Genomic DNA, 115343 nt, shown 5'->3' on the forward strand with positions numbered 1-115343 from the left:
GATGATCATTCCGGCTGCCGACCTGTCTGAGCAAATCTCTCTAGCTGGCACAGAAGCATCCGGCACCAGTAACATGAAGTTCGCCATGAACGGTGCACTAACCATTGGTACCCTCGACGGTGCTAACGTGGAAATGAAAGAGCATGTGGGTGATGACAATATCTTTATTTTCGGCAACACCACCGAGCAAGTTGATATGCTGCGCGCCCGTGGTTACGACCCGCGTAAAATCTACGAACAGGATATGGAGTTGAATCAGGTATTAAATCAAATCGCTACCGGCGTGTTTAATCCTGAGGATCCTCACCGCTACGGTGCCCTGTTTGATTCGCTGGTTAATTTCGGAGATTACTATCAGCTGCTGGCGGATTACCGTGCTTATGTGGATATGCAAGATGAGGTGGATAAACTTTATCGCAAGCCAAACCTCTGGGCACGCAAAGCGGCGCTGAATATTGCCAATATGGGCTATTTCTCCTCTGACCGTACCATTCAGGAGTACGCGGAAGAGATTTGGGAAATTAAGCCTACGAAACTATAACTTATCCAATAAAATCGCTGGAACTACCGGCTTCAGACTCAACGGATCTTCCGGCACAAATTAAGGTGCCGGAAGATAATCAGTACATCACTATCGAGCAGTGATCTGGATGGAATTTGTTCTGGTAAAAAGCTGTTAGCATCTCTGTCATTTATCGATAATCTCAGGAATACGTTATGAATATCACCATCGAAAATCGGGAAACTGTTACCGTTTACGGTATCAGCCACTGTGGCCCCTATCCTGAAATCTATAAGGCGTTTAATGCCCTTTGGGACTGGGCATTAGCGGAAGATCTCACTACGCAGGTCAAATCAGCCATTGCCATTTACCACGACAACCCAAATGTTAAAGCCCCGGCACAGTGTCGTTCCGATGCCTGCTTGCAGTTCGAACATCCGTTGTCAGACCAGCAGCTATCCGAAATTGTCAGGCCCGTTATGATAACCGGTGGATGTTACGCCACCTATCGCCATATCGGCCCTTACTCAGCCCTTGAGCCGGTTTATAACGAGTTTTATCACCATTGGCTCCCTACTAGTGATTTCCAAAAAACCAGCCAACCTTCGTTTGAAGTGTATCGAAATAACCCAATGGAAACGCCAGAAGAACAACTGATAACCGATATCTATTTTCCAGTGACCGGTAAATAGCTGGAGAACCGTGAAGCCCAATGGATATCATGCGGTTACGCAATTCAATAATTTTGAATAAAAAAATGGCGCCATCTGGCGCCAGAAATAAAGCACATCAATGAATTATTCTTTTTCGCTCTGAAACTCTTTTTCAGCTTCATTAAAGCGAGCAATCATTTTTTCTGTTGGCTGACTGCCAATTTTACTGAAAATAGCAATGGCGATACAAGCAAAGATAAAGCCCGGGATAATTTCATACAGGTTAAACCACCCATACTGTTTCCAAATCAGTACCGTTGCCGCACCAACCACCATACCGGCCAGAGCACCATTTCTTGTCATACCTGACCAGATAACTGACAGCAAGATCACCGGGCCAAAAGCGGCACCAAAACCCGCCCAAGCATAAGCCACTAGGCCCAATACTCGATTATCAGGATTAGCGGCTAACACAATAGCAATCACCGCAACCAGCAATACCATCAGACGACCGACCCACACCAGCTCTTTCTGGCTGGCATTTTTACGCAAAAATGCCTTATAGAAATCTTCCGTTAATGCACTGGAGCACACTAACAGTTGGCAGCTCAGAGTACTCATGACCGCCGCCAGAATAGCCGACAGAAGAATACCGGCAATCCACGGATTAAATAATAGTTTAGCCAGCTCAATAAACACTCGCTCGCCGTTTTCACTCACATTTCCCGCTAACGTCGGGTTATTAGAGAAGAATGCGATACCAAAGAAGCCAACGGCCACCGCCCCACCCAAACAGAAAATCATCCAGGTCATACTGATACGGCGGGCATTATGAATCACATGGTGAGAATCTGCTGCCATAAAACGCGCCAAAATATGCGGTTGCCCAAAGTAACCTAAACCCCAGCCCAACAAAGAGAGAATGGCGACAAAGTTCAAACCTTTAAACATATCCAGATATTCCGGATTTTTCGCTGCAATCACAATCATTGAGCTGTCGATACCTCCCACCGCGATAATCACCATCACGGGCGTCAGAATCAAAGCAAAAATCATCAGTGATGCCTGAACGGTATCTGTCCAGCTAACAGCAAGAAACCCTCCTATAAAGGTATAGGCTATAGTTGCTGCCGCGCCAACCCATAATGCTGTTTTATAGTCCATATCGAAGGTACTTTCGAACAGTCGAGCACCAGCAACTACCCCGGAAGCACAGTAAATAGTGAAGAAAATTAAAATGACTACCGCAGAAAAAATTCGTAAAACACGACTTTTATCTTCAAAACGAGTGGTGAAATAATCCGGCAGCGTTAAAGCATTATGGTTAATCTCGGTATGAACCCGTAAACGACCGGCAACAATACGCCAGTTCAGGTAAGCACCAATAGTTAAACCAATAGCAATCCAGCTCTCCGAGATACCTGATAGATAGATAGCACCCGGCAAGCCCATTAACAGCCATCCGCTCATGTCCGAAGCACCGGCAGATAATGCGGTAACAAAACTCCCCAGACGACGACCACCTAAAATGTAATCACCAAAGTTGTTAGTTGCCCGATAGGCCGCTAATCCAATAATAATCATTCCCACGATATAGACCACAAAGGTCACTAACATTGGCATGCTGGCGCTCATGCAACTCTCCACTTTCATTATTTTAAAATATTCAGTTAACATTTTTCATCGCTGTTACGGGGTGCCCTAAACCGATTCTGATTAAACAGAAGCGGGAGCGAAGTTATCCCGATGTCTCACCACTGCCAGAGAACGGAGCGCGGTATAGGATATAGATTAAAACGCGAATTTAAAGTATTACCTGTAATTCTGCTCGTCTTAAATCCTAGTCAACAAAATAAAAGATTCACAATATAATTAACAATTAAATTACATTTATGTTACAGCAGATCACATTTATAAAATTATTGTTCTGTCTGCAACACAATGTCCTGCCAAACCGTCATGTACAAAAGCTCGAAATTATCCATATCTTATCAATAGATTACAAGCATCTTCCAGATATTCCAAAAAATAGCATTTAAATAGAATTATTCACTATCATGGATCGAGATCACATAATAGGTGCAACCATATTAAAACAAAGTTGCAACATTAAGGTTTTACTGCCTATTCTCAGTGAGCGATAATTTTTCAATGCAACATAACCATTTATCTATTTTTCGATGTTATGACGCTTTTTTCGATCTGAATTATTCAGCGGCACGAGCGAAGCTTATATTAGTAACCACCTGATGTTGATTACGGGCGTAGAGGAAATAAAATGGGAATGACCACCATGGGCGTCAAACTTGATGAAGCGACACGCGACCGAATAAAAAAAGCGGCACAAACTCTGGATCGCACTCCTCACTGGTTGATTAAACAGTCTATTTTCAATTATTTAGAGCAGTTGGAACAGGGTAACATGCCCTTCGAGCTGTCTGCCAATGAGCAGGACAACCCGCAAGATGACGATTCGTTGCCAGAACCAGAACCCGCGCAGGCCTGTCAGCCTTTCCTTGCGTTTGCTGAAAACGTGCAACCTCAATCCGTTAACCGCGCCGCCATTACTGCCGCATATCGTACGCCGGAAACCGAAATTATTCCGCGCCTGCTAGAGCAAGCGCGTCTGAACAATGAGCAAAATAATGCAGTTCATCAGCTAGCCTATAAACTTGCCGAGAAGCTACGCGGGCAGAAAACAGCCATAGGTCGTGCCGGTATGGTTCAGGGATTATTACAAGAGTTTTCACTCTCTTCGTCTGAAGGCGTGGCACTAATGTGCTTAGCAGAGGCGCTGCTGCGTATTCCAGACAAAGCCACGCGTGATGCACTGATTCGTGACAAAATCAGTAACGGTAACTGGCATTCCCATCTGGGACAAAGCCCTTCCCTGTTTGTTAATGCAGCAACTTGGGGGCTATTGCTAACCGGGAAGCTGGTTTCTACGCATAATGAGTCTCAACTTTCCTCATCTCTTAATCGAATTATTAGCAAGAGTGGCGAGCCACTTATCCGCAAAGGTGTGGATATGGCGATGCGTCTGATGGGGGAACAGTTTGTTACCGGAGAAACCATCTCTGAAGCCCTAGCTAACGCCCACAAGCAGGAAGATAAAGGGTTTCGTTACTCATACGACATGCTGGGTGAAGCGGCGCTGACCGAAGCCGATGCCCAGCGCTATCTTTTTTCTTACCAACAGGCGATACATGCCATCGGTAAGGCGGCCAATGGTCGCGGTGTTTACGAAAGTCCAGGAATCTCTATTAAGCTGTCGGCACTTCACCCGCGCTACAGTCGGGCACAATATGAACGGGTGATGAGCGAACTCTACCCCCGCCTGTTGGAATTGACTCTACTGGCCCACCAATATGATATCGGTCTGAATATTGATGCTGAAGAGGCAGACCGGCTGGAGATCTCATTAGACTTACTGGAAAGGCTCTGTTTTGAACCGCGTCTAGCCAACTGGAACGGTATTGGCTTTGTGGTTCAGGCCTATCAGAAACGTTGTCCTTATGTCATTGACTATCTGATCGAGTTGGCTCACCGCAGCCAGCATCGCCTGATGATCCGTCTGGTAAAAGGCGCTTACTGGGACAGTGAAATTAAACGCGCACAAATTGACGGGCTTGAGGGCTATCCGGTGTATACCCGCAAAGTGTATACCGATATCGCCTATCTGGCCTGCGCCCGTAAATTGTTGGCGGTACCGGAGGCAATTTATCCACAGTTCGCGACCCATAATGCCCATACCCTCGCCGCGGTGTATCATTTGGCGGGGCCTAACTACTACCCTGATCAATATGAGTTCCAGTGTCTGCACGGTATGGGAGAACCGCTCTACTATCACGTGGTTGGTAAACACAGTGACGGTAAGTTACAGCGCCCTTGCCGTATTTACGCGCCGGTAGGTACCCATGAAACCCTGCTGGCCTATCTGGTTCGTCGCCTGCTGGAGAATGGTGCCAATACCTCTTTTGTAAATCGTATTGCTGACCACAACATCACCCTTGATGAACTGGTGGCCGACCCGGTTAAAGTGATTGAGGCACAGTCCGTAGCAGAAGGTGAGTTGGGTAAACCTCATGCTAAAATTCCACTACCGCGCAACCTGTATGGCAACGCACGCCTAAACGCCAATGGGTTAGATCTCTCTAATGAACAACGTTTAGCCTCTCTGTCATCTGCATTGTTGGCTGGCGCGTCTCACGCTTGGTGTGCAGAACCGATGATTGACGGTGAAATCAGTTGCGATATGGCGGCTGAAAACGTCTTTAATCCGGCAGACCATCGCGACTGTGTTGGACGGGTCAGAGAGGCAACGGAACAGGATACCGAGCTGGCTATCAACAGCGCGGTTAACTTTGCACCCATTTGGTCGGCAACGCCATCAGAACAACGAGCAGAACTACTAAAGCGTACCGCCTCTCTGATGGAAAATCAGTTGCAACCGCTGATTGGCCTGTTGGTCAGAGAGGCAGGAAAAACCGTGAGTAATGCGATTGCTGAAGTACGTGAAGCCATCGACTTTCTGCGCTATTACGCCGAGCTGGTACAGTATGACTTTAGCAACGAAACCCATCGTCCTTTAGGCCCAGTGGTATGCATTAGCCCGTGGAACTTCCCTCTGGCCATTTTTACCGGTCAGGTTGCCGCTGCGTTGGCGGCGGGTAATACGGTATTAGCTAAACCGGCAGAACAAACGCCATTAGTTGCCGCCCAAGCTATTCGCCTGATGCATCAAGCCGGTATTCCAGCGGGAGCCGTTCAGTTACTGCCCGGTAAAGGAGAAACCATTGGTGCCAAACTGGTCAATGATAAGCGTATTCGCGGCGTGATGTTTACAGGTTCAACCGAAGTAGCCATGACGTTACAACGTAACATATCAGGCCGACTGGATACGCTGGGTCATACAATTCCATTAATTGCCGAAACCGGCGGTTTAAACGCCATGATTGTCGACTCTTCTGCCCTGACGGAACAGGTGGTTAATGATGTGGTTGCCTCCGCTTTTGATAGCGCGGGACAGCGCTGCTCTGCCCTACGCATTCTCTGCCTTCAGGAAGAAATCGCCGACAAAACCATCACTATGCTGAAAGGCGCAATGAGCGAATACCGCATGGGCAATCCTGACTGCTTATCCACGGATATCGGCCCAGTGATTGATATTCAGGCTAAAGAGAATATTGAACAGCATATCCAGGCCATGCATTCCAAAGGGCGTAAAGTCTATCAGTCTTCCTTTGACTACCATTCGGATATTTCGCTACTGAAAAAAGGCACATTCGTGCAACCCACCCTGATTGAATTGGAAAGCTTCGATGAGTTAACCAAGGAGGTGTTTGGTCCCGTCCTGCATGTGGTGCGTTATCAGCGTGAGAATATCACTCAACTGATTGAGCAAATTAATACGGCAGGCTATGGATTAACGATGGGCCTTCATACCCGTATCGACGAGACCATCGCTCAAATTACCGAGCGAGCGACCATCGGTAATCTATACGTTAACCGTAATATTGTCGGTGCGGTGGTTGGCGTTCAGCCATTTGGCGGAGAAGGCTTATCCGGTACCGGACCCAAAGCCGGTGGCCCACTCTATCTCTACCGCCTATTATCCCATCGTCCGGATGATGCCCTTGTGAAAGCGCTGTCCCGTAGCGATCGGGAACATCTGGTGGACACTCGGACCAAAGAATTGCTATTACATCCACTGAATGTATTTAAAGAATGGGCGCTGAAGAATGAGAATCGTCCGTTGGCTGCCTTATGTGACAACTATGCGAATTACTCACTAGCAGGAACCATTCGTCTGCTCAGCGGCCCTACCGGTGAGCGCAATAGCTATGCGATAATACCGCGCCATCGCATTTTGTGCTTACATCATGAAGAGCATGATGCTTTGATTCAACTGGCCGCCGTTTTAGCCAGCGGTTCCAAAGTGCTGTGGGTAGACCATAACTTTACCCGCTCGTTACACAAAAAACTGCCGGAACAGGCCCAGTCACAAATCGGTTTTGTTACCGACTGGCATAATACCGAAGTGGCGTTTGACGGCGTGCTTTACCACGGTGACAGCGATAAGCTACAGCTTATCAGCGAGCAGATCGCCCGACGAGATGGGCCGATTTTATCGGTTCAAGGATTTGCTCACGGGGACACCAACATCTTACTGGAGCGTTTGGTGTTGGAGCGGGCGCTAAGTATTAACACCGCCGCCGCGGGTGGTAACGCCAGTTTGATGACCATCGGTTAACCGCCTTTCACAGGGCTTGGTTGAGACTAAGCCCTGTGTTTTACCACTGGCGCTCCTGAGTAAATCACTGGGAAACAACATCCATATCCTATTGATTCCCATGTCCGTTTTATTAATTCAATATTACTGGTTATACTATAGGCTACCCTGAATTCTGTTCAGCTCCTTTAACAAGGCCTATTGCATAAGTACCGCGATGAAAACAATCACTACACAAATTCCTGCGCTGGATAAAGTTGTTCGTATTTGTGACTTTTTATCTGATAAAAATGGTGCCACCTTTAGCCAGATTTATCAGGGTGTTGGCATTGCAAAAAGCAGCACCTCTTCTTTACTTAACGGAATGGTAGCTCACGGTCTGCTGCGTCAGGACAATGATAAATACTATCTTGGCTTGCGGCTGTATGAGTTCGGTAACAAAGCCGTTGAACAGTACGACATCAAAAAAATTGCCCTGCCGGTCCTGACGGCATTACGCGACAAAACTAACCTAACCTGCCATTTAGGCGTATTACAAGGTTCCTCACCCATCTATCTGACCAAGTTAGAAAGTCCACAGGCGATTATTATCCGCAGTTGGGAAGGCAAGCGCCTGTCCCTTTACAGTTCTGGTTTAGGTAAAGCGCTAATGGCACACTTAAGCGATGATGAAGTGGATGCACTTTTGCCTGAAGATAAAGTTCTGACCCGTATCACCGATACCACTATTACTGATATCAAGGTACTGAAAGCTGAACTGGCCGAAATCCGCGTGCGCGGCTGGGCCTATGATAATGAAGAGGACAGTCAGGGGGTGCGCTGCATTGCCGTACCCGTGCTCAACCCACAGGGTAAAGCGATTGCGGCTATCAGCACATCTGGCGTGGCCTTTCAGATCCCCGATGATAAGCGAGAATATCTGGCATCGTTGGTCATGGAGGCCGGACAGCAACTGGCTCAACAGTTGAAATAACCGGAATATAGCTCCAAAACAGCATCAGACCTTCATCTGTCAACGAAAGTCTGATTGCTTTATCAACAATTTTTTAATATCGGCTAAAACTAGCGATCCTGATACGGTATTCCGGCTGAGGTTAATACCGTCATTAACTGCTGTTTCTTCTCTTCGGAAAGCATCTGTACCGGCGCTAAAACTTCAGTAGAAATATGCAATCCGCACAGTTTTATCGCTTGCTTAATCACGCCAAAGAACGGCGTCTCTAAGCTATATACCGTCGATAAGCGGGATAGCTGACGCTGTAATTCAAACATGGTTTCGTAATCTTTTGCTTTAAATGCCCGATAAATTCCACAGGTAATCTGGCTGGCAAAGTTACAGGTTGCCGGAATCGCACCATTGCCGCCCATAATCAGCGTATCCATCATATATTCGTCATAACCGGAGAACACCACAAAGTTCGGGCGCATGGGTCGCACCTGATTCATAATCTCCCGCACATGGCTGATATTATCCACGGTATCTTTAATTCCGATTATATTGCTTACCTCTTTTGCCAGGCGGGCAATCAGCTTAACGCTAATATCCTGACCGGTTAATACCGGGAAGTTATACAGAATAACCGGAGAACGAATGCTTTCTGCTACGGTGCGGAAGTGGTTATACATATACTCTTCATTAAGTAATGCATAGTAAGGGTTCAGTACCAATACGGCATCCACCCCTAACGTATCCGCATGCAGACCAAACTCAATCACTTCCTGAGTGCTTGGGCTACTAATGCCTAATAATACAGGTACCCGACCGGCAATATGTTTCACCGCAAACTCAGCCACTTCAAAGCGCTGCGCTTTCGGCATATGGCAAAACTCACCGCCACTACCAAGGATCAGCATGCCATCTACGCCATCATTGACTAATTTATCAATCAGCGCCCCCATTCCTACGGTATCCAGTCGTCCATCCGAATGAAATATCGTCGGAACCGGAGGAAAAACGCCTCTAAACTTATTCAGGTCAGTCATTGTATTATCCTGTCTTGTTGCTAATGAATTACATCACTATTTCTTTGCTTCCGTCACGTTTAACCGTGACGGAAGCCTTACTTACCCCGTCGTGCTGGTAACGGCTTAACAGGTATAAGCACCCGCCATTAACGAAGCGGCACGCTGAGTAAACTGCTTATAAATGCCTTTACGATGGGAATAGTCTGGACGAACCCACTTCGCTTTACGCTCGGCCATCACCACCTCGATCTGCTCTGGGGTTTTATGTTCCCCATTAATACCAACAATATTCAGCTTACGCGCGGGTACATCCATTTCGATTAAATCACCGTCTTCCACCAGCGCTATTGGCCCGCCGTCTGCTGCTTCAGGCGAAACATGACCAACGCACGGGCCGCTGGTCGCGCCGGAGAAACGACCATCGGTAATCAATGCCACCCGACCGTCCAGACGGTTGTCATATACAATGGCATCCGTCGTCATTAGCATTTCCGGCGCGCCAGAACCTTTAGGTCCTTCATAGCGAATAAACAGCACGTCGCCCGGATTTACCCGGTTATGAATAATCGCCTGCTGTGCATCTTCTTCTGAATTGAACACTTTGGCTGGGCCAACGTGCTGATGCATATCGGCGCGACAGGCGGCGTATTTAATCACTGCACCATCGGGTGCGATATTGCCCTTAAGAATGGCAATTGAGCCTTTCTTGGTGGCTGACTCTGGTTTTCTGATCACCTCTTCCGGCTTCACTTTATGGTTAGCCAGATAGCCCTGATTACGTTCGAAGAAACCCGATTGCTGTAGCATATCTAGGTTATCTCCCAGTGAACGTCCGGTTACCGTTATGACGTCCAAATCCAGCTTGTCGCGCAGTAACCATTGAATCATCGGTACGCCACCGGCAAACCAAAACAACTCGGTTACATACTCACCGCTTGGCTGAATATTGGTGAGATAAGGAATGTCGTGATTAATACGGTCAAACGTTTCCGGTTTAAGTTCCCAGCCCAGTTCATGGGCTATGGCGGGCAAATGGATCAGCGCATTGGTGCTACCGCCAATGGCGGCATGAACTTTAATCGCATTCTCAAACGCGGCTGGCGTTAGTATTTTTGCCGAAGTGATATTCTTCTCCGCCAGGTACATGGCCTGATGACCCGCAGCACGCGCTACTCGGCGAATTTCTGACATAGTGGAAGGCATGATAGCGCTACCCGGTAACGCCATACCTAAGGCTTCAGACATACACTGCATGGTGCTGGCAGTTCCCATAAACTGGCAGGCACCGGCGGTAGGACAGCCGCACTGCTGATGCGCTTCCACCTGCTTCACGCTAATCTCGCCTTTCTTCAGTTTGGCTGTCAGTCCGCCTAAATCAGAGGTACTCATATTTGGAGCCGGGCGCATAGAGCCACCGGGAATATGAATCAATGGCATATCCAGACGCGCGGCCGCAATCAGATGGGCCGGAACTGACTTATCGCAACTGGAAATCAGCACGGCACCATCATACGGCACGACGGATGCATGGATTTCCACCATATTGGCAATCGCTTCCCGCGAGGCCAGAATATAGTTCATCCCATCATGCCCCTGCCCCCAGCCGTCACAAATATCAGTGACGTGGTGGCGAACCGCACGCCCACCGCTTTCATGAACGCCCAGCATGGTTTCATAACCCAGTTCATTGAGATGAAAGCTTCCCGGATGGCTTTCGCCATAGCAGTCATCAATCAAAACCTGAGGTTTCTGGGTATCTTCTTTGCTGTAGTTCATCCCCATACGTAGTGCATCTAACTGCGACCATAAATCACGAGCGCCCTGACATTTCTGTTTCATTTTGTGGTTCCTTTATTTAAATTCATCACGGTATTACGGATTATTTTTTAGGTGGACGGGCGGTAATCGCCGGCAGCGTAAACAGTAGGAATACCGCTATCATTAAGGCGGCAACCAGAACGAACATGCCCGCCGTCTGGCTAACGGTCATGGTTAACAAACCAACCAGATATGGGCCAATAAATCCGCCAAGATTACCTAATGCGTTGATGGTTCCACGTACGCCGCCTAATACATTGGATGGGAACAGCAGTGGAGGAAGCGTCCAGAACGGACCGGCGTAAGCCTGTAAGAAGAATCCACACAGCACCATGACGCCATAAGAAAGCCAGATACTCTCTTTCAGCAACAGCGAAAGGGTTAAACAGATGGCAAAACCGACCAGTGGAATCGCGGTATACAGGCGACGGTTCATGGTCTTGTCACACCACTTAGCGATATAGTATTGACCGAAGATACACAACACATAAGGCGCTGCGGTCAACATCCCTACCATAGTCATACCGCTACCGGTCAGGTTTTTAATCAGATTAGGCATCCACAGCGCAAAACCATAGAACCCAACCTGAACAAAGAAATAGATACCAATCAATTTCCACAGATTTGGACTGCGAATAATGGTACTGATACTGGCTTTATCATCAATGGAAGCGCCCATTCGGTCCTCTTCCAGCTTTTTCTCAATCCACTCACGTTCGCGCGGATCCAGCCATTTCGCCTGATGAGGATGGTCAGAGACTAGCGGCATCCAGACAAACAGCAGTGCCAGTGACAGTACCCCTTCAATGATGAACATTTCACGCCAACCGTGCAGTTCGATTAGCCAGCCGGACAGCGGGCCAGTGATAATGGAGGCAACCGCTAGGTTCATCTGGAAAAAGGCAATCGCTCTGGCCCGTTCTTCGTTAGGAAACCAGTGACCAATCAATGCCAGAATGGCCGGATACACGCCACCTTCAGCCACCCCAAGAATGAAGCGGATAATTAATAACTGAGTCGGGTTTTGCACAAAGCCGGTTAGCAGCGCAAATCCTCCCCAAGCGATAATCGTCCAAGCAATAAACTTCTTGGCGCTGTAGCGCTCTGCAATATGCCCGCCGGGTATTTGCAAAAAGATATAACCGATAAAGAAAATCCCGGCCACTAGCCCGGCAAACGATGCTGTCATGCCTAAATCTTTATCCATACCACCAGCAATACCGATAGCGATATTGGTTCGGTCCATATACGCCACGATATAGACCAAAATGGTTGCCGGGATGATATGCATCCAGCGTCCTTTAGGAATAGGTTTACTTGAATCTGTGCTCATTACTATGTTCCTTGGTTCAACCGCTAAATGATAAAAAAACGCGAGTACATCAGTTGTTTGTTATTCATTGTTACGCAACTAAGTTCTATATACAGAACATATATTCAATATACAGAACAATATTCGTCGCGCTGTATAAAAGAGTCAATGGGGTAACTTATGAAAGTTAAATATCTGTGAGCTGACGCAACTTTCACCATTCTGAGGTTGACGGCACATTATTTGGGCGACAAAATTCCCACATAAAGAACAATGGTTCTTTATGAAGAACAAATAATTGACATGGACAATGTTGAGGTGGCTAACAATGAGGAACAAAAAAGTAAGGAATGCAGCGGAGACGGTTTATACAGTAGCGCGCATAGTGGGCTACTGTATAGATACAAAATAGATGAAAAATAGATACAAAAGTTAATCGTGGGGAGAAGCCTGTCTTCGCGTCATCGCAGCTAAAGCTAAATCGACAAATTCGTCAGCGCACTTATGCCGTAAATATCAGCTATTTTATGAAGTAAAAAAGATCCCAACATCACCCCAGCGCCTTCAACGCCTGATTTACTTTCGTCAGCCACTCTTTATGCATTTTACGATAGTGCGGTTTAGCTCGGCGAGCTATGACGGCGATGGTTTCCAACTGCTGCTTCGCTTCCTGCTTATCGCCCTTTTCGCTCAGCAGTTGATAATAACGAAAGCGCGCTTCTGGCCCGGTGTAGTACTCGATCAGTACCCTGAATTCATCTTCGGCCTTATCAAGATCGCCCGTTTGCTGCAACGATCTGGCATACAGCAAATGACCATCCTGAGAGCGATAGTCAGGATTAGCACTAATTAATACTTCCAGCGTTTTCTGGCAGGAGACCGGATCGTGGCTGTCAAACTGCGCCTGAGCCAGCTTAACTAAAATATCAGGATCCTGTACAAAGATACCGGTTAACGCTTTTTGATAATTAGCTGCCGCTTCCTGCGGTCTGCCAATGCGTAATAGCTCATCGGCTAAACGTACATAGTTTTGACTGGTTTCGGTGATCACCAATTCATCACGCAACATACGCACATGACGTTCCGGATCCATTTTATCCTGAGCTTTACCCATCAGGCGTTTACCATCACGGCTACCTAATAGGTCTGGTAATAAGATTGCCAGTGCATAGACGGCACAACCAATACCCGGTAACCCAATGATAATATATAACCAATAACGCTCCTGCCCGGTTTTCACCGCATGAACACCACACATGATTTGAATAAAAACGACCAGAATGACCGGCATTTCAGCACTCCCTGCCCAAAATAACAACTAAACTGACAACATCATATTGATGAGACTGCTATCTGACAATGATTTCTGTCGATAAACAAAATAAAATAGTGAAGCATGAAACTAATTGGTATGCCGTTTTCTATTTATAGAATTTAATTTCTCATAATCCCCAAAACACCCGGAATAAATAGTCTGCTCACAGGATGCCTAAACCGCCACGATCTGTGGCATAATGTGCCTAATATCACACTTTCAACTATGAGTATTCGTTTTGTTAATTAGCAATAATATTACTATGCAGTTTGGCTCCAAGCCGCTGTTTGAAAACATTTCAGTCAAATTTGGCGGTGGTAATCGCTACGGTCTAATTGGTGCTAACGGTAGTGGTAAATCCACTTTTATGAAGATTCTGGGTGGCGATTTAACCCCTTCTGGCGGCAACGTATTTCTTGATCCTAATGAACGTCTGGGTAAACTGAAACAGGATCAGTTTGCCTACGAAGAGTACAGCGTATTGGATACCGTCATTATGGGCCACGCTGAACTTTGGGAAGTAAAAGAAGAACGCGATCGCATCTATAATCTGCCGGAAATGAGTGAAGAAGATGGGCTAAAAGTCGCCGATCTGGAAGTTCAGTACGGTGAGATGGATGGATATACCGCGGAGTCCCGCGCCGGTGAACTTCTGTTAGGTGTCGGTATTCCGGTAGAACAACATTATGGCCCAATGAGCGAAGTGGCCCCCGGCTGGAAACTTCGGGTATTGCTGGCTCAAGCGCTATTTGCCAATCCAGATATTCTTCTGCTCGACGAACCAACCAACAACTTGGATATTGATACTATCCGCTGGTTGGAGCAAACGCTAAACGACCGTAACAGTACCATGATCATCATTTCCCATGACCGTCACTTCTTGAATATGGTATGCACCCATATGGCCGATTTGGACTACGGCGAGCTTCGTGTCTATCCGGGTAACTATGATGAGTATATGACTGCATCAACTCAGGCTCGCGAGCGCCTGCTGGCAGACAATGCCAAGAAAAAGGCACAAATTAACGAATTGCAATCTTTCGTTAGCCGTTTTAGCGCCAACGCGTCTAAATCCCGTCAGGCCACTTCCCGGGCACGGCAGATTGATAAAATTCAGTTGGAAGAAGTTAAAGCCTCCAGCCGTCAAAATCCATTTATCCGTTTTGAACAAGATAAGAAACTGTTCCGTAATGCGCTGGAAGTGGAAAACCTGTCAAAAGGTTATGACGGTAATACCCCACTGTTTAAGAACATCAATCTGATGTTGGAAGTAGGCGAAAAAGTGGCTGTACTAGGTACCAACGGTGTGGGTAAAACCACCCTGCTGAAAACCTTAATCGGTGAACTGACGCCAGAAGCCGGTCGCCTGAAATGGTCTGAAAACGCCAATATTGGCTATTATGCTCAGGACCACGCATCCGATTTTGAAGTCGACATGACGGTATTTGACTGGATGAGCCTGTGGATGCAGCCTAATGATGATGAGCAATCGGTGCGTAGCGTATTGGGTCGCTTATTGTTCTCTCAAGATGATATTAAGAAATCGATAAAAGTACTATCCGGTGGTGAAAAAGGCCGCATGCTGTTCGGCAAACTGATGATGACTCGCCCTAATATTTTGATTATGGATGAGCCAACCAACCACTTAGATATGGAATCGATTGAATCACTGAATATGGCGCTGGAACTCTATCAGGGAACGCTGATTTTCGTCTCTCACGACCGTGAATTCGTTAGCTCGCTGGCAACGCGAATTATTGAAATCACACCGGAGAAAGTGACCGACTTTAGCGGTAATTATGATGATTATCTCCGTAGTCAGGGCATTAATAACTGATTAACCGGCCTTAAATAACAAAGGCCACCTCATATGAAGGTGGCCTTTTAAATAGATAAGTTAAAAAGCCATCCCAACAACAGACAGCCTTTCTACATAAATCACATCAACAACAATATTTAGCTACCCGCTGACTCAGAACGACGAGCACCCGCGAATGAAGCGCGTTTTTGCTGCGCTGGCTTATCCGAGCGAGGCTTTTGGCTGCGAGGCTTGTTGTCACCCCTACCCTCAGTTTTGTTGCCCCACGGGCTATTATCACTGCGGCCCGCAGATTGGCCAGCCGCCGGGCGAGCGCGTCCTGAATTCGGACGTCCACCTTGCCCTTGTCCTTGCCCCTGACCTCTACCCTGACGACCATTAACGATCGGCTCAGCTTTAATGGTTGGATCTGGCTCATAGCCCGGTAAGGCAATACGCGCAATTTCAAACTTCAGCAAGCGCTCGATATCGCGCAGCAGTTTATGTTCATCAACACAAACTAAAGACACCGCTTCTCCAGTACATTCTGCACGGCCGGTACGGCCAATACGGTGAACATAATCTTCCGGTACGTTTGGCAACTCATAGTTAACTACGTGAGGCAAATGGTCAATATCCAGACCACGGGCAGCAATATCAGTGGCTACCAGCACGCGGATCTTACCATTTTTAAACTCGTCCAACGCACGGGTGCGAGCACCTTGGCTTTTATTACCGTGAATGGCTGAAGCGGTAATGCCATCTTTATTCAGTTGTTCCGCCAAATGGTTAGCACCGTGTTTAGTACGGGTAAACACCAGCACTTGTTGCCACTGCCCTTCACCAATCATTTGTGACAACAATTCACGTTTACGTTTTTTATCAACAAAGTGAACTTTCTGGTCCACCAGTTCGGATGGCGTATTACGTTTTGCCACTTCTACAGAAGCAGGGTTGTGCAATAATTTCGACGCTAACCCTTTAATTTCATCAGAGAAGGTGGCGGAAAACAGCAGATTTTGACGCTTGGCAGGCAGTTTAGCTAACACACGACGAATATCGTGAATAAACCCCATATCCAGCATACGGTCAGCTTCGTCCAGTACCAGAATTTCGACTTTAGATAAATCGACCGCATTCTGATGCTCCAGATCCAACAAACGTCCCGGCGTTGCCACCAGCACATCCACGCCACTACGCAGTTTCATCATCTGTGGATTAATACTAACACCACCAAAAACCACCATCGAACGAATATTTAAATGGCGACTGTAGTCACGCACATTTTCGCCCACCTGAGCTGCCAGCTCACGGGTTGGCGTCAGAATCAGTGCCCGTACCGGGCGACGACCACGAACAGCTTCGCCGCTTGCGCTTAAGCGCTGTAATAGTGGTAGGGTAAAACCCGCGGTTTTACCGGTACCGGTTTGCGCGCAGGCCATTAAATCACGGCCAGATAAAACAACAGGAATCGCCTGCTGTTGAATAGGCGTCGGATCGCGATAACCCTGTTCTTCAACCGCGCGCAAAATATCGGCACTTAAGCCGAGTGAATTAAAAGACATATAAGGAAAAACTCCAGACTCGCCCGGCAAACATTCCGTAGAGGAATAATCGTTTGCTACGGTCCTGACGAGATTATTATTACGAGGTATGACGTTGAGGCATTACCGCGAGGTATATGGCGTAGACCGAAGTACGCCGGATGTTGTCAGTATAACAGAACTTCCATCAGTTAGTGTAATTATTCGAAATAGCCATAATTAACGACGCATTAGCAATCTTTTAAAAACAATAAGGGCGCAAAATCGCGCCCTTATAAAATATTATATTACCGATAATATTAGCGACGGTCGCCTAAAATACGCAGCAGCATTAAGAACAGGTTGATGAAGTCTAAATAAAGGGTCAGAGCGCCCATAATAGACGACTTACGGTAACCTTCTCTATCATCAATAGAAACATGCTCACCAATCGCTTTCAGTTTTTGCGTGTCATATGCCGTTAAACCAACAAACACAATCACACCTATATAGGTGATCGCCCAAGTCAGCGCCGAGCTCTTAAGGAAAATATTCACCAGCGAAGCCAGAATAATACCAATCAGCCCCATGACCATCATGCTGCCTAACTTGCTTAAGTCGCGCTTGGTGGTATATCCGTACACGCTCATGGCACCAAAGGTACCGGCAGTAACAAAGAACGTACTGGCAATTGAGCTGCTGGTATAAGCAATAAAGATACTGGATAAGGTCAATCCGGTCAGAACCGAATAGAGCATAAACAACGTTGTGGCTAAAGCGCCGCTAATGCGGTTAAGCATACCGGACAGGAAAAACACGACGCCCAGTTGCACAATAATCAGACCGTAAAAGGTAATATTGCTGGAAAAAATGAATGACTGAAGCGCAGTTCCGGTAACGAACCAAGCAGTAAATGCAGTCAATAACAGACCGCAGGTCATCCATCCGTAGACCTGAGCCATAAACGCCTGAATACCGGTATTGGCGTGTTCTACGATAGTACCGTTGTGACGTGGATCCATTAATTTTGTCCTTCTTATCTCATAAGTCAAAAACAGGGGTGAAAACAACTAAATTTACCCAAGGTTATCACATATTATGACACCTGATGGCAAAAATAATTTCGTAATGTCTGGTAAAGATAGAAACCCCGCCTCTTTAACCCGACACCTGAGTCTGGTTTACACTCTTGACCAACGCTGCGCTAGCTGGGCAATACGCTGACCAAACAAACGAGCGGTTTCCAATTCACCCGGCAACGGCGCTTCTTCTACCGAGGCATCTGCTGGAGAAACCGTCATCAGCCCGGAAACACCGGCAATATAGTTGACATCCTGACGGGTTGCCGCTTTGGTATTCGATGGCAGCATTCCCATACCCGCCCAGATACCACCGTGCTGCTGGGAAAGGTGAAACATGTAGTCCAGCGTACTGAGCTTGTCACCATTCATACTGGCGGAATTGGTAAAACCTGCGAACAGCTTATCTTTCCACAACAGTGCAGACCAAGGCTTAGAAGATGCATCGGCAAACTTCTTAAACTGCCAGGAAGGTCCACTCATATAGGTCGGGCTACCAAATATGATGCCGTCGGCTATCGAAAGAATAACCCATGCCTGTTCTGATAAATTCCCTTCCGCATCGATGGGCAATATATCAACCTGTGTGCCACTGATTTCCATTGATCCTTTTGCTACTGCTTCGGCAACTTTTGCCGTATGTCCGTATCCACTGTGATACACCATTGCTATACGTGCCATCAATACCTCGTCGAAACCCAAAAAAACAAAGCCTGCCCTGAACATCAGACAGGCTTCTATAACCCAGAAATTATATCATTGTCAGCAGAAATTGTGATGTGGATTAAGGTGACCGTTCGGCATCAAACCTCGCCCTGCTTGTTTTAGCATGATGAATATCGCAGATTAATTACCAGCGCTCAGCCGCTTGCTTGTCGCTGTTACGGGACTCAACCCAGCGGTCACCTTCCTGAGTCGCTTCTCGTTTCCAAAATGGCGCTTTGGTTTTCAGATAATCCATAATGAATTCGGCAGCTTCAAATGCAGAACTACGGTGGGCACTGGTTACGCCGACAAACACAATTTCATCACCGGGAAACAGTTCGCCAATTCGATGAATAACGCTAACGCGTTGTAAAGGCCAACGCTCACGAGCTTGCTCGACAATCTCAGCCAGTGATTTTTCCGTCATTCCCGGATAGTGCTCAAGGGTTAGTGCACTGACGCTATCACCTAAATTATGATTGCGGACTTTACCCGTAAAGGTAACCACGGCCCCATCGTCATCACACTGGGACAACCACTGATACTCATCGCCAACCTGAAATGTAGCCGGGCTTACGGTAATGCGGGTGTTATTAATCTCTGACACACCATCACCCTCCGGTAACCGGTGGAAAAAACGCCACCTCATCACCATCAACAATGGGATGATCGGCGGTCACCAACGTCTGATTAACCGCCATCAGCAACTTGCCTGGCTCCAACGCCAGCGGCCATTTATTGCCACGAGTGCACAGCGCCTGACGCAGCGCCTCTACCGTTGGGTATTCCGCTGCGAGCTCCAACTGTTCGGTTCCAACCAACTCTCTGACCTGAGCAAAAAATATCACTTTAATCATGATGTTTTACCTTCCCTTGCCATCGCCCCATCCTCTGCCAAAAAGTCGCCGGACTTACCGCCGCTTTTCGCCAACAGCCTTACAGGGCCAATCACCATATCCTTCTGGACGGCTTTACACATATCATAAATCGTCAGGGCCGCTACCGAAGCGGCGGTTAATGCTTCCATCTCAACCCCGGTTTTCCCCGTCAGACGACAGCATGATTCAATACGAACCCGATTACTCTCGGGTAATGCTTCAAGGGAAACTTCCACCTTACTCAGCAAAAGCGGATGGCAAAGAGGGATCAGTTCCCAAGTCCGTTTTGCAGCCTGAATACCGGCAATGCGCGCGGTGGCAAACACATCACCTTTATGGTGGCTGCCCTGCATAATCATCGCCAGCGTTTCCGCTTTCATCTCAACAAAGGCTTCTGCTCTCGCTTCTCTGACCGTTTCACTTTTTGCTGAAACATCCACCATGTGCGCTTCGCCAGAAGCATTAATATGGGTTAATTGTGACATGTTGTGACTTATCTCTGTTTTTTGCTCAAGTGAGGTAAAAAATTACAGGGTCTATGGCGGGCATCAAGCTGTTCAACAATAATGCGCTCCCATGCCATTTTGCAGGCATTGGTAGAACCGGGAACCGCAAACACGATGGTTTGATTAGCAATACCGGCCAACGCGCGGGACTGTATCGTGGAGGTGCCAATGTCTTCATAAGACATCATGCGAAACAGTTCGCCAAAACCTTCAACTTCGCGGTCAAATAGCGGTGAAATGGCCTCCGGCGTATTATCTCTGGCGGTAAAACCGGTGCCGCCGGTAATCACCACTGCTTGCACTGATTCGTCCGCTATCCAGCCGGAAATGACCGCACGAATCTGATAGATATCATCTTTAATAATACGTTTTTCAACCACCTGATGACCGACCTCTTTGGCCGCCTCGACCAGATAATGACCAGAAGTATCCTCTGCTTCCCCGCGGGAATCAGATACGGTTAATACCGCAATGGATACTGGAATAAATTCGCTGGCTGCATGTCCCATGTAGGCTCCTTAAATCATAATGTCTGTTGATAACCCAGCGATGTGGGTTATCAGCCGCCAATAAATGACAGGTTTTGCGTGATACCGCTGTTACCCTGATGCAGGAAGTGCGTCTGTTTTTTGGTTTGAAGTTTTTCGTGAATGCGATCTTTTAACGCTTCGAGCTGACTATCTTCTTCCAGCAGGTCGCGCAGTGAAATACCGTGCTCACCAAACAGACAAAGATGCAAATTACCTACCGCAGAAACCCGCAGACGGTTACAGCTCAAACAGAAATCTTTCTCATAAGGCATGATCAGGCCGATTTCGCCCTGATAGTCGGGATGACTGAATACTTGTGCCGGGCCGTCGCTGCGACTACGTATCGCCTGTTGCCAGCCTCTTTCCAGCAGTTGTTGGCGGATAACCTCGCCAGAAACATGATGCTTACGGAACAGATCGGTTCCCTCACCCGTTTCCATCAGCTCGATAAAACGCAGCTGAATTGGACGGTGTTTAATCCAGTCGAGGAACGTCGACAGGCTGCGATCGTTAACATCTCGCATCAGCACGGTATTAACTTTGATTTTTTTAAATCCGGCAGCAAAACCGGCATCAATACCTTCCATCACCTGACGAAACTTGTCCTGACCGGTGATAGCGTGAAACTGACGGGCATCCAGACTATCGACGCTAACGTTCACCGAGGTTAATCCGGCCTCTTTCCAGCTCTGGATATCTCTCGCCATCCGGTAACCATTGGTGGTCACCGCCAAAGTTTTAATGGCTGAGTTTTCACGGATTGCTGCGATGATATCAACAAAATCACGGCGCAATGTGGGTTCACCACCGGTCAGACGGACTTTCTCCGTTCCGAGCTCGGCAAAACCACGCCCAACGCGTCTAATTTCGTCAAGAGTTAGGAACCGCTTGTTTGAATTTGGTTTATAACCATCAGGCAAACAATAGTTGCAACGGAAGTTGCAAACATCGGTAATAGACAAACGCAAATAATAGAATTTGCGATCAAAAGCATCGGTCAATTGCGATACCATAAAACACCTTTCCAATATTGGGAGGCGCAGGCATTTCTACCATACACCCTGGTGACATTAAGCCACGGCTGCAACACCATATCATTGACTGACTTAGGTCGAAGCAGCTCAGAGTTTCATTTCATTGTATGCCCTAATCCGGTTGGTAACTAACAACCGCGTGATTAACAGAGCAATATATAGATATTAATGCGTAATTCCGCTTACTGCCAGAACTATAAATCGCTATATAATAGTTTATACAACGTTTGTTCTTCAATTTATTTGCAAGCACCTTACTGAAAAACCAGATGATACGGCTTGATATAAGTCAATGTTGACCCATGTCATGCAAAATCACTCAGATTTCGCCTTTTGTTGCAAAATCGGGTACCTTATGCCGCAAAAATAAGCTTCACAAAAAGGAATGTTATGCGTAATCGCACCTTAAGCGATCTGGAACATGTGGTGGCGCTTGGCGGAGGGCACGGTTTAGGCCGGGTAATGTCGGCACTCTCTCCTTTAGGTTCTCGCCTTACCGGCATCGTGACCACCACCGATAACGGTGGTTCTACAGGACGCATCCGCCAATCAGAAGGCGGAATTGCCTGGGGCGATACCCGTAACTGCCTGAACCAGTTAATTACTGAACCCAGTGTGGCTTCCACCATGTTTGAATATCGCTTTAGCGGCAACGGTGAGCTGGCGGGTCATAATCTGGGTAACCTGATGCTTAAGGCGCTAGATAACCTTAGCGTTCGCCCTTTAGAAGCAATAAATTTAATCCGTAACTTGTTAAAAGTACGGGCTTATCTCATCCCAATGTCAGAACATCCAGTTGACCTCGCTGCAGTCGATGTGGACGGTAATGTGGTTTACGGAGAAGTGAATGTCGACAGCCTGCAACAAATGCCGAAACAACTGTTGCTGGAACCTCACGTGCCGGCAACCCGTGAAGCGATAGAGGCCATTGATGAAGCAGAGTTGATCCTGATTGGTCCGGGAAGCTTTATGACCAGCCTGTTGCCGCCATTATTGCTAACTGAAATTGCACAGGCGCTACACCGTAGCAAAGCGAAGATCATCTATATTGGAAATCTGGCTAAAGAAATGAGCCCTGCGGCGGCGGCCCTTCGCCTGAAAGATAAAATGGATATCATCGAGCAAGCCATTGGTGGGCGTAAAATTGATGGCATCGTTATTGGCCCGCATACCAGCCCAGAAGATATTGTCGATAAGGTCATCGTTCAGCAACCTCTGGAAGCAGAAGATATCCCCTATCGCCACGATCGTGAAATGCTACATAAAGCGTTGGAAGCCGCACTACAAAAATTCGGCAGATAGAACAAAATAAAAAAGCGCGAAGATTATTCATCTCTCGCGCTTTTTTATTTCAATTCATGACTTACTTCTGAGAACGAGTATCCGCCACTACACGAGTAGGTTTACCTTCAATGACCAATACTTTTTGGCCGTTGGACAGCGGCTGGTCCATACCCTGAGCAACGGTAATCATTCCATTGCCTTCAGTTTGAATCACGTACTCAATCGCCTGTTGTTTAGAAGCGCCGCTTTCTACTGCTGATCCCAACAGACCACCTAACAGCGCACCGCCAATGGCACCCAGCGCATTAGACCGAAAGCCTCCACCAATAGCAGAACCCGCAACACCACCGGCTGCTGAACCAACTAGCCCACCAACACTGCTGTTACCTTCCACATCAACAACTCTCGAGCTAACAATGACCCCCGCATACGTGCGACTGGCCTGCCCAACTTGCTTATCATTATAGGAAGTCGAAGAGATATTTGATGCACATCCCGCCATGCTTAATACAATACACGCGACGCCCAATGTTTTAATAAATACTGATTTCATTTGATTCTCCCTTTTAGACTTAATGGTCTGCTATCAATCCTGATACACCGACATTGACATTCCTGTCAGGTGAATCGATCGAGTATAACAGTAGACCAGTACACTACTCTGACTCCCATATGAATAGGCAGATTAAATCACTCATTAATCAAAAGATTAACTTATTGAGAGGTTGGCGTTTTCACTCAAGTCGTTAATTGAGCGTCAGGAAGAGTTGTTCGTTTTGTAGGCATGGGTGAAAACGCGGTTACTTCTCCCATTTCCCCCACGGCCCTTCACCGATGCCTTCATCTCGTTTGCTCAACTGGTCGTGAACATACAGGTCTTCCACCTGTTTACGCGCCCAAGGTGTGCGGCGTAAAAATTTCAGACTAGATTTAATACTGGGATCGTTTTTAAAACAGTTGATATTAACTTCGCGCGCCAACGCTTCCCAACCAAATTTATCCACCAGCGTCGTCAGCAGGCGTTCGAGGGTTATACCGTGGAGAGGATCTTTGGATTGATGTTGCATAATATAATTTACAGCCTGTACTGACGATGGGACGTAAGTATAACAAGCCAGTAGCCCAAGGTCACTTTATGCCTAAACCTCAAATAATTAATACACTAAATATCACAACCCGAAACTAGTAAAGCATGATGGTAACCTATATGCTAAATACGGCTATGAATCACGCAGTTAACTACAACGTTTTTAGATTTTCTATGAGGCACAATTATGTTTCTCTCTCATTCCCACCGATTAACTGCTTTACTGCTTGGCCTCTCTCTTGCTGTCGCCATCCCGGTTCAGGCAGCAAAAACGGCATCGTCATCCGATCAAAGCGCCAGCATCCAACCAGCGCCTTGGCCTCACAGCTATACCATCGATAAAACACCTGTCACTTTTTATCAACCACAGTTGGATAGTCTTGAAGGAAATACGCTAAAAGGTCGTCTGGCTATTTCCGTTAATAAAGGTTCTATTACTGATAAAAATGGCAAGAAAAGAGCACAGCTTGATTATGGTGTTCTCTGGTTTTCAGCACTTATTGATACCAATACCGCTGCCCGAACAGCACAGTTGCACGATATCAGTATTGATAAAGCTAGTTTTCCAACCGCTCCCGATAAACAAAACGACTATCTGGCGTTAGTGCATAAAGCGCTACCGCAAAAAAGTCTGATGGTGAATCTGGATCAGGTTGAAGCGTCACTGGCAATTAATCAGGCCGAAAATCAGCAGGTCGGCATCGCCGTAGATAATAAGCCTCCTCAAGTTATCTTCTCGCTCACCCCTGCTCTATTGGTACTCGTTGATGGTGAACCGGTGACCAAACCAACATCCATTGAAAATATCAATCGGGTGATAAATACCCGCTCGTTGCTGCTGGAAAAGGATAGTCGTTGGTATCTCTATTTTGCCAATCACTGGATGTCCGCGGCTAAGCTGGATGGGAACTGGGAACCGCTAACCACTATCCCCGATGGCTTTGAAAAAGTGATGCAAGAAGCGGTAAAAGCCAAAGCCGTGGATGTGATGGATAAGCCCAGCGATGTGATGAAAAAATCATTAGCCGAGGGTAAATACCCTACTATCTATACCGCAACCACACCAACAGAGTTAATTACGGTTGATGGCGATCCGCAGTTTGCCCCGATAGAAAATACCGCGTTGATGTATGTAACCAATACCAGCGGCGATGTGTTTGTTGATTCAGCCACGAATAATGCTTGGTATGTTTTACTGTCTGGTCGTTGGTTTACGGCTGACTCAACCAAAGGTCCGTGGACCTATGTTCCCGGGGAGAAATTACCGGCTGACTTCGCCAAAATACCGTCACTGAGTCCAAAAAGTGCCGTGTTGGCGTCAATACCAGGAACACCCGAAGCAAAAGAATCACTGATCGCTAACTCAATACCCCAAACGGCCAGCGTCAATATCCAGCAGGCAAAACTGAACGTTAGCTATGACGGCGGCAAAGCGCAGTTTAAGTCGATTGAAGGCACAACCCTTCAATATGCGGTCAATAGTGCCCTGCCGGTCATTGAAGTGAACCCGAACCTGTTTTATGCCGTGCAGAATGGCATTTGGTTTACAGCCGCTTCATCAACCGGGCCTTGGGCCGTAGCGCTGTCGGTTCCATCGATAATCTATACCATTCCTGCCTCGTCACCGGTTCACTATGTCACTTATGTTCATGTCTATGGGCATACCACCAGCGTAGTGTATGTCGGTTATACCCCCGGTTATTACGGTACCGTTGTCAGTAATAATGTCGTGGTTTATGGCACCGGCTATCCTTGCAACGCCTGGGTTGGTAACGTTTGGTATGGTTGCCCTGCAACCTATGGCTACAACGCTGCCTTTGGTTATGACCCGTATGTCGGCTGGTCAGTGGGCTTTATTGCTGGATGGGCATGGGCTTCCGCTTGGTATGGCCCATCGTGGGGACCTTGGTACGACTGGGATGGCCCGACGCCATGGTATGACGGCCCTTCTGTTGCTATCAGTAATGTGTATGGCCGCTGGGGAAATACCGTTGCACAAGGCGTTCGTACTAACTGGTCGAATCCATGGACCGGAAACTACGGTACGGGCGTCAGAGGCAGTTTCTACAATCAGGCCACTGGCACTCATGGTTACGGCTATGCTGCCCGTAATACCAATGATTACACCGGAATCAAATCAGGGGTTGCAGGCAACGTTCGCTATAACCCACAAACTGGCAGAGCCGTTGCTTCTCATGGTGCAGCTATCGCTAATCCGGATACCGGAAATGCCATTGGAGCCAACAACCGAACCAGCGTTAATGCGCGTACCGGTCGTGTAACCGACAGTGCCCATGTTGCCACCCGCACCGATCAGGGCGCAACGTCTGCCCGCGCGTTTAACAGCCAAGGTATCGCTGGTGATGCACATGGTTCCGGCTATGTACACTATGATGCCAGCACCGGGCAAGTTACCCACGGCGGACACGTCAATACCGATAATGGCTTCTACGCCGGTAAAGACGGTCATGTTTATCGCTATGATAAAGGTCAGGGTTGGCAGCAAGTACAGTCAAACGGTCAGCTTAAGCAAGTCACTCCACCTTCTAACTCAGGTGTAGACCGCGACCAGCAGGCCCGTACCCGCGCCAATCAGCGTACAGAAGATCGTAGCTACTCATCTTCTCCTGATATCAACCGAGATAATTTCCAACAAAACCGACAAAATCGCATTCAAGATCGTCAAAATGTTAATCAAAACATTGGCGGCGGTCGTTTAGGCGGTGGGCAATTCCAGGGCGGTGGAAACCGCATGGAAAATGTGCACCAATTCGATCGGGGGAACCTGTCTCATGGATTCCAAGGTCGCGTTGGCGGGTTCCGACATTTTAGATAAACATAGAGGCGGCCGATTGGCCGCCTCTGAATCTTACATCATTGAGAACGTCGGACTTAGCCGACGTTCTCAAATATCAAGCAATTATACCCTTTCGACTGAGCCCTAAGGTGGTCTGGAGTTACCCTCCTGACGCTCCTTAATGCTATTTCAAAATAATCAAAAACCGCATCACGATATCGCAATAAACTGCTCCCGCAGTTTCTGCAATACATCCCGTAACTGAGCCGCCTCTTCAAACTCAAGATTCTGCGCATGTTGATACATTTTACCTTCCAGCTCGCGAATCTTTTTATCTAACGCCTGCGGCGTCAGTGCAGTGTAATCTGCCTCTGACTCTGCCGCTTTCTTCTTACCACGGCCTTTGGCATGTTTCAGTGTCCCCAGCCCCTGACCCAGCTCCAGAATATCCTCGATAGACTTATTCAGCCCCTGCGGAACAATGCCATTGGCCTCGTTATACGCTATCTGCCGCGCTCTACGACGTTCTGTTTCATCAATGGCTTTTGCCATCGACTTAGTGACTCTATCGCCGTAGAGAATCGCTTTGCCGTTTAAATTACGTGCCGCACGACCAATGGTCTGAATCAGTGAACGTTCGGAACGCAGGAACCCTTCTTTATCCGCATCCAGAATAGCCACTAATGACACCTCTGGCATATCCAGACCTTCACGTAGTAGGTTGATACCCACCAGTACATCAAACTCACCCAGACGCAAATCGCGGATAATCTCTACTCGCTCAACGGTATCAATATCTGAGTGTAGATAGCGCACCCGCTCCCCGTGCTCTTCCAGATACTCAGTCAAATCTTCCGCCATCCGTTTGGTTAGCGTAGTCACCAACACCCGCTCATTCTTCTCCACCCGAATACGAATTTCAGACAGTAAGTCATCCACCTGAGTAGCAACGGGGCGCACCTCAATCAGTGGGTCCAACAGCCCCGTAGGACGTACCACCTGATCGATAATTTCTCCACCGGATTTCTCCAGCTCGTAATTTCCTGGGGTGGCGGACACATAAATAGTCTGCGGAGCCAGTTGCTCAAACTCTTCAAAACGCAGGGGGCGGTTGTCTAACGCTGAAGGCAAACGGAAGCCATATTCTACCAACGTCTCTTTACGCGCTCTGTCACCGCGATACATACCACCTAATTGAGGCACGGTTACGTGGGACTCATCAATCACCAACAGGCCATCAGCCGGTAAGTAATCGAACAGGGTTGGCGGCGGTGCGCCTTCTCCACGCCCCGACAAATAGCGTGAGTAGTTTTCGATGCCGGAGCAATAACCCAGCTCATTCATCATCTCAATATCAAACTGGGTTCGTTGGCTCAAGCGCTGCTCTTCCACCAGCTTATCATTGGCCAGTAGCATTCGCCGACGATCGGCCAGCTCAACCTTGATGCCTTCGATAGCTTCCAGAATGCGTTCACGCGGTGTGACATAGTGCGTTTTAGGATAGATAGTAAAACGGGGAACCACCTGCTGAACCTGACCGGTCAGCGGGTCAAAAACCGACAGGCGTTCTACTTCATCATCAAACAATTCAATACGCAGGGCATACTCGTCCGACTCCGCAGGGAAAATATCAATCACTTCACCGCGCACCCGGAAAGTACTGCGCTGGAATACCTGATCGTTGCGGGTATATTGCAATTCGGCCAATCGTTGCAAAATCGAACGCTGATCGATGATCATGCCGCGCGTCAGGTGCAACATCATTTTCAGGTAGGCATCGGGATCGCCCAGACCATAAATGGCGGAAACCGAAGCCACCAGAACCACATCCCGTCGCTCCAACAAAGCTTTGGTCGCCGACAGTCGCATCTGTTCAATATGTTCGTTAATCGAGGCATCTTTCTCAATGAAAGTATCCGAGCTGGGAACATAAGCTTCTGGCTGATAATAATCATAGTAAGAGACGAAATACTCCACCGAATTTTCAGGAAAGAAGGCTTTCATTTCCCCATACAGCTGAGCGGCCAGCGTCTTATTCGGTGCCAGAATCATGGTAGGCCTTTCCAACTGGGCAATGACGTTGGCGATGGTAAACGTTTTACCGGATCCGGTTACCCCAAGTAACGTTTGGTGAGCTAATCCATCTTCCAATCCCTCAGTCAACCGCCTAATAGCCTCCGGTTGATCGCCGGCGGGCTGAAAAGCCGAGTTTAATTTGAATGTTTTGCTCATGATTCACGCTGCCTGAATTGAAAGATTAGCTATCTGAAAAGAATGTCCGATAGAGATCGCAATTTCTATTATGTGGAGCTGGACAGCTTTTTACCACTCCCATTATACTGTATATTAAACCAGTAAAAACCTAATTTTAGTAACCGCATAATTTTAAACAACTATTTTTTCATAAAGGGAAGTATATCCAGAAGGGCTAATAGTCAAGCTATAGAAATGTCATTTATCCCCAAAAACGAGTTGACATTCTTCAAATCGACACATTTTTTCAATCATATCCACTGCCGCATTTCCTGTCCTATATCAGCCACTTGATTTTAGATAACTAAATGATATTTAATACTTTTTCACCAGCGCTGAGAATGCAAACAAAAACTGGAAGAGCCGCATCAGGGCTGGGATGAGATGATTTTTCTAACGTTAATGCACAAGGTTATCCACAGGAATAGTGGATAAGTAAAATTTCCCTACTAATACTGCTGCATTGCGTCAGGTGCCTTTTTCAGAAACGCCGAGAAAAACATCCCCGCTAAATTTTTTTTTACCCTGTTTACCAGCGATTTATTCTTAATAAATAATTGAAAAAAATTTTGCTTGCGTGTTTTTTGATGACTTTTCAACCTACTATTACCTTCATTTTCTTTCACTGTAAGATTTTCCTATCATCATGGTAACCTGATTTGGTAACCAACGTGTTACAAACCGCAGATATCAACAGTATGGAATTAAACTTTGATAATATGCTGGTTTTATGCTCGAATTAGCACTTCATCTCCCGCCAACCGTATCAACAACAGACAATTAGCCGCCATGAAATATCAGATTATTGCGCTCGACCTAGACGGTACTTTACTCACTTCGCAAAAACAGATTTTGCAGGAATCGTTGGATACCCTTGCGCTTGCTCGTCAGCAAGGAGTCAAAGTGGTTATTGTTACCGGACGCCATCATGTAGCCATTCACCCCTTCTATCAGGCTTTGCAACTGGATACACCGGCTATTTGCTGTAATGGTACCTACACCTATCACTATCAAAAGCAGCAGGTTCTGTCCGGAACGCCGCTAACAAAATCTCAGGCAACTCAGGTAGTTCAACTACTGCGTAATCATCCGATTCAAAGCCTGATGTACATTGATAATGCCATGACCTTCGAGCAAAAAGATGACAGCATTGACCGCTGGTATGCTTGGGCCGCTCGCCTGCCGGAGAATCAGCGCCCTACTATGCTCCAAGTGGATAAATTCGAAACGGTGATTAATCAGGCTGACAACGTATGGAAGTTTGCCACCTCCAGCGATGATGAAGATTTACTTAATCACTTCAGTAACCTAGTAGAGAAAAAGCTAGGGCTAACTTGTGAACGCTCATGGCATAACCAGATAGATCTGACTCAACAAGGTAACAGCAAAGGCAACAGACTGCGTGAATGGGTCGAATCTCAGGGAATTAGCATGAATAATGTGATCGCATTCGGCGATAACCTGAACGATGTGAGTATGCTGTCTCAGGCCGGATTAGGCGTCGCAATGGGTAACAGCAGTGATGAGGTAAAGATGCATGCCGATCTGATAGCCGGAGAAAACGAGACGCCAACCATCGCCAATATTATCCGCGAGCGCGTTTTGCAACAGTAAGCAGAGTGATGTCATGATGAAAAAAGCCTCCCAATTGGAGGCTTTTATTCATTGAAAATAATGTCTGGTGGCTTAACATGTCTTCCGACCGTACTCCTTGCCCATCTAAGCTCCTTACTTTTACGGGCCAAATATTAGAACGACCAACCCGCAAAACATCACGCCACCATCACCATGCCTCTCGGCTAATCGACACGCTCTTCACCTGCGCGAACAGTGCCTGCCCTACGCAAATGTGTAATTCATCCCGAGCCCAGGGGGTAATTCTGGCCCAAATAGCGTGTTGCCCCACTAATAGCTTCACATCAATGCGATCGCCCGAAGGGTGAATTTCTGTTACCTCCGCAGCCAACACATTACGGATACTGCTATCTTGTGGTTTAGTTAAGACTAAAGAGACATCCGCCGCATGAATACGAACCCGTAATCGTTGCCCCTGTGGTACATCCACCCGATTAACCCACAGGCACTGTTCTCCTAATGCCAACGCACTCATCGCATACTTATCGTGCTGTTTCAGTAAGGTCACATTCAGTACGCTGCTTTGCTCATCCTGCTGTCGCCACGGTGCCATCGCATCACTGGCCCATACGCTTTCCAGCTCCCCGGCCGCTCTGACTTTTCCACTGTCCAGCACGATCACCTGTTCAGCGAGTCGCAGAATCTCTTCCATACTGTGGGTCACATACAATATGGGAATATTCACATCTTTCGCCAGACGTTCTAGATAAGGGATCAGCTCTCGCTTGCGCGGTATATCCAGTGAGGCTAAGGGTTCGTCCATCAACAACAATTCAGGTGCTGTTAATAAAGCACGACCAATTGCTACCCGCTGCTTTTCACCACCGGATAAAGTGATGGGAAAACGTTTGAGCAGATGAGCAATACCCAATAGCTCAACAATATCATCAAACTGACGCTGCATTTGTGGCTGCATACCGTACTGCAAGTTGCCTTTAGTGCTGTAATGGGGAAACAGGCGCGCATCTTGAAAAACATAACCGATACGGCGCTTTTCCGGTGGCAGGTAAATCCCTCGAGAGCAATCTACCAACACCCTGTCGTTTAGAATAATTTCGCCGCTGTCTGGTCGAGTTAATCCACTTACTGCGTTAATCAGTGACGTTTTGCCAGCACCAGACAAGCCAAAAATTGCGGTAATCCCCTCTCCGGGCACTTCAACCGCAACATCCATCTCCAACGCACCCAAGCGCTGTTTGAAATTTAGCTTTAACATCAGCCTTTCAGCCTCCGTTGACTCCAGCGCGCCAGCCATTCAGACATTAGCAACGATATTAATGACAACAAAATGGCTATAATGCACAGACGAGCGGCATCCCCTTCTGCGCCGGGCGTTTCAATGAGGGTATACATCGCTAACGGAATAGTACGGGTTTCACCGGGAATATTAGAGACAAAGGTGATGGTTGCACCGAATTCGCCCAGCGATCGGGCAAAAGCCAGTACTACACCCGCTAACAGGCCGGGAAAAGCCAAAGGCAAGGTGACGGTAAATAAGACGCGCCAAAAACCCGCGCCCAGCGTTCTGGCGGCTTGTTCCAGTTTGGTATCCACCGCTTCAAGCGCCAATCGGATTGCCCTGACCATCAGGGGAAAAGCTATAACCGCTGAAGCAAAAGCGGCTCCGCGCCAACTAAAGGTAAAGCTGAAGCCGAACCACTGATATAGCCATTCACCAATAATACCTTTGCGGCCAAAGCCGATGAGCAGTAAATAACCGATCACGACTGGTGGCAATACCAGAGGTAGATGAATAACGCTGTCCAGCAATGCTTTACCAGGAAACTGGCAGCGCGCCAGAATCCAAGCAACAAAAATACCGACAGGTAAACTGAAGGCCACGGCCACTCCAGCCACTTTAAGGCTGAGCAGCAGCGCTTCTAACTCATATTGAGATAACATCATTTAATACGTGGACTGAACCCATATTTTTCAAATACTGCTGAAGCTTCCGGCGTAGTCAGGTATTTAGCAAACGCCTGCACTGCCGGGGTCGCATGGTCTTTTACCGCCGCCATAGGATACTCTACCGGTAAGTGACTGTCGTCAGGGAAAATACCCACCATTTTTACTTTTTTGCTGGCTACCGCATCAGACCCATACACAATACCTAACGGGGCTTCAGCGCGTTCAACCAGCGCTAATGCTGCACGCACGTTGTTTGCTCTCGCCATCTTTGGTGACAGTTGATCCCAAACACCAAGGAAAGTTAATGCTTGTTTAGTATAGATGCCCGCTGGAACGTGATCGGGGTCGCCTACGGCTAAACGTCCATCTTTCAATAAAGATGACCAGTCAGTCACTTTACTGACATTGACGTGTTTCAATGGACTGTCAGCCGGGGCAACCAGAACCAGATCGTTACCCAATAGGGTTACACGCGTTTTATCATCCATCAGTTTCTTTTCAACAACAAAATCCATCCACTGCTGGTCAGCAGAGATAAACATGTCTGCCGGTGCGCCTTGTTCAATTTGACGGGCTAGCGTTGAAGAAGAGGCAAACGAGGAAGTGACCTCTACACCGCTCTTTTTTTGATAGTCTGTTGCGATTTCTTCCAGCGCATTGGTCAAGGATGCAGCAGCGAATACGGTAATTTTCTCCGCTGCTGATGCGGTTTGTAGCAAAGTAGCGGCTAACAGCCCAACCAGAGTGAGTTTCAGTTTGTTCTTCATTTAAGCCTCGTTATTTTATTGTCACTATTATCAGTCAATATCACCCTTCGGTATGTATTTTAAAATATAACGCTTTCCTGTTTACTTGTCATTGCCCGATGTTTGATTTATGAAAATTACTGCAACGTGATATCACAGAAACAAAAAGACACCGGCCTGCATTGCAGGCCGGTGTCTTTTCATATTCAGATTTAGGCTAATCCCTGCTGGGATTAGTTATTACGGCTTTTGCTTGGACCCAGTTTTGAAATAAAGTTAAACACTTCGCCCAACCCATAAATCAATCCCAAAATAATTGCCATCACCACGGGAACCATACAGGCAGCAAATATCAGACTTTTTAATAATTCAAACATAAGTTCCTCATTTAACTCATCATGCTAAAGCATGTTCGCGGTGGTTTTATTACCAGCGGTATTCATTAATATAACACAGAGTTTATCAGCTATCTGCTGATAATTTTCATCTATCTGTGCTGACTGGCAATTTGGTAGAATGATAAAAATGAAGGACAATGTAGTACGTCTTTACCAAACGGACCCTATCGCGATGAATGCTGAAATCTTACTTACCCTGAAATTACAAGGTCATCTATTTGCTGATCCTCGCCGTATCGCCTTGCTAAAACAAATTGAGCATACCGGTTCTATCAGTCAGGGAGCCAAGCTGGCAGAGATCAGTTATAAAAGCGCCTGGGATGCCGTCAATGAGATGAATAAGTTGACCGATAATCTGTTAGTAGAGCGCGCAACCGGCGGTAAAGGTGGGGGTGGTGCGCATTTGACACCTTATGGTAAACGCCTACTTCAACTGTATGATCTGCTGGAAAAAATACAACAAAAGGCGTTCAATGCATTACAAGATGACTCAATGCCGTTAGACAGCTTGTTAGCCGCCATCGCCCGATTTTCACTCCAAACCAGTGCCCGTAATCAATTTTTTGGTACCATTCTCGACCAACAGCCAACCAATCAACCAGACTGTGTTACTTTGCTGATGAATGATGGCAAAACCGAAATTCATGCCTCCCTAACTCAGCAAAGTATCCAGCGGCTGCAACTTACCCAAGGGAAAGAGGTATTAGCGTTGATCAAAGCGCCGATGATTGATTTACATCACCACCCCCTCGCCGCCAGTGATAACTGTCTGCAAAGTACGGTGACATCCGTCAGTACCAAGGAGCAACGTTGCGAAGTCTTATTACAGTTAGATGGGGGAGAAACGCTCTGTTCTACCCTCTCTCATCAACAGGCTGACGTTCTTTCTGTTCGGGTCGGACAAACATTATGGGCAACGTTTAGCGCCGAGAGCGTCATTATTGCTACCCTGTGCTAAAGCATCAGAATTTGTTTTAGCCCCTTGACTCGGGGCCAATTGATTCGCACACCATAGCGAATTTAAATTGACGCCCGATATCAAAAGGACCCTACGCTGAAACCACCTTGAGTTCATCAATCAACCGTAAGGTTGTCGAAGTTATCTGCAATTCATCATAAACCACATACAAATCAGCAGGAATTCGCTCTTCCAGCGGTCTAAATATCACCCCCGGCCAATTCATTTGGGCATAGCTGTCCGCTATCAGCGTAATCCCTAATCCCATACTGATCAGCGCCAGTACGGTTTGTGGCTCTACTGCCTCCCGCACAATATGGGGAGAAAAACCGGCCTTATTACATACTTTTTGTAAAAAGGACCAGTCCGAATGCACCGCGGGTAACGTTACAAACGCTTCATTTCTTAACTCATGCAGAGGAATAGCGTCATGTCTGACCAACCGATGTTCACTGGGTAAGGCCACTAAAAAAGAAGCCTCCTGTAATCGTAGGCTGGTTAACCCCTGAGGTGGAATAGAAGCCATACGCCAGATACCGGCATCAATTTCATGGCGCTCCAACATAGCCATCTGTATACCCGGAGACTTTTCGCGAAAGATAATATCAACGGTAGGATTGGCTTTAATAAAGCGATGCAAAACGGGCCTCAATTGCCCCCACATTGCTGTTCCAACAATACCCAGCTCTATGCGACCTCTTTCTCCCCGGCCTATTTGTTCGACTCTGGCCAGCGCCTGATTGGTTGCCGCCAGTAGGCTACGCGTCTCTTCCATCAGCACCTTCCCCGCATGGGTTAAAGCGACGCTGCGTGAATGACGAATAAACAGCAGGGTTCCTAACTGAGCTTCCAGCTCCTTTATATGAATACTGAGCGGCGGCTGCGACATATTCAGGCGCACCGCCGCTTTGCCAAAGTGAAGTTCTTCCGCTACCGCTAAAAAATAACGCAATAGCTTCAGGTCAGTACGATAAACGCGTTCAATTGAATCCACATCGGCTCCTGTCCTGGGTCTTTTTATAGCGAGTTTATGTAACCGCCCGTCAGAACCTCACCATGACAAATTACACATCAATAGCCATTTGGGGAGATGGCGGCTTGTTTATCATCCAACGTTGCCAATAGGCTCGCCAACAGGCTAGATGCGCCAAAGCGAAAATGCGCGGGTGTTATCCATGCTTCTCCCAGTAAACGGGCCGCGATAGCCAGATAATGCTCGGCTTCTTCAGCAGAACGAACGCCGCCAGCGGCTTTAAAACCACAACGACCGCCCTTTTCAGCAATCACACCCAGCATGATCTCCGCCGCTTCCGGCGTGGCATTAACCGGTACTTTACCGGTGGAAGTTTTAATAAAATCGGCTCCGGCATCAATAGCAATCATCGATGCCTGACGGATCAATGCTGGCGTTTTTAACTCTCCGCTCTCAATGATCACTTTCAGCAATTTATCACCACAGGCGGCTTTACAGGCGACAACCAAATCGTAACCGATTTGTGTATCGCCAGTCTGTAACGCACGCCACGGAAATACTACATCAACTTCATCGGCTCCTGCTGCAATGGCGGCCTTGGTTTCTCGCTCGGCTAATGCCACATCAGCCGATCCGGCTGGAAAATTAGTGACGGTAGCAATTTGCACCGCCGATAGCCCTTGCTCGCTTAAAGCACGACGTGCATCCGCAATAAATGCAGGGTAAACACAAACGGCAGCCGGATGACCGTAAGCCGTTTTAGCGTTTTGACAAAGTTTGTTGATAACCTCACGGGTGTCATTCTCGTTTAATGAGGTGAGATCCATCAGATTCAGTGCCTGTCGGGCAATGGTTTTCAAATTCTGCATATTGTCTGTTCCTTTATTTTTATTACATAAGCCCTTTGACGACCAGATAACCAATATACATAAAGACAATGGTCAACACGCCCGGCAGAACGTTAGGTGCCGGAATGGGCACCCGAAGATAGGTACACAGCGCGCCCACGGCAAAACCCACACCGGAAGATAATAGAATTTCTTTCATTTACGACTCCATTGCGATACTTCAATTGCCTGATGGTTATATTCAGGCCAGATAAAATTGAATGTCTGAGAAGAGAGACCCGCCGAAACGGGCCCTATTTTCAGTATTTAGTGAGCGATACTGGTTTGAGCCAGCTTTTCTGGTTGATGCTTATATTGGAAGGTAAAGAAGAACACCACCGCCAGCAGAACCGCATAGGCAGTAAATACCAGCCAGATAGTGTGCCAGTCTTTAACCCCATCAACGGAAAAGTAATCCACGGCTTTACCGCTCAGAATGGCACCAACATAAGCACCCACACCGTTGACCATGGTCATGAACAAGCCTTGTGCACTGGCCCGAATATCCGAACTGACTTCCTGCTCAACAAACACCGAGCCAGAAATATTGAAGAAGTCAAAGGCGCAGCCATAAACGATCATCGACATCAGCAGCAGCACAAAACCCACCGGGGAAGGATCGCCATAGGCAAACAATCCAAAGCGCAGGCACCAAGCCACCATACTTAACAACATGACGGTTTTAATACCAAAGCGTTTAAGGAAGAATGGAATTGTCAGAATAAACAGCACCTCGGACATTTGCGAAACCGACAGCAAAATAGAGGGATACTTCACCACAAAACTGTCTTTAAATTCAGGATTCAGCGCAAAATCGTGCAGGAATGGGCTACCGAAGGTATTGGTGATCTGCAATACCGCGCCTAACAGCATGGCAAACAGAAAGAACACCGCCATTCTTGGTTTTTTGAACAGCACGAAGGCATCCAGTCCCAACATACTGACCCAGGTCTGATTCTGTTTTTTATTCGCCGTCGGAATGGAAGGTAATGTTAATGAATAGACTGCCAGCAGCAGTGAAGCGCCCGAAGCGATATACAACTGCATATTACTTAGCTCAAGGCCCAACAGGCTGATAGTCCACATGGCAACAATAAAACCGATGGTGCCAAATACCCGAATCGGCGGGAAATGACTCACCGTATCCAACCCCGCTTTTTCCAAGCAGGAGTAAGAGATGGTATTAGATAACGCAATGGTTGGCATAAAGGTCATGGCATTCATCAACATGACCCAAAACATTAGGCTTGGTTCATTGATGCTGGCGGCATAGAACAGTGCCACAGCGCACACCAAATGACATAAGGTATAAACCCGATTGGCCCTCACCCACTTATCGGCAACAATACCAATCAGGCTTGGCATCAGTACTGCTGCCAAGCCCTTAGTGCTATACACGATCCCCACCGATGCGCCGTTAAAATGCAGCGTATTGATCATGTAGGAGCCCAGCGTCACCAGCCAGCTTCCCCAAATGAAATACTGTAAAAACGACATGATTTTTAGGCGATTTTTAATTCCCATGTTGTTTTCCCTTTCCGCCATATGGCTGGCTCATCGGTGGTAATACCCTGTTATGTAACATCACAGATAACTTCATTAATGCAGACATTCCTGTCTCCTTATGGATGTTCTCTGTTTTAAGCCAGTTTGCGTAAAAAACCACAAATCAGAGTGATAAAGTTCTGGCGAGACAGTTCAGCAGCAGCCAGCGTTTGAGCATGGGACAGCGTCACCTTACCTAATCCTTCCGCCAGATTAGTAATCGCCGATACCGCAACCACCTTTAACCCACAATGGCGAGCAGAAATAACTTCCGGCACCACTGACATCCCCACCACATCACCGCCGATAATCTGCATCATGCGTATCTCTGCGGCAGTTTCAAAGTTAGGCCCCGGATAAGAAACAAAAACGCCTTCAGACAATGGAAAACCAGACTCTTCAGCCACTTGCTGAAGCAACGCTCGGTAATCTGCATCATAAGCATTTGCCAATGTGAAAAAACGTTCGCCAAAACGTTCGTCGTTCAAACCCACCATCGGTGTGCCCGGCATGGTGTTAATATGATCGTTCAGTGAAACCAAACTGCCCGGTTCAACTTCAGGTCGCAACGAGCCTGCCGCATTGGTTGAAAACAGTAATTCACAACCCAGCAACTTAAAGGTGCGGATAGCATCGGTCATAATGGTCATACCGCGACCTTCATAAAAATGCCCTCTCCCTTTCATGCAGGCTACCGGTACGCCAGACAATGTGCCCAGCACCAACTCGCCGGCATGACCATGAACGGTACTTACCGGAAACCCTGGCAATTTTTCATAAGAGATAGCAACCGCATCTTCAATTTGTTCAGCCAACGCACCCAGTCCAGAACCTAAAATAAACGCCACTCGAGGTATAAAATCGGGTTTATATTGATGAATAATGTCCGCTGCATAAAATGCATTTTGAGATAATTCTATTTGTGACATAACAGTTCCCCTCATTGATTGAGTTTTTTTAATTTTTAATTGCAATAAAGCTTTTCTTTTTAATCCTGTTATTTATACCGACTGCCAAATCACTTTATCCAATATTGTTTTCTCATGGGATCGATATGGATTTAATATTGATTGGTTTCACCCGATTCAATCAATTCCTGTTATAGATAAATTGATATAACTTAACTGACTGAATTCTTGTCTGGAGATAATAATATGCGCGCAATTATTTTAATCATGGCCCCCTTTGGTATCGGAGCAACACCCGATGCTGGTCGTCATGACCCACTAAAGATACGCCCGCTGGGCATTAGGAACTCTCACGCGTTTCGGTTTGTTTTGATTAGACATATTTCAGTGAACCAAACGATACCTTTTCACGAACCTTACTGAATAATCTGGTACGCAAAACCAATCTGCCCGGCTATCTGGAAGAACTGTCATTCATCCGGTACTGTAACTCTCGGTCAAATTAGCAAAGCATTGTTGATAGCACATTTTAATTTAATTCAATAATTGACGATTAAATGCAACATCAGAATAATAAATTGTTCATCCAGAATTAATTCACCGCTCAATTTAATTATTATTTTTGACTTTCATCACAGAAATAAAATCACCATTATTTCACATCACATTATCTGCATTCAGTTTTTAATGACAATGTCCTGTTTTAAATAAGCAAATCATCATTAATATTAAAATTATATTAATAACTAAAAATTGAATATTGGTTTTCATTCGTTCTCCCCTTCAATAATACAGCGCCATCACTTTATTCCGGCATCACAACAATCAAACGCGCTTCGGGAATCGCTTCCCAAATATGCTTATTGGACAAAGGGAATAACATTAATGAAAAAATATCTCTCCGGCATGGTTGCCCTTACCGCGGTAGCCGTCAGCCCCGCGACTCAGGCTGAATATCTCTGGGGTTTTGCTGATATCGGCATTCACTATCTTGACTGGACATCCCACACCACCCACCGAACATCGAATAAGTCCCATAAAGATGACTTTGCCTATCTGGAACTGGAAGGCGGTGCCGGTTTTACTTGGGGTGAAACTTATGGCTTTTTTGACTGGGAAAACCCTTTCAATGGTCGACACGATAAACCGGGTAGCGAGCAGCGTTATACCTTTAAAAACACTAACCGTATCTATCTTGGGCATACCGGTCTTAACCTCTACGGCCATGTTTATGGTACCTACGGTTCGCCAAACGGTAGAAACTTCCATGATGTGATGGCCCTTTACGGCTTAGGCTATAACGTTAAGTTGGAGCAGTTCTGGTTTAAACCCTTTATCGCCAAACGCTACACCGACCAAACCTATTACAGCGGCAATAACGGTTATGTGTTTGGTTGGGTGGCTGGTTATGACTTTAATCTCTGGAATGAAAAGTTCGCACTGACCAACTGGACAGAATATGAGTTCGACCGTGCGGCTCGCTACGCCGCCGGTAACGGAGGAAAAGAAGGTATCAACGGTGCTGTTGCCCTCTGGTGGAAACCGAACCCATCCATCACCACTGGAGTTCAATATCGCTATGCGGATAACAAACTGGGGGAAAGCTTCCTGCAGGACGGTGTCATTTATTCGATTAAATATAATTTTTAATCGATTTTTAGCTAATACAAAGCCTGTGAGATCGAAAATTCACAGGCTCGTTCTCTAAAAATTTTTAGCACCATATATGATCTTCTGCTCACATCGCCTATTCCGCTCTCCTTTTTGACAAAAAAATGTCGTTTACCTGAAAAGCAGCACGTTATGTGGTGTCATTTCACTTTTATTTTGAGATGCTTGTAAACCGCTCTAATCACATCATAGAAATAAAAACAACCTACTGATATATAAGTACAAAGGTCATGATATGAAACAGTTAATGATTTCTGATGGATGTTTTCGGTTAAGTGATACCAAAACCCTAACCTTACCGACATTCAGCTTAAATGAAGGCGAAAGCTGGGGATTTGTCGGTTCTAACGGCAGTGGGAAATCGGTACTGGCCAGAGCATTATCTGATGAGCTAATCCTACTCAACGGTTCCCGTCATAACAATTTTCAACATATTGTTCGCCTGTCATTTGAACAACTACAAAAAATTATTGAAGAAGAATGGCAGCGCAATAACACCGATCTGTTAAGCGAAGGCGAAGATGACACCGGCCGAACCACCGCCGAAATCATTCAATTAGAACATCGCGATGAGGCCCGATGCCGACAGTTGGCCGATATGTTTGGTATCAGCCATCTGCTCAGCCGCCGTTTTAAATATCTCTCTACCGGAGAGACGCGTAAAACGTTACTGTGTCAGGCGCTTATCTCTTCTCCCGACCTATTAATTTTAGATGAACCATTCGATGGGTTAGATGTGGCCTCGCGTCAACAATTAGCCAATTTATTGGCGGAACTCTCCATCAATGGTCTAACGCTGGTACTGGTTCTCAATCGGTTTGATCAAATTCCAGACTTTATTACCCACGTTGGCGTACTGGCAGATTGCCATCTGACCCGCATTGGCTCTCGTCAGGAGATTCTGTCAGAAGCCCTGATAGCTCAATTGGCCCAAAGCGAACGTATTGCGGGCATTTCGTTGCCTCCCCCTGAAGCCACCACCGAACGTACATTTTCTGCCGATACCCCATTGATAACCCTGAATAACTGCCTAATTACCTATAATGACCAACCCATTATTAACGGCCTTAACTGGCAGGTTAAGTCGGATGAACACTGGCAAATTGTCGGCCCTAACGGTGCCGGTAAATCGACCTTACTCAGTCTAATTACCGGAGATCACCCCCAAGGGTACAGCAATGACTTAACGTTATTTGGTCGCCGTCGAGGCAGTGGAGAAACCATATGGGACATCAAAAAGCATATTGGTTATGTCAGCAGCAGCCTGCATCAGGACTATCGCGTTAGCACCAGCGTACGTAATGTGATTCTTTCCGGCTATCTGGATTCTATTGGTATTTATCAGGCGACTTCCGATACTCAGGAAAAACTCACTCAGCATTGGCTGGATATGTTAGCGCTCAGCCAGCAGGCCGATAGCCCTTTTCACTCTCTATCTTGGGGACAACAGCGATTAACCCTGATAGCTAGAGCACTGGTAAAACATCCTACTCTATTGATTCTTGATGAGCCGCTACAGGGGCTCGATCCACTCAACCGTCAACTGGTCAAACGTTGGATTGATGTGTTGATGAGTGACGGAAATAGCCAATTGCTATTTGTTTCCCATCATGCAGAAGATGCACCTAAATGTATCACCCATCGTCTGAGCTTTATTTCTACCGGCAATAGCTATGCTTATGCAATAGAACAGCTACCGGATTGAGGAAATTCGTCGACTATACTTACCCAGAGTGACTGAAAAAACATTATATCAGCCAATGAATACAGGGAAATCTTATGTCCAGTGCTTTAATTATCATTGATCTTATTGAAGAGATTGTCGGCGAACACGGGCGCTCTAACAGTAGCCATCAGCAAGTTCAGGCACGCCGTCTGATTCCATTAACCAATCAGGCTGTGGCTTTCGCCCGCCGACACCATGTTCCTGTTATCTGGGTGAAGGTCGGTTTTGCCGATGATTATCACGATATACCACCTTACTCCCCGCTGTTCAATCTGGCGAAAAAAAATGGCGCTCTGCGTCTGAGCGATTCTGGCTGTCAGTGGGTGAAAGATCTGGATGTACAGCCTGAAGATGAAGTGGTAATCAAAAAAGCGATTTCTGCCTTCGCGGGCAATAATCTTTATGACTGGCTAACCGGTCGGGGATATGACCATATTCTGTTAGGCGGTGTAAGCTCCTTGATGGCTATCCAGAGTACGGCTCGCCAGGCTCACGATCTGGGATTTAAAGTCACGGTGCTGGAAGATTTGTGTGCCGCCGCCTCCCCTGAACTCCATCAGCAAAGTATGCAGTCCCTTACGCCATTAGCTGAAATCACCACCAGCATGCAGTGGCAGGAACATAGCGCTTCATAATCAGACTCGCTATGTTTTATCATTTTGATTGCCCCGCGCGGGTTGTGCGGGGTATCTCGTTACCCTCGCTATTCATATTCCCCCTAAAAATGTAAACGCTTTCATTTTTTTATCCCGATCACCTTTTCCCCTATTTTTGTTGTGCTATCATTGCCTCAATTACTTTATATGCGGAGAGAATCTTGTGAATGTTCTGATTACAGGTGGTATCGGTTACATAGGCAGTCATACGTGCGTTCAACTGATTAAGTCTGGGCATACCCCGGTTATTATTGATAACTTATGTAACAGTAAGGCCAGCGTACTTCAGCGAATTGAACAGCTAACCGGCCACAAGCCAACGTTCTACAACGGTGATGTTCGCGATGCCGCTTTACTGGATAAGATTTTTGCTGAACATCGCATTGACTCCGTCATCCATTTTGCTGCGCTAAAAGCGGTCGGAGAGTCCGTTAACAAGCCGCTGGAATATTATGATAATAACATTCACGGCTCACTAACGCTGGTCGATGCCATGCGCCGAGCCGGCGTTAAGAACTTTATTTTTAGCTCATCCGCAACGGTATATGGCGATCAACCAATTACCCCTTACGTGGAAACCATGGAAACCCGCCGTCCTTCCAGCCCTTATGGCAACAGCAAATTGATTATCGAACAGTGTCTGGAAGATATCCAAAAAGCGCAGCCGGACATGAGTGTAGCGCTGTTACGTTACTTCAATCCGGTTGGAGCACACTCTTCCGGTTTGATGGGGGAAGATCCACAGGGCATTCCTAATAATCTGATGCCATTTATTGCTCAGGTAGCCGTTGGTCGTCGTGAATGTCTCTCTATTTTTGGAAACGATTACCCAACGCCAGATGGCACCTGCGTACGCGATTATATTCACGTAGTCGACGTAGCCGACGGCCACGTTGCCGCACTGAATAAGGTGACTAATCATCCTGGTACTTATGTCTACAATTTGGGTGCTGGCTTTGGTTACAGTGTGCTGGATGTCGTGAATGCCTTTAGTAAAGCCTGTGGTAAACCGGTTCCTTATCAGTTCGCTCCCCGCCGTGGTGGCGATCTGGCCAGCTACTGGGCAGACTCAACCAAAGCAGCAAATGAATTAGGCTGGCAGGTAAAACTGAACCTAGACGACATGTGTGCAGATACCTGGCGTTGGCAATCAATGAATCCACAAGGCTATCCCGATGAGTAACACTAACTCTGCTGGTTTTAATCCTGTTGATCATCCACATCGTCGGTTTAATCCACTAACTGGGCAGTGGATTCTGGTCTCTCCCCATCGGGCTAAACGCCCGTGGCAGGGGCAACAAGAATCGGTAGACCATACCCGTCAACCGACCCACGATCCGGACTGTTTTTTATGTGCTGGTAACACGCGGGTAACCGGAGATATTAATCCCGATTACCGTGGAACCTATGTGTTCACCAATGACTTTGCCGCGCTGATGCCGGATACCCCTGACGCAGAACAATCTACTGACCCGCTAATGCGCTGCCAAAGCGCACGCGGAACCAGTCGAGTAATCTGTTTCTCGCCTGACCACAGCAAAAGCCTACCGGAGTTATCCCTTCCCGCTTTAGAAGAGATTATCCGTACTTGGCAACAGCAGTTGGACGATCTGGGAAAAAGCTATCCTTGGGTGCAAATTTTTGAGAATAAAGGCGCGGCTATGGGGTGCTCTAATCCCCATCCTCATGGACAAATATGGGCTAACAGCTTTCTACCCAACGAGGCCGAACGCGAAGATCGCCTGCAGCGCGAATATTTTGAACAGCAACACTCACCCATGTTGGTGGATTATGTCACGCGGGAAATAGCCGACGGTAGCCGTACCGTTGTAGAAACTGAACACTGGCTGGCAGTCGTTCCTTACTGGGCTGCCTGGCCTTTTGAAACCCTGCTGTTACCGAAAGTTCATGCTCGCCATCTGGGCGAGCTAAACGCTGAACAGCGTCAGGATCTGGCTCTGGCGCTGAAAAAACTCACCAGCCGTTACGACAATCTGTTTCAGTGCTCCTTCCCTTACTCTATGGGTTGGCACGGTGCGCCGTTTAACGGACAAGATAACTTGCACTGGCAATTACATGCTCACTTCTACCCACCGTTGTTGCGTTCTGCGACGGTCCGTAAATTTATGGTGGGTTATGAAATGATGGCAGAGTCACAGCGAGACCTCACCGCAGAGCAGGCAGCAGAACGCCTGAGAGCAGTAAGTGATGTGCATTACAATGAATCAGGAGTGCCAAATGAGTGATTTAAAGCAAAAGACCCAAGCTATTTTTCAACAACAGTTTGGCTATGTCCCTGAAGCCACCATTCAAGCCCCGGGAAGAGTCAACCTAATCGGTGAACATACCGATTACAACGACGGCTTTGTTCTGCCTTGCGCCATCGATTACCAGACGATCATTAGCTGCGCTAAACGCGATGATAATCAGGTACGAGTGATTGCCGCTGACTACCACAGCCAACAGGATAGCTTCACGCTTGGTGAGGATATTGCCTCTCATCCTGAATATATGTGGGCTAACTATATTCGCGGCGTGATTCTATTTTTACAACAGCGCGCACCGGGATTTGGCGGTGCCGATTTGGTGATTAGCGGTAACGTACCTCAGGGTGCCGGTTTAAGCTCCTCCGCCTCACTGGAAGTTGCCGTTGGTAAAGCTTTTCAGGTGCTGTATCAGTTACCGCTGGACGGTGTAGCGCTGGCCCTGAACGGACAACAGGCTGAGAATCAGTTTGTGGGTTGTAACTGCGGCATTATGGATCAGCTAATCTCTTCACTTGGCAAAAAAGATCATGCTCTGCTGATTGACTGCCGTAGTCTTAACACCAAAGCCGTCTCGATGCCTGAAGACATGGCGGTGATTATTATCAACTCCAACGTGAAACGTGGGCTGGTTGACAGCGAATACAACACCCGCCGTAAACAGTGCGAATCGGCAGCTGACTTTTTTAACGTGACGGCACTGCGTGATGTCACTATTGAACAATTGAATGCGGCTAAAGCAAATCTGGATCCGTTGGTCTTTAAACGGGCTCGCCACGTCATCACTGAGAATACCCGCACACTGGCTGCGGCTGACGCGTTGGCTGAGGGTAATCTATCTGAACTGGGTCGTTTGATGGCTGAATCGCATATTTCGATGCGTGATGATTTCGAAATTACCGTCCCTGCCATTGACGCTCTGGTTGAAATTATTAAACCGGTTATTGGCAATCGAGGTGGCGTACGTATGACCGGTGGAGGCTTCGGTGGCTGTATTGTGGCGCTGGCACCTCAGGCACTGGTGGATGAGATTCGTCAGGCGGTTCATCAACAATATCATCAGCAAACCGGAATGAAAGAAGTGTTCTATCTTTGCCGAGCATCAGAAGGGGCGGGAACATGCTAGAAACCACCGCAGCGCTGGCCCCAGATGGTCAGCCATTCCATGTTATTACTTTAACTAACTCGTCAGGCACTCAGGCCCAAATGATGGATTGGGGAGCAACCTGGCTTTCTTTACGCATGCCAATGCGTGATGGTTCTGTACGCGAACTGCTGTTGGGTTGCAGTAAACCAGAAGATTACCTGCATCAAAGCGCCTATCTGGGCGCGACCGTTGGGCGTTACGCCAACCGGATCGCTAACGCCCGTTTGAACCGTCATGGCATCGCGACTGAACTAGTGCCTAATCAGGGTGCTCATCAGTTGCACGGTGGTGCCAACAGTTTTGACCAGCGCCGCTGGACCATTGAAAGCCAGAGCGATCAATCAGTAACCTTTAAGATCTACTCGGCCGATGGCGACAATGGCTATCCAGGAAACCTTAGCGCAGAAGTCACCTATATCCTGACGGAAACCAATCGCATTGAGATTAGCTATCTGGCTAGTGTCGACCGCGATTGTCCAATCAACCTAACCAATCATGCCTATTTCAATCTGGATGGTAAAAATCAGGACAGCCGCCAGCATCAACTGCAAATCAATGCCGACGACTTTCTGCCCGTCGATAGCGAAGGGATCCCCGATGCGGGCCTGACTCAGGTTAATGGTTTAAGTATGGATTTCCGTCAGCCTAAAACCCTGATGCAAGATTTCCTGACCGATGAATACCAGCGTAAGGTTAGCGGTTATGACCATGCTTACCTGCTGTCACCCGAGTGCCGCAGCGGAGAGCACGCAGCGGCACTGCTCTGGTCTGCAGATAATAAGGTGAGAATGAGCGTATTTACCACTAAACCTGCGCTTCAGTTGTATAGCGGTAATTTTTTGCAGGGTACGCCATCCCGCGATGGTAAAACCTATGACAGCTTTGCTGGTATCGCGCTGGAAAGTGAGTTTTTGCCAGACAGCCCTAATCACCCCGAGTGGTCACAGCCTGACTGCTGGTTCGCGCCACAGCAAATCTATCGCTCTTCAACGGTCTATCAATTTGATTTAGTTTAACTATCAATATTGTTAAACGTCTGGTTCCAAGCCCGAAACGCCTGTCATTTCGGGCTTTTTACTCCGCCCATCCGCTCCGTTATGAATAACTTCATCTATCATTAACTCATGCCCTTCTATTTGAATTTATTTCAATAAGAGTATAGTGATAATCATTATCATTTGATGAATTATGTGTAAAGGAGATAACAATGGCTGTAACAAAACTAGTTCTTGTCAGACATGGTGAAAGCGAGTGGAATAAAGAGAACCGTTTTACCGGTTGGACTGACGTAGAACTGTCCGATAAAGGCAGAGCCGAAGCGGCTCAGGCCGGTGAACTGTTAAAAGCGGAAGGTTTTTCCTTTGATTTTGCTTATACTTCCGTGCTGAAAAGAGCGATTCATACGTTGTGGAGTATTCTGGATAAAATGGATGCCCAATGGTTACCGGTTGAAAAATCTTGGAAACTGAATGAACGTCACTATGGCGCACTTCAAGGGCTAAACAAAGCAGAAACCGCACAAAAATATGGTGATGAACAGGTTAAGCTTTGGCGTCGTGGTTTTGCCATTACACCTCCAGAACTAACCAAAGAAGATGAGCGTTATCCTGGTCACGACCCACGCTATGCCAAACTAAAACCAGCCGAACTGCCCGTAACCGAAAGTCTGGCAACCACTATCGAGCGGGTAATCCCTTACTGGAGTGATGTTATCAAACCACGGATTGCCAGCGGAGAGCGCGTGATTATTGCTGCTCACGGTAATTCTATTCGTGCTCTGGTGAAGTATCTGGATAATATGACCGAGGATGAAATTCTGGAACTCAATATTCCCACTGGCGTACCGTTGGTGTATGAATTTGATGAGAATATGAATCCGATTAAACACTACTATCTTGGTGATGCTGATGAAATAGCCGCCAAGGCTGCGGCGGTAGCTAATCAGGGCAAAGCGAAGTAAATATACGCTAAATATAATAAAACGGGGGAGCCTTGGCTCCCCCGTTTTATTATATTTCAGGCATTGTCCATTACTTACCGCGACGGGCCTGAACCGCATAGGCTAGATTTTGCAGCAGCAATTCAGTGTCGTCCCAGCCGATGCAAGCATCGGTAACGCTTTGACCGTAAATTAGCGGTTCGCCGCTTTCCAAGCTCTGAGCACCTTCCACCAGATGGCTTTCGACCATCACGCCAGTAATAGCACCATCACCACCGGCTATTTGCTGACATACGCTCTCGCACACTTCCATCTGCTTTTTATACTGTTTGCTACTGTTCGCATGGCTGAAGTCGATCATGACATTCAAAGGTAACTTGGCCTTATTCAGACTCTCTTTTACGTTTTTCACATCTTCAGGGCTGTAATTTGGCGCTTTACCACCGCGCAGGATGATATGGCAATCATGATTACCGCGCGTATTCACAATGGCCGAATGACCATATTTAGTCACCGACAGAAAACAATGTGGTGCACCCGCAGCGTTAATCGCATCGATCGCGACTTTAATCGTTCCGTCAGTACCATTCTTAAAACCAACCGGGCAGGATAATCCTGACGCCAGTTCACGGTGAACCTGTGATTCAGTGGTACGAGCACCAATGGCGCCCCAACTCATCAAATCCGCCAGATATTGCGGAGTAATCATATCCAGAAATTCACCGGCGGTTGGCAAGCCGCTGTCATTAATATCCAGCAGCAGTTTACGTGCAATGCGTAAACCATCATTAATTTGATAGCTGTTATCCAGATTAGGATCGTTAATCAGCCCTTTCCAACCCACGGTAGTACGCGGTTTTTCAAAGTAGACCCGCATAACGATTTCTAGGTCTTTATCAAGGCGCTTACGCACCTCGGCCAGACGGCGAGAATACTCAAGGGCTGCATCAACATCATGAATAGAACAAGGCCCAATCACCACTAGCAGACGATCGTCTTCACCCACCAGAATATTATGAATCGCCTCGCGGGAAGCCGCGACCGTCAACGCCGCTTTCTCCGTAGCAGGATACTTCTCCAGCAACGCAACCGGAGGTAACAGCTCATTAATCTCTTTTATTCTTATATCGTCATTTTGGTAGTTCATTTTTACCCGCTCGGTGTCTAATCAAACAACAATATTACAGCCTACAACAATCGGATACGCGCAAACAAGCCTATGGCGAAGATTATGTTGATGTATTTTGTTGTGGGTTATTGACTATGTTATTTATCTCTACTAGCGCGGAGAACATGAACGCATCGAATCATTTAATAGTCCCTCATCACGGTTTATCTCCGCTGGCGCGGAGAACATTCAACTGATTTCCGTACTGCTGATTCAGCATACGGTTTATCTCCGCTGGCGCGGAGAACATAGACAATCATGGATGAGGGGGCGGTCGACGACCGGTTTATCTCCGCTGGCGCGGAGAACATACCAAAACCAGAAACAGCAATAACGAGGCCTGCGGTTTATCTCCGCTGGCGCGGAGAACATCTGCTTTCAGTAATCACGATTCAAATAGCCGCCGGTTTATCTCCGCTGGCGCGGAGAACATCAGTAACTTTTTCTCATGTTTTAAATAATCATCGGTTTATCTCCGCTGGCGCGGAGAACATGCTATTACTCATCCTGATAGTGCTCGCCCAATCGGTTTATCTCCGCTGGCGCGGAGAACATGAGAAAAATGTCATGTTTGAGATGACAGCCAGCGGTTTATCTCCGCTGGCGCGGAGAACATTGCCTCGGCCTGTACCGGTAGTGGCGGATGTTCGGTTTATCTCCGCTGGCGCGGAGAACATCTGTCTGAGCGTCCAGAGCCAGAGGGTTATTGCGGTTTATCTCCGCTGGCGCGGAGAACATCCGGCCAGAATAGGGAGTAATTTCCGTGATACCGGTTTATCTCCGCTGGCGCGGAGAACATGTGAGTGGATAATCAATCGCGTGGGCCATCGTCGGTTTATCTCCGCTGGCGCGGAGAACATGACGCCTGCCCTCCCGCCGTTCTGGTTGACGGCGGTTTATCTCCGCTGGCGCGGAGAACATCGTTCAAGCTCACGGAACCGGTCAGAAGCCTCCGGTTTATCTCCGCTGGCGCGGAGAACATTCCCTGCCCCAGTCGGGGCCTGAATCAACACGCGGTTTATCTCCGCTGGCGCGGAGAACATTACAAAACGATAAGATTGCAGCGAGATGCGCTGGGTTTATCTCCGCTGGCGCGGAGAACATACCGGTTTGTTAGAAGTCATGAGCACATATTCCGGTTTATCTCCGCTGGCGCGGAGAACATTCGGACCATGCAGGACCGAAGTGGTATCCATCCGGTTTATCTCCGCTGGCGCGGAGAACATAGCCCAGGTTAGGCGGGTGTCCTCGCTAATGTCGGTTTATCTCCGCTGGCGCGGAGAACATTCGCATGCGAAATTTTTATGCTGTTATTTTGGCGGTTTATCTCCGCTGGCGCGGAGAACATGAATACTGCTGATATGATCCATGTAGTGGATGCGGTTTATCTCCGCTGGCGCGGAGAACATATCGGACGTCTCTCGTAAATCTGTCATACCGGCGGTTTATCTCCGCTGGCGCGGAGAACATCAGTTTTTCACCCAGCAGCCGTTGTTCGCGATCGGTTTATCTCCGCTGGCGCGGAGAACATGTTGGGGCCAGAGCTAAAATATCGGCATGTGACGGTTTATCTCCGCTGGCGCGGAGAACATACTAAATATAGCTAACTGTTTTATAATGACATTTATAGCACTAAAATATCCACCAACTTTTTTATATTTTTAAAGAACCATAACCAATTGATTTTAAATGGGTAGAAATGAGACTAACCTTAATCCATCCAGATCTACCGGAATACGGCGGTTATCACCCCATGTTTGAAAGTCAAATCCTGACTCCGTATTTGTCGCCCATCCCATAACCACATTGCCTTCGTCAGCAAGATGTATAATTTGCTGCCAAATCATCTCCCTGACCTTACGCGAGGTATTGCCAATATAAACACCTGCTCGCACCTCAAGTAACCAAATAGCAAGCCTCCCTCTCAGTCGTTGAGGAACCGCTTCAGTCACTACCACTAACATCGACATTATCCCTTACTCCTGTATCCCACATCACTTAATGATTCTGGTTCAGGTATTGCTGGAGGTTGAGCATCAACAAAAGGTTCAGGTAATGGGATTTCACCTGCGGATAGAACCTCCTCAATCAATGGTATCAAACGGGCAAGCGTCTTTTGGCTACGGAAAATATCTCGACATGCAAGACGAACTTCTTTATTGGGAGATCGTGGTTGACGAGCAGCTATCTCGAATGCAACAGGAACAACACCTTCAAATTTAATAATATCCGCAATATCATAAACAAATGACAGAGGCTTTCCTGAATGAACAAACCCAATAGCAGGAGCATAACCTGCCGCCAGAACAGCCGCCTCAGTAATACCATATAGGCAAGCAGTTGCCGCACTAATACACTGATTTACAACATCACCTTTTTCCCAATCTTTGGGATCATAGCGTCGACCATTCCACTTCACACCATAACGTTTAGCTAATAAGCTATATGTTTGCCGAACTCTTGAACCTTCAATACCACGCAATTGATCTACTGAACGTCGACTTGGCGCTGGCTCGCCAAAGCGAAGCTCAAACATTTTACGCACGACTTTTAAACGAAGTTCTTCATCCAATGCCAATTTAGCCTGATACAGTAAACGATCCGAACGTGCCCCCCCGGGCTGCCCACTGGCATACATTCTTACTCCGGCTTCTCCTACCCAAACTAACAATGTACCTGTTGTTGCGGCTAACCTTACTGCTGCGTGAGAAATACGGGTTCCTGGCTCCAGCATGATGCAAGCAACCGAACCCAATGGAATATGAGTTCGAATGCCCGTTTTATCAATCAAGACAAAAGCACCATCGATTACATCAATTTGCCCATACTGCAAAAAGATCATAGAAGTTCGATCTTTTATAGGGATAGGACTTAAAGGAATATAACTCATCCACTATCCCCGACGAATTAACATCAACCCACACCCTAAAGAACGCGACTTCCCGATGCCCTCTTTTAGCATTTGTTGAAACAATTCTGGTTCCGTCACCGTTAGTTCCCCTTCAAAATCAACGCTGCCAAAAACAATGGGTTTGTGGCTTTGCGGTTTAACAAAGCGCTGCTGTTGATAGTTCACCACACGACAATTTTCGATATCGAGTTGAAAACCTTTTCGCTCACCCTGCGTTTTTAACCATTGTAACGCAGCATTTTCCTGAATAGGCCTCCATTCTTTTCTATCAGCCCCCTGTTTTTTGGCGTGATATTTGGCATCCATCAATATATCACTGCGTTTCCCTCCCCGAGTTACCACTGGGTTCGCCCGCAATGAAAAAAATAGCCTTATACCAGCAGCTAATTGAGGGTTAAATGGTTTAGTTTCAATTTGAAAAAGATTGTGATGTATCTCTGGTGCCTGCTCAGATAACACATAAAAAAATACATTTGATGAACTTGCCTGATGACGAAATAAAAATTCACGTTTATCGATTTGCGGAAATAGCTGCCATAACCACTGGTGGCTGGCATAAGACTGGGCAGTCAGCCATTTCTGCCACATACCTTGATCCAACAAGGATAAATCTAGTTTAACCCGTGAAAAAAACATTACTCGTCCCCCTTAATATTTCCTGAGTGCTGGAGACGAGTGGTAAATTGCCAACGTTGGCGACTAAGTGGTTGATCGCTACGCTGACGGGTTTCAACCACCGTCATTCCTTCATGTTCCCCCTCCCAATAACAGAGGTCATTTTCCCCAGATAATAGGGTGAAAAGTGGACTGTCATTATTCAGCAAAGCATGTTCTAAAGCCTGGCAAAGAACATCAGACAAAGTGCCTTGTAATATTTGAGGTGATAAGGGCAAAGCTGGAGGACAAGATTTCCTGCCAAAATAAAGCGGAAAAACTGGATTGCGCAATGCATCAGCTACCTTGTCTAAGCCTACTGGGGCACCCACTGTTTCACGCACTGCAATAAAATAGAAGGCATCTGTATGGTACTCGCGAAAAGTCAGCATTGTATTTAGCTCATCAGGCGCCAGAGTCAATTCATCTCTTCGAGTAAAATAATGCCGCTTCCTATTTTCCTTTGGTACTTCAATGGTTTGATAATCTCTTAACCATTGTTCACGAGAAAGATATGGGCGAACAGCAAATTCATAATGTTGATTAAATACAGCCAAACGCTGTTCTTCATCACGTCGAATCCCTAATGCAGCCGCCAATATCCCCAATAAGGCCGAACGACTGGGCACAGATGATGTATGTCGAACTTCGCCAACTGCAGCCTCACCCCAAGAGACAAACGGTGAGTAGATTTGAAATAGTAGATATTGAGACATATCCCCTCCTTACTGGGCAATAAATTCCAGTAATTCTGGCAATGTGCCGTTACCTACTTCCATATTCATCTCATAATACTTATCTGCACATGCGCCATAAGCATCATCAAAACGTTGGCGTTGCTGTTGCAACTGCTGTATTGCTTTAACTATTTGATCTTCAACACGAATAGGATTAAAGAAAGCCGCAGCCAGCGATCGTGGTTGCTGTATCCCAATTTCAGCCAAGGCATAGTTTGCATAAGCCCGAGAGGCAAAACTATTTTGGTTTCCCGTTGGAGAAACTTTCATCGCAGTTTCAGTTAGTGCTTTAAGCGTACGCTTAACCAATGTTTCATCACCATTCAAGTTTTCCAACAGCAAATCGCGACTAATGCAGATATAACTGTAAAACAGCGCAGAAGCAAAACCTCGCTCTCCCATAAACGCGGAGCCCATATCATTTTCTCTGAGGTTCAAATCATCCACCGCAGTGAAAAAATCCTCTTCTATCGTAACTGCACTTACACCCAATGCATGTGCAACCTGACAGGCGGCTTCAACATTAAACTCAGGGCTAGAGGCCAGCATCCGACCAAACAAAGCAATATCGACACCTTGAGCTTGACCACGCAGTAGTTTTAACTCACCATCCGTTGGTTCCCTATTTTCGGCAATCAAAATGGCAACAAGCTGTTCAACTGCCTGATTCTCTTCCGGACTCAGGTGAACTAACTGTTCAATATCAATATTATCCAGCTTATCTTTAGGTGCTTTTTCTTTCTTTAAACTACCAAACTGTTCGGCAATCTTAGCGGATATCGTCATCGCCAACTTTTCATCAATAACTCCGGCTATCAGTTGTTGGTATACTTTTCGGCCCAACTGCCGGGTACGAACACCGATGTGACTACTTAAGGCATCCTCAAACATCTCAGAGGTTCGCCAGGCTCGCTTCAAACTTTGAGAGGAAATTCGTAGACGTTCAACACCACCCATAATGGCCGTTTTAGGACGCCCAGTATCATCACGATTCAAATTAGCTGGCGCATAGGCAGTGAGCATATGAAGTTGAATAAACGTTGTCATAAGTTTTGTCCCTAAAATAGAAGAAAAAAGTTAGATAATAATTATTTATGCGGTGTACTAAGCAGATACTCACTGGCCCAGCGTACGTTATTACGACGAAATGGATTCAGCTCCAGCTCTCGATTTTCTTGTCGGGCCAACCACTCTTGCATCCAAAGAAATATACCATCCGCCAGTGAAACCACATTTATTCCTAACTCACCACGTAACTTAACCACGCGAATAAGTCTGCTACAAAGTTCATCTGGCGTTCTTGCAGCGAGCAGGCGGTCAAAACGTAGGCGGGATACACATTCACGATCGTTAATTTTCGCCCCTAACTGCTGGGCAAAGCTGCCATCTTGATTATTCTTACTGGCATGAACTACTACTGCAGCAAACAACGCTAAAGAAAGAGAGTGCACATCCTTTGGCTGCATGAATTCATTCAACCGATGAGCCAGATGATGATATCCATCCGTAACCATAATTCCGTGTGGAAACTCTACTCGCCGCAATTGAGCCCGCCATGCTCGACCATTAATGCGTGGTGAACCATCATAACGCCCACGCTCTTGCAAACTGTCAAACCAATCATTCAGTACCTGGCACGCAGCTTTATCACGAAAAATTAATGCCTCCGAAGTATCATTTCTAGACATCGGTTTTCTCCTTACGCTCAGTAGATAACTCTCGTAACAAATTGAGTATTTTCTGCTTATTAAACTCTTTATCCAGTCTTTTTCGGGCAGTCAATATACGGTGTAAATCATTGACTTCTTCTGGGTTGGTAAACGCCTGACGGTCAAATGCGCTAAACAGATAGTGTTCAATATCACTTATCCAACGGCGTAAGGCTGAACGTGATTCTGAGGCTACCGGATCGGGATGTTTCATTAAGGCAAACCATAGGTGTCTAAAATCACGTTCTGTTTGTTGCCAAAAAGCGATATCTATCAGGCTAAAATCCCCTTTTGCTTCTTTTGGATTCTCAAACCATGCTTCTTTCAACGCTTGACGTAATAAAGGCAGACTACTGGTAGCCAGTTCAATGGATTGCCGTGATACCGATTCCATAAGACGCAATGTTGAGAAGGGGATAAACGAGATAGGTAAACGATGCTCGTACCAACAACGCGCTTTGGCATTATCCATATCATATCCAAAACACCACAACCCAGTTTTGATATCGACATCGTCGCGGTCGCCATGAACCCGTACGACTTCTGCCGTTCGAATATGGTTAAAACGATCTTCACTTTCTATCATCAAACCAAGCCAGTCTTTATAAGCTAATCCTCCGGATTGCCCTTTTACCGCCAACCAAGGAGAAGTCACATCCTTCAATGGTTTTCTGTAAGGTGAAAGTGGATGCAACCAAGCCTCATATTGCACACCATAATTTTTACTCCGTATTTGAGTCAATAAGCCCGGATGCAGTTCACCACATAGATCACATTCACCTGATTCCGTAGTGGAAAAGTCAACTTCAAGTCGGCGCGGCATACCCCAATAGGCTTGGAGAGGATGGGCATTATCGGGTGTAACTTTATTTGATGCACTTTCACTACTTAAAGTCGGTGCTAACCAAGGAAAGACTAATGGGTATTGACTAATATCCAGCGATGCGCCTTGAGGAATGATATTCAGCCATAACTTTTTCCATAGTGGCTGGCGCTGTTCCTGAGGCATAACTAATGTTGTTATGGGTCCACCGCCTCGCATGCTGGTGCGGAATCCTGCCCCTGCAGCCGGTGAATTGGTTTGTACCGTATACAACGCCATAGCGGTACAGTGAGGGCAAAAACGTACGTAGCAACTTCGCTTTACAAAATGGTCTTTGTTCAGTTTTAACGCATTACCACCTGGAGCGTCGATGAGTAATCCACCGATCGATGAATTCTCCACGTCAAGCGATGAGAAATCCTGCAAAAATGAAGGTTTCTGTTTACCAAACTGCATAGCTGGCTCAATAGCATCCAGCCCCTGTCGTAATTTTTCAGGATCAAGCCCCTCTTCCCATATCGTTTGCCATTCTTCTTCATCTTGTGGAGCACAGGCGGTTTGTAGCATACCAATAAGAAGCTGATAGGCTGCTCCTTGAAAATCTGCTCGCGGCCAATCGAGTTCAATAATGGCATCATCAGCCAATTGTAGCGGTGATATTTTCTTACGTTCCCCTGCATTATTTAGCACAGGCAACCAAGGTTCAGAGATTAATGAAAACATCAAATTTTCCTTTATTGCTTCATCCCGAAGTTGCAGCTTTATACTAAAAGCCGAACCAAAAAAGAGTAATAATCAACTGCCATTCGCCATCTTTACCGCGTTTAAATTCAATACGCAATTTCAAACTCCCTCTATTTATGTTAAGAACATCGTAGATCACAACAAATCCACGGGTATGCTGAACACAATATACTCACACTGTTTGAAGTGTCAAATAAAATAAGGAAGTATTCTATTAATCAGATAATTTAGATTTATAAAATTTAATTTTTGATTCTGATATACTTTAAAATGCAATCTACCTGTTCCTTACATATGTAGGGATAAACCTGAAGTATTCTATTAATATGTATGTTCCCCGCATCAGCGGGGATTATTCCACAATCCCCATACTTGACTATAGTAGTCAGATGTTTTCCCTTGATTAAGCAGCATCACTTGAGCGTCTGGTCGATGAATCTGCTGGCGAAATCGCTCTAGCTCATCACTCTGTAAATGAGAGACGTTTGTTGATATTTTCCTCCATAGAGAATCACGAATCTGCACGCGACTTTTCTCCCATGAAAAATCAACATCATCGGCATAAGGCTGTAAGATTTGATCGTTATCTAACCATGCTAAATAGAGCTCAATAGTGTCTTCACTTAAACGTGTGGATATTTCAATTTCCTTACTCCAGAGCAAATCGCTGGAGTTACGGTCATATCCCTTATCACGAACTAGTAATATTTGTTTTGCTGCCGCCTGATCGCCATACACTTTACCCAATATATTATCTTCCACTTTTTGTAATGCATCTGGCACAGATATCAGGGACTCATAGACACCATCTATCAGCGTGCGCGCCTGCTCAGGCATACGAATCGCGCCTACATCTCGCAATACTGCCTGAGTTCGCCACAGGCAGGCATGGTCGGTATACACAAACCCGGTTCCTTTCAGCGCAGGCCCCAGCCAATCCTTCCCGGCATCAGGCTGCCATTCTGGCGCAAGAATATGTAATAAAGGCAAAGGACGTTCATCCGGTAGCGTATGTTTACGCTCACCATCGTTCTGTCGAATATGACGTTGTAATCGACCAGCTCGTTGGATCAATAAATCTATCGGAGCTAAATCACTAATCATCAAGTCCAGATCGATATCCAAGCTTTGTTCAATAACTTGTGTTGCAATCAGTACTTTTCCACACCGTAATGAGGAACCGCTCTCTTTACCAAACCACGTCAATACTTTTTGCTCTATATTGATACGATCAATAAAAGCAAAACGACTGTGAAATAGCAGTGCGTTATCAGGGTTAATATCCTCTAACACTTGCTGGTAAGCCAAAATCGCTTCATCTACCGTATTTCGAATCCAGCATACGCATTGACCATTCGCTATAGCCTGTTTGATCAACACGATTGCTTCATCCTCAGCCTTTAGCCAGTTAACCGCCACTTGCCGTTTAACTTCATCTCGTGTTGCTACATGACTTTCATCAAGCTGTTGTGCATGTAAATGGGATAGCCACGGATAATCAGCCTGAGGATGCGGTGTAATAAGTGAATAACCTGCACCAGAATTGAAGGCATTCAATAGTTTTTCCCGTAGAGAAAAAGGTAAGGTGGCACTCAAAAGAATGGCACTACCACCCTGCGCTGCGTGAAAATACAAAACTCTTTCTAGTAAACACACCATATAGGCGTCATAAGCATGGATCTCATCCAGCAGTAATATTTTTTTATATAGTCCCAGCATCCGTAGTGACTGATGGTTCATTGGCATAACCGCCATTAAAATCTGGTCTATCGTTCCTACGCCAACTTCAGCCAACAAAGATTTTTTACGCGAATCGGCAAACCAATAATCACATGCAGCACTCCCACTAACCTCATCCTGCGCGTAATGTTGCCGATCATTCGACTTCCCCTGCTGCCAAATAGATTGATTAAAGACCGATGACATCTTCCTAGCACCGTGAGCCAATATTAACGATGGATAACTGTCAGGATGAAATAGCTGACGATATGCTGCCGCCAAACGTTGATACATGGCATTAGCCGTCGCCATTGTAGGCAGTCCGATATATAGACCATCCGCCTTTCCCTCTGTCATTAAGCGATGAGCTAAAATCAGTGCGGCTTCGGTTTTTCCCGCGCCGGTAACATCTTCCATAATGATCAATTGCGAGCCATTCGAAGAAATATCTAACTCTGCAGAGCTTTGTTGTAACGGTGTCAATTGCTGGATAAATGGAAAAAGCTGATGATGGTGATGAAACGGATTAATTAATGAAATGGTCGGTAATTGATTGATGGCATTCTCTGCCTGTCTCTTTGCTCTCTGCCAATAACTGTCTAACGGCATTGGCTGACTAACCAACGGAAAATGAAAAGTATTTGAACCTAGCCAATCAGCCAGCACCGTTAATCCTGCCAGCAACCAGCTCTGTTGCTTAAAGCGTATTACCCAAGATTTATCAGCAAAAAAACTCGGAAAGCTATCAATAGAGAATAGTTGACGTAATTCTAATAACCACGATTCCACTTCGCGAAAATCATCGGATACAAATGCTAACGCGCTATCATTCGCTTTTTCTGGCGGTCTTCCATGATGGCCACAACTTATCTTTAACCACACATCTAATGCAGGTATCCAGTCTTTTTTTGTATTTTCATCAGGTAGGAAATCCGCCTGACCTTCTCGCCAGTTTTGACATAACTGATTTTTCCATAGCCAATAACCCAATGAATCATGTCTATGGGAATAGTTTCTACCGCTAACAGGGGAAACTAAAGCTGGGTTGTTATGTGACCAGAGTTGTTGGAAGCCTCGAGCAAATTTTCCAATATCATGCCAGCTAAGAAAATAAGCGAACCACTTAGCACCTTCATCACGAGAAAAGCCGAGCGCACCAAGTATATCAGCAGCATGAAAACGATTATTAACAACTAACTCATAGCCACAAGCCGCCACATCCAAGCAGTGATAAGGCAAAAGATGATAAGCATCACCCCCATCATTATCTGATTTCCGTGTTTTACCCCAATAGCGAAAGTAGGTAGGATAGCTATCTGATTCCATTTAAATTCTCATTCATCCCTTAATTATTTAGGCCGTTCCCGTCAATAAGGCGAGAGTGATCCAAAAAATTATTTCATTTTAACTAATACGCCAGAGGGAGATTACGATAACTAAATGATTAATATGAATTAGTGATAACATTCACAAGAAGTGAAATATGTAAGACACCACTGACACCATCCAATAATAATTATATTTTTCATTAGATTAAGTAAAAAACTCATTATCAAATTGATATATAAACATTGTTCTCTCATGACTCTATAGCGTTAAAATTAACCCTCCAAATCCAATAAAATAGATAATTAAAAAGTTTTCACCTACAACTTAAATGCACCTATGTTTTATGTATAAATAAGCAGCATAATCCAAAATAAATTAACTATGGGTGGTACCATTTAGTGCACCGAATGCTTATATGAACGTATATATTAACGAGAATAGTAAATATAAGTATTTATGAGGATTCATCCCCCCACGATTGACGGGCATAAAAAAAGCGCCTTAGGCGCTTATTCAATAATGGTGGGTCGTGCAGGATGACTCGGCCTATGGCCTCGCCCTTCGGGCCGTTGCCTCTGGCAACGTTATCTCACTGCGTTCGACTCGAACCTTGGGTTCTTCATCCCCCACGATTGACGGGCATAAAAAAAGCGCCTTAGGCGCTTATTCAATAATGGTGGGTCGTGCAGGATGACTCGGCCTATGGCCTCGCCCTTCGGGCCGTTGCCTCTGGCAACGTTGTCTCACTGCGTTCGACTCGAACCTTTGGTTCTTCATCCCCCACGATTGACGGGCATAAAAAAAGCGCCTTAGGCGCTTATTCAATAATGGTGGGTCGTGCAGGATTCGAACCTGCGACCAATTGATTAAAAGTCAACTGCTCTACCGACTGAGCTAACGACCCATTATTGATGTCTGATAGTGATAACAACGAGATAAATAAAAATGAAATGGCTTAGATGGTGGGTCGTGCAGGATTATTCGGCCTATGGCCTCGCCCTTCGGGCCGTTGCCGCTGGCAACGTTATCTCACTGCGTTCGACTCGAACCTTTGGTTCTTCATCCCCACGATTTCTCATCGTGCTAAAGCTTAGTAATGGTGGGTCGTGCAGGATTCGAACCTGCGACCAATTGATTAAAAGTCAACTGCTCTACCGACTGAGCTAACGACCCTAAGCTTTACTATCTTTACTAATTTGCTATCTGTTACATACGGATGCTGTATCCAGTTATCCCCTGCAACGGCGGCTTATATTAATCACTTCTGGAATTTGTGCAACAAAAATTTTCCCTTTCGGCATCTAACTGCCTGTTCTTTACCCATCTGACCTCATAAAATAGCCAATCTGGTAAAAATACAGGCAGATTATAATAACCAAAAGCTTACAGGGCGCTTAAACGTTTCTCTGCTTGTTTCGCGCTGGCGCTGTTCGCGTACAGGGAGATAATGCGCTGATATACAGCTTTAGCCTTATCCTTATCCCCTTTTTCCTGCATGATAATGCCCACTTTCAACATTGATTCAGCAGCTTTAGGTGATTTAGGGTAATTTTTCACTACGGATGCAAAATAGTATGACGCATCATCTTTTTTGCCTTTATTGTAATTCAGTTGCCCCAACCAGTAATTAGCATTTGGCTGATAGCTGGAGTTTGGATACTGTTTTACAAAACTTTGGAAGGCAGTAATGGCATCATCATATTGTTTCTTCTCCAGAGCCAGGGTTACTGCATTATCGTAATCCTGCTTTTCATTTCCACTACTGGCTGCCTCAGTACCGCTTGAGGTACTTGCTGCTGCGCTTGTGGCTGCACTGGCCGATGAAGTACTCGACGTGCTCGCGGCAGATGAAGCCCCTTTACTGCCAAGTTCATCTATCTGCTGCAAAATAATTTTTTGCCGTTCGACAATTTGTTCTAACTGATACTGGTTGGTTTGGATCTGACCGCGCAGACTATCAATATCTCTCTGCGAATCGGAAAATTGCTGCTGCAATTGAGTCAGCAATTGCCCATGTGCGTTAGATATACGCTCCAGCTGAGTGAGGCGTTCATCATCTGACGCAGCAATAGCAGCCCCAGGGGCTGCTACGCCAACCAGTAACGACAGACCTAATAAACGATATCTGAAATTACGGTTCATGAATTTCTCTTAGTAAACAAGTACTGCGCGACGGTTTTTAGCATAAGCAGCTTCGTCATGACCTATCACAGCAGGTTTCTCTTTACCATAAGAGACGATAGCCATTTGCTCACCAGATACGCCTTTACCCTGAAGATACATCTTCACCGCATTAGCACGACGTTCGCCCAGTGCGATGTTGTATTCCGGAGTACCACGTTCATCAGCATGACCTTCGATAGTCACTTTGTAAGACGGGTTTGAACGCAAGAATGCTGCATGAGCATCCAACATTTGAGCGAAATCAGAACGTACATCGTAGCTGTCATAATCGAAGTAAACGATGTTGTTGCTTTGCAGCTGTTGCAGAGTCAGACGCGCTTGCTCATCCAGAGACGAACTGTTGCCACCCATACCGTAACCGCCGCCGTTAGCACCCATACCTGACTGGCTACCATCGGTGTCAGAACCACTGCTGCTACATGCAGCCAGAGCCATAACAGGTAACGCAAACATCAGCCCCTTCAGCACTTTATTCAGTTGCATTTTTCTCGATCCTTTAATAAATAAGATTGCTATACATTTTTAACATCATGCATCACAGATACGGCGACCAGGCAGGGAACTTAACCTGACCTTCAGTTGCCGGAAGACGCGCTTTAAAACGCCCATCGGTCGAAACTAAACGTAACACGCTACCCTGCCCCTCAGTGGCGCTATAGATAATCATGGTTCCGTTAGGTGCGATACTCGGCGTTTCATCCAGGAAGGTATCGGTCAATACTTGCACCGCTCCTGTGTCCAGATCCAGTTTAGCGATATGCTGTTGACCATTCGCAGAGCTCACCATAGTCATAAACTTGCCGTCTGGTGATACATCCGTGTCTTGATTTTGAGCACCTTCCCAGGAAACGCGAACCGGCGCACCGCCGTTAACATTCACTTTATAAATTTGTGGACGCCCACCCTGATCGGACGTGTACGCCAGAGTTTGGTTATCCGGATACCAAGATGGCTCGGTGTCGTTACTACGACTGCGAGTGACCTGAGTAATTTGACTTGAAGCTAAGTTCATCACATATAAGTTCAAACTGCCATCTTTTGATAATGCAAAAGCCAGTTTAGAACCATCCGGAGAAAATGCCGGAGCACCATTGTGACGAGGGAAAGCAGCAACGCGCTTGATAGCGCCGTTTGACAATGTCTGAACCACTAATTCAGAACGGCCACTTTCGAAAGTTACATAAGCAATTTTGCTACCGTCTGGAGACCAAGCTGGAGACATCAACGGCTCAGGAGAACGGTGAACAACTGACTGGTTAAAACCATCATAGTCCGATACGCGCAGTTCATGAGGGTATTGTCCACCAGATTTACGCACCACATAAGCGATACGGGTACGGAATGCACCTTTAATACCGGTTAACTTTTCAAAAGTTTCATCACTGGCGGTATGAGCTGCAAAGCGTAACCATTGTTTAGTTATCTTGTATTGGTTTTGTGATAACACCGTTGGGCTGGCGGTTGAGGTATCAACTAATTGATAAGATACCAAGTAACCACCATCAGCACTTGGCTGAATTTGACCAACCACTACCGCATCAACACCTAGGGCAGACCATGCTGCTGGCGTTACTTCAGATACTGAGCTTGGTGCTTGCGGGTTACGTTCAGCCGCCAATGGATTAAATTTACCGCTATTTCTTAAATCAGAAGCGATAATATCGGAAATGTTTTCTGGCGCGGCGCCAGTACCCGTCCACTTAAATGGTACAACACCAATAGGTCGGGCTGAATCCACACCTTGAGTAATAACAATTCTGACTTCAGCGTGTAGCACGGATGCCCACAAAATCAGCAACCCCATAGCTAGTCGAAATGCATGCTTCATGTTCTCTCCCTTATCCCGGCCTGATGACCTTGATAAATTGCTCGTTTGTAACAAAGTGATAACGTTTAAACCATCCAAATATTGGCTATAACCAATCATAAATCAAGTCTAAACGTAATTTCTCTTTATCTATCTTTTAGTTACTGTGGTTTAAAATCGATTGGTGCATTTTTGAACTTTTCATACACAGCAGTTGATGGGGGTTTCGGTATCTTCGCCTGCCTTGCCGCAACTAACGCGACCTGACAAAGGGCCGGATCCCCACCTTCTGCCTGAACACTAAATAGCGTTCCATCTGGTGCTAACTTGATACGCAGCGTACAAGTTTTGCCTTTGTACAGTTGCGCATCATAGAAATTTCGCATAATTGCAGATTGGATCTGCGACATATAGGCATTGACTTCAGGCCCGGTGGCTCCTGCTTTTGCACCACCACCAGAAGCACCATTGGCTGATGGTGCATTCTTATCAGAGGCCAACCCACCTAGAATATCATCAACTTCGGCGGCTGCTTTTTTGGCATCCGCCGCAGCTTTTTTAGCATCTGCAGCGGCTTTGGCACCTGCTGCGGCTTTAGCATCAGCAGCAGCTTTAGCGTCCGTGGCTGCTTTGGCATCGGCGGCAGCTTTAGCATCCGCTGCTTTTTTCGCATCATCTGCCGCTTTTTGCTTAGCTTCAGTAGCAGCCTTTTGTTTAGCATCTTCTGCCGCTTTCTGTTTGGCTAACGTCTCTGCTTGCTTTTTAGCCTCATCAGCCGCTTTTTTAGCATCGGCTTCCGCCTTCTTTCTTGCCTCAGCTGCGGCTGCCGTAGCTTGTTGTTGCGCTTCCGCTTCAGCCTTAGCTTGAGCAGCCTGAACCTCAGCTTGCTTTTGCACTTCTTGAGCTTTCTTCGCCGCCAGCTCTGCCTGTTGCTGTTGTTCCGCCTGTTTTTTAGTTGCCTGCTGAGAGGCAAGACGATCTTTTTCCAACTGCTTCAAACGTTGTTGTTCTGCCGCCTGTTGTTGACGTTGCTCTTCCGCCTGACGGTCAACTTCCTGCTGTCTGAGTTTCTCTGCCCGCTTGGCATCTGATTTTTGCTGCTGCTGGCGCTCATACTGTTGTGCCATAGCATTAGGATCGACCATCACTGCATCAATTACTGAACCACCGCCGCCCCCACCGGTCAGGACATCTTTTTGCATAAACGCGCCGATCGCCAATAAGCCAATCACCAGAATATGCAAAATTATCGAAACCATTACGGAACGGTTTAGTTTATCTTCGTGTTCTGTCGCCTTTACCACGCGTTGCTTCCAAAAAACAAATGAACTAACAAGACCGCTGGCTTAACTAAGCCAGACTCAACCATTATATCGGTTGAGTCATCAACCCAACAGAGGTTACCCCTGCACGATGAAGCATATTTAACGCTTTAATGACTTCATCATAAGGAACTTCTTTAGCGCCACCGATTAAAAATACTGTTTTTGGATCTTCCTTTAACCGTGCCTGAGCTTCTGCAATCACCTGCTGCTCAGGGATATGCTCAATGCGATCTTTATCAACAACTAACGCATATTGCCCCACTCCTGATACTTCGACAATAACTGGAGGTTTATTATCCGTAGAGACGGCTTTCGAGTCGGAAGCATCCGGTAAATCAACCTCTACGCTTTGGGTGATAATGGGTGCTGTTGCCATAAAAATCAACAACAACACTAACAGCACGTCCAACAGCGGAACGATGTTTATTTCAGCCGTTTTACCGGTGCTACTGCGCCGAGATGTACGTTTATACGCCACGCTAGCCCCCTTGCTTATTTAGTCTCTGTGGAGAACGCCTGACGATGGAGAATTGTGGTGAACTCTTCCATAAAGTTGTCATAATTCTGCTCGAGCTTAAATACTCGTAAGCTAAGGCGGTTGTGTGCCATTACGGCAGGAATCGCAGCAAACAGACCAATTGCAGTCGCTATCAACGCTTCAGCAATACCCGGAGCAACCATCTGCAATGTTGCCTGTTTTACTGCCCCCAGCGCGATAAAGGAGTGCATAATACCCCATACGGTACCAAACAGACCGATATACGGGCTGATAGACCCTACCACACCAAGAAATGGAATATGGTTTTCTAAGTTTTCAAGCTCACGATTCAGGGAAAGGCGCATCGCTCTGGTTGCCCCTTCAATGGCTGCTTCCGGCGCATGATTGTTAGCGCGGTGCAGGCGAGCGAACTCTTTAAAACCTGAATAGAAAATTTGTTCTGAACCACCCAAGTCATCGCGACGGGAGTTACTTTCCTGATACAAACGAGATAAGTCGATACCAGACCAGAATTTATCTTCAAAAGCTTCCGCTTCACGTCTCGCCGTACTTAAAATACGGGTACGTTGGATAATAATAGCCCAAGATGCAATTGAAAACCCAACCAGGATCAGCATTACAAATTTTACGAGTAAACTAGCCTCAAGGAACAGGCTCATGATATTCATGTCAGTCACTTCTTTAACTCCGCGACAATAGACCGAGGAAGCTTCATTGGCTTCATCAGGTGTGAATCAACACATGCTACTAACACATCTGCCTGGCTTAAAAGTTTACCATGTTGGTCAAAGATGCGTTGTGCAAACGTAAGGGATGCGCCGCCAATAGCCACAACGTCAGTTTCAATCTCCAGCATGTCATCGAGACGAGCAGGAAAAATATACTCAACGGCCATACGACGAACAGCGAAAGCGACATGCTCACTCAGCAATTGTTGCTGATTATAATTGTATTGGCGCAGCATCTCAGTGCGCGCTCTTTCATAAAAGGCCACATAACGGGCATGATAAACTACACCGCCTGCATCAGTGTCTTCAAAATAGACCCGAACGGGCCATTTGAACAGCAAGTTACTCACAAATATATCCAGTCTGACTCTATAACTAACCGGCTGATACTATACGCAAGAGCAAACCTCTTGTGAATGGGAAGCTGCAGATGAGAGCAAAAATAATTCTCAGTTAGAAAAACTGACTATTACTTTTGCTATTTGAAATGCGCTTATGACAAAAAGTAAGCCAGGCCAGCGATCAAGACCGCAATTGCCGGAAGCGGCGTAAAAAAAGCTTTCCAGCGAATTCTCCGAGGACGAAACCCTACCCCGTGAATAATCCCCGTGCATATTGCCCACATAACCAGAAAACTTTGCCATATCTCAACAGTACTGGTCTTGGCTGCAAACCGGGCGGGATCCCAAAAAACACAGAACGCCAGTGAAAACGCTAAGATTAAAGAAAGGGCCCGAAACGGGCCCTTATCCATAATAGCGTACAGTTTATTAAACAAAGTACCCATTATTATTCGTCGTTTTTCCCGTTGTTGGTTTCATACCATACTGCACCGATGATACCACATGCACAGGCAAGCAACGTACCGAGACTCCAGGCAAAATACCACATTGTTTTGCTCCTTATGTTGATATCAATACAGTGAAGTGTGGTTGTCTTCGATGTGCTTTCTATCGAGACGGCCAAACATTTTCACGTAGCTCCAAATCGTATAAATCAATATCAGTGGAACGAAAATCAGCGCAACAAAGGTCATTACTGTCAGAGTCAGGTGACTTGAAGTTGCATCCCACATGGTCAAACTAATGCTTGGGTTAATATTTGACGGCATGATGAATGGGAACATCGTGATCCCCGCCGTAAAGATGACACAAGCAATGGTCAGTGATGAGAATAGGAATGCCATACCACCGCTATTGCAGCGAGAACTGATGATAGTCAGTAACGGTAACACCACACCTAATGCGGGCACAGTCCACAAAATCGGATAGTTGTTATAGTTAATCAGCCATGCACCGGCCTGAATAGCAACTTGCTTGTTCAGCGGGTTAGACGGAGCCGTGTGATTTAATGCCGAGGTCACAACATAACCATCAATACCATAAACTACCCAAGCCCCTGCTGCTGCAAAAGCAATCAGTACCACTAAAGCACCGATTTGCGTTGCCGTTCGAGCACGCAGACGCAGCTCGGCAGTGGTCTTCATCTGTAACCATGCCGCACCCTGAGTCACTAACATCATCAGGCTAACCACGCCAGCAACCAGGGCAAACGGGTTAAGCAGTTGGAAGAAGTTACCGGTGTAAGTTAAGTGGGACATGCTGTCGATGTTGAATGGCACACCTTGCAACAGGTTACCAAAGGCCACACCAAACACCAGCGCCGGGACGAAGCTACCAAAGAAGATGCCACCATCCCACAGGTTACGCCAGCGCTGATCTTCAACTTTACCGCGATAATCGAAACCAATCGGACGAAAGAATAACGCCGCCAGAACCAGAATCATCGCAATATAGAAACCGGAGAACGCAGCGGCATAAGCCTGTGGCCATGCAGCAAATAATGCACCACCGGCAGTGATCAACCATACTTGGTTACCATCCCAGTGAGGGGCAATACTGTTAATCATAATACGACGTTCAGTATTGGTCTTACCGATGATAGGCACAAGAATACCGACGCCCATATCAAAACCATCGGTAATGGCGAAACCTACCAATAACACGCCAACCAACAGCCACCAGATAAATCGTAATGTCTCGTAATCTAACATGTCTGGACTCCTGTTTACCGTGTTTCTTGCACTAATGCGGCACTACTTTGTTCAAAGTGGTAACGCCCTGTTTTCAGGCTACTTGGGCCTAGGCGTGCATATTTGAACATTAAGTACATTTCCGCAATGAGGAACAGTGTGTACAGCCCGCAAATCAGGATGATTGAGAACCACAGGTCACCTGTCGTCAGGTTCGATGTTGCTGCCGCAACCGGCAGAACATCGGCAATCGCCCACGGCTGACGGCCATACTCAGCAACGAACCAGCCGGCTTCACAAGCAATCCACGGCAATGGAATACCGTACAGCGCTAAACGAAGCAACCAGGGTTTCTCACCAATGCGGTTACGTGCAACGTGATATACCGAGAGGCCGATGATCAATAGCATCAGGAATCCACAGCCAACCATGATACGAAATGAGAAGTAAAGCGGAGCCACTTCAGGAATGGTGCTGGCAGCAGCGGCTTTGATTTCAGCCTCTGTTGCGTTATTGATATCTTTAGCTTGCGTGTGCAGCAGGATACCGAATCCCAAATCCTTTTTGGTCTGGTTAAAGGTAGCTCTTACTGCCGGGTCTTTATCCCCTGCGCGCAGTTTTTCCAGCATCTGATAAGCAGTAATACCGTTACGAATACGTAACTCGTTTTCTGTTATCAGATCTTTCAGACCGGTGATTTGCTTATCTAAAGAACGCGTTGCGATGATCCCTAAAGCATAAGGAACCTCAATCGCGTAGTGGTTCTTCATCTCTTTTTGATCCGGAAGGCTAATGATGTTGAATGCGGCCGGAGCAGGTTGTGTTTCCCATTCTGCTTCAATAGCTGCCAGTTTCACGCGCTGTACATCACCTAACTCATGACCAGACTCATCACCTAACAGGATAACTGACAGGGTTGAAGCCAGACCGAAACAAGCCGCGATAGCAAATGAACGCTTGGCGAATGGCAGATCGCGCTTCTTCAGTAAATAGAATGCGCTAACGCCAAGAATAAACATCGAACCCGTAACATAACCAGCAGAGACGGTATGAACGAATTTAACCTGAGCAACTGGGTTTAACACCAGTTCCGCAAAGCTAAGCATCTCCATGCGCATGGTTTCAAAGTTAAATTCTGATGCAACTGGATTTTGCATCCAGCCGTTTGCCACAAGAATCCACAGTGCAGAAAGGTTAGAACCTAAAGCAACAAACCAAGTTACGGTTAAATGTTGAACCTTACTTAGACGATCCCAACCGAAGAAGAACAAACCAACTAACGTTGATTCAAGGAAGAACGCCATCAGACCTTCGATAGCCAGAGGCGCACCGAAGATATCCCCTACATACTGGGAATAGTAAGACCAGTTTGTACCAAACTGGAACTCCATGGTTAAACCCGTAGCCACACCCAGTGCAAAGTTAATACCGAATAACTTGCCCCAGAATCTGGTCATATCTTTATATATTTGTTTACCTGTCAGCACATATACCGATTCCATGATTGCCAACAAAAACGCCATACCTAACGTTAGCGGGACAAACAGGAAATGGTACATTGCCGTCAGGGCAAACTGTAATCGTGATAGTTCGACGATATCAAACATCTTGACTCCTTGCTCCTCAGGAAGACGAACGGTAACAACTCAAAATAGATGTTGTACCTGCCGTCTTACACCCATTACTCACCAGAGGTGAATGCCTTAAAAAATCAATTTACATCAATCTGTAAGCAATATTTGTTTTATCAACTATTTTAATAGTCATACCGCGTTTAACTCGCTATCCACGCTGTGTCCTGTTGAACATAAACACCTATTAACTTAAACGATCTTATAACACACATTAAATACTACGCTTCTAATCCCTTACAATAAATAGGTATTTTGCAAAAAAATTAGAATTGTGAACTCAAATCAAAATCGATATGTAGAACATCTGCGCAAAAAATTGATGTAAAACAATTTCAGCTAATTACACCATAGATTCAATATTTTTCAATTCCATTTAATTACTATTTTGGCGATATATACTAAATAAAATGCGTCATTCAATACATTTAATTAACATCATTGCATTGATAAAAACAATTAATTAACATTGAATGGTTTTTTATAAAGAATCTTCAGCTTGATAAGTCGCCATGTTGAATGAAAAACGAAACACGGATAGAAAAAGGATAGTAGAGCGAGGAGAGAATGCTGCAATATTTCACTTTCAGAGAAATATTGCAGCAATGATATAAACGTGCTGGTTTTACAAACTCGGCTGTAATCCTAAAACACTGACCTAATCTACGGATAGTCTTTCATACACGGCCTTCAGAACTTCATCTGCTTTAATTGATGATATCCCTAAGTCTTCTTCCGAAATTAATACGTTATGTAATACCAGATCCTGCAATGGTCTGGTACCTATAGCATGTTTCATGCCTCGGAACATAACAACTGCTGGCGTCTTAACAGCAATCGCTACATGTAAAGGCCCGGTATCACCTACAATCAAGCATTGAAAAGAGGCTATTTTCTCAACTAATTGCTTTAAATTTGTTTTTCCCGCGGAGTTTGTCACTCGCTCACTAAAAGGAAGCAATGAATGTAATAACTGATTATTACGCTCAATTTCTCCTGGTCCCCCGATAAGTTCGACATCGACATCAGGAAACTTATTCAAAATCTGCTCGGCAACAATAGCAAATGATTCAATTGGCCAGCAGCGTTCTTCTGAAGAGGCGCCAAGATGGAGCCCTATTGTTTTTCTATTTTTTTTCTCAGGGGTATATTCAACAGGAATCACCATCTCTATTGAAGGCGTATCAATTCCAATACTCTTCAGTAACTCTGCTTTTTTGTGAATAAGATGTACATCACCGATTCGGTTATTTCCATCAACCGATAAAAAAGGATTAAGATAAAAAGTTGGTCTATTTAAATAATCGTTGAAATACACATCTTTAACAATAATTGGTGAGTTTGACAGTGTTGCTGTAACGATGTCATAAGGTGATCTGGAATGGAGCAAAAATGCGGCATCAAGATGATGGCTTCTCAAATCTTTAGCTAATTTCAATACGCCATTCAGTTTGCCATCCCAATAGAGAACATCGCTAAACATATCGCTACCCTCAACTAACAGAGCATTCCGTCGATGGACAACGATTGTAATATTAGCGTCAGGATATTTTTTCCGGATAGCCGCAATGGCTGGCGTATTAAGGAGAAAATCCCCCAATGCTGTAGTAGAGAAAATAGCAATATTCTTTAAATTACAGACATCAGAGGGTTGGAGATTTTTTTTAACATGAAAACCAGTAAGCCGATAGGCGGTAATAAAGAGACCAGCTAACTTCTGTTTTAATAACTTACTCATAACAATCCCAATCATAAGCGCTGATAAAAGTGGCAAACAATGTATATCTATAAAAAATGGGCTAATCGCCCTCAATTTATAAACGACCATCTCTAAAGTCTAATATAAACAATAATATAACTTCAATGCATTATTATGAAATACGATATAATTAAAATTATATCCATTGATTTTTAAGGAAAAAATAGTATCAGCTCCCGACAAAGTCACTTAAATCAGGCCACAAAAAAGCCGCATAAGCGCTGAGGAATCCCCAGTAATGAGCAGGTAAAAAAAGACAGGCATAGAGTTTTGTGATCTACTGATTGTGCTATCAATTCAATGAGATCACCTCTATGCCTGTTTACCAAGTATGTCAGAAGTTTTTCCGCGATGCTCTATCCCCATCTCACAAATACCGACAAAATGCTCTGCTGGATGCCACTATTGCCTTAATCAGCGGTGCATCACTGACGCTGACCAGTATTGGCCGTTATTTACCCGGTGCGGCTCAGGTCAAAAATAAAATCAAACGAGTTGACCGTCTGCTGGGTAATGAATCACTTCATCGTGATATCCCTCTTATTTTCAAAGGTATTATCACCATGCTGACCCAAAAATTATCGCTGTGTGTTATTGCGGTTGACTGGAGCGGTTATCCTTCTCAGCAATATCATGTGCTTCGTGCCAGTCTGCTTTGTGACGGACGTTCACTTCCCCTGTTAAGCTGGATTGTTTCCTCAGAAAAACAGCAGAACTCACAGATACAGAAAGCTTTCCTTGATGCCCTTGCCGGAGCCGTGAACCCAAAGGCCAGGGTTATTATCGTTACAGATGCAGGCTTTCAGAATGCATGGTTCCGGCATATCCAGTCACTCGGATGGGATTTTATCGGCCGTGTCAGAGGCAATATTCAGATGCGCCTAGACAGCAAAGGAGAATACTGGTTCAGGCGTCAGGAATTACAGGCCAGCAGCAAACCAGAATATCTGGGGCCGGGTACGCTTGCGCGGGCCGAATATGCCCGGTGTGACGGTCATTTTTACCTTCATAAAAAAGCGTCAAAAGGGAGGCACTACAAACGTTCCCGTTGCCGACCCACAAGGCTTTCACAGGTAAATGACGCCCGTAACGCAGCAAGAGAACCTTGGCTTATTTTCAGCAACACGAATGATTTTAAGCCACGTGAAATCATGAAGTTATACAGTCGTCGTATGCAGATAGAGCAGAACTTTCGGGATGAGAAAAGCGAACGCTTTGGGTTCGGCCTGCGAGCCAGTTACAGCCGTTCGGCGGGCAGAATGAGGGTACTGAGCCTGCTGGCAACACTGAGCACAATAGTGTTGTGGCTTATTGGCTATCACGCTGAAAATAGAGGGTTACATCTGAGATACCAGGCCAACAGTATTAAATCGCGGCGGGTAATTTCTTATCTGACATTAGCGGAGAATGTCTTGCGACACTCACCGCTAATTTTAAGACGAACAGTACTGAGCACTGTTCTTAATCATCTCGCCAAAACCTACCAGAGTATGGTGTTGGTTTATTAGCGCTGATTTTGTGGGGATCCCTCAGCGCATAAGCGGCTTTTAATAAACGGTCATGAAATGACTTTTATAATCAATTCACTTCAGCAGAGATCTTTTTTGCCGTGTGCGCTCCCAGCGAGGCTTTAACGGCTTCACCGATATCTGCTAGGCTGCGTACCGTACGAACACCTGCGGCCTCCAGTGCAGCAAACTTCTCATCAGCAGTACCTTTACCACCAGCAATAATGGCTCCAGCATGCCCCATGCGTTTACCCTTAGGCGCAGTTACCCCGGCAATATAACCGATAACCGGTTTGGTAACATGGTGCTTAATATAATGGGCGGCTTCTTCTTCTGCAGAGCCACCAATCTCACCAATCATGACGATAGCTTCAGTTTGCGGGTCTTGTTCAAATAACTTCAGAATATCAATAAAGTTAGAACCTGGTATTGGATCGCCTCCAATACCTACACAGCTTGACTGACCAAATCCGGCATCGGTGGTTTGCTTCACTGCTTCATAGGTCAATGTACCCGAGCGAGACACAATACCCACATTACCCGGTTTATGAATATGGCCCGGCATGATACCAATCTTACAGGCTCCGGGGGTGATGACCCCTGGACAGTTAGGACCAATCATACGCACTCCCAACTGATCGACTTTTACTTTTACCGTCAACATATCCAGAACCGGAATACCCTCGGTAATACAGATGATCAGCTTAATGCCAGCCTCCGCAGCCTCAAGGATAGAATCTTTGCAGAATGGCGCCGGTACATAGATAACCGATGCAGTAGCACCTGTAGCCTCAACGGCTTCGCGAACGGTATTAAACACCGGTAAGCCTAAATGGATGGTACCACCCTTACCCGGCGTCACACCGCCAACCAGTTTAGTGCCGTACTCCAGCGCCTGTTCGGAATGGAACGTGCCCTGACTGCCGGTAAAACCCTGACAAATGACTTTGGTCTCTTTATCTATCAGAATGGACATTATCGAATCTCCCCGGCAGCTACGCTGACCACGCGCTGAGCGGCATCGGTCAGGCTGGCTGCGCCAATAATATTCAGGCCACTGGCGCTGAGTTTTTTAACCCCCAGCTCAGCATTATTACCTTCCAAACGAACAACTACCGGTACATTAACGCCAACGTCTTCAACAGCGCTGATAATACCGTCAGCAATCAGATCGCAGCGAACAATGCCGCCAAAGATATTCACGAATACCGCTTTTACCTTTTCGTCTGACAGAATAATTTTAAAAGCTTCACTAACACGTTCTTTGGTTGCTCCACCGCCCACATCAAGAAAGTTAGCCGGTTCGCCGCCGTGAAGCTTAACAATATCCATGGTACCCATCGCCAGGCCAGCGCCATTGACCATACAACCAATATTACCGTCCAAAGCAACGTAGTTTAACTCCCACTCCGCTGCATGGGCTTCGCGCTCATCTTCTTGGCTTGGATCGCGCATCGCACGCAGTTCTGGCTGACGGTAAAGCGCATTGCTATCCACATCCAGTTTGCCATCCAGACAGATTAGCTCCCCGGAGCCGGTAACTACCAGTGGGTTAATTTCCACCAGAGACAGATCGCACTGTAAAAACAGATTACCTAAACCAACAAAGATATTGGTAAATTGATTAACCTGTTTACCGGTTAATCCCAGTTTAAACGCCAGCTCTCTGCCCTGATAAGGCATCGGACCAGTTAATGGATCCAATACCATTTTGTGAATCAGATGAGGTGTCTCTTCCGCAACTTTCTCGATTTCAACGCCGCCTTCTGTTGAAGCCATGAAAACGACACGGCGAGAGCTGCGGTCAATAACTGCACCTAAATAGAGTTCGCGATCGATATCAGTCGCGGTTTCAACCAGAATTTGGTTAACCGGTAAACCCGCAGCATCCGTTTGATAAGTAGCCAGACGCTGGCCTAACCAACGATCGGCAAACTCACGCACTTCTTCTTTCGTCTTAGCCAACTTTACACCACCGGATTTTCCGCGACCGCCGGTATGTACCTGACACTTAACGACCCAAGGACCCTGACCGATCTTTTCTGCTGCTTCGACCGTTTCCTGTGCTGTACTACAGGCATAGCCTGTTGGTACCGGTAAGCGATACCGAGCAAAAAGCTGTTTTGCCTGATACTCATGTAGGTTCATGATGTTCTATCCATTATTGTAGGGATTAAAGAACTGCGCCTCTCGACACTCAAGATACCGCTTGCTAAGCGAATACTAAGTTCGAAAACACACTCATTCTGATATGTACTCTCATTACACTTCAGAGAATAGGTACCTATCGTCCTTAACTTAATGTAGCTATGTAGCCACCGATCCCGTGGCTACATATATATCGACTAACGCTTAAACCGGGACAAGATCTAAACGTCTAACAGCAGACGAGTAGGATCTTCCAGCATATCTTTGATTGCCACCAGGAAACTCACCGACTCACGACCATCAATCAGACGGTGGTCATAAGAGAGCGCTAAATACATCATTGGTAAAATCACAACCTGACCATTAACCGCCATTGGGCGATCTTTGATAGCGTGCATACCTAAAATAGCACTCTGAGGCGGGTTAATAATTGGTGTAGACATTAATGACCCGAAAACCCCACCGTTAGTAATGGTGAAATTACCTCCGGTTAAGTCCTCTACAGTCAACTTACCATCACGGCCTTTAACCGCGAGATCCTTAATACTTTTCTCAATATCCGACATGCTAAGGGAGTCAACGTCACGCAGCACCGGAGTCACCAGACCTCGAGGGGTCGATACCGCAATACTGACGTCAAAGTAGTTGTGATACACCACATCTTCACCGTCAATAGAGGCGTTAACTTCGGGGAAACGCTTCAACGCCTCGACCACGGCTTTCAGATAGAAAGACATAAAACCTAAACGCACTCCATGACGCTTTTCAAAATCATCACCATACTGCTTACGCAGATCCATGATGGGTTTCATGTTCACTTCATTGAACGTGGTTAACATAGCAGTACTGTTTTTCGCTTCCAGCAAGCGTTCCGCGATACGCTTACGTAAACGCGTCATCGGCACACGTTTTTCACTGCGGTGCGATAAGGTGCTGCTGTCTGCTTTTTTAGCTTCGGGACTGGCTACTGGTTTCACCACACCCACTTTCTGTTGGGCAATATGCTGAGTGACATCTTCACGGCTAATACGACCACCCACACCAGAACCTTTAATGACGTTCACATCCAAACCATGTTCAGCAATCAGACGGCGAACAGCTGGGCTCAGGGCATCATTGCTGCCTTCTTCCAAACTGGCTGTCTGGCGCTGAGCAGGCGTCGCTTCGGTCGCCTGAGACGTATCGGTAACTTGTTGACCGGTGATATCACCCGGGCGTAAACGCCCCAGCATTTGACGAGAAGTTACCGTTGCCCCTTCTTCTTCTATGATGTCATCCAGCACACCAGACTCCAGAGCAGGAACTTCCAGCACAACTTTGTCTGTTTCAATCTCAACCAGTATTTCATCACGCTCAACGCTGTCGCCTGGTTTTTTGTGCCATGTCGCAACAGTGGCATCAGCAACGGATTCAGGAAGATCTGGAACGAGAATGTCTATGTTACTCATTATTTATCCTTATTCATTTTACGTTAAGCGCGTCGTCAACCAGTTTCTTTTGCTGTTCTTGATGCACAGACATATAACCTACGGCTGGAGAGGCGGATGCAGGGCGTCCGGCATACTTCAGCGTTGCACCTTCAGGGATCACGTCACGAATATTATGCTGACTACAGTACCAGGCTCCCTGATTTAAAGGCTCTTCCTGACACCAGATAAAATCTTTGACGTGGGCGTAATCCTGTAAAGCATTTTGCATGGCTTGATGAGGGAATGGATATAGCTGTTCGATACGAATAATCGCCACATCGCTTTTTCCACTCGTCCGGCGCTGCTCCAGCAGGTCGTAATAAACCTTACCGGAGCACATGACCACACGCTTTACCTGCTTCGGATTCAGATTATCGATTTCACCAATGGCTGGTTGGAACGAACCATTTGCCAATTCATCCAGCGAAGAGATCGCCAATGGATGACGCAACAGCGACTTGGGTGACATCACCACCAGCGGACGGCGCATAGCGCGCAGTGCCTGACGGCGCAACATGTGATAAACCTGAGCCGGAGTGGAGGGTACACAAACCTGAATATTCTGCTCAGCACAGAGTTGCAGATAACGTTCCAGACGCGCTGAAGAGTGCTCAGGCCCCTGACCTTCATAACCGTGCGGCAGCAGCATCACCAGACCACACATACGGCCCCATTTCTGCTCGCCGGAACTGATGAACTGGTCGATAACCACTTGGGCTCCGTTGGCAAAGTCACCAAACTGCGCTTCCCAGATGGTCAGTGTGCGAGGATCTGCACTGGCATAGCCATATTCGAATGCCAGAACGCCGGCTTCACTCAGTACCGAGTCCCACACCTGAAATTCACTCTGTCCATTATGGATATTGGCCAAAGGAATATAGTAAGAACCATCTTTTTGGTTATGCACCACCGCATGACGATGGAAGAAGGTGCCTCGACCTGAGTCTTCGCCGGAAATACGCACCGGAGTGCTCTCATCAACCAACGTGGCATAAGCCAAATTTTCTGCCGCCCCCCAGTCAAATGGTTTTTCACCTTCTGCCATCAAAGCACGGTCTTCATAAATCTTGGCAACTCGCGGATGTAGTTCAACACTTTCAGGAACCTGACTGATACGACGAGCCAGATCCTGCAAACGTTTCACCTCAACGGTATTGGCATACTCTTCATCCCATTCGTGATTCAGGTAAGGCACCCAAGTCATAGAATGGGTGCTCAGTGGACGCCACTCATCAACCACGCACTCACCGTGATCCAGCGCATCACGATAGAGGTTCACCATCTCGGTGACTTCTTCAGCGGTAACCACATTATTCTCAATCAGTCGATCGGCATACACCTTACGTGGTGTAGGCTGCTTTCTGATTTTGGTATACATCATTGGCTGGGTTGCACTTGGTTCATCCGCTTCATTATGACCATGACGGCGATAACACAGCAGATCGATCATCACATCGCGCTTAAAGGTATTGCGATAATCCAAAGCCAAACGCGTCACAAACGCTACCGCCTCGGGATCGTCAGCGTTAACATGGAAAATCGGTGCCTGAATCATCTTGGCGATATCAGTACAGTATTCGGTTGAACGGACATCTTGAGGGAATGAGGTAGTAAAACCGATTTGGTTATTAATCACGATACGTACGGTTCCACCGACTTCATAGGCGCGAACCTGAGACATATTTAGCGTTTCCTGCACAATGCCCTGCCCAATCACCGCTGCATCACCGTGGATAGTAATAGGTAGAACCTGATTACTGCTGCCTGTGACATTCAATCGATCGCGACGAGCGCGAACAGAGCCGATAACCACCGGGCTAACAATTTCCAGATGCGATGGGTTAAACGCCAGCGTCAGGTGAACGCGGTTACCTTCGGTTTCAAAATCAGATGAGAAACCCTGATGATATTTAACATCACCGGTGCCAAGATGCTCTTTATGGATACCCGCAAATTCATCAAACAGATCGCCCGGGCGTTTACCCAGCAGGTTGATCAGTACGTTAAGACGACCGCGGTGAGCCATGCCCAGTACCACTTCTTTGGCATCATTTCTGGCCGCATGACGCACCATCTCTTTCAGCATTGGAATCAGCGCATCGCCACCTTCCAGCGAGAAACGCTTGGCACCGGGGTATTTAGCCCCCAGATAACGCTCCAATCCTTCTGCCGCCGTTAGTTCCTGCAGGAAGCATTTTTTTTCTTCTTTGCTATAAGTACCGCGACCCACTACCGATTCAAGACGCTGTTGGATCCAGCGTTTTTCCTCTGTATTGGTAATGTGCATGTATTCCGCACCGATAGAATCACAATAGGTTTGTTTCAGAGCCTGATAAAGGTCGCTGAGCTTCATGGTCTCTTTACCGATGGCAAACGAGCCAACGTTAAAGGTTTCCTGCATGTCTTCTTCGGTTAAATTATGGTAGGCAGGGTCAAGCTCGAGCACCGGCTCTTTGTAACGTAATTTAATGGGGTCTAGATTGGCATTCTGATGACCGCGAAAGCGGAATGCGTTGATAAGCTGTAATACTTTAACTTGCTTAGCGTCGTTCTCTGGATCGCTAACGTGAGAAGTATAGCGTTTCGCATCTTTCGCTAGTCGGCGGAAATAATCACGGGTGGTTGAATGGAATTGATCCGGACTTAATACATCAGTAGGCAGTTTATCGAAAATTTTTCTCCAACTCTCATCAATAGAATCAGGATCCGTCAGATAATCTTCGTAGAGCTGCTCTATGTAAGTCTGGTTTGCACCAGCAAGGTAGGATGAGTCTAACCAAGTCTTTATTGCGCCGTTCTGCATTATGACCTCTTAAGCTTCATGCTTCAGTATGTGTTGCGACATGAACCCGCTACTCTCTTATCTAACGCGTTGTTACTAAAAGCTTATAAGCTTATTTTAATGAACTGTTAAAAGAGAGTTGTTCGATCCGCTTTTATCCAGCACTGGTAAACCGATTGTTGCTGCTTACTATTAGCACGTATTGCAACGAAATTGGGTCCCCCCATTACAACAGCGCCCCCTATTAAAACAGATAATCCCTCTGAACATAATCCCTTGTGATATCAATTGTTATGTCCAAAAAGTGACTCTTTGCCAGATATCCAACTAACGAGGTACAACCCACTTTCTCTGACTAAAGGTTGCACACCCCGTCTAGGAAGTGTCCATGAGTATAGAAGCCTCATTTTACAAATACAATTCAAATAAAAACAGATTGATAACAATTTACCTAAATAGTGACAACGATCACAATCATAAAAAAACCATTAAAAACAATAAGTTTATGTGAATACCATCATTCGATATGTTAAATAAATGCTAACTACGCGGCAAAATGTAAAAAAAAAGTAAAATTAATCTTCACGATGGTCTAAATTTATGCAACTGTATTAGCAAGTTGTTTATAGGAAAGGCAATCACGGTTTTACCGCTAATAAATTGCCATACTCCCTTAACCTGAATTAATTATGGAGACAATCATGGCTGTAGAAAAAAAAGCAACGTTAGTCTTTGATGATGGCAGAAGTATTGAGCTACCCATATTATCAGGTACCCTGGGCGAAGACGTTTTAGACGTAAGAACATTGGGTTCAAAAGGACTGTTTACCTATGATCCAGGTTACCTATCCACCGCATCCTGTGAATCACAAATCACCTTTATTGATGGTAATGAAGGCGTTCTGTTACACCGCGGTTATCCTATTGCCCAGTTGGCAAAAAATTCCACCTATTTAGAGGTTTGCTACATCCTGATGTATGGTGAAACACCAACACCAGAACAGTTTGCCACCTTTAAAGAGATTGTTACCCGACACACGATGATTCACGAGCAAATCACCCGGCTGTTTCAGGGTTTCCGCCGTGACTCACATCCAATGGCGGTACTTTGTGGGGTAACCGGTGCACTGGCAGCGTTCTATCATGACTCGCTGGACGTACACAATGAGCGTCACCGTGAAATCACGGCGTTTCGTCTGCTATCCAAAATGCCAACCGTCGCAGCGATGTGTTACAAGTACTCCGTTGGTCAACCATTTATTTATCCACGTAACGATCTCTCTTATGCGGGTAACTTCCTGCATATGATGTTTGCTACGCCATGCGAAGATTATGTGGTGAATCCCGTTATTGAACGCGCGATGGACCGTATCCTGATTCTGCATGCGGACCACGAGCAAAATGCGTCAACGTCAACGGTGAGAACGGCAGGTTCATCCGGCGCTAACCCGTTTGCCTGCATTGCTGCGGGTATTGCTTCTCTGTGGGGACCCGCTCACGGCGGCGCTAATGAAGCCTGTTTGAAAATGTTAGAAGAAATCGGCAGCGTGGACCGTATTCCTGAATTCATTGAGAAAGCGAAGAATAAAGACGATCCGTTCCGCCTAATGGGCTTCGGTCACCGTGTATATAAAAACCACGACCCGCGCGCTACTGTCATGCGTGAAAGCTGCCATGAAGTACTAAAAGAGCTGAACCTCAGCGATGAACTATTAGATATCGCCATGGAGCTGGAACACATTGCTCTGAACGACCCGTACTTTATTGAGAAGAAACTTTATCCGAACGTAGATTTCTACTCCGGTATTATCCTGAAAGCCATCGGTATCCCAACCAGTATGTTTACGGTGATCTTTGCTATTGCCCGTACCATCGGTTGGATTGCCCACTGGAACGAAATGTACACCGACGGCATCCGTATTGCCCGTCCGCGCCAGTTGTATAACGGTTACACTGAGAGAGAGTTTCATTCTCAGATTCCTAAGCGTCAGGATAAATCGTAACGTTTTTTTAAATCTTATTAGTTGGATTGAAAACCCCGAGGTAAATCCTTGGGGTTTTTGTTTGGGGTTACGCTGTTTTGATCGAAAGACCACTGGCTCAGGATTAGTGGGCACGTTTGCACACTCGGGTTCTGAGAATATTCCGGCCGTAACAGCAATATGCTCTTATCTCCTTCGTGCTCGGCCGGAAGACCATCTGTACTCAGGCTCAACGTGCATCGGGCTTAGGCCGTCTACAGGCTGTTACAAACTTAATAAATCAGCACCTACGTATATTCCGACCGTAAAAACACTGTGCTTATATCGGCACCGACAACGGTCGGTAAACAATCTGTACTCAGCTACAGAGCGCGTCGGGCCAAGTCCGCCTAGGGGCGCTCCGGCAGCTAAAGCTGCTACGACCCCAACGGCGGCCTCTCCCTCCGATTAGTTTCAATTAAAAGATCTAAAGACAAAGACAAAGACAAAGACAAAGACAAAAAAGACTCAGGACAACGCCCTGAATACTAAACAATCTTTTGACCTTAATCTTTTGACCTTAATCTTTTGACCTGTTTCTTTTGACCTTTAAGAGCACTGGAATTCAGCCGACAACTGAATTAGGGTAGCACGCCGAACATGAATGTTCGGCGAGGCGCAGCGACGTAGGGAGCGGCTCTGCGCCGATGCGTAAGCCCGATTGAAGGCGGAGGGAAGTCGCCGTCAGTGTAGTGGTCAAGTATTCCCGGACTCCAACTTAAGTTGTTCTGCAATCATTGGCGGTAATCCACCATTAAAAGCATGTGGTCGCCTTTGATTATAATATTCTAACAAGTAACGGCTTATATCTGATTTCGCTTGCATCAGATTGTGATAACCCGTTTCCGGAACCCATTCTGTTTTTAAACTTCTGAACAAGCGTTCTGTCGGCGCATTATCCCAACAGTTACCCCGACGACTCATACTTTGCGTTATCTGATAACGCCACAACCTTTGTCTGAAGGCCCGTGCTGTGTACTGGCAACCCTGATCTGAGTGGAGCATCACTCCTTTAGGTTTGCCACGATGTTGCCAGGCCATATCCAGAGCTTTAATCGCTAACCCTGCATCCGCTTTATCTGATAAAGCATAACCAATAACCTTTCGGGCATATAAATCAAGTACCACTGCAAGGTAAATCCAGCACCCAGACCAGATATAAGTAATGTCGCTCGTCCATACCTGATTAGGTCTGGACGGGATAAAATCACGACCCAGTATATTACTTATCTCCGGACGTTCTATTGTCACAGGCTTATAGCGATGTGAACCCGGCTGTTTACTTTGTAACTGCGCTTCTGCCATCAGTCGTCTCACTTTAAAGCGACCAATCACTATCTTTTCCTGACGCAGCATGCCAACAATAGTTCGACTACCGGCTGAGCCCCGACTCTGTTTAAAAAGACTGACAACATGCTGACGAAGCCGCCCCCGCTCCTTATTCACCGTTCTGGATTGGGTGTCATAGAAAGTCGATTTGGAGATATCAAATAATGAGCAGAGCAGCCGGGTTGAGTAACGCTCACTTAATTGGGCTGTCAGCTCATATTTTTGAATTCGTCCGACATTAAGAGAGCGGTAGCCTTTTTTAAAATTTCCTTTTCTAATTCAAGGTGTTTTATTCGTTTCTCCAGAGCCTGAATACGTTGTTGCTCCGCGGTTAAGGCTTGGGTAGTTGGAGTGACACCTTGCTGCTCATATTTCAGTTGTCTTACCCAGCGACGCATCGCTGTTTCACCAACCCCCATTGCTCTGCAAGCTTCAGTCGTGCTATAGCCATGCTCAACAACCAGTGCAGCTGCTTCACGTTTAAACTCTGGGGTAAAATGTCGACGTTCTTTTATCATTATTCACCTCTCTTGATGGTTTGAGTTTACCACCTTAATTGGTGTCCGAGTTTATTAGACCACTACACAGGCGATCTGGATTCGTGTGCGAAGGCGCGGGAGTGCAGAGGGCATTCGCCCTAATGCTCTCTGCTCGGCCGCCGCACAATAGTTGAGCCAGACTCGGCATCATTAGCGGACGAAACTTTCTCGATACGCTAAAAATATCTATTCGGTTTCACCCTCATTACGCTGGTTGCACCAAAGTCGCCTTTAAGTACAACCACAAGCTTCCCTATCACTCCTGACACCCACCACAATAATAAAACGGCCTCGACGACAGCGCAGTCTTCTGAATCACCGCCCCGCATCTCTCACACGTCTTCCCTTCTCTGGCAAACACATGAAATTCAAACAGCGCTCCGTGATGATGACCAGGATTCACCTCTCCCCGCGTCTGATATGAAAGTCGCGGAATGGAAATTAAGGCATGCGCCAGCTTATCCAGTTGCACCTCTGACAGTAATTCCGGTTTATGGTGTGGAAGTAGTTCCGCTGCCCACAAAATTTCTGCACGCAAATAATTGCCTAACCCGGCGAGAAAGGCCTGATCTAGCAACATGCCACCCAGCTGTTTGCGACGGAATGCTTTGTCCAACAGGCGAACACGGATATCCGCTTCAGTTAGCGTCATATCCAAGACGTCAGGGCCAATACGTTGTAAAAATGGATGCTGAAGAATAATCTCAAGTGGCGCCAGCTCAATATCTGAAGCGCTGTAGAGCAAAATAGCTTTATCCACAGTTTCCAACGCTACCCGTAAGTCACGTTTAGTTTCAGGCCGTTTGCCCGGTTCCGCGACTTTCCATATGCCATACAGTTGATTATGGCTGTACATACACAGGCCAGAAGAAAAATGGGTTAATAGCGCTTTGCCTCTGGTCTCAATTGAAGCCACCGTTTGTCCAACCAACTGCGTTTCAAATACTTTTAACTCAGGAAAAGCAAACCAAGCGGAAGTCAGTATTTTGCCTTCAACCGCACCCACTAACTGGTCTGCAGCCCGACGAATTTCAGGTCCTTCCGGCATATCAACTCCTAAAAACAAAAATGCCCTGTATTCATACCACAGAGCATCCTTAAGTCACGATTAATATTGATTAAACTGGATTATCAATATCAATAAAGGTCACATCAAACTGATGGCGTTCAGCTAACCACTCACCAAGCGCTTTAATGCCATAACGTTCGGTAGCGTGATGACCCGCAGCATAGAAGTGAATTCCCATCTCTCTGGCAATATGAATGGTGCGTTCAGAAACCTCACCGGTAATAAACGCATCAAATCCGTGTTCTGCTGCTTGTTTAATATAGTCCTGAGCGCCGCCCGAGCACCAAGCTACGCGACGAATTTCAGCCGGCGCATTATCGCCACAGTGAAGGGGGACACGGCCTAAACGATGGGCAATCCGTTCAGCCAACGCACTGCCGCTCAGTGGAGTATCCAACTTGCATTGCCAGATTAAGCAATCCGGACTCAGGGGATCTAACGAACTGGTGTGATGAAAACCCAATACCTCGCCTAATAATGCGTTATTACCCAGTGTCGGGTGCCCATCCAGTGGGAGATGATAGCCAAACAGGTTAATATCGTGATTCAGCAACGTCTTCAGTCGTTTATGCATCATGCCGGTAATCACCGGTTCATCGTTCTTCCAAAAATAACCATGGTGAACCAATACGGTATCTGCTTTAAGTTCGACAGCCGCATCCAACAATGCTTGGCAAGCGGTCACGCCTGTCACGATGCGTTTAACCTGAGTGCGCCCTTCGACTTGTAATCCATTCGGGGCATAATCGCGAAACTGTCTAACTTTTAGCTCATCGTTCAGCAACCGTTCTAATTCTCTGTTCAGCATGATGACCTCTTTAAAGCACAAATGAATTTACCGGGAACAGTAACCCTGTATGATTTTCCAAAGTATATCCGTTTTTAGGCGATTTTAATGCGCTAAAGATTATTCAGATGCGGATAGTCGTACTCCTCGGCGAAAGCTTTAAGCCGCTACTGAACGAAGAGCGAGAACAATCCTGTGTAAAATAGGGAGATAATGTTTATTATTCTTTACGACAAAAATTTTCAAAGCGTTTTTATATTTCAGCCTTAAAGACAGAGTTGATTATTTAAATTCTTCAATGCCAATGATTATTTTTCATAGAGAATATATAAAACCTATAGCCGTAAAAATAATTAAATAATAGATAGAAATAATACCCTGATATTTTATCTGGGCATTATTTCTATTATGAGGAAATCATAATATCGATTTAATAAAAATCTTTAGGTGCTTTTTCAGCTAAGGCCAACCAGACAGGTTTAGTGCTGGTTTTACTCCACACTCGATGTAAATAGCTATAGCAGCGACGCTTATCAGGGTAAAACGTCATAACCGGCAGTGTAATAATAGTTAACAACACTACGCCAGTACGACGTAATAAAATACGGTATAGTGGATACCTCTGATACATCATTATCTGCCCTCCCCCTATTTAGTAACGGCGATTTGTCTGTGGTGAAGGATCACCGATTAACTATAATTTATATTACGCCATAAAAGCTACACATTCAACTGGACTGACCAGTTAGAGCTACATTAATTAGCTACCTGCCAAACTTCATCCATTTTATTATTTTCCGTTGCAGATAATGAAATCAATGCCAAAAAATAAACGTGTGGTAGTTTATTCAAATAGATAATCAGCCAACCATTTTCACTCCACTCTCTCAGCTCATTACAATTAAAACGCCTCGCCAACTGCCACCTCAACCGTTGATTATCGCTATTGGTTGCCGCACGGTTAAGAAATAGACGCCCCTGACAAGGGTAGCGTGCAATACCAGGCAGTACACACTTCTGCATCCAGTGAATGCTGATAGTTGATTGGTTGACGGCCTCTGTCAGCATATCAATAAACTGGTGGGTAAAATGTAATTGGTACCCTTGAGACATCATTTCTCTCCCCGCTATAGCTTAATAATCCGGCTCATCAACTTTTTCTGTAGCACTACTCTGGAGGAGCTAACGTCATCCATCCCTTTCAGAGCTGCCTGTAGTGCAGAATGGTGCAGATTCTGGTAAAAATGATGCTGAATAAACCGCATTTGATGATTAATTTTCTGTTCATTTTCCATAACGATCTCCTGATTCAAGTTACTTGTATGAGTAACATAATTAGCTAACGTCAACATCACCAGTGACGGCTAACAAAATTGCGTAATAGATTCAGATAATGGTAATCAGCATGGTCTTTATTATTTAGAAGCTTGTGTGTTATTGAAAATTAGTCGTAATATCACGTATCTACTTCCAAAAATTTCGCATGAAATTGAAGGACTAATAATGAGTACTTGGCTAATCTACGCGCTACTATCAGCCATCACCGCTGCGCTGGTCGCTATTTTTGGCAAAATCGGTTTACAGAATCTGGATGCCAATACCGCAACCGCCATTCGTTCAATCGTTATGGCGCTGTTTCTGATCGGCGTAGTGGTAGTTCAGGGGAAATTAGAAATGATTGGCGACATTGTGGCTGACCGCAAAGCGCTGTTATTTATCGTTCTCAGCGGTGTTGCGGGTGCATTATCGTGGCTGTTCTATTTTATGGCGATTAAGAATGGTACCGTTTCTCAGGTCGCCCCGATAGATAAACTCAGCGTCGTATTTGCCGTGATTCTGGCGGTGATCCTGTTTGGTGAAAAAATCACATTATTTACCGGTGTCGGAATCGGGTTAATTTCTGCCGGCGCATTACTTGTTGCTCTGGGGTAGCCCTTAACATAATGATTTTCTATGTAATGCTTGATTATCAGACAATAAAAAGGCGTGGTAATTAATTTACCACGCCCTTTCTCGATCCGCCTGTCAGGCTAAATTTTTATTATTCAGCTTTTGCCAAAACCGCGCTGACAATATCTACCGCTTCACGCTCAATCTTCTCTCGATGCTCTTTACCTAAGAAGCTCTCACAATAAATTTTGTAGGCTTCTTCAGTTCCTGAAGGTCGAGCCGCAAACCAGCCATTATCAGTCATAATTTTTAGACCACCGATTGAAGCGCCATTGCCAGGCGCTTTTGTCAGGCGTCCAGTAATCTTATCGCCCGCCAGCGTATCTGCGGTGACCATTTCCGGAGACAAGCGAGAAAGAATAGCTTTCTGAGCATGGGTTGCTGGTGCCTGAATACGATTATAGCTTGGCGCACCAAAGCGTTGGGCTAATTGCTCGTAATGATCCTGTGGATTCTTGCCAGTTACTGCGGTAATTTCTGCGGCTAACAGACACATGATGATGCCATCTTTATCCGTTGACCATGGTTTACCATCAAAACGTAGGAAAGAAGCTCCAGCGCTCTCTTCTCCACCAAAGCCCAGCGTACCGTCAAATAATCCATCAACAAACCACTTAAACCCGACCGGTACTTCAACCAGTTTACGATCGATACTGGCGACCACTCGATCAATCATCGCACTGGAAACCAAGGTCTTACCGACACCCATCTCTTTGCTCCACTGTGGGCGGTGCTGATAGAGATAGTTAATGGCGACGGCCAAATAGTGATTAGGATTCATTAATCCTTTAGGCGTCACAATACCGTGGCGATCGTAGTCAGGGTCATTAGCAAACGCTAAGTCAAACTTATCCCGTAGCGCTAACAGCCCCGCCATTGCATACTCCGATGAGCAATCCATTCGAATCGCACCATCATGGTCAAGATGCATAAAACGGAAAGAGGGATCTACGGCATCATTAACCAGTTTCAGATTCAGTTTGTATACATCTGCAATACGCTGCCAATATTCGATGCCTGCACCGCCCAGCGGGTCCACACCAATGGCTAATCCGGCATTCTGAATGGCGGGCATATCTACAACATGCACTAATTGTTCAACATACGGTTGAATCAAATCTTGAGCGTGAATATGGCCACTTCTATTCGCAGCAACCAGCGTTTGGCGTTTAATGCCCTGCAAGCCATTTTTCAGCAGATGATTGGCTCGGTTTTCAATCCACTGGGTAAGATTGGTATCCGCTGGTCCACCATTTGGTGGATTATATTTAATACCGCCATCTTCGGGAGGGTTATGCGATGGCGTAATGACAATACCATCAGCCTGCGCTTTTCCTGTGCGATTATGGCAAAGAATAGCGTGAGAGATAGCCGGTGTTGGAGTAAAACCATTATTTTGCTGCACGATCACATCAATACCGTTAGCAGTTAATACCTCCAGTACTGAAACAAAAGCGGGTTCCGACAAACCGTGAGTATCTTTACCCACATAACAAGGCCCGGTAACACCATTCGCCGCCCGATTCTCCGCAATTGCTTGGGCAATCGCTAAGATATGTGCTTCATTAAAGCTTTGACGGCAAGCGCTGCCGCGATGTCCAGAAGTCCCAAACTTTACCGAGTGTGCAGGATTCTCACTGTCTGGTTGCAAAACATAATATTCAGAAACCAGTTGCGGAACATTTATCAGATCGCTTTGGCGGGCTAATTGCCCTGCTCTTGAATGGTTAGCCATCACACTCTCCCTGAAGTTAAATAAAATTAAATAGTTAAGCAGATATCGGCTGTCAGCTCAGCCGAAAACTGCATTGATAACATAATCTGTTCAACCATACTGCGCTTACGTTCAGTATTAGTGTTAGTAATCACCCAATATGGCGTATCCGGTATGCCTTTTGGCTTAGTATGTTTGCCATTTTTAACAACGTTTGCTGCGAATGAGAAAAATAGACACGCGTCCGACCATGCAATAGCTCTGTCGCTTCAGCAAAACTGGCCCTGTCAACACGGTATAATGTAGACAATATCAATAAAAAACGATCCACGGCCTTCTTCTGAGCAATCAGGTCTCCGGAATCGAGTAATTCTTGAACATCGTGAACACGATCGGCCTGTACAGTTATCGCTACCGGGATGACTGTGTCTTGTTTTGAAGCGGCCACGGCCGGAGATAAATTAAGCATCCGGCGTAAAATTTCAGAAGCGCTTTCGCCAATATGCAACGTGTGGCTGGCAATGTAACGATAAAGCGCCTCATCAACTTCGATAGTTTTCATCTTTGTCCTATAATTCTTTGCTAGTTATTCGTGGGGAATTATACAAGTTCATCTCGTGATACTCTAACGCAAAGCAACCCAATATGTGACATTGTTATGAAATTAAACTATCGCCTTCAGGGAAATGGCCAAACTATTGTGCTGATTCACGGCCTGTTTGGCAGTCTGGATAATCTCGGTGTGTTGGCTCGCGATCTTCAACAGGATTATCAAACCCTACAAATCGATCTCCGTAATCATGGGCTATCGCCCCACTGCGATGAAATGAGTTATCCAGCTATGGCTAAAGATCTGTTGGCTTTACTTGATGAACTCAATATGCAGCAAATCATTCTGATTGGTCATTCCATGGGTGGAAAAGTCGCCATGATGCTGACAGAAATAGCCCCTGAGCGTATTTCTCAGTTAGTTGTTATTGATATCGCCCCTGTTGCCTATCGGGAAAATCACCATGATGACGTTTTCGCTGCGCTGAATGCAGTAACACAATCAGGGGTCAATCAAAGAGCGGATGCAGCAGAAATCATGCGGATACAAGGTTTACATGAAGGAGTCATCCAGTTTTTACTAAAATCCTTTCATCAGGGGGAATGGCGATTCAATGTTCCTGTGTTACAGCAGCACTATGCAGATATCATTGGCTGGCACGAGGTCCCAGCTTGGGTACATCCGACGATCTTTATTCGTGGAGCACTTTCCCCTTATATTCAAGACAGTTATCGCCCAGCAATCGCACGTCAGTTCCCTTCCGCCCGCGCCTACGTTGTGGCCAATAGCGGCCACTGGGTTCATGCAGAAAAACCACAACACGTTATTCACATTGTGCGTAAATTTTTGCAGGTGTGATGATATCGAACGGTTATAAAGTTAATTATTTGCTGAATTAGCAGGGTTAACCATTGGCTGACCGATTCTACTGCGTTATCATCCGCGGCGACGTGACATTGCAGGGTATGATTTTTGCTGTAACAACCGCTGTCACCTAAACTGAATGATTAAATTTATTTCTATCTGGTTTCGTATTCTGATTTTATGGCAAAAGAACAATTAGATCGTACCACGCTGGATCTTTTCGCTGATGAACGCCGTCCAGGTCGTCCTAAAACCAGCATGCTATCCCGCGATCAACAACTGCGCATCAACAAACGCAATCAGCTACGACGTGACAGGGTTCGTGGGTTGAAACGTGTGGAGTTGAAACTGTCGCAGGATGCGGTTGATGTTTTGGATCAGCTTGCTGACCGACAAGGAATCAACCGCAGTGAGTTGATAGAAATCTTGCTATTAAATGAGAATAAGAAACAGCGTACCAGACCGTCATAAAATCGGTGATCTGCTACCCGGCCCTTGTGCCAAGCAGCACAGATTAACGATGCCAACCCGCATCAACAATGGTATATTATTGAATACGACGTATTAATATTTATTAAAGGTGTAACTCGTTATGGCAACCGTAGGTATTTTCTTTGGTAGCGACACTGGCAATACTGAAAACATTGCCAAAATGATTCAAAAGCAACTTGGTAAAGACGTTGCTGAAATTCACGACATTGCGAAAAGCAGTAAAGAAGATATTGCACGTTTTGATACGCTGCTGTTGGGGATTCCAACTTGGTATTATGGCGAAGCTCAGTGTGACTGGGATGACTTCTTCCCTACTCTGGAAGAGATCGACTTTGAAGGTAAATTGGTTGCTATTTTTGGGTGTGGCGATCAGGAAGACTACTCAGAGTACTTCTGTGACGCAATGGGTACCGTTCGCGATATCATCGAACCTCATGGTGCAACCATTGTCGGCAACTGGCCAACGGCAGGTTATCATTTTGAAGCCTCTAAAGGTTTAGCCGATGATAAACACTTTATTGGGTTAGCCATCGATGAAGATCGTCAACCAGAATTGACCGCTGAACGCGTTTCAACCTGGGTTAAACAGATCGCTGCCGAAATGAATCTTGCTTAATTCTGTGCCCCCCGCTTTTGTATTACTTAATAAAGCATATTACTAAATTATCAAATACATAATAACTACCAGAACTGTACTGGTGGTTATTATGTCCCACCACAAATTTAATTCCCCAATAATTTAATAGAATTAACTCGATTTAATGTGTGTGGATATAAGTCACATATTAAAATAAGAATTTCATCAACCTGTGATCGTGTGTAAAATTAATGGGTTAAACCTCGTATTGGTTTCTTGACGTGGGCTAAGACGTATCAGACCTGTCGCGATAAGGGGCAAATTTTAGCGCCAGCTAAATCTCTGGAGCAAATGCGTGCGCCAATATTCAACAACCCATTAGATGCCGCTCTAACGATACTGTTCATGTTAGGTTGGCATCCCTGACTATAATAATTATGTTCAGCATATGCATAGGCTCCAATAAATTTTCGCCCTTTAAATCAACCGGTCAAGCCCTTGGCCCGTTCATGGAATAATGATATTACCGCCTATGTTTTTGAAACCGGAGAATCTGATGTCAGACTTGTTGGCGCATTTATAGAAACTACCATCGAAAAGTATGGTAATGGCATGTTACGCTATGAAGATATTATGGCAATTGAAGGTGAACCTCGTTGCTTGATGGTGCAAGATGTTCACCGGGTTGTTGTTTTGATTACGGAACTGAATGAACTGCAGAAGAATCCCGTAAGACGCTGTTAGTTATTATTGGGCGTAATTTACCTATTGAGACATTAAGAAATGAATTTTTAGCCACGGCGGTTTGGGATATCGTTAGCTAATAACAGATCGAGTAATGATTGAATATCGTCAGAATTATGATTTTGCCTATCGATTCTATCGAATTTGAGCTGACTCCCTAAAGTTTTCATTTTATATGTCTGGCTCTATAATGGTATATTACAATAATGTTAATCATTCGCTAGCGATTCATGGCGCCCCGAATTTAGGAACAAATCTGCATGACTGATAATAATATCGCACTGAAGAAGGCTGGACTGAAAGTTACGCTCCCACGGCTTAAGATTCTGGAAATACTTCAGGAGCCTGATAACCATCACGTTAGCGCGGAAGATTTATATAAAAGACTGATTGATATGGGCGAAGAAATCGGACTGGCTACCGTATATCGCGTACTAAACCAGTTTGATGATGCAGGTATCGTAACTCGCCATAGCTTTGAAGGCGGTAAATCAGTCTTTGAATTGACGCAAAAACATCACCACGACCATTTAATCTGCCTAGATTGTGGACGCGTAATTGAATTTAGCGATGAATTTATTGAACAACGTCAGCGTGAAATTTCAGAAAGATACAATATCAAGTTAACTAATCATAGCTTGTATCTGTATGGCAAATGCAGCTCCGGTGATTGCCGTAAAGACGATACATTACACGATCCCAAATAAGCCCTATAGTCTCAGGTTCAAATATGCCAGCAGCTAATCACTGCTGGCATTATTTTTGGGTGAACTCCCCACAGTCATTACACATTATTCCGTACTGATACTTAACGCGCGAAAACCCTAACAAAATAAACATCACAAATGTCGGCCTATTATCTTTAATAAAAGGGACTACATTTTTGCTAGCGCAATGAGAACAGCACCATAGTGAACTTTCATCTTCATCTTCATCTTCTTCGACCGTTTGAATCGCCACTTGAGAAAAGTCCTGACGAAGTATCTCCTCAGCGTCTTGCATACTATCTCCGTTAAAACACATCCATTATTGATTAAAAAAGCCTGTCGGATTTCTCTGACAGGCTGTTAATATTAACCGCTTTCAATCAAGACTAAAAATTAGCTTGCCTGTGCAGCCCAGGTATCACGTAGGCCAACGGTCCGGTTAAACACTAAATGTTCCGGTGATGAATGGCGGCTATCTGCACAGAAGTAACCTTCGCGCTCAAACTGATAAGCAAACTCAGGTTTAGCCAGTGCCAAACTTGGCTCAACAAAACCATGCACCACATTCAATGATTCCAGATTAATTGTGGATAAAAAATCCTCAGCAGCACCCGGGTTTGGCACATTAAACAGGCACTCATACAAACGGAACTCTGCGGGTAGCGCATGAGGTGCAGACACCCAGTGAATAACGCCTTTCACTTTGCGGCCATCAGCCGGATCTTTACCCAGAGTTTCACTGTCGTAATGACAATAAATAGTCGTGATATTACCCTGTTCGTCTTTTTCTACCCGTTCAGCTTTAATCACATAAGCATTGCGCAGGCGAACCTCTTTACCTAACACCAAACGCTTATACTGTTTATTAGCCTCTTCTCGGAAATCAGCACGATCGATATAAATTTCTCGGCTAAATGGTACGGCACGGGTTCCCATTTCTGGTTTACTTGGATGCGCACTTACCGTCAGCATCTCTTCATGATTTTGTGGAAGATTTTCAATCACCACTTTAACCGGATCGATAACCGCCATCGCTCTTGGGGCGTTATCGTTCAAGTCTTCGCGAATACAGGTTTCTAACGCTACCATCTCCACGTTATTGTCTTGCTTAGTCACACCGATACGGCGGCAAAACTCACGAATAGAAGAAGCGCTATACCCACGGCGACGAAGGCCAGAAATAGTAGGCATACGCGGATCGTCCCAACCTTCCACCAGTTTCTCTGTCACCAGTAAATTTAACTTACGCTTAGACATAATCGCGTACTCTAAATTCAGACGAGAGAACTCGTATTGGCGTGGATGACATGGAATAGTGATGTTATCCAAAACCCAGTCGTATAAACGACGGTTATCCTGAAACTCCAGAGTACAAATAGAGTGAGTTATTCCTTCCAGCGCATCGGAAATACAGTGGGTAAAATCATACATCGGATAGATGCACCACTTATTCCCCGTCTGATGATGGTCGGCAAATTTAATACGGTATAACACCGGATCGCGCATGACGATAAATGAGGAGGACATATCGATTTTTGCACGCAGACAAGCCTTACCTTCCGCAAACTCACCGTTCTTCATTTTTTCAAACAAAGCCAAGTTTTCTTCGATGCTGCGGTCTCGATGAGGACTATTTTTTCCTGGCTGAGTCAGAGTACCGCGATATTCGCGCATCTCTTCAGGAGATAGCTCATCCACATAAGCCAGCCCCTTGCTGATAAGTTCAACAGCGTATTGATGCAGTTGATCGAAGTAGTCAGATGAGTAACGAACCGCACCATCCCAGTGGAAACCTAACCACTCAACATCGTGCTTAATTGACTCCACATACTCGATATCTTCTTTAACCGGGTTGGTATCATCAAAACGCAAGTTGCACAGACCATGGTAGTCCTGTGCAATCCCAAAATTCAGGCAGATAGACTTCGCGTGACCGATATGCAGATATCCATTTGGCTCAGGTGGGAAACGGGTCACCACGGTAGTGTGCTTACCTGATGCTAAATCTTCATCAATAATATGACGAATAAAATTAGTTGGGCGAACTTCAGCCTCACTCATTTACTTTTTCCTCTATGCAAAAATGCAAAAACGTTCACAACATATAACCTGTTATCTTCTAACAACCGCACGCAGGACACAACTGTTAGTTGCATGAATCCCGGCTCATAATAGAACACACTGAATTAAAGAGGTTATATGCCGCATTGATGCAAACCATTTTACATTAAAATTGAGACAAATAAAAAAACGGGAAGGTTATTCACCTTCCCGTTTTAGATTTAACTACCGTCAAACAAGAATCTAATCTTATCCTTTGATAGCAAACAGCTTAGTCTGTCCGGCAACCACACTACCCGTTGCCACATCAGTGATACCCGAGAAGTCATCGATATTGCTGACAACAACTGGACTGATGATGGAAGCAGCGTGGGCTAACAGATAGTCCAGATCCAACTCCAGTACCGGGTCGCCTGCTTTCACTGTTGCGCCTTCTTCAGCCAAGCGAGTGAAACCTTTGCCATCCAGTTTAACCGTATCGATACCGATATGAACGACCACTTCAGCACCGTCTTCAGTTTCCAGACAGAATGCATGGTTAGTACCAAAAATCTTAACCAAAGTACCGTTTGCTGGCGCTACTACGATTTTGCCCGTCGGGCGAATCGCAATACCATCACCAACCGCTTTGCTGGCAAATGCTTCATCAGGTACAGCTTCCAGCGCAACGATCTCACCGGTAATTGGAGAAATCAGCGCGCTTACAGCAGCGTCTTTTTTCACTTCAACCTTTGGTTTGTTAGCTACCGCCTGAACAGGGGCCGCTGTCATTGCAGCCGCCTGAAACTTAGGGGCAACACCTGAAGCAATCACTTTACGCATGCTATCGGCAATGGATTCTGCTTTAGCGCCAACGATAATCTGAATACTTTGTTTATTTAACTTAACAACGCCCGCTGCACCTAAACGTTTAGCAGCAGCACCATCAACAAGACCAGAGTCTTTTACTGTTAAACGTAAACGGGTAATGCATGCGTCGATACCGGTCAGGTTATCGCTACCGCCGATAACGCCGATATAGCTACTGGCTAAGGCATCCAGACCTTCGCTAGTATTGCTATTATCCGGAGTGATTTCTTCTTCAGTTTCATCTTCGCGACCCGGCGTTTTCAAGTTGAATGTGCGGATAATGAAAGAGAACAGCAGGAAGTAGATCACAAATGCCACTACGCCCATCACTAACAGCATCCAAACGTTGCTGCTGGCTGCCGGTAGTTTAAACATTAGCGCATAGTCAATTGCACCCGCAGAGAAGGTAAAGCCAGCGTGGATACCCAAAGCGGTAGCAACATACAGGCTGATACCGGTCAAAATGGCGTGTACGAAGTACAGCAGCGGAGCCAAGAACATGAACATAAATTCAAGTGGTTCCGTTACACCCGTCAGGAATGCAGTTAACGCAACGGACAATAACAGACCACCAACCGCTGAACGACGCGCAGGTTTTGCAGAAAAGTACATTGCCAATGCCGCACCGGGTAAACCAAACATCATTATTGGGAAGAAGCCTGACATGAACATCCCGGCGGTGCCATCACCATTATAGAAACGGTTGATATCGCCGTGGAATACTTTACCTGCCGCGTCAGTAAATTCACCAATCTGGAACCATGCGATGGTATTCAGAACCTGATGCAGACCCGTTGGAATCAACAGACGGTTAACGAAACCGAAGATACCTGAACCTAATGCACCCTGTTCAACGATCCACTGACCACCGTTATGGATAGCCGCCTGAATTGGAGGCCAGACATAACCGAAAACAGCGGCCAGAATCAAACAGAAGAAACCTGTTGCAATAGGAACGAAACGCTTACCACCAAAGAATGATAAGAAGTCCGGTAATTTGATATCACACCAGCGGTTATAAACAGCACCACCAACCAGACCAGAAATAATACCGGCTAACACGCCCATATTAATACTGGCTTCAATGGTGACCGTTGCTTTCGTTAAAATGAAGAAACCAACTGCACCAGCCAGCGCTGCAGAACCCGCATTGTCTTTAGACCAGGTAGCAGCCACACCGATAGCAAAAATCAGCGCCAGGTTGTCGAAGATTGCCGCACCGGCTTGAGCCATAAATGCTAGGTTCAATAGATCCGGCTGACCGAAGCGCAACATTAATGCCGCTACGGGTAATACGGCGATCGGTAGCTGTAGCGATCGCCCTAGTCGTTGAAAAAATCCAAGTATATTCACCTTGTTTCCCCCTGCATGTCCTTAAAAAAGGACTTATTTTTTATACTCAACAATAAGGCGCCTACCGTACAACTCTGCCACCGTAGATAGACAAGATACAACTCACACACAATCTAATTCATAGTGTAAAAAATATATTTCGCATCGCAAATTAAAACCTCCAAATTTGTGATAATTATCACCAAAAAGATTAATATCAGGATGACAATACTAGCTATGCACCGCAACTTATTTTATCATATAAAATATCAGCTTCACACAGTATCAGAGGCGTGTTGCGTTAACGTGCGTTATAGTTATAGTCATTAATTTCAATATGTCACGTTATCCTTCACGTATGAGTATAGCCAGTGTTATGTAACCAAGAGGTTTTGGCATGAGACTTATTCCACTAGAAAGTGCAAAAGACGTTGGGTTATGGTCCGCCCGCCATATAGCAAATCGTATTAATGCGTTTAAACCAACCGCCGACCGCCCTTTTGTACTCGGTTTGCCAACGGGAAGCACACCGCTGAGTACCTATGTCCGTCTGATTGAACTCTATAAAGCCGGAGAAGTCAGCTTCAAACATGTCGTTACATTTAATATGGACGAGTATATTGGCTTAGAGAAACATCATCCACAAAGTTATTATTCTTTTATGCATAATAACTTTTTTAATCACGTTGATATTCAGTCAGGGAATATCAACTTATTAGACGGTAATGCCAGTGATGTTCAGATCGAATGTAAGCGTTATGAAGATAAAATTAAATCATACGGCCAGATAAATTTATTTATGGGCGGTGTGGGCAACGATGGTCATATCGCGTTTAATGAACCGGCTTCATCTCTGTCATCTCGTACCCGTATTAAAACACTGACGGAAGATACCCGTATCGCTAACTCACGTTTTTTTGAAAACGATATAAACAAAGTGCCAAAATATGCCTTAACCATTGGTGTTGGTACCCTGATGGATGCAGCAGAAGTGATGATTCTGGTTACTGGTCTGAACAAAGCTCACGCATTACAGGCCGCCGTTGAAGGCTGTGTTAATCATTTATGGACGGTCTCTGCTCTGCAATTACATCCAAAAGCCATCATGGTTTGTGATGAACCGTCCACTATGGAACTGAAAATTAAAACTGTTAAATACTTCCGTGAGTTAGAGGCGGAAAATATTAAAGACCTTTAAGCCACGACTGCGAGGGTGTGTGATGTATGCTTTAACCCACTGCCGGATCTATACCGGCCATGATATCCTTGATAACCACGCGGTTATCATTGCCAATGGATTAATCCAGCGTGTATGCCCGCAAAGTGAGTTACCGTCAGATATCGAAGTTCACGATCTGCAAGGTGCCATGTTGACGCCGGGTTTCATTGACGTTCAACTTAATGGTTGCGGTGGTGTCCAGTTTAACGATTCTATGGATGCTATTTCCGTTAAAACCCTTGAGATTATGCAGCAGGCTAACGAAAGGTCCGGCTGTACTAGCTATCTACCTACACTGATCACATCCAGTGATGAGATGATGAAACATGCTGTTGAGGTAATGCGTAGCTATCTTGGTAATTACAGCCATCAGGCTTTAGGCCTCCATCTGGAAGGCCCTTACATTAATGTTGCGAAGAAAGGAACGCATAATCCTGACTTCATCCGTAAGCCTGATGCAGCAATGATTGATTATCTGTGTACCAATGCGGATGTCATTACCAAAGTTACTCTGGCACCAGAGCAGGTGGACAGCCAGATTATTCGTCATCTGACTGAAGCCGGTATTATTGTTTCTGCCGGTCACTCAAATGCCACTTACGATCAGGCCCGCAGTGGATTTGCTGCCGGCATCAGCTTTGCGACGCACCTATATAATGCCATGCCTTATATTACCGGGCGCGAACCTGGTTTAATGGGCGCTATTTTTGATACGCCGGAAGTTTATACTGGCGTCATTGCTGATGGTCACCACGTTGCTTGGGCAAGTATTCGTAATGCTAAACGTCTGAAAGGCGACAAACTGGTATTGGTTACCGATGCTACAGCGCCAGCCGGTGCGAATATTGATCATTTTATTTTTGCAGGTAAACCCGTATATTATCGCAACGGAATGTGCGTAGATGAAAATGGAACCTTAAGCGGATCCGCTTTAACCATGATTGAAGCCGTCGCGAACAGCGTTCAGTTTATTGGTATACCTCTCGACGAAGCGCTTCGTATGGCATCGCTCTATCCCGCCCGGGCAATGGGTGTGTCCAACACTTTAGGCAGTATTGAAACCGGTAAGGTTGCCAATCTCACCGCGTTTACTCACGATTTTAAAATCACACAGACATGGGTCAATGGCTTATTGAAAAAACAGTAGGCATGACTCAGCGATAACAATAGAGGTAGCGATGACGACAGGTGGTCAAATTGGTAACATCGATCTGGTCAAGCAGTTAAATGGGGCGGTAGTTTATCGCTTAATCGATCAGCAAGGCCCCATATCTCGTATTCAGATCGCTGAACTCAGCCAACTGGCCCCTGCCAGCATCACTAAAATCACCCGACAACTTCTGGATCGAGGCCTGATTAAAGAAGTTGAACAGCAGGCTTCAACCGGAGGTCGTCGGGCGGTCTCTATCGTTACTGAAAACAGAAATTTTCATACCGTTGCGGTGCGTTTAGGCCGTAATAATGCCACCATTACCCTGTATAACCTCAGTGGTAAGGCGTTGTTCGAAGAACCCTACTCTTTACCGGAACGGACTCAGGAAGCGTTGGAAAAAGGCCTTTTGCAGGCCATTGCCCACTTTATCGATACCTACCACAGTAAAATCCGTGAATTAATTGCTATAGCCATCTCCCTACCCGGTTTAGTAGACCCGGAAGATGGCGTGGTGAAATATATGCCGCATATTTCAGTGTCGAATTGGGAACTGAGTAAGGTCATCCGCGAACGGTTTAATATCAGCTGTTTTATTGGTCATGATATTCGCAGCCTCGCACTAGCTGAACACTATTTCGGCGCAACTCAGGATTGTGAAGACTCAATGCTCATTCGCGTCCACCGCGGAGCTGGTGCGGGTTTTATTATCAACGGTCAAATCTTTCTGGGAAAAAACCGTAACGTTGGTGAAATCGGTCATGTTCAGATAGACCCATTGGGTGAGCGCTGCTATTGCGGTAACTTCGGTTGTCTGGAAACCGTCGCGTCGAACTTTGCCATTGAGCAGCGGGTACGTAACCTTCTCAGTCAGGGCTATAGCAGTAAACTAACCTTGGACGATTGCAGCATTTCTGCTATTTGCAAAGCGGCCAATAAAGGCGACGATTTAGCGGTTAACGTGATTGATTACGTTGGACATCAATTGGGTAAAGCAATTTCTATTGCCATTAACCTGTTCAATCCACAGAAAGTGGTAATTTCTGGCGATATTACTGAAGCACAAAAAGTTTTGTTGTCTTCTATTCAACGCTGCATTGATAATCAGGTTTTGATCAACTTCCGACAAAACTTACCGTTGGTAACGACTCAATTGGATCATCGCTCTGCAATTGGTTCTTTTGCTTTGGTAAAACGCTCGATGCTGAACGGTGTCCTATTACAGCATCTACTCGGCGACAGTAACGACTGATCTATTGTTGGTAATATACCGCTCTTTTTTCGTCCTCTCTATCACATCACGTTGTAATCAGTGTCGTGTTTTATTCATGAGCATTGCACTGAAATAAAACCTACTTCGCACTAACCTGGTGCAAATCTGCTGCTATGCTAAGAAAGTATCGCCCTGATATAAGGCGATATTTGCTCCACCACCTAATCAAAAATCTGGCTTAATTCTTGCTTAAGTTAATATGACCGAATTTAAGTAACTTCAATGACAACGGAATAAGAGAGATAACAATGTGTTCAATATTTGGTGTACTCGATATTAAGTCCGATCCGATTGAGCTGCGTAAAAAAGCATTAGAGATGTCTCGTCTTATGCGTCACCGTGGTCCTGACTGGTCCGGCGTCTATGCTTCTGATACCGCAATACTCGCTCACGAACGTTTATCCATTGTCGATGTCAATAATGGTGCCCAGCCTCTGTATAACGCAGCACACACCCATATACTGGCAGTTAACGGTGAAATTTATAATCATCAAGAACTGCGTCGTCAGCTAAAAGATAAATATGAATTCCAGACAGAGTCAGACTGTGAAGTTATTCTGGCTCTGTATCAGGAAAAAGGCATCGACTTTCTGGACGAGCTTCAGGGGATGTTTGCCTTTATTCTGTATGACAGCACCAATAACAGCTATCTGCTAGGCCGTGACCATATTGGGATTATTCCGATGTATACCGGTCATGATGAGCACGGAAACTTCTACGTCGCGTCAGAAATGAAAGCGCTGGTACCCGTTTGTAAGACCATTAAAGAGTTTCCTGCCGGTAGTTACTTGTCCAGTACCGACCATAAAATCCATCGCTATTATCAGCGCGACTGGATGGAATTTGATAATGTCAAAGACAATCCCACTGATGAATATGCGCTACACAATGCGCTGGAAGAGTCAGTAAAAAGTCACCTGATGTCCGATGTACCTTATGGGGTTTTGCTATCCGGCGGTTTAGATTCTTCGGTTATTTCTGCAATTACCAAAAAATATGCGGCTCGCCGTATTGAAGATAATGAGCGTAGTGAAGCCTGGTGGCCTCAGCTTCACTCTTTCGCCGTTGGTCTGGAGGGTTCCCCCGATCTGGCGGCCGCACAGGAAGTCGCCCGCCATTTAGGCACAGTTCACCATGAAATTCACTTTACCGTGCAGGAAGGAATGGATGCCATTCGCGATGTGATTTATCACATCGAAACCTATGATGTGACAACCATACGGGCATCAACCCCAATGTACCTGATGGCGCGAAAAATTAAGGCTATGGGTATCAAAATGGTGCTATCCGGTGAAGGGGCTGATGAAGTATTCGGTGGATACCTCTACTTTCATAAAGCGCCAAACAACAAAGAGTTTCATGAAGAAACCGTGCGAAAACTTCTGGCTTTACATATGTATGACTGCGCCCGAGCCAATAAAGCGATGGCGGCTTGGGGGGTAGAAGCTCGGGTACCTTTCTTGGATAAAAAATTCCTCGATGTTGCTATGCGTATTAATCCAAAAGATAAAATGTGCGGTAACGGTAAGATGGAAAAATATATTATTCGTAACAACTTTGAGTCTTATATTCCTGCTAGCGTGGCATGGCGTCAAAAAGAGCAGTTCTCTGATGGCGTAGGTTATAGCTGGATAGACAGCCTGAAAGCGGCTGCCGCAGAGCAAATTAGCGATCAGCAACTGCAAAATGCCAGCTTCCGCTTCCCGTATAATACGCCAACCTCTAAAGAGGCCTATTTGTACCGTGAAATTTTTGAAGCATTATTTCCACTGCCCAGCGCAGCCGAATGCGTTCCGGGCGGCCCTTCGGTAGCTTGCTCTTCAGCTAAAGCCATTGAATGGGATGAATCTTTCAAAAAATTGGATGACCCATCAGGCCGTGCCGTCGGCGTTCACCAATCGGCTTATAAAAACTGACTATCTACCAAAATGATGTGCTAACTACACACTAAAAAACGGGCCATTTCGGCCCGTTTTGCCATAAAATAAAAAACACGTCTGTCCATTCTCTCTTCAAATAGCTGCTTTTTTTGTCGCTTTTATCGACATATCGGTTATTAGCCAAACAATCAGACAAAAGTGAGCCCGTTATGAGAAAAAACTAGTTGACGATCGCAGCTCAGATACGCATAATGCGCCCCGCAACGCCGTTGAAGGTTAAGCAATTATTATGGCTACGTAGCTCAGCTGGTTAGAGCACATCACTCATAATGATGGGGTCACAGGTTCAAATCCCGTCGTAGCCACCATTTTGCGGAAGTGGCGAAATTGGTAGACGCACCAGATTTAGGTTCTGGCGCCGCAAGGTGTGCGAGTTCAAGTCTCGCCTTCCGCACCATTTTCCTTCAATGACAATGCTCGGGTGGGGTATCGCCAAGCGGTAAGGCAACGGGTTTTGATCCCGTCATCCCCAGGTTCGAATCCTGGTACCCCAGCCATTTTTTAGCTTATGTTTATAAGCTGTTTTGGAATTTATCTCCTATTGGGGTATCGCCAAGCGGTAAGGCAACGGGTTTTGATCCCGTCATCCCCAGGTTCGAATCCTGGTACCCCAGCCATTTCCTCATCTTCTTTTAGTACCCTTATTACTTTCCGCTATTTTTGATTACTATCTCATTCTTTCCCCTGTTTATTGCTCAGAAAGCCATCAATCCAATGACTTCATACCTATTCTGTCTGTTTTCCGCCTAACGAGCAGATCAAAACCTTGACGAAAACGACACATATCCGCATAATGCGCTCCTTAACGTTGTTGAAGGTTAAGCAAAAGTATTTGGCTACGTAGCTCAGTTGGTTAGAGCACATCACTCATAATGATGGGGTCACAGGTTCAAATCCCGTCGTAGCCACCACTTGCGGAAGTGGCGAAATTGGTAGACGCACCAGATTTAGGTTCTGGCGCCGCAAGGTGTGCGAGTTCAAGTCTCGCCTTCCGCACCATTTTCTTCAGCAACAATATAACTGGTGGGGTATCGCCAAGCGGTAAGGCAACGGGTTTTGATCCCGTCATCCCCAGGTTCGAATCCTGGTACCCCAGCCATTCTCTTCTCGAGTATGGTTATCCAGATATAAAAAAACTCGCATCAGCGAGTTTTTTTATATCTGAATTTCAGCCTAGTTCAGCGACGAATCACAATCCCAGCGCATATTTCAATGCCCACTGCTTCAGCTTACCGGAGCGTTGTGCCGCCATTAATGCCAGATTACGTACCAACCGCAGCGGCGGCAATGGGTTACTAAACGCCTTGTAGAATAAATCCATACCGGACTGCATCAGTAAGTTATCCGGGTAACGCCTGCGCTGATAGCGGCTTAAAACCTCATCAGAACCGTACGCCTCCCCTTTATTGCGCGCATCTAACAATACCTGCAACAGGCAATCCACATCACGATAGCCTAAATTAACGCCCTGACCTGCCAGAGGATTAATCGTGTGGGCCGAATCGCCCACTAGTACCATGCCAGATTGATAATAACGTTGAGCATGACGGCGAATTAATGGGAATGATCCGGCGACTTTCACTTTTACCGTTCCCAATCGTTGTGGGAATTCTCGCAGGACTTCTTTTTCTAACTCGACCAGAGAGAGGGATTGCAACTGACTGATGCGCGACGGTGAGTCATACCACACCAGCGAGGCATATTGCCCAAACAACGGTAAAAATGCGCGAGGGCCTGAAGGATAAAACTGCTGCCAAGTCGTATCTTGCTGAGGTTGCTGAGTCTCAACGGTTATCAACATACAGGACTGACGATATTGCCAGCCGGTCAAACCGATACCAGCAAACTTTCTTACCGCAGAATCCGCACCATCCGCGCCAATCACCAGCGGTGCACTCAAACAGTCACCATTGTCCAACATCACCTGTTTCAATTTAGCGTCAGACGTTGATGGCATAACAGAAACTAAGCGAGCAGGGCAATGTAATGTTAATGATGGCCAATGCTCAAACTGTTGCCATAAACCCAGTTGAATGAGCCGATTTTCCACCATGTAGCCCAATTCAGGCAACGACAGAGAAGCCGCATCAAATACGACTTTGGACTCGTTCCACTCCCAAGTTTCCAGCTTACGATACGGTGTGATACGCATTGATGCGATACTCTCCCATGCCCCCAACCGCTTCAGCAAATTAACCGAAGTACAACCGATGGCCGAAACCCGCACGTCAGGTTCGCTATCTGCTGAAAATGCTACCGGGCTGTCATGCTCGATTATGGCTACCGACCAGCCTTCATGTGCTAATCCGAGAGCAACCGCTGCCCCCACCATTCCACCACCGACAACAATGGCATCATACTGTTTTATCGTTCTTTTCATGCTGTTATCACACCGTGCTAATCCTTACTGTTGCAGAGTGTACCGGATTTTTACAATTCCTTCAGCGTTGAAGCGATCCTTAAGCTGGTCACGAGAACAACAAACCATTACAATACGCGCCCTGCATAGGGTTTAACCTGTACTGAGTAGCGAATCTATGACCAAGAAACTGTATATAAAAACCTGGGGCTGTCAGATGAACGAATACGATTCATCTAAAATGGCCGATCTACTGGGAAGCACCCATGGCTATCAGCTGACCGAAGATGCTGAAGAGGCGGATGTTCTATTGCTGAATACCTGCTCAATTCGTGAAAAAGCGCAGGAAAAGGTATTCCATCAGCTTGGTCGCTGGAAATCATTTAAAGACACCAGACCCGATATTATTATTGGTGTGGGTGGATGCGTGGCATCTCAGGAAGGAGATCACATTCGTCAGCGCGCACCGTTTGTAGATGTGATATTTGGGCCACAAACTCTGCATCGTCTGCCGGAAATGATCAATAAAGCCAGCGGCACTCGCAGCCCAGTGGTCGATATCAGCTTCCCTGAAATCGAGAAATTCGACCGCCTACCTGAGCCTAAAGCCGAAGGCCCTACCGCTTTCGTTTCGATTATAGAAGGCTGCAATAAATATTGTACTTACTGCGTGGTGCCTTATACCCGTGGTGAAGAAGTCAGCCGCCCCAGCGATGACATATTATTCGAAATCGCACAGCTTGCGGCACAAGGCGTGCGGGAAGTAAACCTGCTGGGCCAAAATGTTAATGCCTACCGAGGCCCCGCTTTTGACGGTGGCATCTGTACCTTTGCAGATCTGTTACGTTTAGTCGCCAGTATTGATGGTATTGACCGTATTCGCTTTACCACTAGCCATCCGATTGAGTTCACCGACGATATCATTGAAGTCTATAAAGATACCCCTGAGCTGGTGAGTTTCCTGCATCTGCCGGTGCAAAGCGGGTCTGACCGCGTGTTAAATATGATGGGTAGAACCCATACCGCACTGGAATATAAATCAATTATTCGCAAGCTGCGTGCGGCACGTCCTGACCTGCTAATCAGCTCTGACTTCATTGTTGGTTTCCCGGGTGAAACCCTGCAAGACTTCGAACAAACCATGAAGCTGATTGCCGATGTTGATTTCGATATGAGCTATAGCTTTATCTTCTCTGCCCGTCCTGGGACACCTGCTGCCGATATGGTGGATGATGTATCAGACGAAGAGAAAAAGCAGCGCCTGTATATTCTACAGGAAAGAATCAGCCAGCAAGCCATGCAGTACAGCCGCCGTATGCAAGGTAGCATTCAGCGTATTTTAGTAGAGGGGACATCCCGTAAGAGCATCATGGAGCTGTCTGGCCGCACGGAGAATAACCGGGTGGTTAACTTTGAAGGCTCCCCGGATATGATTGGCAAATTTGTTGACGTAGAAATTGTCGATGCTTATACCAACTCTCTGCGCGGTAAGCTAGTAAGAACTGAAGATCAGATGAACCTGCGGGTTCAAGCATCACCGGAAGAGGTGATTGCCCGTACGCGCAAAGAAGATGACTTAGGCGTAGGCACTTATCAGCCTCAATAAGATGCTTTTTGATATTAACACATCATGGTAAGCCGCCGCGTCTGTTTACCATGATGCCATAAAACAGCAAATTAAATCTTAATGACTATTCACGTTAATCAGGCGCAGGGAAAGTAAAAATGGGCATGATCATCATACCAACCTTCGGTTTATTGTGTATTTTGATTCTGATCTTGGGTGTACTTCTGTTTTATATCAATAAGCGCTCATCACCTGTACTCATTATTCTGTTTATTCTCACTACCATAGCCGCCTGTTCTGTTGGCTGGTTCCTCTATCTATGTATCTCGGCCACCGGTGGCGGTCACTGAGTTGTTCAATTCCCCCATAACAATGATTTCATCGAATTTATCTCAATAGTTGCGAATTTGAGATCTCACATGAATAATGATGTAAGTTATCTATAATTAAAGATAAATAGATCTGTACAAAAACCGCCCTCATTCATTATTCACATCGCGAGATTAAGAGGTACGACTTGAAGATTGATACTCTGGAAGTTTCACTGGAACCCGCAGACAACGAGCGACTGAAAAGCCTATGTGGTCCATTTGATGACAATATCAAACAGTTGGAACGACGCCTTGGTATTGAAATCAACCGTCGTGATAATCGATTTACTCTGGTTGGGAAAGCTTCCTGTGTTGAAGTTGCGAAAGATATTCTTCTCACGCTTTATGTTGATACAGCACCGATGCGCGGGATCATTCCTGATATTGAGCCAGACCAAATACATTTAGCCATTAAAGAATCCGGCGTTTTAGAGCAACTGGCTGATTCAGTACCCGAATACGGTAAAGCGGTAATCATCAAAACCAAACGGGGAATGATTAAACCCCGCACACCAAATCAGGCGCAATACATTGCCAATATTCTCGATCACGACATTACCTTTGGTGTTGGTCCCGCAGGTACTGGCAAAACCTATCTGGCCGTTGCGGCGGCGGTTGATGCGCTGGAACGTCAGGAAATTCGTCGAATATTACTCACCCGCCCTGCCGTTGAAGCGGGGGAAAAACTGGGCTTCCTTCCGGGTGATTTAAGCCAGAAAGTTGACCCTTACCTACGCCCATTATATGACGCACTGTTTGAAATGCTGGGCTTTGAACGGGTAGAAAAGCTTATGGAGCGTAACGTTATCGAAGTTGCTCCGCTGGCCTATATGCGCGGTCGTACACTGAACGATGCGTTTATTATTCTGGATGAGAGCCAAAACACCTCTATCGAACAAATGAAAATGTTTCTGACCCGTATCGGATTTAACTCTAAAGCCGTGATCACCGGTGACATCACGCAAATCGACCTGCCGCGTCATCAAAAGTCCGGCCTGCGCCATGCAATTGAGGTATTATCCAACGTTGATGAAATCAGCTTTAACTTCTTTCATAGCGAAGATGTGGTCAGGCACCCGGTGGTTGCCCGTATCGTTATTGCCTATGAAGAATGGGAAGCGGAAGACCAAAAACGTAAAGATGCACTGGCAGAGCAGCGCAAACACGAGTATCAGCATAGCGCTGAGCCCGGCGCGCTATAATTGAAGGCAGATATGGACCATGTGATTTTAGATTTACAGATAGCCTGTGAGAATACTCAGGGGCTACCTGATGAACAAGAGATTCAACGCTGGCTGGATGTAGCAGTTCTTCCTTTTCAACAAGAGGCCGAAGTCACCGTCCGTCTGGTGGATATGGAAGAGAGCCACCAGCTTAATCATACCTATCGAGGCATGGATAAGCCGACGAATGTGCTATCATTTCCTTTTGAAGCACCTCCCGGTATGGAAATGCCGCTGTTAGGGGATTTGGTCATCTGCCGTCAGATAGTAGAAAAGGAAGCGGATGAACAAAATAAGATTTTACTCGCACATTGGGCTCATATGGTTGTCCATGGTAGCCTCCATCTGTTAGGGTATGATCACATCATTGATGATGATGCGGAAGAAATGGAGTCTTTAGAAACTGAGATTATGCAAGAGTTAGGTTATCCTGACCCTTATGCCTCAGAAAAAGACGCAGTCTAACTAACTAATAAAGCATGCATGAGCGACGATCATTCACAAAATAACGATAGCCCTGTACCCAAAAAGGGCTTCTTTTCACTGATTCTTGGCCAGTTTTTTCATGGCGAGCCAAAAAACCGCGGCGACTTGGTCGAACTTATCCGCGATTCAGAACAAAACGAGCTGATCGATCCCGATACCCGCGATATGCTGGAAGGTGTCATGGATATCGCTGAACAACGCGTTCGCGATATTATGATCCCTCGTTCCCAGATGATTACTTTAAAACGTAATCAGCCGCTGGAAGAGTGTCTGGATGTGATTATCGAATCCGCCCACTCTCGCTTCCCTGTGATCAGCGAAGACAAAGACCATATTGAAGGCATTTTAATGGCGAAAGATTTATTGCCATTTATGAGTAAAGATTCTCAGCCTTTCACTATCGATCAGGTTCTTCGTCCGGCGGTAGTGGTGCCAGAAAGTAAGCGCGTTGACCGTATGCTGAAAGAGTTCCGTTCACAACGCTATCATATGGCGATTGTGATTGATGAATTCGGTGGCGTTTCCGGTTTGGTTACCATCGAAGATATTCTTGAGTTGATTGTTGGTGAAATCGAGGATGAATATGACGATGTGGAAGACCGAGATGTGCGTCAACTGAGCCGACACACCTTCACTGTCAGAGCATTAACTCCGATAGAAGAGTTTAATGAGGTTTTCTCTACCAACTTCAGTGATGAAGAGGTCGATACTATCGGTGGTCTAGTGATGCAAGCCTTTGGTCATCTACCCTCACGGGGAGAGATCATCTCTATTGAGGGTTACCAGTTTAAAGTTGCGATGGCCGATAGTCGGCGCATTATTCAGGTACACGTCACGATTCCTAATGAATCGCCACAACCACAATTAGAAGATTAATTATCACATGGCTGTAGCCCATATCTTTGACCGCCAGCGAATTCGATTGCCGCTGGCGTTAATTTTAGGTGCCTGTGGCACCCTTTCACTGTCCCCTTACGACCTGTGGCCAATGGCGCTGGTTTCGCTGTGCGGCTTGCTTGGCCTAACGCTAAACCGCTCTCCAAAACAAGCCATGTCAGTTGGTTTTTACTGGGGTCTGGGTCTGTTTCTGTCTGGTATTCACTGGGTTTACGTCAGTATTGACCAGTTTGGTGGTTTGCCAGTGCCGATCAGTCTAGGGCTGGTATTACTGTTAGCCGCCTATCTGTCGCTTTATCCGATGCTGTTTGGTTGGTTGCTGGCTCGCTTCTGGCCGAAAACGACCGTCTGGCGTCTGGCATTGGCTGCACCTGCGCTGTGGCAGGTTACCGAGTTTTTACGCGGTTGGGTGTTCACTGGGTTTCCGTGGGTGCAGTTTGGCTACAGTCAGATCGATGGGCCGTTAAAAGGTATTGCTCCACTGTTGGGTGTAGATGCCATCAATATGCTCATGGTTGCTACCAGCGGTCTGTTGGTGTTTGCCATTTGCCAACGTCGTATCCTACCCGGCGTGATTGCCGTGCTCTGCATTCTACTGCCCTGGCCTCTTAAACAGGTGCAGTGGTTTACAGAACAGCCCGAACGCGCTGTTGATATCGCTTTAGTGCAGGGAAATATCGCCCAATCCTTAAAATGGAGTCCTGACCATCTGCTACCTACACTGGAAACGTACGTTAATGAATCCAGACCTTATATTGGTAAATCGCGGATTATTATTTGGCCAGAAGCGGCAATTCCTGATATCGAATCCAGACAGACTTCATTCTTATCCATGTTGGATCGGAATTTTCGTGAGAATAACACCTCGCTGATTACCGGCATTATTGATTATCGGGCCACGCCACAAAGCTCTGATTACTACAATACCCTGATTGTATTGGGTAACCAGCAGCCTTATCAGTATGGCGGTACTAACCGATACAATAAGCACCATTTGGTTATCTTTGGCGAATATGTTCCTTTTGAATCTATCCTTCGCCCACTGGCCGCTTTCTTTGATTTACCGATGTCATCAATTAGCGAAGGGAATTATCTGCAAGCTCCAATTGATGTTGCCGGATATAAAATCACCAGCGTTATTTGCTATGAAGTGATCATTGGTCAGCAGGTAAGAGATAACTTCACGCCAGATACCGACTTTCTGTTAACCATTTCTAACGATGCTTGGTTTGGTGACTCCATCGGCCCACTCCAGCACTTCCAAATGGCGCGGATGAGAGCATTAGAATTGGGTCGTCCAATGCTGCGTGGTACCAACAATGGTGTGACTGCTGCCATTAATGCCAACGGTGATGTTATCGACCAAATTCCACAGTTTAAACGTCAAGTACTGGACGTTACGGTAGCACCAACCGCAGGGATAACACCTTATGCTCGTTGGGGTTCATTACCAGTCTGGTTAATGACGTTGCTACTGGCCGGTGGCTCTTGGTTGCTATCTCGTCGTTCAAAATAGAATGCTTTGGTGGGCTACAGATTCGTGATTTCCGTAGCCCACTTATTCTGCAACATCACTCAATAAGCGTTTAGCGCGTACGGTAAAACCACTGTCGATATGCTGTTTAAGTATACGGCATGCCTGCTCTGAATCATTGTTTCCCAATCCCTCTACAATCTCCTTATGCTCCTGAATCGATCGGGTTATATATTCCTGAGAAAAAGTGAGTCGGTTACGCATAGCTAATACCTTGGTAGTGGTATTGCGATGCATATCCATTAAATAAGGATTATTGGCAAATTTGAGCAATGAGCGGTGAAAAGCAATGTCCAAAGCCAGATAAGCATCACGATCGGGCTTTAACAAAAAAGGTTCACAACGTTGAATATTCTGCTGAAGCTCAGTAAGCAATTTTTCACGATTTTTATTTAAAGCACTGTGAATCGCACACGTTTCAAGGGCAATTCTTAATTCACTAATATTATCAATTTCTTCCGAAGTCAGGCGACAAATGAAAGTGCCACAACGCGGTCGAATTTCAATTAAATGTTCAGAACAGAGGCGTAGTAATGCTTCACGGACAGGGGTTTTACTCAGCCCAAACAGTTCGGAAAGTTGGCTTTCCGTCACCTGCTGTCCAAATTCAAACTCACCGGAAATAATCATCTGGCGTATTTTATCCGCCGCAATTTCAGTTAACGTTTTGGGGATATCTAAATGCATAGTCCGACCTCGCTGTAGCTATCTTGCCAATGATTGCTATGTTTCAGCCTTGAAACCGTCCGACCAGCTGGATCGCCAAGACCTGTAACCCAATATCTTCTCATCAGTCAAACAGGCGAATCATATACTATGCAATAAGAAAATATAGCGATGGCATCATACTTTTGCCAGAATCAGCGCCCCGCCCGAGGGATCCAGACGGGGCTGATAACAGGACTAAGCCGTAATCGTATAGGCCAGATAATCTTTCACGATGTCCTCATTAAGCTCCTGCCCCAATCCTGGCAGATCGGGGATGGAATAATAACCGTTAACCGGTTGATAATCGTTGGTGCAAAGTTCACGGATACAGGCTTTCAAACCGTGAGTATGGTGCTCATGAATAATGAAGTTAGGAATAGCGGCTTCCATGTGCAGTGATGCAGCCATTGATACCGGCCCACCACAAACGTGAATTTGAACCGTCGCATCATAAATATTGGCATAATCACAAATCTTCTTACCTTCGGTAATGCCTCCGCATAAACACAAATCAGGCTGTACTACAGCCACACTCTGCTTCTCAAATAATTCACGGTATCCCCAACGGGTATATGAGCGTTCCCCCGTAGCGACAGGAATATTGATACTACGAGCAACCAGCGCCATGTTATCGCTGTTGAGCGGATGAACCGGCTCTTCATAGAAGAAGATATTATATTTCTCAATGGCTCTGGCAAACTGAATGGCGGAGTTGGTTCCTAATAGAGAATGAATTTCAACGATGATATCCACATCAGGCCCAATCGCCTCACGCATGGCGGCAATACGCTCCTCTCCCATACGTAATTGATCGGTAAGTAACAGACCGAAATAGTTCTGGTTAATCTCCCAATCTAACGGTGGCCCTCCATTGCGATCGACCTGTAGTGGATCGACTTTTATGGCGGTATACCCCTCCGCAACCGCTTTCCGTGCCGCATCGGCATACTGTTGCGGTGTGGTTAGCATCTGAAAGGTATCGCTCCAGCCGAACTGTAACTGACTGGCATAAGCACGTAATCTCTCGTTGGTCTTACCTCCCAGCAGCTGATAGATTGGCGCATTCAGCACTTTGCCTTTGATATCCCATAACGCAATATCAATGGCACTCATACCGGCATAGAAGACATTACCGCCCCCCATACCCCAGAACGTTGCTCGAAACAGATTTTCCCAAATAGCCTCTGATTTCATGGGGTCTTTTCCAACGATTCTCGGCGCTAAATCACGCAGAATACCGACGCCGGCTTTTGCCCCTGCACCATAAGCCAAACCCACTTCGCCAATACCGCTGATACCGGCATCGGTGTTGATACGTACCATCACCGGATTAAAACGAGCCATTCTCGGATCCCGGCGATTAACCTCACAATCAAAAATTTCAACGCTGGTAATTTTCATACAACTCTCCGTCCTATCATATAAATAGCGGGTTACAGGGGAATTTATGCCGTTACAGCTTTAGCCACTTTTGCCTTCACCTGAGGAATTCGCATGGTGATTAGCAATACGCTGGAGATAACACACAGGATCGCTTCCACCACAAACACACCATAAGAACCATAGGATTTAGCCACGTACCCCAACCCTAAATTGGCGAAGAATCCCCCTAGGCTTGAGCACGAATTAATGACCGCAATGCTGATGGCTAATCCAGCGGGCGACAGCAACATGGAAGGAATGGCCCAGAAAGGACCGTAATAACTGAGAATACCGACACCAAATAGCACCATGCCGAACATCCTAATCGACATAGAATCCGCGGTCGCTATCACCAAAAATGCAGCGCCGGCCAGTAGCATAGGTATTGCAGCATGAAATTTTCTTTCACCCTGCTTATCGGAGTGAGCGCCCCATAGAGGCATCGCAAACATGGCGCACAAGAAAGGTACTGCCATGATCAAGCCCACATGAGTATCCGTTAGGCCAGGGGCAAATCCCTTTACCTGCCCCGGCAACCAGTAATTACTGGCTTGAGAAGCCGCCTGAACAAACATATAAACAAATGACAGACGCCACAAAATCGGGTTACGGATAATCTGTAAAAACGTCATTGAATGACCCACGGGCTGCCCCTGAGTCTCCGTTTTCAATTCCGCAATCAACCATGATTTTTGTTTGTCTGTTAGCCAATGCGCATCCTGAGGACGATCATACAAAACATAAAATGTCAGGACACCAAGCAAAACGGTAGGTATTCCTTCAATGGCAAATAACCAGCGCCAACCCGCATGATCAAAGAAATTAGCGTGTTGAATAATCCATCCAGACATGGGCGCTGCCACCACGGAAGAAACGGCTATTGCCATCATAAACAACGCCGTTACACGCGCGCGCTCTTTGGCAGGAAACCAGCAGGCGAGGTAGTAAATCATCCCGGGAAAGAAACCGGCTTCAAACACTCCCAACAGCAAACGTGCCGCCAGCAGGTGCTCAAAACTTTGGGCAAAAAATAACAGTGTTGTCACCCCGCCCCATGCAATCAGAATGAAGCCAATCCATCTTCTGGCCCCTAACTTCTGAATCATTATGTTGCTGGGTATCTGGCAAACCAGATAAGAGATAAAGAATACCGATGCAAGTTGTCCAAACTGAACGCTGGAAATCCCCAGATCGACATTCATTTGTAAAGCAGCAAAACCGATATTAACGCGGTCCATATAGTTGAAAAAGTAGAGAATAAAAGCAAAAGGAATGATGTGTCTGCCTATAGTTTTTAATGTCTCCCTGCCG

At 46.0% G+C, this 115343-nt stretch carries 99 protein-coding genes, 9 tRNA genes, 3 other RNA genes, 1 pseudogene, 1 CRISPR repeat array and 1 riboswitch (2 of these 114 only partly in view); of the genes and pseudogenes, 42 read left to right on the forward strand and 70 right to left on the reverse strand.

Annotated features, from left to right (window positions below):
* Together glgP and HYN51_RS08820 are read left to right on the forward strand one after the other, a co-directional pair.
* Window positions 1-541, forward strand: the 3' portion of a protein-coding gene (gene glgP / locus HYN51_RS08815) for a glycogen phosphorylase (RefSeq protein ID WP_108899695.1). 1907 nt of this gene lie to the left of the window's left edge; 541 of the gene's 2448 nt are visible here — the last part of the coding sequence; the start codon falls outside the window, past its left edge; the stop codon is at window positions 539-541.
* A gap of 176 nt (window positions 542-717) precedes the next feature.
* Window positions 718-1194, forward strand: coding sequence for an AraC family transcriptional regulator (locus HYN51_RS08820; protein ID WP_108899696.1), 477 nt, complete (start codon window positions 718-720; stop codon window positions 1192-1194).
* 105 nt (window positions 1195-1299) lie between these two features.
* Here the strand turns inward: HYN51_RS08820 and putP are convergent, their stop codons facing one another.
* Entirely contained in the window at window positions 1300-2790 is a 1491-nt protein-coding gene (putP, locus tag HYN51_RS08825; RefSeq protein WP_108899697.1) for a sodium/proline symporter PutP, read from the reverse strand.
* A gap of 658 nt (window positions 2791-3448) precedes the next feature.
* Between putP and putA the strand changes: the two genes are divergently transcribed.
* Both putA and HYN51_RS08835 read left to right on the forward strand, forming a co-directional pair.
* A complete protein-coding gene (gene putA / locus HYN51_RS08830) occupies window positions 3449-7408 on the forward strand; it encodes a trifunctional transcriptional regulator/proline dehydrogenase/L-glutamate gamma-semialdehyde dehydrogenase (protein WP_407936346.1) in 3960 nt (1319 codons plus the stop codon).
* Window positions 7409-7604: 196 nt separating this feature from the next.
* Entirely contained in the window at window positions 7605-8360 is a 756-nt protein-coding gene (locus HYN51_RS08835) for an IclR family transcriptional regulator (protein ID WP_108899699.1), read from the forward strand.
* Between the two features lie 89 nt (window positions 8361-8449).
* Here HYN51_RS08835 and HYN51_RS08840 read toward each other — a convergent pair whose 3' ends face one another.
* The 4 genes from HYN51_RS08840 to HYN51_RS08855 all read right to left on the reverse strand — a co-directional run bounded on the left by HYN51_RS08840 (window position 8450) and on the right by HYN51_RS08855 (window position 13773).
* Entirely contained in the window at window positions 8450-9370 is a 921-nt protein-coding gene (locus tag HYN51_RS08840) for a dihydrodipicolinate synthase family protein (protein ID WP_108899700.1), read from the reverse strand.
* Between the two features lie 105 nt (window positions 9371-9475).
* The gene (ilvD, locus tag HYN51_RS08845) at window positions 9476-11191 is read right to left on the reverse strand and encodes a dihydroxy-acid dehydratase (protein WP_108899701.1); all 1716 of its coding nucleotides are present in this window, start codon (window positions 11189-11191) and stop codon (window positions 9476-9478) included.
* A gap of 40 nt (window positions 11192-11231) precedes the next feature.
* On the reverse strand, window positions 11232-12503 hold the full coding sequence (locus HYN51_RS08850) for an MFS transporter (RefSeq protein WP_108899702.1): 1272 nt from the start codon (window positions 12501-12503) through the stop codon (window positions 11232-11234).
* Between the two features lie 529 nt (window positions 12504-13032).
* Window positions 13033-13773 (reverse strand): tetratricopeptide repeat protein, encoded by a 741-nt coding sequence (locus HYN51_RS08855; RefSeq protein WP_108899703.1) that lies wholly within the window; start codon window positions 13771-13773, stop codon window positions 13033-13035.
* A 262-nt stretch (window positions 13774-14035) separates the two neighbouring features.
* Here HYN51_RS08855 and HYN51_RS08860 point away from each other — a divergent pair, with 262 nt between their 5' ends.
* Window positions 14036-15634 carry an ABC-F family ATPase gene (locus HYN51_RS08860; protein ID WP_108899704.1) on the forward strand — a complete coding sequence of 533 codons (1599 nt, stop codon included), beginning with the start codon at window positions 14036-14038 and terminating at the stop codon, window positions 15632-15634.
* A 119-nt stretch (window positions 15635-15753) separates the two neighbouring features.
* On the opposite strand, the gene rhlE is transcribed toward HYN51_RS08860, so the two are convergent.
* The 8 genes from rhlE to moaA form a co-directional block, all read right to left on the reverse strand.
* Entirely contained in the window at window positions 15754-17160 is a 1407-nt protein-coding gene (rhlE, locus tag HYN51_RS08865; RefSeq protein ID WP_108899705.1) for an ATP-dependent RNA helicase RhlE, read from the reverse strand.
* Between the two features lie 278 nt (window positions 17161-17438).
* Window positions 17439-18140 (reverse strand): Bax inhibitor-1/YccA family protein, encoded by a 702-nt coding sequence (locus HYN51_RS08870; protein WP_108899706.1) that lies wholly within the window; start codon window positions 18138-18140, stop codon window positions 17439-17441.
* 159 nt (window positions 18141-18299) lie between these two features.
* Window positions 18300-18878 carry a flavodoxin family protein gene (locus HYN51_RS08875; protein WP_108902008.1) on the reverse strand — a complete coding sequence of 193 codons (579 nt, stop codon included), beginning with the start codon at window positions 18876-18878 and terminating at the stop codon, window positions 18300-18302.
* Between the two features lie 169 nt (window positions 18879-19047).
* A complete protein-coding gene (moaE, locus tag HYN51_RS08880) occupies window positions 19048-19500 on the reverse strand; it encodes a molybdopterin synthase catalytic subunit MoaE (RefSeq protein ID WP_230514057.1) in 453 nt (150 codons plus the stop codon).
* A 13-nt stretch (window positions 19501-19513) separates the two neighbouring features.
* Window positions 19514-19759, reverse strand: a complete 246-nt coding sequence (gene moaD / locus HYN51_RS08885) for a molybdopterin synthase sulfur carrier subunit (protein ID WP_108899708.1) — start codon at window positions 19757-19759, stop codon at window positions 19514-19516.
* Entirely contained in the window at window positions 19756-20265 is a 510-nt protein-coding gene (gene moaC, locus HYN51_RS08890) for a cyclic pyranopterin monophosphate synthase MoaC (protein ID WP_108899709.1), read from the reverse strand. Before moaC ends, moaD begins: the two co-directional genes overlap by 4 nt.
* A gap of 8 nt (window positions 20266-20273) precedes the next feature.
* Window positions 20274-20795, reverse strand: coding sequence for a molybdenum cofactor biosynthesis protein B (moaB, locus tag HYN51_RS08895; protein WP_108899710.1), 522 nt, complete (start codon window positions 20793-20795; stop codon window positions 20274-20276).
* Window positions 20796-20845: 50 nt separating this feature from the next.
* Window positions 20846-21829, reverse strand: coding sequence for a GTP 3',8-cyclase MoaA (gene moaA / locus HYN51_RS08900; RefSeq protein WP_108899711.1), 984 nt, complete (start codon window positions 21827-21829; stop codon window positions 20846-20848).
* A riboswitch (molybdenum cofactor riboswitch) is annotated at window positions 21818-21955 on the reverse strand. (Overlaps the previous gene by 12 nt.)
* Window positions 21956-22240: 285 nt before the next feature.
* Between moaA and yvcK the strand changes: the two genes are divergently transcribed.
* The gene (yvcK, locus tag HYN51_RS08905) at window positions 22241-23152 is read left to right on the forward strand and encodes a uridine diphosphate-N-acetylglucosamine-binding protein YvcK (RefSeq protein ID WP_108899712.1); all 912 of its coding nucleotides are present in this window, start codon (window positions 22241-22243) and stop codon (window positions 23150-23152) included.
* A 61-nt stretch (window positions 23153-23213) separates the two neighbouring features.
* Here yvcK and HYN51_RS08910 read toward each other — a convergent pair whose 3' ends face one another.
* Together HYN51_RS08910 and HYN51_RS08915 are read right to left on the reverse strand one after the other, a co-directional pair.
* On the reverse strand, window positions 23214-23687 hold the full coding sequence (locus HYN51_RS08910; protein WP_108899713.1) for an outer membrane lipoprotein: 474 nt from the start codon (window positions 23685-23687) through the stop codon (window positions 23214-23216).
* A gap of 247 nt (window positions 23688-23934) precedes the next feature.
* The gene (locus HYN51_RS08915; protein ID WP_108899714.1) at window positions 23935-24201 is read right to left on the reverse strand and encodes a VF530 family protein; all 267 of its coding nucleotides are present in this window, start codon (window positions 24199-24201) and stop codon (window positions 23935-23937) included.
* A 207-nt stretch (window positions 24202-24408) separates the two neighbouring features.
* Between HYN51_RS08915 and HYN51_RS08920 the strand changes: the two genes are divergently transcribed.
* Window positions 24409-27057, forward strand: coding sequence for a hypothetical protein (locus HYN51_RS08920; protein ID WP_192878389.1), 2649 nt, complete (start codon window positions 24409-24411; stop codon window positions 27055-27057).
* Between the two features lie 171 nt (window positions 27058-27228).
* On the opposite strand, the gene uvrB is transcribed toward HYN51_RS08920, so the two are convergent.
* Window positions 27229-29250 carry an excinuclease ABC subunit UvrB gene (gene uvrB, locus HYN51_RS08925; protein WP_108899715.1) on the reverse strand — a complete coding sequence of 674 codons (2022 nt, stop codon included), beginning with the start codon at window positions 29248-29250 and terminating at the stop codon, window positions 27229-27231.
* An 810-nt stretch (window positions 29251-30060) separates the two neighbouring features.
* On the opposite strand from uvrB, the gene HYN51_RS08930 reads away from it, so the two are divergent.
* The gene (locus HYN51_RS08930; RefSeq protein WP_108899716.1) at window positions 30061-30885 is read left to right on the forward strand and encodes a pyridoxal phosphatase; all 825 of its coding nucleotides are present in this window, start codon (window positions 30061-30063) and stop codon (window positions 30883-30885) included.
* Window positions 30886-31054: 169 nt separating this feature from the next.
* Here HYN51_RS08930 and modC read toward each other — a convergent pair whose 3' ends face one another.
* From modC to HYN51_RS08950, 4 genes are all read right to left on the reverse strand, one after another.
* Window positions 31055-32122, reverse strand: a complete 1068-nt coding sequence (gene modC / locus HYN51_RS08935; RefSeq protein ID WP_108899717.1) for a molybdenum ABC transporter ATP-binding protein ModC — start codon at window positions 32120-32122, stop codon at window positions 31055-31057.
* Window positions 32122-32811 carry a molybdate ABC transporter permease subunit gene (gene modB / locus HYN51_RS08940; RefSeq protein ID WP_108899718.1) on the reverse strand — a complete coding sequence of 230 codons (690 nt, stop codon included), beginning with the start codon at window positions 32809-32811 and terminating at the stop codon, window positions 32122-32124. Before modB ends, modC begins: the two co-directional genes overlap by 1 nt.
* Window positions 32808-33581: a molybdate ABC transporter substrate-binding protein gene (modA, locus tag HYN51_RS08945; RefSeq protein ID WP_108899719.1), complete on the reverse strand. Its 774-nt coding sequence runs from the start codon at window positions 33579-33581 to the stop codon at window positions 32808-32810. Before modA ends, modB begins: the two co-directional genes overlap by 4 nt.
* Before the next feature lie 212 nt (window positions 33582-33793).
* On the reverse strand, window positions 33794-33937 hold the full coding sequence (locus tag HYN51_RS08950) for an AcrZ family multidrug efflux pump-associated protein (protein ID WP_108899720.1): 144 nt from the start codon (window positions 33935-33937) through the stop codon (window positions 33794-33796).
* A gap of 193 nt (window positions 33938-34130) precedes the next feature.
* On the opposite strand from HYN51_RS08950, the gene modE reads away from it, so the two are divergent.
* Complete coding sequence (modE, locus tag HYN51_RS08955; protein ID WP_108899721.1) at window positions 34131-34916, forward strand: molybdenum-dependent transcriptional regulator; 786 nt, start codon at window positions 34131-34133, stop codon at window positions 34914-34916.
* 91 nt (window positions 34917-35007) lie between these two features.
* On the opposite strand, the gene HYN51_RS08960 is transcribed toward modE, so the two are convergent.
* The 5 genes from HYN51_RS08960 to xapA all read right to left on the reverse strand — a co-directional run bounded on the left by HYN51_RS08960 (window position 35008) and on the right by xapA (window position 39250).
* Window positions 35008-35901 (reverse strand): LysR family transcriptional regulator, encoded by an 894-nt coding sequence (locus HYN51_RS08960; RefSeq protein WP_108902009.1) that lies wholly within the window; start codon window positions 35899-35901, stop codon window positions 35008-35010.
* 86 nt (window positions 35902-35987) lie between these two features.
* On the reverse strand, window positions 35988-36758 hold the full coding sequence (gene deoC / locus HYN51_RS08965; RefSeq protein ID WP_108899722.1) for a deoxyribose-phosphate aldolase: 771 nt from the start codon (window positions 36756-36758) through the stop codon (window positions 35988-35990).
* A gap of 22 nt (window positions 36759-36780) precedes the next feature.
* A complete protein-coding gene (locus HYN51_RS08970) occupies window positions 36781-36936 on the reverse strand; it encodes a XapX domain-containing protein (protein WP_108899723.1) in 156 nt (51 codons plus the stop codon).
* A 107-nt stretch (window positions 36937-37043) separates the two neighbouring features.
* A complete protein-coding gene (locus HYN51_RS08975) occupies window positions 37044-38300 on the reverse strand; it encodes a nucleoside permease (protein WP_108899724.1) in 1257 nt (418 codons plus the stop codon).
* A gap of 116 nt (window positions 38301-38416) precedes the next feature.
* Window positions 38417-39250 carry a xanthosine phosphorylase gene (xapA, locus tag HYN51_RS08980; RefSeq protein WP_108899725.1) on the reverse strand — a complete coding sequence of 278 codons (834 nt, stop codon included), beginning with the start codon at window positions 39248-39250 and terminating at the stop codon, window positions 38417-38419.
* Window positions 39251-40114: 864 nt separating this feature from the next.
* Here xapA and HYN51_RS08985 point away from each other — a divergent pair.
* From HYN51_RS08985 to gpmA, 8 genes are all read left to right on the forward strand, one after another.
* Window positions 40115-40879 carry a nucleoside-specific channel-forming Tsx family protein gene (locus HYN51_RS08985; RefSeq protein WP_108899726.1) on the forward strand — a complete coding sequence of 255 codons (765 nt, stop codon included), beginning with the start codon at window positions 40115-40117 and terminating at the stop codon, window positions 40877-40879.
* A 256-nt stretch (window positions 40880-41135) separates the two neighbouring features.
* On the forward strand, window positions 41136-42605 hold the full coding sequence (modF, locus tag HYN51_RS08990; protein WP_108899727.1) for a molybdate ABC transporter ATP-binding protein ModF: 1470 nt from the start codon (window positions 41136-41138) through the stop codon (window positions 42603-42605).
* Window positions 42606-42679: 74 nt separating this feature from the next.
* Entirely contained in the window at window positions 42680-43261 is a 582-nt protein-coding gene (locus tag HYN51_RS08995) for a cysteine hydrolase family protein (RefSeq protein WP_108899728.1), read from the forward strand.
* Between the two features lie 184 nt (window positions 43262-43445).
* Entirely contained in the window at window positions 43446-44465 is a 1020-nt protein-coding gene (galE, locus tag HYN51_RS09000) for a UDP-glucose 4-epimerase GalE (RefSeq protein ID WP_108899729.1), read from the forward strand.
* Window positions 44458-45528, forward strand: coding sequence for a galactose-1-phosphate uridylyltransferase (gene galT, locus HYN51_RS09005; protein WP_108899730.1), 1071 nt, complete (start codon window positions 44458-44460; stop codon window positions 45526-45528). Before galE ends, galT begins: the two co-directional genes overlap by 8 nt.
* Window positions 45521-46672 carry a galactokinase gene (gene galK, locus HYN51_RS09010; RefSeq protein ID WP_108899731.1) on the forward strand — a complete coding sequence of 384 codons (1152 nt, stop codon included), beginning with the start codon at window positions 45521-45523 and terminating at the stop codon, window positions 46670-46672. Before galT ends, galK begins: the two co-directional genes overlap by 8 nt.
* Window positions 46666-47709, forward strand: a complete 1044-nt coding sequence (galM, locus tag HYN51_RS09015) for a galactose-1-epimerase (RefSeq protein ID WP_108899732.1) — start codon at window positions 46666-46668, stop codon at window positions 47707-47709. The genes galK and galM overlap by 7 nt, the downstream gene beginning before the upstream one ends.
* A 191-nt stretch (window positions 47710-47900) precedes the next feature.
* Window positions 47901-48653, forward strand: a complete 753-nt coding sequence (gene gpmA, locus HYN51_RS09020; RefSeq protein WP_108899733.1) for a 2,3-diphosphoglycerate-dependent phosphoglycerate mutase — start codon at window positions 47901-47903, stop codon at window positions 48651-48653.
* A gap of 70 nt (window positions 48654-48723) precedes the next feature.
* On the opposite strand, the gene aroG is transcribed toward gpmA, so the two are convergent.
* The 26 genes from aroG to HYN51_RS09150 all read right to left on the reverse strand — a co-directional run bounded on the left by aroG (window position 48724) and on the right by HYN51_RS09150 (window position 72370).
* Window positions 48724-49779 carry a 3-deoxy-7-phosphoheptulonate synthase AroG gene (gene aroG / locus HYN51_RS09025; protein WP_108899734.1) on the reverse strand — a complete coding sequence of 352 codons (1056 nt, stop codon included), beginning with the start codon at window positions 49777-49779 and terminating at the stop codon, window positions 48724-48726.
* Between the two features lie 181 nt (window positions 49780-49960).
* Window positions 49961-51392: direct repeats of the CRISPR family, unit length 29 nt; unit sequence CGGTTTATCTCCGCTGGCGCGGAGAACAT.
* A gap of 93 nt (window positions 51393-51485) precedes the next feature.
* Window positions 51486-51770 carry a type I-E CRISPR-associated endoribonuclease Cas2e gene (gene cas2e / locus HYN51_RS09030; protein ID WP_108899735.1) on the reverse strand — a complete coding sequence of 95 codons (285 nt, stop codon included), beginning with the start codon at window positions 51768-51770 and terminating at the stop codon, window positions 51486-51488.
* A complete protein-coding gene (gene cas1e, locus HYN51_RS09035) occupies window positions 51770-52690 on the reverse strand; it encodes a type I-E CRISPR-associated endonuclease Cas1e (protein WP_108899736.1) in 921 nt (306 codons plus the stop codon). Before cas1e ends, cas2e begins: the two co-directional genes overlap by 1 nt.
* A gap of 3 nt (window positions 52691-52693) precedes the next feature.
* Entirely contained in the window at window positions 52694-53347 is a 654-nt protein-coding gene (gene cas6e, locus HYN51_RS09040) for a type I-E CRISPR-associated protein Cas6/Cse3/CasE (protein ID WP_108899737.1), read from the reverse strand.
* A complete protein-coding gene (gene cas5e / locus HYN51_RS09045; protein WP_108899738.1) occupies window positions 53347-54081 on the reverse strand; it encodes a type I-E CRISPR-associated protein Cas5/CasD in 735 nt (244 codons plus the stop codon). The genes cas6e and cas5e overlap by 1 nt, the downstream gene beginning before the upstream one ends.
* A 9-nt stretch (window positions 54082-54090) precedes the next feature.
* A complete protein-coding gene (gene cas7e, locus HYN51_RS09050) occupies window positions 54091-55149 on the reverse strand; it encodes a type I-E CRISPR-associated protein Cas7/Cse4/CasC (protein ID WP_108899739.1) in 1059 nt (352 codons plus the stop codon).
* A 41-nt stretch (window positions 55150-55190) separates the two neighbouring features.
* Window positions 55191-55790, reverse strand: a complete 600-nt coding sequence (gene casB / locus HYN51_RS09055; protein WP_108899740.1) for a type I-E CRISPR-associated protein Cse2/CasB — start codon at window positions 55788-55790, stop codon at window positions 55191-55193.
* Window positions 55783-57357, reverse strand: coding sequence for a type I-E CRISPR-associated protein Cse1/CasA (casA, locus tag HYN51_RS09060; RefSeq protein ID WP_108899741.1), 1575 nt, complete (start codon window positions 57355-57357; stop codon window positions 55783-55785). Before casA ends, casB begins: the two co-directional genes overlap by 8 nt.
* 363 nt (window positions 57358-57720) lie before the next feature.
* Window positions 57721-60423 carry a CRISPR-associated helicase/endonuclease Cas3 gene (locus HYN51_RS09065; RefSeq protein ID WP_108899742.1) on the reverse strand — a complete coding sequence of 901 codons (2703 nt, stop codon included), beginning with the start codon at window positions 60421-60423 and terminating at the stop codon, window positions 57721-57723.
* A gap of 523 nt (window positions 60424-60946) precedes the next feature.
* Window positions 60947-61070: non-coding RNA, RtT sRNA (locus tag HYN51_RS09070), on the reverse strand.
* A 30-nt stretch (window positions 61071-61100) separates the two neighbouring features.
* A non-coding RNA gene (locus HYN51_RS09075) (RtT sRNA) lies at window positions 61101-61224 on the reverse strand.
* Window positions 61225-61254: 30 nt separating this feature from the next.
* Window positions 61255-61330, reverse strand: a tRNA-Lys gene (locus HYN51_RS09080).
* 56 nt (window positions 61331-61386) lie between these two features.
* Window positions 61387-61509: non-coding RNA, RtT sRNA (locus tag HYN51_RS09085), on the reverse strand.
* A 14-nt stretch (window positions 61510-61523) separates the two neighbouring features.
* Window positions 61524-61599, reverse strand: a tRNA-Lys gene (locus HYN51_RS09090).
* A gap of 210 nt (window positions 61600-61809) precedes the next feature.
* The gene (gene cpoB / locus HYN51_RS09095) at window positions 61810-62568 is read right to left on the reverse strand and encodes a cell division protein CpoB (RefSeq protein WP_108899743.1); all 759 of its coding nucleotides are present in this window, start codon (window positions 62566-62568) and stop codon (window positions 61810-61812) included.
* Window positions 62569-62577: 9 nt separating this feature from the next.
* Complete coding sequence (gene pal / locus HYN51_RS09100; protein ID WP_108899744.1) at window positions 62578-63093, reverse strand: peptidoglycan-associated lipoprotein Pal; 516 nt, start codon at window positions 63091-63093, stop codon at window positions 62578-62580.
* A 52-nt stretch (window positions 63094-63145) separates the two neighbouring features.
* A complete protein-coding gene (gene tolB / locus HYN51_RS09105) occupies window positions 63146-64438 on the reverse strand; it encodes a Tol-Pal system beta propeller repeat protein TolB (RefSeq protein WP_108899745.1) in 1293 nt (430 codons plus the stop codon).
* Window positions 64439-64578: 140 nt separating this feature from the next.
* Window positions 64579-65721, reverse strand: a complete 1143-nt coding sequence (gene tolA, locus HYN51_RS09110) for a cell envelope integrity protein TolA (RefSeq protein WP_108899746.1) — start codon at window positions 65719-65721, stop codon at window positions 64579-64581.
* Between the two features lie 64 nt (window positions 65722-65785).
* Window positions 65786-66220: a colicin uptake protein TolR gene (gene tolR / locus HYN51_RS09115; protein ID WP_108899747.1), complete on the reverse strand. Its 435-nt coding sequence runs from the start codon at window positions 66218-66220 to the stop codon at window positions 65786-65788.
* A gap of 14 nt (window positions 66221-66234) precedes the next feature.
* On the reverse strand, window positions 66235-66918 hold the full coding sequence (gene tolQ / locus HYN51_RS09120) for a Tol-Pal system protein TolQ (protein WP_108899748.1): 684 nt from the start codon (window positions 66916-66918) through the stop codon (window positions 66235-66237).
* Window positions 66915-67319, reverse strand: a complete 405-nt coding sequence (gene ybgC / locus HYN51_RS09125; protein WP_108899749.1) for a tol-pal system-associated acyl-CoA thioesterase — start codon at window positions 67317-67319, stop codon at window positions 66915-66917. Before ybgC ends, tolQ begins: the two co-directional genes overlap by 4 nt.
* 143 nt (window positions 67320-67462) lie before the next feature.
* Window positions 67463-67756, reverse strand: coding sequence for a cyd operon protein YbgE (ybgE, locus tag HYN51_RS09130; RefSeq protein ID WP_108899750.1), 294 nt, complete (start codon window positions 67754-67756; stop codon window positions 67463-67465).
* Window positions 67757-67758: 2 nt separating this feature from the next.
* Window positions 67759-67860: a cytochrome bd-I oxidase subunit CydX gene (cydX, locus tag HYN51_RS09135; RefSeq protein WP_108899751.1), complete on the reverse strand. Its 102-nt coding sequence runs from the start codon at window positions 67858-67860 to the stop codon at window positions 67759-67761.
* A 22-nt stretch (window positions 67861-67882) separates the two neighbouring features.
* Window positions 67883-69022 (reverse strand): cytochrome d ubiquinol oxidase subunit II, encoded by a 1140-nt coding sequence (gene cydB / locus HYN51_RS09140; protein WP_108899752.1) that lies wholly within the window; start codon window positions 69020-69022, stop codon window positions 67883-67885.
* Window positions 69023-69036: 14 nt separating this feature from the next.
* Window positions 69037-70608: a cytochrome ubiquinol oxidase subunit I gene (cydA, locus tag HYN51_RS09145; protein ID WP_108899753.1), complete on the reverse strand. Its 1572-nt coding sequence runs from the start codon at window positions 70606-70608 to the stop codon at window positions 69037-69039.
* A gap of 682 nt (window positions 70609-71290) precedes the next feature.
* The gene (locus HYN51_RS09150) at window positions 71291-72370 is read right to left on the reverse strand and encodes a glycosyltransferase family 9 protein (RefSeq protein WP_108902010.1); all 1080 of its coding nucleotides are present in this window, start codon (window positions 72368-72370) and stop codon (window positions 71291-71293) included.
* 335 nt (window positions 72371-72705) lie between these two features.
* Between HYN51_RS09150 and HYN51_RS09155 the strand changes: the two genes are divergently transcribed.
* On the forward strand, window positions 72706-73899 hold the full coding sequence (locus HYN51_RS09155) for an IS4 family transposase (protein ID WP_108899754.1): 1194 nt from the start codon (window positions 72706-72708) through the stop codon (window positions 73897-73899).
* A gap of 70 nt (window positions 73900-73969) precedes the next feature.
* Here the strand turns inward: HYN51_RS09155 and sucD are convergent, their stop codons facing one another.
* From sucD to sucA, 4 genes are all read right to left on the reverse strand, one after another.
* Window positions 73970-74875 (reverse strand): succinate--CoA ligase subunit alpha, encoded by a 906-nt coding sequence (gene sucD, locus HYN51_RS09160; RefSeq protein ID WP_108899755.1) that lies wholly within the window; start codon window positions 74873-74875, stop codon window positions 73970-73972.
* On the reverse strand, window positions 74875-76047 hold the full coding sequence (sucC, locus tag HYN51_RS09165; protein WP_108899756.1) for an ADP-forming succinate--CoA ligase subunit beta: 1173 nt from the start codon (window positions 76045-76047) through the stop codon (window positions 74875-74877). The genes sucD and sucC overlap by 1 nt, the downstream gene beginning before the upstream one ends.
* Before the next feature lie 221 nt (window positions 76048-76268).
* Entirely contained in the window at window positions 76269-77495 is a 1227-nt protein-coding gene (gene odhB, locus HYN51_RS09170) for a 2-oxoglutarate dehydrogenase complex dihydrolipoyllysine-residue succinyltransferase (RefSeq protein WP_108899757.1), read from the reverse strand.
* A 13-nt stretch (window positions 77496-77508) separates the two neighbouring features.
* Window positions 77509-80319: a 2-oxoglutarate dehydrogenase E1 component gene (gene sucA, locus HYN51_RS09175; protein WP_108899758.1), complete on the reverse strand. Its 2811-nt coding sequence runs from the start codon at window positions 80317-80319 to the stop codon at window positions 77509-77511.
* A 680-nt stretch (window positions 80320-80999) separates the two neighbouring features.
* Between sucA and HYN51_RS09180 the strand changes: the two genes are divergently transcribed.
* Entirely contained in the window at window positions 81000-82301 is a 1302-nt protein-coding gene (locus HYN51_RS09180) for a citrate synthase (RefSeq protein ID WP_108899759.1), read from the forward strand.
* A gap of 714 nt (window positions 82302-83015) precedes the next feature.
* On the opposite strand, the gene HYN51_RS09185 is transcribed toward HYN51_RS09180, so the two are convergent.
* The 6 genes from HYN51_RS09185 to HYN51_RS16340 form a co-directional block, all read right to left on the reverse strand.
* Window positions 83016-84166 (reverse strand): IS3 family transposase gene (locus HYN51_RS09185; RefSeq protein ID WP_108899760.1). Its coding sequence is split into 2 segments (ribosomal slippage): window positions 83016-83911 and window positions 83911-84166, totalling 1152 coding nucleotides; the frame shifts between segments, so codons are not numbered across the junction.
* 277 nt (window positions 84167-84443) lie between these two features.
* The gene (nei, locus tag HYN51_RS09190; RefSeq protein WP_108899761.1) at window positions 84444-85235 is read right to left on the reverse strand and encodes an endonuclease VIII; all 792 of its coding nucleotides are present in this window, start codon (window positions 85233-85235) and stop codon (window positions 84444-84446) included.
* Window positions 85236-85305: 70 nt separating this feature from the next.
* Window positions 85306-86064: a Nif3-like dinuclear metal center hexameric protein gene (locus tag HYN51_RS09195; protein ID WP_108899762.1), complete on the reverse strand. Its 759-nt coding sequence runs from the start codon at window positions 86062-86064 to the stop codon at window positions 85306-85308.
* Between the two features lie 409 nt (window positions 86065-86473).
* Complete coding sequence (locus HYN51_RS09200) at window positions 86474-86677, reverse strand: DUF2517 family protein (RefSeq protein WP_407936320.1); 204 nt, start codon at window positions 86675-86677, stop codon at window positions 86474-86476.
* 122 nt (window positions 86678-86799) lie between these two features.
* Window positions 86800-87159 (reverse strand): hypothetical protein, encoded by a 360-nt coding sequence (locus tag HYN51_RS09205; RefSeq protein WP_108899764.1) that lies wholly within the window; start codon window positions 87157-87159, stop codon window positions 86800-86802.
* 11 nt (window positions 87160-87170) lie between these two features.
* Window positions 87171-87338: a hypothetical protein gene (locus HYN51_RS16340; RefSeq protein WP_157953012.1), complete on the reverse strand. Its 168-nt coding sequence runs from the start codon at window positions 87336-87338 to the stop codon at window positions 87171-87173.
* A 208-nt stretch (window positions 87339-87546) separates the two neighbouring features.
* Between HYN51_RS16340 and HYN51_RS09210 the strand changes: the two genes are divergently transcribed.
* Window positions 87547-87975: an EamA family transporter gene (locus HYN51_RS09210; RefSeq protein ID WP_108899765.1), complete on the forward strand. Its 429-nt coding sequence runs from the start codon at window positions 87547-87549 to the stop codon at window positions 87973-87975.
* A 109-nt stretch (window positions 87976-88084) separates the two neighbouring features.
* Here the strand turns inward: HYN51_RS09210 and pgm are convergent, their stop codons facing one another.
* Together pgm and seqA are read right to left on the reverse strand one after the other, a co-directional pair.
* The gene (pgm, locus tag HYN51_RS09215; RefSeq protein WP_108899766.1) at window positions 88085-89728 is read right to left on the reverse strand and encodes a phosphoglucomutase (alpha-D-glucose-1,6-bisphosphate-dependent); all 1644 of its coding nucleotides are present in this window, start codon (window positions 89726-89728) and stop codon (window positions 88085-88087) included.
* A 26-nt stretch (window positions 89729-89754) separates the two neighbouring features.
* Window positions 89755-90269 (reverse strand): annotated as a pseudogene (seqA, locus tag HYN51_RS09220) (replication initiation negative regulator SeqA).
* A 96-nt stretch (window positions 90270-90365) separates the two neighbouring features.
* Here seqA and HYN51_RS09225 point away from each other — a divergent pair.
* From HYN51_RS09225 to fur, 5 genes are all read left to right on the forward strand, one after another.
* The gene (locus HYN51_RS09225; RefSeq protein WP_108899767.1) at window positions 90366-91115 is read left to right on the forward strand and encodes an alpha/beta fold hydrolase; all 750 of its coding nucleotides are present in this window, start codon (window positions 90366-90368) and stop codon (window positions 91113-91115) included.
* Window positions 91116-91301: 186 nt separating this feature from the next.
* Window positions 91302-91592: a LexA regulated protein gene (ybfE, locus tag HYN51_RS09230; protein WP_108899768.1), complete on the forward strand. Its 291-nt coding sequence runs from the start codon at window positions 91302-91304 to the stop codon at window positions 91590-91592.
* Window positions 91593-91713: 121 nt separating this feature from the next.
* Window positions 91714-92229 carry a flavodoxin FldA gene (gene fldA, locus HYN51_RS09235; protein WP_108899769.1) on the forward strand — a complete coding sequence of 172 codons (516 nt, stop codon included), beginning with the start codon at window positions 91714-91716 and terminating at the stop codon, window positions 92227-92229.
* 459 nt (window positions 92230-92688) lie between these two features.
* Entirely contained in the window at window positions 92689-92934 is a 246-nt protein-coding gene (locus tag HYN51_RS09240; protein ID WP_108899770.1) for a hypothetical protein, read from the forward strand.
* A 260-nt stretch (window positions 92935-93194) separates the two neighbouring features.
* Window positions 93195-93641: a ferric iron uptake transcriptional regulator gene (gene fur, locus HYN51_RS09245; protein ID WP_108899771.1), complete on the forward strand. Its 447-nt coding sequence runs from the start codon at window positions 93195-93197 to the stop codon at window positions 93639-93641.
* Between the two features lie 49 nt (window positions 93642-93690).
* On the opposite strand, the gene HYN51_RS09250 is transcribed toward fur, so the two are convergent.
* The 3 genes from HYN51_RS09250 to nagE form a co-directional block, all read right to left on the reverse strand.
* A complete protein-coding gene (locus HYN51_RS09250) occupies window positions 93691-93936 on the reverse strand; it encodes a hypothetical protein (protein WP_108899772.1) in 246 nt (81 codons plus the stop codon).
* A gap of 98 nt (window positions 93937-94034) precedes the next feature.
* The gene (glnS, locus tag HYN51_RS09255) at window positions 94035-95702 is read right to left on the reverse strand and encodes a glutamine--tRNA ligase (RefSeq protein WP_108899773.1); all 1668 of its coding nucleotides are present in this window, start codon (window positions 95700-95702) and stop codon (window positions 94035-94037) included.
* A 249-nt stretch (window positions 95703-95951) separates the two neighbouring features.
* Entirely contained in the window at window positions 95952-97904 is a 1953-nt protein-coding gene (nagE, locus tag HYN51_RS09260) for a PTS N-acetyl glucosamine transporter subunit IIABC (RefSeq protein WP_108899774.1), read from the reverse strand.
* 376 nt (window positions 97905-98280) lie between these two features.
* Here nagE and nagB point away from each other — a divergent pair, with 376 nt between their 5' ends.
* The 11 genes from nagB to HYN51_RS09315 all read left to right on the forward strand — a co-directional run bounded on the left by nagB (window position 98281) and on the right by HYN51_RS09315 (window position 104564).
* Entirely contained in the window at window positions 98281-99081 is an 801-nt protein-coding gene (gene nagB, locus HYN51_RS09265) for a glucosamine-6-phosphate deaminase (RefSeq protein ID WP_108899775.1), read from the forward strand.
* A gap of 22 nt (window positions 99082-99103) precedes the next feature.
* Window positions 99104-100249 carry an N-acetylglucosamine-6-phosphate deacetylase gene (gene nagA / locus HYN51_RS09270; protein ID WP_108899776.1) on the forward strand — a complete coding sequence of 382 codons (1146 nt, stop codon included), beginning with the start codon at window positions 99104-99106 and terminating at the stop codon, window positions 100247-100249.
* A 31-nt stretch (window positions 100250-100280) separates the two neighbouring features.
* Window positions 100281-101504, forward strand: coding sequence for a DNA-binding transcriptional regulator NagC (nagC, locus tag HYN51_RS09275; protein ID WP_108899777.1), 1224 nt, complete (start codon window positions 100281-100283; stop codon window positions 101502-101504).
* A gap of 269 nt (window positions 101505-101773) precedes the next feature.
* On the forward strand, window positions 101774-103441 hold the full coding sequence (gene asnB / locus HYN51_RS09280) for an asparagine synthase B (RefSeq protein WP_108899778.1): 1668 nt from the start codon (window positions 101774-101776) through the stop codon (window positions 103439-103441).
* 255 nt (window positions 103442-103696) lie between these two features.
* Window positions 103697-103773 (forward strand) — tRNA-Met (locus tag HYN51_RS09285).
* 4 nt (window positions 103774-103777) lie between these two features.
* Window positions 103778-103862, forward strand: a tRNA-Leu gene (locus HYN51_RS09290).
* Between the two features lie 25 nt (window positions 103863-103887).
* A tRNA-Gln gene (locus HYN51_RS09295) sits at window positions 103888-103962 on the forward strand.
* A gap of 45 nt (window positions 103963-104007) precedes the next feature.
* Window positions 104008-104082 (forward strand) — tRNA-Gln (locus HYN51_RS09300).
* A gap of 217 nt (window positions 104083-104299) precedes the next feature.
* Window positions 104300-104376 (forward strand) — tRNA-Met (locus HYN51_RS09305).
* 3 nt (window positions 104377-104379) lie between these two features.
* A tRNA-Leu gene (locus HYN51_RS09310) sits at window positions 104380-104464 on the forward strand.
* 25 nt (window positions 104465-104489) lie between these two features.
* Window positions 104490-104564 (forward strand) — tRNA-Gln (locus HYN51_RS09315).
* A 90-nt stretch (window positions 104565-104654) separates the two neighbouring features.
* Here HYN51_RS09315 and ubiF read toward each other — a convergent pair.
* Window positions 104655-105845: a 3-demethoxyubiquinol 3-hydroxylase gene (ubiF, locus tag HYN51_RS09320; protein WP_108899779.1), complete on the reverse strand. Its 1191-nt coding sequence runs from the start codon at window positions 105843-105845 to the stop codon at window positions 104655-104657.
* 157 nt (window positions 105846-106002) lie between these two features.
* Between ubiF and miaB the strand changes: the two genes are divergently transcribed.
* From miaB to lnt, 6 genes are all read left to right on the forward strand, one after another.
* Window positions 106003-107430 (forward strand): tRNA (N6-isopentenyl adenosine(37)-C2)-methylthiotransferase MiaB, encoded by a 1428-nt coding sequence (gene miaB, locus HYN51_RS09325; RefSeq protein ID WP_108899780.1) that lies wholly within the window; start codon window positions 106003-106005, stop codon window positions 107428-107430.
* Between the two features lie 119 nt (window positions 107431-107549).
* Entirely contained in the window at window positions 107550-107741 is a 192-nt protein-coding gene (locus tag HYN51_RS09330; RefSeq protein ID WP_108899781.1) for a hypothetical protein, read from the forward strand.
* Window positions 107742-107908: 167 nt separating this feature from the next.
* Window positions 107909-108964, forward strand: coding sequence for a PhoH family protein (locus tag HYN51_RS09335; RefSeq protein WP_108899782.1), 1056 nt, complete (start codon window positions 107909-107911; stop codon window positions 108962-108964).
* Window positions 108965-108976: 12 nt separating this feature from the next.
* Complete coding sequence (gene ybeY / locus HYN51_RS09340) at window positions 108977-109450, forward strand: rRNA maturation RNase YbeY (RefSeq protein WP_108899783.1); 474 nt, start codon at window positions 108977-108979, stop codon at window positions 109448-109450.
* A gap of 18 nt (window positions 109451-109468) precedes the next feature.
* Window positions 109469-110347: a CNNM family magnesium/cobalt transport protein CorC gene (gene corC / locus HYN51_RS09345; protein ID WP_108899784.1), complete on the forward strand. Its 879-nt coding sequence runs from the start codon at window positions 109469-109471 to the stop codon at window positions 110345-110347.
* 7 nt (window positions 110348-110354) lie between these two features.
* Window positions 110355-111884 carry an apolipoprotein N-acyltransferase gene (lnt, locus tag HYN51_RS09350; RefSeq protein ID WP_108899785.1) on the forward strand — a complete coding sequence of 510 codons (1530 nt, stop codon included), beginning with the start codon at window positions 110355-110357 and terminating at the stop codon, window positions 111882-111884.
* Window positions 111885-111926: 42 nt separating this feature from the next.
* On the opposite strand, the gene HYN51_RS09355 is transcribed toward lnt, so the two are convergent.
* The 3 genes from HYN51_RS09355 to HYN51_RS09365 all read right to left on the reverse strand — a co-directional run.
* On the reverse strand, window positions 111927-112589 hold the full coding sequence (locus tag HYN51_RS09355) for a GntR family transcriptional regulator (RefSeq protein ID WP_108899786.1): 663 nt from the start codon (window positions 112587-112589) through the stop codon (window positions 111927-111929).
* Window positions 112590-112805: 216 nt separating this feature from the next.
* Complete coding sequence (locus tag HYN51_RS09360; RefSeq protein WP_108899787.1) at window positions 112806-114011, reverse strand: mandelate racemase/muconate lactonizing enzyme family protein; 1206 nt, start codon at window positions 114009-114011, stop codon at window positions 112806-112808.
* Between the two features lie 44 nt (window positions 114012-114055).
* Window positions 114056-115343, reverse strand: the 3' portion of a protein-coding gene (locus HYN51_RS09365; RefSeq protein ID WP_108899788.1) for an MFS transporter. Its footprint extends 26 nt past the window's final position; only the last 1288 of its 1314 coding nucleotides appear in the window; the start codon falls outside the window, past its right edge — the gene reads right to left on this strand; the stop codon is at window positions 114056-114058.

It is taken from the genome of Limnobaculum parvum (assembly GCF_003096015.2).
GTDB lineage: Bacteria > Pseudomonadota > Gammaproteobacteria > Enterobacterales > Enterobacteriaceae > Limnobaculum > Limnobaculum parvum.

Bases quoted from the DNA above. Each gene is read 5' to 3' on its own strand.
- HYN51_RS09180 (WP_108899759.1), top strand. From the start codon at position 81,000: ATGGCTGTAGAAAAAAAAGCAACGTTAGTCTTTGATGATGGCAGAAGT.
- uvrB (WP_108899715.1), bottom strand. From the start codon at position 29,250: ATGAGCAAAACATTCAAATTAAACTCGGCTTTTCAGCCCGCCGGCGAT.
- gpmA (WP_108899733.1), top strand. From the start codon at position 47,901: ATGGCTGTAACAAAACTAGTTCTTGTCAGACATGGTGAAAGCGAGTGG.
- pgm (WP_108899766.1), bottom strand. From the start codon at position 89,728: ATGGCTAACCATTCAAGAGCAGGGCAATTAGCCCGCCAAAGCGATCTG.
- galM (WP_108899732.1), top strand. From the start codon at position 46,666: ATGCTAGAAACCACCGCAGCGCTGGCCCCAGATGGTCAGCCATTCCAT.
- putP (WP_108899697.1), bottom strand. From the start codon at position 2,790: ATGAGCGCCAGCATGCCAATGTTAGTGACCTTTGTGGTCTATATCGTG.
- moaD (WP_108899708.1), bottom strand. From the start codon at position 19,759: ATGATTAAAGTGATATTTTTTGCTCAGGTCAGAGAGTTGGTTGGAACC.
- HYN51_RS09225 (WP_108899767.1), top strand. From the start codon at position 90,366: ATGAAATTAAACTATCGCCTTCAGGGAAATGGCCAAACTATTGTGCTG.
- cydA (WP_108899753.1), bottom strand. From the start codon at position 70,608: ATGTTTGATATCGTCGAACTATCACGATTACAGTTTGCCCTGACGGCA.
- HYN51_RS08985 (WP_108899726.1), top strand. From the start codon at position 40,115: ATGAAAAAATATCTCTCCGGCATGGTTGCCCTTACCGCGGTAGCCGTC.
- HYN51_RS09360 (WP_108899787.1), bottom strand. From the start codon at position 114,011: ATGAAAATTACCAGCGTTGAAATTTTTGATTGTGAGGTTAATCGCCGG.
- HYN51_RS08920 (WP_192878389.1), top strand. From the start codon at position 24,409: ATGTTTCTCTCTCATTCCCACCGATTAACTGCTTTACTGCTTGGCCTC.
- ubiF (WP_108899779.1), bottom strand. From the start codon at position 105,845: ATGAAAAGAACGATAAAACAGTATGATGCCATTGTTGTCGGTGGTGGA.
- casB (WP_108899740.1), bottom strand. From the start codon at position 55,790: ATGTCTAGAAATGATACTTCGGAGGCATTAATTTTTCGTGATAAAGCT.
- HYN51_RS09195 (WP_108899762.1), bottom strand. From the start codon at position 86,064: ATGCTGAACAGAGAATTAGAACGGTTGCTGAACGATGAGCTAAAAGTT.
- HYN51_RS08970 (WP_108899723.1), bottom strand. From the start codon at position 36,936: ATGAAAGAAATTCTATTATCTTCCGGTGTGGGTTTTGCCGTGGGCGCG.
- HYN51_RS08840 (WP_108899700.1), bottom strand. From the start codon at position 9,370: ATGACTGACCTGAATAAGTTTAGAGGCGTTTTTCCTCCGGTTCCGACG.
- HYN51_RS16340 (WP_157953012.1), bottom strand. From the start codon at position 87,338: ATGGAAAATGAACAGAAAATTAATCATCAAATGCGGTTTATTCAGCAT.
- ybfE (WP_108899768.1), top strand. From the start codon at position 91,302: ATGGCAAAAGAACAATTAGATCGTACCACGCTGGATCTTTTCGCTGAT.
- galT (WP_108899730.1), top strand. From the start codon at position 44,458: ATGAGTAACACTAACTCTGCTGGTTTTAATCCTGTTGATCATCCACAT.
- HYN51_RS08850 (WP_108899702.1), bottom strand. From the start codon at position 12,503: ATGAGCACAGATTCAAGTAAACCTATTCCTAAAGGACGCTGGATGCAT.
- HYN51_RS09205 (WP_108899764.1), bottom strand. From the start codon at position 87,159: ATGATGTCTCAAGGGTACCAATTACATTTTACCCACCAGTTTATTGAT.
- sucC (WP_108899756.1), bottom strand. From the start codon at position 76,047: ATGAACCTACATGAGTATCAGGCAAAACAGCTTTTTGCTCGGTATCGC.
- modF (WP_108899727.1), top strand. From the start codon at position 41,136: ATGAAACAGTTAATGATTTCTGATGGATGTTTTCGGTTAAGTGATACC.
- HYN51_RS08910 (WP_108899713.1), bottom strand. From the start codon at position 23,687: ATGAAATCAGTATTTATTAAAACATTGGGCGTCGCGTGTATTGTATTA.
- HYN51_RS09330 (WP_108899781.1), top strand. From the start codon at position 107,550: ATGGGCATGATCATCATACCAACCTTCGGTTTATTGTGTATTTTGATT.
- ybeY (WP_108899783.1), top strand. From the start codon at position 108,977: ATGGACCATGTGATTTTAGATTTACAGATAGCCTGTGAGAATACTCAG.
- lnt (WP_108899785.1), top strand. From the start codon at position 110,355: ATGGCTGTAGCCCATATCTTTGACCGCCAGCGAATTCGATTGCCGCTG.
- HYN51_RS08930 (WP_108899716.1), top strand. From the start codon at position 30,061: ATGAAATATCAGATTATTGCGCTCGACCTAGACGGTACTTTACTCACT.
- yvcK (WP_108899712.1), top strand. From the start codon at position 22,241: ATGCGTAATCGCACCTTAAGCGATCTGGAACATGTGGTGGCGCTTGGC.
- cas1e (WP_108899736.1), bottom strand. From the start codon at position 52,690: ATGAGTTATATTCCTTTAAGTCCTATCCCTATAAAAGATCGAACTTCT.
- HYN51_RS08875 (WP_108902008.1), bottom strand. From the start codon at position 18,878: ATGGCACGTATAGCAATGGTGTATCACAGTGGATACGGACATACGGCA.
- casA (WP_108899741.1), bottom strand. From the start codon at position 57,357: ATGTTTTCATTAATCTCTGAACCTTGGTTGCCTGTGCTAAATAATGCA.
- putA (WP_407936346.1), top strand. From the start codon at position 3,449: ATGGGCGTCAAACTTGATGAAGCGACACGCGACCGAATAAAAAAAGCG.
- HYN51_RS08950 (WP_108899720.1), bottom strand. From the start codon at position 33,937: ATGTTTGAATTATTAAAAAGTCTGATATTTGCTGCCTGTATGGTTCCC.
- xapA (WP_108899725.1), bottom strand. From the start codon at position 39,250: ATGTCACAAATAGAATTATCTCAAAATGCATTTTATGCAGCGGACATT.
- HYN51_RS09155 (WP_108899754.1), top strand. From the start codon at position 72,706: ATGCCTGTTTACCAAGTATGTCAGAAGTTTTTCCGCGATGCTCTATCC.
- sucD (WP_108899755.1), bottom strand. From the start codon at position 74,875: ATGTCCATTCTGATAGATAAAGAGACCAAAGTCATTTGTCAGGGTTTT.
- fldA (WP_108899769.1), top strand. From the start codon at position 91,714: ATGGCAACCGTAGGTATTTTCTTTGGTAGCGACACTGGCAATACTGAA.
- HYN51_RS08855 (WP_108899703.1), bottom strand. From the start codon at position 13,773: ATGCCGGTCATTCTGGTCGTTTTTATTCAAATCATGTGTGGTGTTCAT.
- cas2e (WP_108899735.1), bottom strand. From the start codon at position 51,770: ATGTCGATGTTAGTGGTAGTGACTGAAGCGGTTCCTCAACGACTGAGA.
- HYN51_RS08835 (WP_108899699.1), top strand. From the start codon at position 7,605: ATGAAAACAATCACTACACAAATTCCTGCGCTGGATAAAGTTGTTCGT.
- HYN51_RS09250 (WP_108899772.1), bottom strand. From the start codon at position 93,936: ATGCAAGACGCTGAGGAGATACTTCGTCAGGACTTTTCTCAAGTGGCG.
- HYN51_RS08870 (WP_108899706.1), bottom strand. From the start codon at position 18,140: ATGGATCCACGTCACAACGGTACTATCGTAGAACACGCCAATACCGGT.
- cydX (WP_108899751.1), bottom strand. From the start codon at position 67,860: ATGTGGTATTTTGCCTGGAGTCTCGGTACGTTGCTTGCCTGTGCATGT.
- HYN51_RS09355 (WP_108899786.1), bottom strand. From the start codon at position 112,589: ATGCATTTAGATATCCCCAAAACGTTAACTGAAATTGCGGCGGATAAA.
- nagA (WP_108899776.1), top strand. From the start codon at position 99,104: ATGTATGCTTTAACCCACTGCCGGATCTATACCGGCCATGATATCCTT.
- modA (WP_108899719.1), bottom strand. From the start codon at position 33,581: ATGAAGAACAAACTGAAACTCACTCTGGTTGGGCTGTTAGCCGCTACT.
- odhB (WP_108899757.1), bottom strand. From the start codon at position 77,495: ATGAGTAACATAGACATTCTCGTTCCAGATCTTCCTGAATCCGTTGCT.
- cpoB (WP_108899743.1), bottom strand. From the start codon at position 62,568: ATGAACCGTAATTTCAGATATCGTTTATTAGGTCTGTCGTTACTGGTT.
- sucA (WP_108899758.1), bottom strand. From the start codon at position 80,319: ATGCAGAACGGCGCAATAAAGACTTGGTTAGACTCATCCTACCTTGCT.
- cas6e (WP_108899737.1), bottom strand. From the start codon at position 53,347: ATGTTTTTTTCACGGGTTAAACTAGATTTATCCTTGTTGGATCAAGGT.
- HYN51_RS08915 (WP_108899714.1), bottom strand. From the start codon at position 24,201: ATGCAACATCAATCCAAAGATCCTCTCCACGGTATAACCCTCGAACGC.
- modE (WP_108899721.1), top strand. From the start codon at position 34,131: ATGAATGCTGAAATCTTACTTACCCTGAAATTACAAGGTCATCTATTT.
- HYN51_RS08995 (WP_108899728.1), top strand. From the start codon at position 42,680: ATGTCCAGTGCTTTAATTATCATTGATCTTATTGAAGAGATTGTCGGC.
- HYN51_RS09065 (WP_108899742.1), bottom strand. From the start codon at position 60,423: ATGGAATCAGATAGCTATCCTACCTACTTTCGCTATTGGGGTAAAACA.
- HYN51_RS08975 (WP_108899724.1), bottom strand. From the start codon at position 38,300: ATGGGAATTAAAAATCGCCTAAAAATCATGTCGTTTTTACAGTATTTC.
- nagC (WP_108899777.1), top strand. From the start codon at position 100,281: ATGACGACAGGTGGTCAAATTGGTAACATCGATCTGGTCAAGCAGTTA.
- nagB (WP_108899775.1), top strand. From the start codon at position 98,281: ATGAGACTTATTCCACTAGAAAGTGCAAAAGACGTTGGGTTATGGTCC.
- moaA (WP_108899711.1), bottom strand. From the start codon at position 21,829: ATGGTATCGCAATTGACCGATGCTTTTGATCGCAAATTCTATTATTTG.
- tolB (WP_108899745.1), bottom strand. From the start codon at position 64,438: ATGAAGCATGCATTTCGACTAGCTATGGGGTTGCTGATTTTGTGGGCA.
- modC (WP_108899717.1), bottom strand. From the start codon at position 32,122: ATGTTAAAGCTAAATTTCAAACAGCGCTTGGGTGCGTTGGAGATGGAT.
- moaB (WP_108899710.1), bottom strand. From the start codon at position 20,795: ATGGGACATGCAGCCAGCGAATTTATTCCAGTATCCATTGCGGTATTA.
- aroG (WP_108899734.1), bottom strand. From the start codon at position 49,779: ATGAACTACCAAAATGACGATATAAGAATAAAAGAGATTAATGAGCTG.
- cas5e (WP_108899738.1), bottom strand. From the start codon at position 54,081: ATGTCTCAATATCTACTATTTCAAATCTACTCACCGTTTGTCTCTTGG.
- galK (WP_108899731.1), top strand. From the start codon at position 45,521: ATGAGTGATTTAAAGCAAAAGACCCAAGCTATTTTTCAACAACAGTTT.
- glnS (WP_108899773.1), bottom strand. From the start codon at position 95,702: ATGAGTGAGGCTGAAGTTCGCCCAACTAATTTTATTCGTCATATTATT.
- corC (WP_108899784.1), top strand. From the start codon at position 109,469: ATGAGCGACGATCATTCACAAAATAACGATAGCCCTGTACCCAAAAAG.
- HYN51_RS09150 (WP_108902010.1), bottom strand. From the start codon at position 72,370: ATGAGTAAGTTATTAAAACAGAAGTTAGCTGGTCTCTTTATTACCGCC.
- pal (WP_108899744.1), bottom strand. From the start codon at position 63,093: ATGCAACTGAATAAAGTGCTGAAGGGGCTGATGTTTGCGTTACCTGTT.
- HYN51_RS09210 (WP_108899765.1), top strand. From the start codon at position 87,547: ATGAGTACTTGGCTAATCTACGCGCTACTATCAGCCATCACCGCTGCG.
- asnB (WP_108899778.1), top strand. From the start codon at position 101,774: ATGTGTTCAATATTTGGTGTACTCGATATTAAGTCCGATCCGATTGAG.
- fur (WP_108899771.1), top strand. From the start codon at position 93,195: ATGACTGATAATAATATCGCACTGAAGAAGGCTGGACTGAAAGTTACG.
- rhlE (WP_108899705.1), bottom strand. From the start codon at position 17,160: ATGTCTTTTAATTCACTCGGCTTAAGTGCCGATATTTTGCGCGCGGTT.
- ilvD (WP_108899701.1), bottom strand. From the start codon at position 11,191: ATGAAACAGAAATGTCAGGGCGCTCGTGATTTATGGTCGCAGTTAGAT.
- deoC (WP_108899722.1), bottom strand. From the start codon at position 36,758: ATGCAGAATTTGAAAACCATTGCCCGACAGGCACTGAATCTGATGGAT.
- moaC (WP_108899709.1), bottom strand. From the start codon at position 20,265: ATGTCACAATTAACCCATATTAATGCTTCTGGCGAAGCGCACATGGTG.
- cas7e (WP_108899739.1), bottom strand. From the start codon at position 55,149: ATGACAACGTTTATTCAACTTCATATGCTCACTGCCTATGCGCCAGCT.
- ybgE (WP_108899750.1), bottom strand. From the start codon at position 67,756: ATGGGTACTTTGTTTAATAAACTGTACGCTATTATGGATAAGGGCCCG.
- HYN51_RS09200 (WP_407936320.1), bottom strand. From the start codon at position 86,677: ATGATGTATCAGAGGTATCCACTATACCGTATTTTATTACGTCGTACT.
- modB (WP_108899718.1), bottom strand. From the start codon at position 32,811: ATGATGTTATCTCAATATGAGTTAGAAGCGCTGCTGCTCAGCCTTAAA.
- miaB (WP_108899780.1), top strand. From the start codon at position 106,003: ATGACCAAGAAACTGTATATAAAAACCTGGGGCTGTCAGATGAACGAA.
- nei (WP_108899761.1), bottom strand. From the start codon at position 85,235: ATGCCGGAAGGACCTGAAATTCGTCGGGCTGCAGACCAGTTAGTGGGT.
- HYN51_RS08820 (WP_108899696.1), top strand. From the start codon at position 718: ATGAATATCACCATCGAAAATCGGGAAACTGTTACCGTTTACGGTATC.
- cydB (WP_108899752.1), bottom strand. From the start codon at position 69,022: ATGTTAGATTACGAGACATTACGATTTATCTGGTGGCTGTTGGTTGGC.